The 113576-nt window shown below is 72.0% G+C and carries 97 protein-coding genes (2 of these 97 cut by a window edge); 43 read left to right on the top strand and 54 right to left on the bottom strand.

Annotation, left to right across the window (positions count from 1 at the left end):
- From ACYVLJ_RS18360 to ACYVLJ_RS18330, 7 genes are all read right to left on the bottom strand, one after another.
- On the bottom strand, positions 1 to 166 hold the 5' portion of the coding sequence (locus tag ACYVLJ_RS18360) for an SPFH domain-containing protein (protein WP_451973312.1). 1169 nt of this gene lie to the left of the window's left edge; only the first 166 of its 1335 coding nucleotides appear in the window; the start codon lies at positions 164 to 166; the stop codon falls past the left edge of the window.
- Positions 167 to 257: 91 nt separating this feature from the next.
- A complete protein-coding gene (locus ACYVLJ_RS18355; protein ID WP_460439505.1) occupies positions 258 to 746 on the bottom strand; it encodes an SPFH domain-containing protein in 489 nt (162 codons plus the stop codon).
- Positions 743 to 1177 carry an NfeD family protein gene (locus ACYVLJ_RS18350; RefSeq protein WP_451972823.1) on the bottom strand — a complete coding sequence of 145 codons (435 nt, stop codon included), beginning with the start codon at positions 1175 to 1177 and terminating at the stop codon, positions 743 to 745. Before ACYVLJ_RS18350 ends, ACYVLJ_RS18355 begins: the two co-directional genes overlap by 4 nt.
- An 84-nt stretch (positions 1178 to 1261) precedes the next feature.
- The gene (locus tag ACYVLJ_RS18345; RefSeq protein WP_460439504.1) at positions 1262 to 2074 is read right to left on the bottom strand and encodes a DUF3097 domain-containing protein; all 813 of its coding nucleotides are present in this window, start codon (positions 2072 to 2074) and stop codon (positions 1262 to 1264) included.
- A gap of 103 nt (positions 2075 to 2177) precedes the next feature.
- Positions 2178 to 3062 carry an aminoglycoside phosphotransferase family protein gene (locus ACYVLJ_RS18340; RefSeq protein WP_460439503.1) on the bottom strand — a complete coding sequence of 295 codons (885 nt, stop codon included), beginning with the start codon at positions 3060 to 3062 and terminating at the stop codon, positions 2178 to 2180.
- Positions 3047 to 3862, bottom strand: a complete 816-nt coding sequence (locus tag ACYVLJ_RS18335) for an SCO1664 family protein (RefSeq protein WP_460439502.1) — start codon at positions 3860 to 3862, stop codon at positions 3047 to 3049. The genes ACYVLJ_RS18340 and ACYVLJ_RS18335 overlap by 16 nt, the downstream gene beginning before the upstream one ends.
- A gap of 2 nt (positions 3863 to 3864) precedes the next feature.
- A complete protein-coding gene (locus ACYVLJ_RS18330; protein WP_451972831.1) occupies positions 3865 to 4440 on the bottom strand; it encodes a DUF3090 family protein in 576 nt (191 codons plus the stop codon).
- Positions 4441 to 4516: 76 nt separating this feature from the next.
- On the opposite strand from ACYVLJ_RS18330, the gene ACYVLJ_RS18325 reads away from it, so the two are divergent.
- From ACYVLJ_RS18325 to ACYVLJ_RS18315, 3 genes are read left to right on the top strand one after another with little or no spacing between them, the layout of a single operon-like run.
- Positions 4517 to 6436 carry an alpha/beta hydrolase family protein gene (locus ACYVLJ_RS18325; protein WP_460439501.1) on the top strand — a complete coding sequence of 640 codons (1920 nt, stop codon included), beginning with the start codon at positions 4517 to 4519 and terminating at the stop codon, positions 6434 to 6436.
- Entirely contained in the window at positions 6433 to 7332 is a 900-nt protein-coding gene (locus ACYVLJ_RS18320) for a S66 peptidase family protein (protein ID WP_460439500.1), read from the top strand. The genes ACYVLJ_RS18325 and ACYVLJ_RS18320 overlap by 4 nt, the downstream gene beginning before the upstream one ends.
- Positions 7329 to 7736, top strand: a complete 408-nt coding sequence (locus ACYVLJ_RS18315) for a PNPOx family protein (RefSeq protein ID WP_460439499.1) — start codon at positions 7329 to 7331, stop codon at positions 7734 to 7736. The genes ACYVLJ_RS18320 and ACYVLJ_RS18315 overlap by 4 nt, the downstream gene beginning before the upstream one ends.
- A 3-nt stretch (positions 7737 to 7739) precedes the next feature.
- Here ACYVLJ_RS18315 and mptB read toward each other — a convergent pair whose 3' ends face one another.
- From mptB to ACYVLJ_RS18290, 5 genes are all read right to left on the bottom strand, one after another.
- On the bottom strand, positions 7740 to 9275 hold the full coding sequence (mptB, locus tag ACYVLJ_RS18310; RefSeq protein ID WP_460439498.1) for a putative hexosyltransferase: 1536 nt from the start codon (positions 9273 to 9275) through the stop codon (positions 7740 to 7742).
- A gap of 70 nt (positions 9276 to 9345) precedes the next feature.
- A complete protein-coding gene (gene nikE / locus ACYVLJ_RS18305; RefSeq protein WP_460439497.1) occupies positions 9346 to 10995 on the bottom strand; it encodes an ABC transporter ATP-binding protein in 1650 nt (549 codons plus the stop codon).
- Positions 10992 to 11897, bottom strand: coding sequence for an ABC transporter permease (locus ACYVLJ_RS18300; protein ID WP_451972841.1), 906 nt, complete (start codon positions 11895 to 11897; stop codon positions 10992 to 10994). Before ACYVLJ_RS18300 ends, nikE begins: the two co-directional genes overlap by 4 nt.
- Positions 11894 to 12913 carry an ABC transporter permease gene (locus ACYVLJ_RS18295; protein ID WP_451972843.1) on the bottom strand — a complete coding sequence of 340 codons (1020 nt, stop codon included), beginning with the start codon at positions 12911 to 12913 and terminating at the stop codon, positions 11894 to 11896. The genes ACYVLJ_RS18300 and ACYVLJ_RS18295 overlap by 4 nt, the downstream gene beginning before the upstream one ends.
- A 2-nt stretch (positions 12914 to 12915) precedes the next feature.
- On the bottom strand, positions 12916 to 14748 hold the full coding sequence (locus tag ACYVLJ_RS18290) for an ABC transporter substrate-binding protein (RefSeq protein ID WP_460439496.1): 1833 nt from the start codon (positions 14746 to 14748) through the stop codon (positions 12916 to 12918).
- Between the two features lie 170 nt (positions 14749 to 14918).
- Between ACYVLJ_RS18290 and ACYVLJ_RS18285 the strand changes: the two genes are divergently transcribed.
- Both ACYVLJ_RS18285 and ACYVLJ_RS18280 read left to right on the top strand, forming a co-directional pair.
- Complete coding sequence (locus ACYVLJ_RS18285; RefSeq protein ID WP_460439495.1) at positions 14919 to 15746, top strand: M55 family metallopeptidase; 828 nt, start codon at positions 14919 to 14921, stop codon at positions 15744 to 15746.
- The gene (locus ACYVLJ_RS18280) at positions 15739 to 17037 is read left to right on the top strand and encodes a M20/M25/M40 family metallo-hydrolase (protein ID WP_460439494.1); all 1299 of its coding nucleotides are present in this window, start codon (positions 15739 to 15741) and stop codon (positions 17035 to 17037) included. The genes ACYVLJ_RS18285 and ACYVLJ_RS18280 overlap by 8 nt, the downstream gene beginning before the upstream one ends.
- On the opposite strand, the gene ACYVLJ_RS18275 is transcribed toward ACYVLJ_RS18280, so the two are convergent.
- Positions 17027 to 17659: a class I SAM-dependent methyltransferase gene (locus ACYVLJ_RS18275; RefSeq protein ID WP_460439493.1), complete on the bottom strand. Its 633-nt coding sequence runs from the start codon at positions 17657 to 17659 to the stop codon at positions 17027 to 17029. The two genes, ACYVLJ_RS18280 and ACYVLJ_RS18275, sit on opposite strands and share 11 nt — an antisense overlap.
- A gap of 42 nt (positions 17660 to 17701) precedes the next feature.
- Complete coding sequence (locus tag ACYVLJ_RS18270) at positions 17702 to 19330, bottom strand: alpha/beta hydrolase family protein (protein WP_460439492.1); 1629 nt, start codon at positions 19328 to 19330, stop codon at positions 17702 to 17704.
- Positions 19331 to 19476: 146 nt separating this feature from the next.
- Between ACYVLJ_RS18270 and ACYVLJ_RS18265 the strand changes: the two genes are divergently transcribed.
- Entirely contained in the window at positions 19477 to 23787 is a 4311-nt protein-coding gene (locus ACYVLJ_RS18265; protein ID WP_460439491.1) for a GH92 family glycosyl hydrolase, read from the top strand.
- A gap of 82 nt (positions 23788 to 23869) precedes the next feature.
- On the opposite strand, the gene ACYVLJ_RS18260 is transcribed toward ACYVLJ_RS18265, so the two are convergent.
- Positions 23870 to 24625: an alpha/beta fold hydrolase gene (locus ACYVLJ_RS18260; protein WP_451972856.1), complete on the bottom strand. Its 756-nt coding sequence runs from the start codon at positions 24623 to 24625 to the stop codon at positions 23870 to 23872.
- A gap of 62 nt (positions 24626 to 24687) precedes the next feature.
- Between ACYVLJ_RS18260 and ACYVLJ_RS18255 the strand changes: the two genes are divergently transcribed.
- Positions 24688 to 27813 carry a GH92 family glycosyl hydrolase gene (locus ACYVLJ_RS18255; RefSeq protein WP_460439490.1) on the top strand — a complete coding sequence of 1042 codons (3126 nt, stop codon included), beginning with the start codon at positions 24688 to 24690 and terminating at the stop codon, positions 27811 to 27813.
- On the top strand, positions 27810 to 29903 hold the full coding sequence (locus tag ACYVLJ_RS18250; RefSeq protein WP_460439489.1) for an FUSC family protein: 2094 nt from the start codon (positions 27810 to 27812) through the stop codon (positions 29901 to 29903). The genes ACYVLJ_RS18255 and ACYVLJ_RS18250 overlap by 4 nt, the downstream gene beginning before the upstream one ends.
- 55 nt (positions 29904 to 29958) lie before the next feature.
- Here the strand turns inward: ACYVLJ_RS18250 and ACYVLJ_RS18245 are convergent, their stop codons facing one another.
- Positions 29959 to 30588 (bottom strand): DUF4360 domain-containing protein, encoded by a 630-nt coding sequence (locus ACYVLJ_RS18245; protein ID WP_451973315.1) that lies wholly within the window; start codon positions 30586 to 30588, stop codon positions 29959 to 29961.
- A 440-nt stretch (positions 30589 to 31028) separates the two neighbouring features.
- Positions 31029 to 31433 (bottom strand): nuclear transport factor 2 family protein, encoded by a 405-nt coding sequence (locus ACYVLJ_RS18240; protein ID WP_460439488.1) that lies wholly within the window; start codon positions 31431 to 31433, stop codon positions 31029 to 31031.
- Between the two features lie 95 nt (positions 31434 to 31528).
- Here ACYVLJ_RS18240 and ACYVLJ_RS18235 point away from each other — a divergent pair, with 95 nt between their 5' ends.
- The 3 genes from ACYVLJ_RS18235 to ACYVLJ_RS18225 all read left to right on the top strand — a co-directional run bounded on the left by ACYVLJ_RS18235 (position 31529) and on the right by ACYVLJ_RS18225 (position 34298).
- Positions 31529 to 31972, top strand: a complete 444-nt coding sequence (locus tag ACYVLJ_RS18235; protein WP_460439487.1) for a MarR family winged helix-turn-helix transcriptional regulator — start codon at positions 31529 to 31531, stop codon at positions 31970 to 31972.
- A gap of 79 nt (positions 31973 to 32051) precedes the next feature.
- On the top strand, positions 32052 to 33218 hold the full coding sequence (locus tag ACYVLJ_RS18230) for a Kelch repeat-containing protein (protein WP_460439486.1): 1167 nt from the start codon (positions 32052 to 32054) through the stop codon (positions 33216 to 33218).
- A gap of 99 nt (positions 33219 to 33317) precedes the next feature.
- Positions 33318 to 34298 carry a malate dehydrogenase gene (locus tag ACYVLJ_RS18225; protein WP_451972868.1) on the top strand — a complete coding sequence of 327 codons (981 nt, stop codon included), beginning with the start codon at positions 33318 to 33320 and terminating at the stop codon, positions 34296 to 34298.
- 57 nt (positions 34299 to 34355) lie between these two features.
- Here the strand turns inward: ACYVLJ_RS18225 and ACYVLJ_RS18220 are convergent, their stop codons facing one another.
- The 3 genes from ACYVLJ_RS18220 to ACYVLJ_RS18210 form a co-directional block, all read right to left on the bottom strand.
- Positions 34356 to 34574: a dihydrofolate reductase family protein gene (locus tag ACYVLJ_RS18220; RefSeq protein ID WP_460439485.1), complete on the bottom strand. Its 219-nt coding sequence runs from the start codon at positions 34572 to 34574 to the stop codon at positions 34356 to 34358.
- Between the two features lie 315 nt (positions 34575 to 34889).
- Positions 34890 to 35360 carry an SRPBCC family protein gene (locus ACYVLJ_RS18215; RefSeq protein ID WP_460439484.1) on the bottom strand — a complete coding sequence of 157 codons (471 nt, stop codon included), beginning with the start codon at positions 35358 to 35360 and terminating at the stop codon, positions 34890 to 34892.
- Positions 35361 to 35362: 2 nt separating this feature from the next.
- The gene (locus tag ACYVLJ_RS18210; RefSeq protein WP_451972874.1) at positions 35363 to 35704 is read right to left on the bottom strand and encodes an ArsR/SmtB family transcription factor; all 342 of its coding nucleotides are present in this window, start codon (positions 35702 to 35704) and stop codon (positions 35363 to 35365) included.
- Between the two features lie 116 nt (positions 35705 to 35820).
- Here ACYVLJ_RS18210 and ACYVLJ_RS18205 point away from each other — a divergent pair, with 116 nt between their 5' ends.
- Positions 35821 to 36417, top strand: a complete 597-nt coding sequence (locus ACYVLJ_RS18205) for a ClpP family protease (RefSeq protein ID WP_451972876.1) — start codon at positions 35821 to 35823, stop codon at positions 36415 to 36417.
- Positions 36418 to 36520: 103 nt separating this feature from the next.
- Here ACYVLJ_RS18205 and ACYVLJ_RS18200 read toward each other — a convergent pair whose 3' ends face one another.
- The 4 genes from ACYVLJ_RS18200 to ACYVLJ_RS18185 all read right to left on the bottom strand — a co-directional run bounded on the left by ACYVLJ_RS18200 (position 36521) and on the right by ACYVLJ_RS18185 (position 41283).
- The gene (locus tag ACYVLJ_RS18200; RefSeq protein ID WP_460439483.1) at positions 36521 to 38575 is read right to left on the bottom strand and encodes a M3 family metallopeptidase; all 2055 of its coding nucleotides are present in this window, start codon (positions 38573 to 38575) and stop codon (positions 36521 to 36523) included.
- A 94-nt stretch (positions 38576 to 38669) separates the two neighbouring features.
- Positions 38670 to 39377 (bottom strand): histidine phosphatase family protein, encoded by a 708-nt coding sequence (locus ACYVLJ_RS18195; RefSeq protein ID WP_451972879.1) that lies wholly within the window; start codon positions 39375 to 39377, stop codon positions 38670 to 38672.
- Between the two features lie 24 nt (positions 39378 to 39401).
- On the bottom strand, positions 39402 to 40244 hold the full coding sequence (locus tag ACYVLJ_RS18190) for an undecaprenyl-diphosphate phosphatase (protein ID WP_451972881.1): 843 nt from the start codon (positions 40242 to 40244) through the stop codon (positions 39402 to 39404).
- A 1-nt stretch (position 40245) separates the two neighbouring features.
- Positions 40246 to 41283, bottom strand: a complete 1038-nt coding sequence (locus ACYVLJ_RS18185; protein WP_460439482.1) for an LLM class oxidoreductase — start codon at positions 41281 to 41283, stop codon at positions 40246 to 40248.
- Positions 41284 to 41370: 87 nt separating this feature from the next.
- On the opposite strand from ACYVLJ_RS18185, the gene ACYVLJ_RS18180 reads away from it, so the two are divergent.
- The 3 genes from ACYVLJ_RS18180 to ACYVLJ_RS18170 all read left to right on the top strand — a co-directional run bounded on the left by ACYVLJ_RS18180 (position 41371) and on the right by ACYVLJ_RS18170 (position 43665).
- The gene (locus ACYVLJ_RS18180) at positions 41371 to 42339 is read left to right on the top strand and encodes an aldo/keto reductase (RefSeq protein ID WP_451972885.1); all 969 of its coding nucleotides are present in this window, start codon (positions 41371 to 41373) and stop codon (positions 42337 to 42339) included.
- Between the two features lie 91 nt (positions 42340 to 42430).
- Positions 42431 to 43444, top strand: coding sequence for a YncE family protein (locus ACYVLJ_RS18175; RefSeq protein WP_451972887.1), 1014 nt, complete (start codon positions 42431 to 42433; stop codon positions 43442 to 43444).
- Positions 43441 to 43665 carry a DUF5703 family protein gene (locus ACYVLJ_RS18170; protein WP_451972889.1) on the top strand — a complete coding sequence of 75 codons (225 nt, stop codon included), beginning with the start codon at positions 43441 to 43443 and terminating at the stop codon, positions 43663 to 43665. The genes ACYVLJ_RS18175 and ACYVLJ_RS18170 overlap by 4 nt, the downstream gene beginning before the upstream one ends.
- On the opposite strand, the gene ACYVLJ_RS18165 is transcribed toward ACYVLJ_RS18170, so the two are convergent.
- The 6 genes from ACYVLJ_RS18165 to ACYVLJ_RS18140 form a co-directional block, all read right to left on the bottom strand.
- Positions 43654 to 44181 (bottom strand): GNAT family N-acetyltransferase, encoded by a 528-nt coding sequence (locus ACYVLJ_RS18165; RefSeq protein WP_451972891.1) that lies wholly within the window; start codon positions 44179 to 44181, stop codon positions 43654 to 43656. The two genes, ACYVLJ_RS18170 and ACYVLJ_RS18165, sit on opposite strands and share 12 nt — an antisense overlap.
- Positions 44182 to 44241: 60 nt before the next feature.
- Positions 44242 to 44988, bottom strand: a complete 747-nt coding sequence (locus ACYVLJ_RS18160; protein ID WP_460439481.1) for an SRPBCC family protein — start codon at positions 44986 to 44988, stop codon at positions 44242 to 44244.
- Positions 44978 to 45577: a winged helix-turn-helix domain-containing protein gene (locus ACYVLJ_RS18155; protein ID WP_460439480.1), complete on the bottom strand. Its 600-nt coding sequence runs from the start codon at positions 45575 to 45577 to the stop codon at positions 44978 to 44980. Before ACYVLJ_RS18155 ends, ACYVLJ_RS18160 begins: the two co-directional genes overlap by 11 nt.
- Before the next feature lie 31 nt (positions 45578 to 45608).
- Complete coding sequence (locus ACYVLJ_RS18150) at positions 45609 to 46502, bottom strand: alpha/beta fold hydrolase (RefSeq protein WP_460439479.1); 894 nt, start codon at positions 46500 to 46502, stop codon at positions 45609 to 45611.
- Entirely contained in the window at positions 46502 to 47824 is a 1323-nt protein-coding gene (locus ACYVLJ_RS18145) for a M20/M25/M40 family metallo-hydrolase (RefSeq protein ID WP_451972899.1), read from the bottom strand. Before ACYVLJ_RS18145 ends, ACYVLJ_RS18150 begins: the two co-directional genes overlap by 1 nt.
- A gap of 90 nt (positions 47825 to 47914) precedes the next feature.
- A complete protein-coding gene (locus ACYVLJ_RS18140; protein WP_451972901.1) occupies positions 47915 to 48568 on the bottom strand; it encodes a GntR family transcriptional regulator in 654 nt (217 codons plus the stop codon).
- Positions 48569 to 48687: 119 nt separating this feature from the next.
- Here ACYVLJ_RS18140 and ACYVLJ_RS18135 point away from each other — a divergent pair, with 119 nt between their 5' ends.
- The 13 genes from ACYVLJ_RS18135 (at position 48688) to ACYVLJ_RS18075 (ending at position 61551) form a co-directional block, all read left to right on the top strand.
- Positions 48688 to 49443: an HpcH/HpaI aldolase family protein gene (locus tag ACYVLJ_RS18135; RefSeq protein ID WP_460439478.1), complete on the top strand. Its 756-nt coding sequence runs from the start codon at positions 48688 to 48690 to the stop codon at positions 49441 to 49443.
- Positions 49440 to 50756 (top strand): MFS transporter, encoded by a 1317-nt coding sequence (locus tag ACYVLJ_RS18130; RefSeq protein ID WP_460439477.1) that lies wholly within the window; start codon positions 49440 to 49442, stop codon positions 50754 to 50756. Before ACYVLJ_RS18135 ends, ACYVLJ_RS18130 begins: the two co-directional genes overlap by 4 nt.
- A complete protein-coding gene (locus tag ACYVLJ_RS18125) occupies positions 50753 to 51544 on the top strand; it encodes a carbon-nitrogen hydrolase family protein (protein WP_460439476.1) in 792 nt (263 codons plus the stop codon). The genes ACYVLJ_RS18130 and ACYVLJ_RS18125 overlap by 4 nt, the downstream gene beginning before the upstream one ends.
- Before the next feature lie 120 nt (positions 51545 to 51664).
- Complete coding sequence (locus ACYVLJ_RS18120; protein WP_460439475.1) at positions 51665 to 52528, top strand: TetR family transcriptional regulator C-terminal domain-containing protein; 864 nt, start codon at positions 51665 to 51667, stop codon at positions 52526 to 52528.
- The gene (locus tag ACYVLJ_RS18115; protein ID WP_460439474.1) at positions 52528 to 53421 is read left to right on the top strand and encodes a beta-keto acid cleavage family enzyme; all 894 of its coding nucleotides are present in this window, start codon (positions 52528 to 52530) and stop codon (positions 53419 to 53421) included. Before ACYVLJ_RS18120 ends, ACYVLJ_RS18115 begins: the two co-directional genes overlap by 1 nt.
- Positions 53414 to 54343, top strand: coding sequence for a 3-hydroxyacyl-CoA dehydrogenase NAD-binding domain-containing protein (locus tag ACYVLJ_RS18110; RefSeq protein WP_460439473.1), 930 nt, complete (start codon positions 53414 to 53416; stop codon positions 54341 to 54343). The genes ACYVLJ_RS18115 and ACYVLJ_RS18110 overlap by 8 nt, the downstream gene beginning before the upstream one ends.
- Complete coding sequence (locus ACYVLJ_RS18105) at positions 54336 to 54758, top strand: thioesterase family protein (RefSeq protein WP_460439472.1); 423 nt, start codon at positions 54336 to 54338, stop codon at positions 54756 to 54758. Before ACYVLJ_RS18110 ends, ACYVLJ_RS18105 begins: the two co-directional genes overlap by 8 nt.
- A gap of 32 nt (positions 54759 to 54790) precedes the next feature.
- Positions 54791 to 56350, top strand: a complete 1560-nt coding sequence (locus ACYVLJ_RS18100) for an ABC transporter substrate-binding protein (RefSeq protein ID WP_460439471.1) — start codon at positions 54791 to 54793, stop codon at positions 56348 to 56350.
- A 1-nt stretch (position 56351) separates the two neighbouring features.
- Positions 56352 to 57308 (top strand): ABC transporter permease, encoded by a 957-nt coding sequence (locus tag ACYVLJ_RS18095; RefSeq protein ID WP_460439470.1) that lies wholly within the window; start codon positions 56352 to 56354, stop codon positions 57306 to 57308.
- Complete coding sequence (locus ACYVLJ_RS18090) at positions 57305 to 58198, top strand: ABC transporter permease (protein ID WP_460439469.1); 894 nt, start codon at positions 57305 to 57307, stop codon at positions 58196 to 58198. The genes ACYVLJ_RS18095 and ACYVLJ_RS18090 overlap by 4 nt, the downstream gene beginning before the upstream one ends.
- Positions 58195 to 59739 (top strand): ABC transporter ATP-binding protein, encoded by a 1545-nt coding sequence (locus ACYVLJ_RS18085; protein ID WP_460439468.1) that lies wholly within the window; start codon positions 58195 to 58197, stop codon positions 59737 to 59739. The genes ACYVLJ_RS18090 and ACYVLJ_RS18085 overlap by 4 nt, the downstream gene beginning before the upstream one ends.
- The gene (locus ACYVLJ_RS18080) at positions 59736 to 60776 is read left to right on the top strand and encodes a serine hydrolase domain-containing protein (protein ID WP_460439467.1); all 1041 of its coding nucleotides are present in this window, start codon (positions 59736 to 59738) and stop codon (positions 60774 to 60776) included. Before ACYVLJ_RS18085 ends, ACYVLJ_RS18080 begins: the two co-directional genes overlap by 4 nt.
- A 94-nt stretch (positions 60777 to 60870) precedes the next feature.
- Positions 60871 to 61551 (top strand): MmpS family transport accessory protein, encoded by a 681-nt coding sequence (locus ACYVLJ_RS18075; protein WP_460439466.1) that lies wholly within the window; start codon positions 60871 to 60873, stop codon positions 61549 to 61551.
- An 81-nt stretch (positions 61552 to 61632) separates the two neighbouring features.
- On the opposite strand, the gene ACYVLJ_RS18070 is transcribed toward ACYVLJ_RS18075, so the two are convergent.
- Positions 61633 to 62589 carry a LacI family DNA-binding transcriptional regulator gene (locus ACYVLJ_RS18070; protein WP_460439465.1) on the bottom strand — a complete coding sequence of 319 codons (957 nt, stop codon included), beginning with the start codon at positions 62587 to 62589 and terminating at the stop codon, positions 61633 to 61635.
- 207 nt (positions 62590 to 62796) lie between these two features.
- Here ACYVLJ_RS18070 and ACYVLJ_RS18065 point away from each other — a divergent pair, with 207 nt between their 5' ends.
- On the top strand, positions 62797 to 63777 hold the full coding sequence (locus ACYVLJ_RS18065) for a glycoside hydrolase family protein (RefSeq protein WP_460439464.1): 981 nt from the start codon (positions 62797 to 62799) through the stop codon (positions 63775 to 63777).
- 22 nt (positions 63778 to 63799) lie between these two features.
- Positions 63800 to 64975, top strand: a complete 1176-nt coding sequence (locus tag ACYVLJ_RS18060) for a CaiB/BaiF CoA transferase family protein (RefSeq protein WP_460439463.1) — start codon at positions 63800 to 63802, stop codon at positions 64973 to 64975.
- A 4-nt stretch (positions 64976 to 64979) separates the two neighbouring features.
- On the opposite strand, the gene ACYVLJ_RS18055 is transcribed toward ACYVLJ_RS18060, so the two are convergent.
- Positions 64980 to 65735: an HpcH/HpaI aldolase/citrate lyase family protein gene (locus ACYVLJ_RS18055; protein WP_460439462.1), complete on the bottom strand. Its 756-nt coding sequence runs from the start codon at positions 65733 to 65735 to the stop codon at positions 64980 to 64982.
- A gap of 152 nt (positions 65736 to 65887) precedes the next feature.
- On the opposite strand from ACYVLJ_RS18055, the gene ACYVLJ_RS18050 reads away from it, so the two are divergent.
- Positions 65888 to 66067 carry a hypothetical protein gene (locus tag ACYVLJ_RS18050; protein WP_460439461.1) on the top strand — a complete coding sequence of 60 codons (180 nt, stop codon included), beginning with the start codon at positions 65888 to 65890 and terminating at the stop codon, positions 66065 to 66067.
- Between the two features lie 26 nt (positions 66068 to 66093).
- Here ACYVLJ_RS18050 and ACYVLJ_RS18045 read toward each other — a convergent pair whose 3' ends face one another.
- Genes ACYVLJ_RS18045 through ACYVLJ_RS18025 form a run of 5 tightly spaced genes read right to left on the bottom strand, consistent with a single transcriptional unit; the run spans position 66094 to position 70943 of the window.
- A complete protein-coding gene (locus ACYVLJ_RS18045; RefSeq protein ID WP_460439460.1) occupies positions 66094 to 66726 on the bottom strand; it encodes a GntR family transcriptional regulator in 633 nt (210 codons plus the stop codon).
- Positions 66726 to 67397, bottom strand: a complete 672-nt coding sequence (locus ACYVLJ_RS18040) for an HAD family hydrolase (protein ID WP_451972941.1) — start codon at positions 67395 to 67397, stop codon at positions 66726 to 66728. Before ACYVLJ_RS18040 ends, ACYVLJ_RS18045 begins: the two co-directional genes overlap by 1 nt.
- Positions 67398 to 67446: 49 nt before the next feature.
- Positions 67447 to 68202: an alpha/beta fold hydrolase gene (locus ACYVLJ_RS18035; RefSeq protein ID WP_460439459.1), complete on the bottom strand. Its 756-nt coding sequence runs from the start codon at positions 68200 to 68202 to the stop codon at positions 67447 to 67449.
- A gap of 15 nt (positions 68203 to 68217) precedes the next feature.
- Positions 68218 to 68586, bottom strand: a complete 369-nt coding sequence (locus ACYVLJ_RS18030) for a DoxX family protein (protein ID WP_460439458.1) — start codon at positions 68584 to 68586, stop codon at positions 68218 to 68220.
- 59 nt (positions 68587 to 68645) lie between these two features.
- Positions 68646 to 70943: a glycosyl hydrolase family 95 catalytic domain-containing protein gene (locus tag ACYVLJ_RS18025; RefSeq protein WP_460439457.1), complete on the bottom strand. Its 2298-nt coding sequence runs from the start codon at positions 70941 to 70943 to the stop codon at positions 68646 to 68648.
- Positions 70944 to 71071: 128 nt separating this feature from the next.
- On the opposite strand from ACYVLJ_RS18025, the gene ACYVLJ_RS18020 reads away from it, so the two are divergent.
- Complete coding sequence (locus ACYVLJ_RS18020) at positions 71072 to 71518, top strand: hypothetical protein (RefSeq protein WP_460439456.1); 447 nt, start codon at positions 71072 to 71074, stop codon at positions 71516 to 71518.
- Here the strand turns inward: ACYVLJ_RS18020 and ACYVLJ_RS18015 are convergent.
- The 3 genes from ACYVLJ_RS18015 to ACYVLJ_RS18005 form a co-directional block, all read right to left on the bottom strand.
- Entirely contained in the window at positions 71500 to 72279 is a 780-nt protein-coding gene (locus tag ACYVLJ_RS18015; protein ID WP_460439455.1) for an SDR family oxidoreductase, read from the bottom strand. The two genes, ACYVLJ_RS18020 and ACYVLJ_RS18015, sit on opposite strands and share 19 nt — an antisense overlap.
- Positions 72280 to 72342: 63 nt before the next feature.
- Positions 72343 to 75939, bottom strand: coding sequence for a discoidin domain-containing protein (locus ACYVLJ_RS18010; protein ID WP_460439454.1), 3597 nt, complete (start codon positions 75937 to 75939; stop codon positions 72343 to 72345).
- Positions 75940 to 76260: 321 nt separating this feature from the next.
- On the bottom strand, positions 76261 to 76698 hold the full coding sequence (locus tag ACYVLJ_RS18005; RefSeq protein WP_460439453.1) for a winged helix-turn-helix transcriptional regulator: 438 nt from the start codon (positions 76696 to 76698) through the stop codon (positions 76261 to 76263).
- A 131-nt stretch (positions 76699 to 76829) separates the two neighbouring features.
- On the opposite strand from ACYVLJ_RS18005, the gene ACYVLJ_RS18000 reads away from it, so the two are divergent.
- Entirely contained in the window at positions 76830 to 78026 is a 1197-nt protein-coding gene (locus ACYVLJ_RS18000; protein WP_460439452.1) for a thiolase family protein, read from the top strand.
- Here ACYVLJ_RS18000 and ACYVLJ_RS17995 read toward each other — a convergent pair.
- Both ACYVLJ_RS17995 and ligD read right to left on the bottom strand, forming a co-directional pair.
- Positions 77957 to 78373: a hypothetical protein gene (locus ACYVLJ_RS17995; protein ID WP_451972958.1), complete on the bottom strand. Its 417-nt coding sequence runs from the start codon at positions 78371 to 78373 to the stop codon at positions 77957 to 77959. The two genes, ACYVLJ_RS18000 and ACYVLJ_RS17995, sit on opposite strands and share 70 nt — an antisense overlap.
- 35 nt (positions 78374 to 78408) lie before the next feature.
- Complete coding sequence (gene ligD, locus ACYVLJ_RS17990) at positions 78409 to 79356, bottom strand: non-homologous end-joining DNA ligase (RefSeq protein WP_451972960.1); 948 nt, start codon at positions 79354 to 79356, stop codon at positions 78409 to 78411.
- 41 nt (positions 79357 to 79397) lie between these two features.
- On the opposite strand from ligD, the gene ACYVLJ_RS17985 reads away from it, so the two are divergent.
- Positions 79398 to 80234 (top strand): PHP domain-containing protein, encoded by an 837-nt coding sequence (locus tag ACYVLJ_RS17985; protein ID WP_460439451.1) that lies wholly within the window; start codon positions 79398 to 79400, stop codon positions 80232 to 80234.
- 3 nt (positions 80235 to 80237) lie between these two features.
- Here the strand turns inward: ACYVLJ_RS17985 and ACYVLJ_RS17980 are convergent, their stop codons facing one another.
- The 8 genes from ACYVLJ_RS17980 to ACYVLJ_RS17945 form a co-directional block, all read right to left on the bottom strand.
- Positions 80238 to 81374 carry a glutathione-independent formaldehyde dehydrogenase gene (locus ACYVLJ_RS17980; RefSeq protein WP_460439450.1) on the bottom strand — a complete coding sequence of 379 codons (1137 nt, stop codon included), beginning with the start codon at positions 81372 to 81374 and terminating at the stop codon, positions 80238 to 80240.
- Positions 81375 to 81427: 53 nt separating this feature from the next.
- Entirely contained in the window at positions 81428 to 83473 is a 2046-nt protein-coding gene (locus tag ACYVLJ_RS17975) for a DHA2 family efflux MFS transporter permease subunit (protein ID WP_460439449.1), read from the bottom strand.
- A gap of 78 nt (positions 83474 to 83551) precedes the next feature.
- The gene (locus ACYVLJ_RS17970; protein WP_451972967.1) at positions 83552 to 84004 is read right to left on the bottom strand and encodes a GNAT family N-acetyltransferase; all 453 of its coding nucleotides are present in this window, start codon (positions 84002 to 84004) and stop codon (positions 83552 to 83554) included.
- A gap of 45 nt (positions 84005 to 84049) precedes the next feature.
- Complete coding sequence (locus ACYVLJ_RS17965) at positions 84050 to 85219, bottom strand: glycosyltransferase (RefSeq protein WP_460439618.1); 1170 nt, start codon at positions 85217 to 85219, stop codon at positions 84050 to 84052.
- On the bottom strand, positions 85219 to 86025 hold the full coding sequence (locus ACYVLJ_RS17960) for an alpha/beta fold hydrolase (protein WP_451972971.1): 807 nt from the start codon (positions 86023 to 86025) through the stop codon (positions 85219 to 85221). The genes ACYVLJ_RS17965 and ACYVLJ_RS17960 overlap by 1 nt, the downstream gene beginning before the upstream one ends.
- Positions 86022 to 86327: an acyl carrier protein gene (locus tag ACYVLJ_RS17955; RefSeq protein ID WP_460439448.1), complete on the bottom strand. Its 306-nt coding sequence runs from the start codon at positions 86325 to 86327 to the stop codon at positions 86022 to 86024. Before ACYVLJ_RS17955 ends, ACYVLJ_RS17960 begins: the two co-directional genes overlap by 4 nt.
- Entirely contained in the window at positions 86324 to 90610 is a 4287-nt protein-coding gene (locus tag ACYVLJ_RS17950) for a beta-ketoacyl synthase N-terminal-like domain-containing protein (protein WP_460439447.1), read from the bottom strand. The genes ACYVLJ_RS17955 and ACYVLJ_RS17950 overlap by 4 nt, the downstream gene beginning before the upstream one ends.
- A 5-nt stretch (positions 90611 to 90615) precedes the next feature.
- Entirely contained in the window at positions 90616 to 97545 is a 6930-nt protein-coding gene (locus ACYVLJ_RS17945) for an SDR family NAD(P)-dependent oxidoreductase (protein ID WP_460439446.1), read from the bottom strand.
- A 769-nt stretch (positions 97546 to 98314) separates the two neighbouring features.
- On the opposite strand from ACYVLJ_RS17945, the gene ACYVLJ_RS17940 reads away from it, so the two are divergent.
- Both ACYVLJ_RS17940 and ACYVLJ_RS17935 read left to right on the top strand, forming a co-directional pair.
- A complete protein-coding gene (locus tag ACYVLJ_RS17940; RefSeq protein WP_460439445.1) occupies positions 98315 to 99454 on the top strand; it encodes a threonine synthase in 1140 nt (379 codons plus the stop codon).
- Complete coding sequence (locus tag ACYVLJ_RS17935; protein ID WP_460439444.1) at positions 99451 to 100068, top strand: helix-turn-helix transcriptional regulator; 618 nt, start codon at positions 99451 to 99453, stop codon at positions 100066 to 100068. The genes ACYVLJ_RS17940 and ACYVLJ_RS17935 overlap by 4 nt, the downstream gene beginning before the upstream one ends.
- 1 nt (position 100069) lies before the next feature.
- Here ACYVLJ_RS17935 and ACYVLJ_RS17930 read toward each other — a convergent pair whose 3' ends face one another.
- On the bottom strand, positions 100070 to 100975 hold the full coding sequence (locus ACYVLJ_RS17930) for a glutaminase (protein WP_451972983.1): 906 nt from the start codon (positions 100973 to 100975) through the stop codon (positions 100070 to 100072).
- Positions 100976 to 101134: 159 nt separating this feature from the next.
- On the opposite strand from ACYVLJ_RS17930, the gene ACYVLJ_RS17925 reads away from it, so the two are divergent.
- The 4 genes from ACYVLJ_RS17925 to ACYVLJ_RS17910 all read left to right on the top strand — a co-directional run bounded on the left by ACYVLJ_RS17925 (position 101135) and on the right by ACYVLJ_RS17910 (position 107164).
- A complete protein-coding gene (locus tag ACYVLJ_RS17925) occupies positions 101135 to 102526 on the top strand; it encodes an amino acid permease (RefSeq protein ID WP_460439443.1) in 1392 nt (463 codons plus the stop codon).
- A 50-nt stretch (positions 102527 to 102576) separates the two neighbouring features.
- Positions 102577 to 103581 (top strand): LacI family DNA-binding transcriptional regulator, encoded by a 1005-nt coding sequence (locus tag ACYVLJ_RS17920; RefSeq protein ID WP_460439442.1) that lies wholly within the window; start codon positions 102577 to 102579, stop codon positions 103579 to 103581.
- An 88-nt stretch (positions 103582 to 103669) separates the two neighbouring features.
- On the top strand, positions 103670 to 106501 hold the full coding sequence (locus tag ACYVLJ_RS17915) for a glycoside hydrolase family 2 TIM barrel-domain containing protein (RefSeq protein WP_460439441.1): 2832 nt from the start codon (positions 103670 to 103672) through the stop codon (positions 106499 to 106501).
- A gap of 63 nt (positions 106502 to 106564) precedes the next feature.
- Complete coding sequence (locus ACYVLJ_RS17910; RefSeq protein WP_460439440.1) at positions 106565 to 107164, top strand: hypothetical protein; 600 nt, start codon at positions 106565 to 106567, stop codon at positions 107162 to 107164.
- A gap of 19 nt (positions 107165 to 107183) precedes the next feature.
- On the opposite strand, the gene ACYVLJ_RS17905 is transcribed toward ACYVLJ_RS17910, so the two are convergent.
- A complete protein-coding gene (locus ACYVLJ_RS17905) occupies positions 107184 to 107879 on the bottom strand; it encodes a TetR family transcriptional regulator (RefSeq protein WP_451972993.1) in 696 nt (231 codons plus the stop codon).
- 86 nt (positions 107880 to 107965) lie between these two features.
- Between ACYVLJ_RS17905 and ACYVLJ_RS17900 the strand changes: the two genes are divergently transcribed.
- Positions 107966 to 109102, top strand: coding sequence for a Rossmann-fold NAD(P)-binding domain-containing protein (locus ACYVLJ_RS17900; protein WP_460439439.1), 1137 nt, complete (start codon positions 107966 to 107968; stop codon positions 109100 to 109102).
- Between the two features lie 12 nt (positions 109103 to 109114).
- Here the strand turns inward: ACYVLJ_RS17900 and ACYVLJ_RS17895 are convergent, their stop codons facing one another.
- The gene (locus ACYVLJ_RS17895; RefSeq protein WP_451972997.1) at positions 109115 to 109792 is read right to left on the bottom strand and encodes an NUDIX hydrolase; all 678 of its coding nucleotides are present in this window, start codon (positions 109790 to 109792) and stop codon (positions 109115 to 109117) included.
- An 83-nt stretch (positions 109793 to 109875) separates the two neighbouring features.
- Here ACYVLJ_RS17895 and ACYVLJ_RS17890 point away from each other — a divergent pair, with 83 nt between their 5' ends.
- Both ACYVLJ_RS17890 and ACYVLJ_RS17885 read left to right on the top strand, forming a co-directional pair.
- Positions 109876 to 110877, top strand: a complete 1002-nt coding sequence (locus tag ACYVLJ_RS17890) for an SPFH domain-containing protein (RefSeq protein ID WP_460439438.1) — start codon at positions 109876 to 109878, stop codon at positions 110875 to 110877.
- The gene (locus tag ACYVLJ_RS17885) at positions 110874 to 111743 is read left to right on the top strand and encodes an NAD(+)/NADH kinase (protein WP_460439437.1); all 870 of its coding nucleotides are present in this window, start codon (positions 110874 to 110876) and stop codon (positions 111741 to 111743) included. The genes ACYVLJ_RS17890 and ACYVLJ_RS17885 overlap by 4 nt, the downstream gene beginning before the upstream one ends.
- 46 nt (positions 111744 to 111789) lie before the next feature.
- Here ACYVLJ_RS17885 and ACYVLJ_RS17880 read toward each other — a convergent pair whose 3' ends face one another.
- Positions 111790 to 113576: the 3' portion of a glycoside hydrolase family 15 protein gene (locus ACYVLJ_RS17880; protein WP_460439436.1), read on the bottom strand. Its footprint extends 433 nt past the window's final position; 1787 of the gene's 2220 nt are visible here — the last part of the coding sequence; the start codon falls outside the window, past its right edge; the stop codon is at positions 111790 to 111792.

Here is a 113576-nt window from a genome sequence, read left to right as displayed (position 1 = left end):
CGGTGATCACGGGTTGCGGCGGGAACGAGACGACCTGCTCGCGCAGGTCGATCCGGGCCCGCACCTTGTCGAGGAACGGCACCAGGAAGGTGAGGCCCGGCGACGCCACCGTGCGGAACCGGCCCAGCCGTTCGATCACCGCCGACTGCGCCTGCGGCACGACCATGATCGCCTTGGCTACCGTGATGATCACGAAGAGAGCCAGTAAGACGACCACGACGATCGCTACTGTGGTGGTCAAGAGATCTTCCCCTTACCTAGTACCATTCTTGCGCGGTTGACGGTGTTCCGGGCGCCGCCGGCGGGCTCACCGAGAGCTTCAGCTCCTTCGCGGTGATCCCCCAGCGGCCGGTGGTGTCGTGCAGGACCGTCCACACTGTACGGTGCAGGTCCTCCGGCGCGGTCACGGCGCGCTCGGCGGTCGTGAGGCTCCCCTCCTGCCGCAGCGCGGTGGTGGTCAGCTGGTCGATCGCGATCGCCGGGTTGGCGATTTCGTAGGTCGCCAGCCGTGGATCGGTGACCGCGAAGACGACTTCGAACTCCGCGAAGACCTCTTTGCCGTCGCCGGTTTCGATCGGCCGCGGCGGCGCGGACAGGATCTGGTCGCCGAGGTCGACACGGGCGCGGACGCGGTCGGCGAACGGCACCACGAAGTGCCGGCCGGGGCCGAGCACGGCGCGGAAGCGCCCGAGCCGTTCGATCACCGCGGCCCGGCCTTCGGGGACGGCGACGAGGCCGAGGCTCACGGTTCGGCCGACACGACGGCGGTGGCCCCGGAGATCTCGACGACGGTGACCGAGGTTCCGGGCTGGATCGGCGGGTGGTTCTCGGAGAGGCTGCGGGCCGACCAGACGTCGCCCGCCAGCTTCACCTGCCCGGCCTCGAAGTCCACTGTGGACAGAACAACGGCTCTGGCGCCGATCAGCGCGTCGATGCCGGTGTGGTGGGTCGGCCCGGCGAGGAAGCGCCGCTTGAGCGCGGGCCGGACCAGCACGAGCATGCCGACGGAGGCGACGGCGAACACGGCGACGTCGACGAAGACGTTCCCGGTCAGCACGTCGGCCCCGGCGCCGAACAGGGCGCCGACGCCGAGCATGATCAGCACGAAGTCCCCGGAGAGGACCTCCGCGATCATCAGGGCGATGCCGACGATCAACCAGACCAGTGCCCAAGCCATGGCTTCATGCTCTCAGATCGCGCCGGTTCGCACCGGCGCCGTGACGGGACGTGACCTTCGCGTGACCTTGGACAATTCGGACATTCAGCCCTCTTCCGCCGGCTCGGTGACGAAGTCGATGAGCCGCTCCACGGCCCCGATGAGCGGGGTCTCGAGGTCGCGGAAGCTGCTCACTCCGCTCAGGACACGTTGCCAGCCTTCGAAAGGTTGCCCCCAGCCGAGCGCGTCGCAGATCCCCTGCTTCCACTCGGTGCCGCGCGGGATCTTCGGCCACGCCTCGATGCCGACCGCTTCGGGCCGCACCGCTTCCCAGACGTCGATGTAGGGGTGGCCGGTGACCAGCACGTTCTCGTCGCGGATCGCGTCGACGAGCCGGGACTCCTTGCTGCCGGGCACGAGGTGGTCGACCAGCACGCCGAGCCGGCGGCCGGGGCCCGTGCCGAACTCGGCGATCCGGTCGGCGAGCACGTCGACGCCGTCCAGGGGCTCCACGACGACGCCTTCGACGCGCAGGTCGTGCCCCCAGACGCGTTCGACGAGCTCGGCGTCGTGCTTGCCCTCCACCCAGATGCGCGAGTCGCGGGCGACGCGGGCCTGCAGTCCCTGGACCTTCACCGAACCGGACGCCGAGACCTTCCGGACCGGGGCCTTCACCGTCTTGACCGGCACCAGCGTGACGGGTTTGCCTTCGAGCAGGAACCCGGCCGGGGCGAGCGGGAACACGCGGTGGCGGCCCTTGGCGTCCTCGAGCACGACGTTGCCGTACTCGATCTTCACCACCGCGCCGCAGTAGCCGCTGGCCGGGTCCTCGACCACGAGACCGGGTTCGGCGGGAACCTCAGGCACCTTTTTGCGGCGGGGGCCGGCGAGCACGTCGTCATACGAGTGGGAGCGCACGACCAAGAAAGTAGCAGCGAAGCGCAGCTTCTCCGTTGAGGGCGGCGGTGGGGCATGGATGGATCAGTGGGGGTCGGCACCCGGGCGGGTGGTGCCACGCCGGTCAGCGGGCCAGTTCGAGGACCGCGTCGGTGAACGGTGACGGCTCGCCGCGGCGCAGCGGCGCGAGCGCGATCAGCGGAGCCATCGCGACGCACCACGCGCGGACGCGGTCGGCGTCGAAGTCCGTCACGTGCGGGGCGAGCGCGGCGATGCCGTCGTCGATCGTGCCGCCGGCGGCCACCGGCACGAACATCCAGTCCAGCGCGTCCAGCGACGGGTCGCCGAGGCCGGGACGCGGGTCGATGGCGACGGCGCCGCGGCCGGGTCCGGCGTCGAGGACGTTCGCGGGGTGCAGGTCGCCGTGGATCAGCGTGACCGGTCCGCTGGTGGCGAGTTCGAGGGCCCGCTGACGGCCCTTCTCCAGGACTTCGGCACTCAGGTACTCCGCGGCCGCCGTTTCGCGGCGACGGCGTTCGGAGAGGGTGAAGATGAACTCGATGCCTTCGGCCAGCCGCCGGACCTCCCCGCGGGGTTCGGCGCCGTGCAGCTGGTCGAGCATCTCGCCGATTTCGGGCCACGGGACGTCGGCGTCCACCTGGGTGCCGGGGACCAGACCCTCGAGGAGGATCGCGTTGACGTCGAGGTCGGCGTCGAGGACCTGGACGACGCGGGAGCAGCCGGCCCAGGCGCTGAGCCCGGTGAACTCCAGCCGGGCGACTTCGGGGTCCGGCGTGAGCTTCAGGACGCGCAGGTCACCGCCGGGGCCGGTGCAGAGGAGCGTGCGGCCGGTGTTGCCGGGACGGGCCTCGCGGACTTCGAGGTGCCAGCGAGCGGTCAGCCGGCCGACCAGGTCCGGGAGCGCGTCGCACCAGGGTTCGGCCAGTTCCGCGCCGAAGCGGTCGACCAGGCGGGCCCGGGCCGCGGCGTCGATCAGAACAGCGGCCACGGGATGGCGCGCCAGTCGTCGCCCGGCTCGGGGAAGATGCCCTCGGTCAGCAGCAGGTCGGTGCGCTCGGCCAGGGCCCGGATCTCGAACTTGGTGATGTGCTCGGACAGCGTCTTGCCGAGGCCGCCGTCGATCTCCGACCGCAGCTTGCGCAGCTTCTCGACGGTGTCCGGCGGCACCGGCTCGCCGATCCAGCCCCAGAGCACGGTCCGCAGCTTCGGGTCGGTGTGCAGGCAGATGCCGTGGTCGCAGCCGTAGACGCGGCCGTCGGGGCCGGGCAGCAGGTGCCCGCCCTTGCGGTCGGTGTTGTTGACGACGATGTCGAGCACCGCGAGGTCGCGCAGGCCCGGGTGGTCGGCGTGGGCCAGCACCGCGGGCTCGCCGAGGCGGTCGTGGGCGTGCAGCACCGGCCGCCAGCCTTCGGGGACCTCGTCGGGCGGGAGGACGTCGACGAGGTCGTCGTCGGTGGTCTCGACCCACAGCTGGACCATGCCGGGCCCGAACGGGCCGTCGCGCAGCACGGTCGGCGGGATCGCGCCGATGCCGGCGGCTTCGCTGACGATCGCGGTGGCGACTTCGCGGCCGGCCAGGGTGCCGTCGGGGAAGTCCCACAGCGGCCGCTCCCCCGACACCGGCTTGTACACGACGCGGCCGGTGACGCCGTCGAGCTCGATCGCGCAGAACAGCGTGACGTTGGAGGCGTCGACGAGCCGGCCTTCGACGTCGATGCGGCCGTGGGTGACGAGTTCGCGGGACGCCGGGTCGGGCTGGTCGGGCTGGCTGGCGGGGGTGCTCGCCATGGTCAGTCTTCGTCCGCGTCGGTTTCGCGCCGGTAGCCGTTCTGCCGGGGGCAGATGTGCCCGTTCGGGTCGAGCGGCTCCCCGCACAGCGGGCACGGCTTGCGGCCGGCGTTGACGACGCGGTCGGCACGCTCGGCGAAGGCGCGGGCGGCGGCCGGGCTGAGGAACACGCGGACGGCGTCCGGGCCCTCCTCGGTGTCGTCGAGCACGACCGTCTCGTCTACCTCGCCCTCGGTGATGGCGAGCAGCTCGATGACGACGGCGCTGCTGTCGGCGTCCCAGCCCAGCCCCATCGTGCCGACGCGGAACTCCTCCTCGACCGGCACGGTGAGGGGGTCGACGTCGACGAGGTCGTCGGGGACGTCGTCGGGCACGTCGGCACCGAAGCGGCTGGCGACTTCCTCGAGCAGTGAGCTGAGGCGCTCGGCGAGGACGACGACCTGCTGCTTTTCGATGGTGACGCTGATGGTGCGCACGTCCTCGGACGCCTGGAGGTAGAACGTGCGATCGCCGGGCTCGCCGACGGTGCCGGCGACGAACCGATCCGGCTGGCGGAAGACGTGGATTACGCGAGACATAGCACTGTCGACCCTAGGCCACGGGCGCATGATCGGCATCCGCCGCCCCACCTTCACGGGCCGCTAGCCTCTGGGGGTGTCTCGGATCTCCCCGTACGGAACCTGGTCCTCGCCCATCACCGCCGCCGAGGTGGCCGCCGCCGGCGGCGGCCCGCAGTGGCTCGACGTCGTCGGGGACGAGGTGTGGTGGGCCGAGGCGCGGCCGGGTGAGCAGGGCCGGGTCGCGCTGGTGAAAGCCGTTCCCGGCGGGACCGAGGACGTGCTGCCGCCGCCGTGGAACGTCCGCAACCGGCTGCACGAGTACGGCGGCCGGCCGTGGGCGGTGGCCGGCGGTGTGGTGGTGTTCACGCACTGGGCGGACCAGCGCGTGTACGCGCTGAGCGAAACCGGAGTCGTGCCGCTCACACCGGAGCCCGCCGAGGCGCAGAGCGTCCGCTACGGCGACCTCCGGGCCGGGCGGCCGGGCGAGGTGTGGGCCGTGCGGGAGCGCGGTGTCGGACCGCGGCCGACCGACGTCGAGCGGGAGCTGGTGGCGATCGCCCTCGACGGTGGCGGCGAGCGGGTGCTCGTGGCGAGCCACCGGTTCCTGACCGTGCCGAAGCCGTCCCCGGACGGGCGGCACGCGGCGTGGTTCGGCTGGGACCACCCGGCGATGCCGTGGGACGGCACCGAACTGTGCGTCGCTCCCGTCGGCGAGGACGGCTCGTTCGGGCCGCACCGGGTGCTCGCCGGCGGCCCCGACGTCTCGGTGTGCCAGGTCGAGTGGGAGACGCCCACGGCACTGCTGGCGCTGCTGGACCCGGACGGCTGGTGGAACCTGCACCGGATCGGCCTGGACGGGACGGTGGCGAACCTCGCCCCGGTCGAGCGGGAGCTGGGCGGTCCGCTGTGGAAGACCGGTTCGCGGTGGTTCGTCCCGCTCGGGGGCGGGCGGCACGCGGTCCTGGCGTCCGGACGGCTGGCCGTGCTGGACGAGGCCGACGGCTCGGTGACGCCCGTGGCCGGCGAGCTGGCGGCGTGGTCGAGCACCGGGTTCGCCGCGCACGGCGGCGGCGTCGTGGGGGTCGCGGGTGGCCCCCTGCGCGAAGCCGCGGTCGTGCACGTCGGGCTCGACGGCGCGGTGACGGACCTGACGCCGCAGCCGGAGCTGCCCGCCGCGTACCTGCCGGTGCCGGAGGAGCGGATGTTCACGACGGCCGATGGGGACGTCGTGCCGGTGGTCTTCTACCCGCCGTCGAACCCGGACTTCGCGGCGCCCGAAGGCGAGCGTCCGCCGCTGCTGGTGCACGTCCACGGCGGGCCGACCGGCCAGTACCTGCCGGTGCTGGACCTGGAGCTGGCCTACTTCGCCAGCCGCGGCATCGCGGTGGCGGCGGTCAACTACGGCGGGTCGACGGGGTTCGGGCGGGCCTACCGCGAGCGGCTGCGGGAGCAGTGGGGCGTGGTGGACGTCGCGGACTGCGTCGCGGTGGCCGAGGCGCTGGTGGCGGCGGGGCTGGCCGACGGCGACCGGCTGGCGGTCCGGGGTGGCAGCGCGGGCGGATTCACCGCCGCGGCGTCGCTGACCACGACGAAGACCTACCGGGCCGGGACGGTGATGTACCCGGTGCTGGACCTGGCCGGCTGGACCGGCGCCGAGGGCGACACGCACGACTTCGAGTCGCGGTACCTGGACGGGCTGGTCGGGCCGTTACCGGCAGCGAAGCAGCGGTACGTGGAGCGGTCGCCGCTGGCGAACGCCGGGGCGCTGGCCGGACCGGTGCTGTTCCAGCAGGGCCTGGAGGACCGGATCTGCCCGCCCGAGCAGGCCGACCGGTTCGTGGCCGGGCTCGCCGGACGCGGGATCCCGCACGCCTACCAGCGGTTCGCCGGTGAGCAGCACGGGTTCAGGCAAGCTGCGACGATCGTGGCGACCTTGGAGGCGGAACTGTCGTTCTACGGGCAAGTGCTGGGGTTCGAGACGCCGGGCGTGGCGCGGCTGGAGCTGTCCCGGTGAGGCCGCCGCGGTTGCGGGCCGGGGACACGGTGGCGCTGGTGGCGCCGGCCGGGCCGGTGCCGGCGGACCTGCTGGAGAAGGCGCTACCGGTGCTGCGCGGCTGGGGCGTCGAGCTGCGGATCGGGCCGTGCGTGCGTGCGGAGGCGGGTGCGCCGCCGTACCTGTCCGGTTCGGACGCGGCGCGGGCGGCGGAGTTCACGGAGGCGTGGCTGGATCCGGGCGTGCGGTGCGTGCTGGCGGCCCGCGGCGGCTACGGCGTGCAGCGGATGCTGGACCTGGTGGACTGGGCGGCGCTGCGCGAGGCGGGCCCGAAGGTGCTGGCCGGGTCGTCGGACATCACGGCGTTGCACCGGGCGGTGGATGTCCACTTGGGACTGTCCAGTTTGTTCTCCCCGATGCCGGCGAGCGTGCTGTTCGACGACTTCGCGGTGGAGCACCTGCGGCGGGCGTTGTTCGAGCCCGAGCGGAACGTGGTGGTGCGGGGCGGCGGGCCGCTGGTGCCGGGCCGCGCGTCGGGGACGTTGACCGGCGGGAACCTGTCGCTGCTGGCGGGCGGGATCGGAACGCCGGAGCACGGTTCGGCGCGGGACGCGGTGGTGCTGCTGGAGGACGTCACCGAGAGCGTGTACCGGCTGGACCGGATGGTGACGCAGCTGCTGCGCAGCGGCTGGTTCGACGGGGTCCGCGGGATCGTGCTGGGCTCGTGGGCGGCGTGCGGCGACCCGGCGGACGTGCGCGCGCTGATGGTGGAACGGCTGGGACCGTTGGGGGTGCCGGTGGTGGAGGACTTCGGCTTCGGGCACGTGGCGTCGTCGCCGACGTTGCCGCTGGGGGTGCCGGTGACCCTGGACGCGGACCTGGGGACGCTGACCTTCGACTCCCCCGCGCTGACGTGAAGCTCTCGTCTTCGGAGGCGCGTTCGCGCTTCGCGGCTTCGCGAGTGGCGCGGCTGGCGACGGTGTCGGCGGCCGGGGTGCCCCACCTGGTGCCGGTGACGTTCGCGGTGCGCGGCGACCGGGTGGTGTTCGCGGTGGACCACAAGCCGAAGTCGTCGACGTCGTTGCGGCGGCTGCGCAACATCGCGGAGAACCCGGCGGTGTGCTTCCTGGCGGACGAGTACGCCGAAGACTGGTCGCAGCTGTGGTGGGCCCGCGCGGACGGTTCGGCCCGGGTGCTTTCGCCGGGCGCGGAGCCGGTTTCGTGGCTGGTCGAGAAGTACGCGCAGTACCGGTCACGGCCGCCGGAGCACGCGGTGGTCGTGACGGAGGTCCACACGTGGAGCGGCTGGGCCGGGAGCTGAGGTTCAGTCGCGGAGGAACTTCTCCGGGCGGCGCCAGGCGTCGATCAGGCCCAGCGGGTCCGGGCGCAGGAGGGACGCCGCCGAGTACAGGCTGGCCACCACGACCAGGGCGATGAACCACCAGTCGTAGAGGGCCTGCTCGCCCGTCGGGTAGTACACCAGCGTCACGAACACCGAGACCGCCACCACGAGGGCGAGGTGGCGGGGCTGCCACTTGAACGCCGACAGGAGCACGAAACCCCAGGTCAGGTACCACGGCAGGGTCGGCGGCATGAGGATCGCGACCGCGAGCAGCGAGATCCCCGCGCGGTACACCGCCTCGGTGCCGCCGTCGCGGGCCAGCCACCACTGGCGGATGCCGAAGCCGATCAGCAGCAGCATGCCCGCCGCGCGGGCGACCGTGACGAACGGCGAGACCTGGACGTCGACCACCAGGTGCACCAGGTTGTAGAACACCTCGCCGATGCCGGTGGGGATGTTGAGCCAGTTCGCGATGAGCTGCGGGGCCTTGAGCCCGGACCACCAGCCGAGGTTGAGCGAGCCCAGCGAGATCCACGTGCCCGCGACGAACACCGGCAGGAACAGGCCCACCGAGGCCGCGCCGGCGCGCAGGAAGTTGCGGACCTTCGACTCGCCTTCGAGGTGGTTGGCCCAGATCCAGACCAGGAACGGCAGCGCGATCGCCGCCGTCGGCTTGATCAGCATGCCGATCGTCACCAGGATCACCGCGACGACGTGCTTGCGTTCCAGGGCGGCCAGGACGCCGATGGTGAGGAACGCGAGCATCATCAGGTCGTTGTGCGGGCCGCCGAAGAGGTGGATGACCATCATCGGGCTGGCCACCGCGAGCCACAGCGCGACCGGGAGCTTGCCGCCGAGGTGCTTGACCAGCCGCGGGAGCGCCCAGAGCGTCCCGGCGAGGCCGGCCAGCAGCACGACGCGCATGAGGATGACGCCGAGGATCATGTTGTCGCCGGTGGTGGCGACGACGCCCTTGGAAATGAGCAGGAACAGCGGCCCGTACGGCGCCGGGGTGGTCTGCCAGAGCGGGTGGACGTTCTGCACGACGTTCGGCAGCACGCCGAGCTCGGCGGGGCCGTTGGCGTACGGGTCGAGTCCGTAGAGCAGCTGGGCGCCCTGGCCGAGGTAGGAAAAGACGTCGCGGGTGAACAGCGGCGGCGAGACGATCAGCGGCGCCATCCAGCAGCCGGCGGCGATCAGGATCGGGCGGCTGCCGATGCGGCCGGCCAGCACGTAGCGGCCGAGCCGGACCCAGGCCCAGACGACGAGGCCGAAGCCGGTGTAGAGGACGGCGTTGGCGAGCATGCGCCCGTGGCCGTAGCGGACCCAGGACAGCGGCCCGTGGCCGAGGACCGGGTCCTTGATCAAGATGCCGCCGGCGCCGAGCGCCGCGATCATCAGCAGGGTGCTCCCGACCGTGCCCATCGCGATCGTGCGATACGGGAACCGCGAGGGCGTGAGGAGCCGCTCGGCCAGCCTGGTCGAGGGCGTCTGCGTGGGGTCGGTGGTGGTCGCCATTTCCGTTCGGAGGTTACACACCGCGCCTGAGTGAGCTTCCCGCAGTGCCGGGTTTCCGGCCCGTACCGCGTCAGCTCCCGACGGTGCGGCGCTGGGCGGTGCCGCCGGGCAGGGCGGCCAGCAGGGACTTCGTGTACTCGTGCTGCGGGTCGAGCAGGACCTGTTCCACCGTCCCGGTTTCGACGAGCTCGCCGCGGTACATCACGGCGACGCGGTCGGCGATGTTCCACGCCAGGCCCAGGTCGTGGGTGATCACCAGGCCGGCGAGGCCCAGCTCACGCCGCAACCGCAGCAGCAGGCCGAGGATCTCACCGCGCACGGACGCGTCCAGGGAGGCGACCGGCTCGTCGGCCACCACGACCGACGGTTCGAGGGCCAGCGCCCCGGCGATCACGACGCGCTGGCGCTGGCCGCCGGAGAGCTCGTGCGGGAGCCGGTCGGCGTACTTCTCGGCGGGCCGCAGCTCGGCGGCCTCCAGGGCCCGGTGGACGACCGAGCGTTCGTCGGGCAGGCCGTGGATCCGGGGGCCCTCGGCGACGGCCTCGTAGACCGTGTGGGCCGGGTTGAGCGCGCTGGTCGGATCCTGCAGGACGAGCTGGACCTGACGGCGGTAGGCCTTGAGCCCGGCGCCGCCCGCCGGGACCGGTTTCCCGGCGTAGCGGACCACGCCGGAGTCGGGTTTCTGCAGGCCGAGCAGGGTGCGGGCGAGCGTCGTCTTGCCGGAGCCGGACTGGCCGACCAGCGCGACGATCTCGTCGCGGGACACCGTCAGGTCGACCCCGGCGACGGCGTCGATGCGCTTGCCGGTGCGGTCGCGGAAGGAGACGCGGAGGTTCTCCGCGGCCAGCAGGGGCTCGCCGGCGGCCCGTGCTTCCGGTTCCGGCGGCAGCGGGGTGCTGGTGGCCGGGGCGAACCGGGACACCGGGTCGCCGACGGTCGGGAACGCCGCGGCGAGCGCACGCGTGTGTTCGTGCTGGGGCGAGCCCATCACATCGGTGCTGGGGCCTTCTTCGACGATCTCGCCGTCGTACATCACGGCGATGCGCCGGCAGGTGGCGGCGAGCACGGACAGGTCGTGGCTGATCATGATCAGGCCGATGTCCTGCTCGGCGACCAGCCGCGAGAGCAGGGCGAGGACCTGGGCCTGGACGATGACGTCGAGGGCGGTGGTCGGCTCGTCGGCGATGATCAGCCGGGGCGAGCACGCCAGGGCCATGGCGATCATGACGCGCTGCTTCTGCCCGCCGGAGAGCTCGTGCGGGTAGGCACCGGCCCGGCTCGGGGGCAGGTCGACCTGGGTGAGCAGCTCGGCGACGCGCGCGTCGACCCCGGCGTCGGTGAGGGCCTTGCCGCCTTCGGGCGGGTGCAGCCGCAGCGGCTCGGCGATCTGCTCGCCGATCTTGCGGACCGGGTTGAGCGCGTGCATGGCGCCCTGGAACACCACGGACGCCTCGGCCCAGCGGACCGCGCGCAGGCGGCCCCACTTCATCGCGGTGACGTCCTCGCCCTCGAGCAGGATCTCGCCGCTGATCTTCGCCGAGCGCGGCAGGAGCCGCAGCACGCTCATCGCGACGGTCGACTTGCCCGACCCCGACTCCCCCGCGACGCCGAGGGTGTCGCCGGGGTCGAGGGTGAGGTCGACCCCGCGCACGGCGGGGACGTCGCCGCCCGCCGTGGTGTAGGTGACGGTGAGGTCCTTCAGCTGCAGCAGCGGGGTCACTTCTTCAACCTCGGGTTGAGCACGGTCTCCAGTCCCCGGCCGACCAGGGTGAAGCAGAGGACGACGAGCACGATGGCGATGCCCGGCGGGAGCAGGTTCCACCACGCGCCGCGGGTGACGGCGCCGTTGTTGAGCGCGGTCTCGAGCATCGCGCCCCAGGAGACCGCGTTCGGGTCGCCGACGCCGAGGAAGGCCAGCGTGGCGTCGGCGATGACGGCGTTGCCGACGACGAGCGTGGTGTTGGCCAGCACGAGCGGCAGCACGCCGGGCAGGACGTGCTTGCCGACGACGTGCGCGTGTCCCCCGCCGAGGGCCCGGGCGCGCTCGATGTACGGACGGCTTTCGATGGTGAGGGTCTGGGCGCGGACCAGCCGCGCGGTGCTGGGCCAGGCGGTGAGGCCGATGGCGACGATGACGGTGAAGACGCCGTGGGGCAGCACGGCCGAGAGCGCGATCGCGAGCACCAGTGACGGCAGCACCAGGAAGAAGTCGGTGAAGCGCATCAGGATCGTCGACGTCCAGCCGCCGAAGTGCGCGGCGGTGATGCCGATCAGCGTGCCGATGAGCACCGAGAGGATGGTGGCGGAGAAGCCGACGAGCAGGGAGATCCGGGCACCCCAGAGCGTCATCAGCAGCACCGACCGGCCGTCGATGTCGGTGCCGAGCCAGTACTTGCCGCTGGGCGGGCTCAGCGCGCCGCCGTCGGCCTTGGTGACGTCCAGGCCGCCTTCGTCGCTGACAAACGGCAGCAGCAGCGCCAGCACGACGGTGACGGCGAGCAGGATCAGCCCGGTCAGCGCGCCCTTCTGGGCGGCGAACTCGTGCCAGGTCTTCGCCACCGCCTGACGGCGCCGCCGCCAGGCGATCGCGCGCGGCGATTCGATGGTCTCGGCGGTGGTCATGAGGTCCGCACCCTGGGGTCGAGCACGCGGTAGAGCAGTTCCGCGAGCAGGTTCATCAGCACGACGGCGCCGGCGAGGACGACAAAGACCCCTTGCAGCACCGGCAGGTCCGGGCCGTGCAGGGACTGGTAGGTCAGCTGCCCGAGGCCGGGCCAGCTGAACACGGCCTCGACCGAGACGGCGCCGGAGACGACCATGCCGAACTGCATGAACACCAGCGTCGTGGTGGGCAGCAGCGCGTTGGGCACGGCGTGGCGGCGCCGGACGAGGTCGTCGCGCAGGCCCTTGGCGCGGGCGGTGGTGAGGTAGTCGGCGTTCATCTCCCCCAGCAGCGACGACCGCATGATCAGCATGTACTGGGCGTAGAACACCGCCAGCAGCGTCACGCACGGCAGCACGAGGTGGTGCAGCACGTCGAGGGTCTGGGGGAAGAAGCCGGGCGCGGCGTCCGGGGAGTGCATGCCGCGGCTGGGGAACAGCCCGTTGGTCGCGACGAGCAGGATCAGGCCGAGCCAGAACTGCGGCACCGACCACAGGGTCAGCGCGATGCCGGTCTGGGTGCGGTCGAACGCGCTGTCACGGCGCCACGCGGCCCGGGTGCCGAGCCAGAGACCGAGGACGACGGCGAGCACGGTGGCGCTGCCGACGAGCAGGACGGTCGGCCAGAGCCGTTCGGCGATCATGTCGCCGACCGGGCGGTTCTCCAGGTAGGACGTGCCGAAGTCGCCGTGCAGCAGCTTCCCGACGTAGTCGCCGAACTGCTGCAGCACGGGCTTGTCGACGCCGAGGCGTTCGCGCAGCTCGGCGACCTGCTGCGGGTCGGTGGGCCGTTCGCGGACCATGGTCGCGACCGGGTCGCCGGGCAGCATCCGGAAGAGGAAGAAGAACAGCACGATCACCAGCGCGATGCTGACGACGGCTTCGACGAGCTTCTTGAGGACGAACCGGGCGGTGCCGGTCCCGCCGCGGTGCTCGTCGGGGTCGACGAGCACCGCGGCCTGGTCGGGCGTGGTCATCGTTACTCGCGGTCTTCCGAGGTCTTGTTCCGCCGGCTGATGATGATGCCGCCGCCGACGAGGATCACGACGACGATGGCGCCGACGACGATCCACACGACGGTGCCGCTGCTGCCGGAGTCCGCCGTGGCCTCGCTGCCGGCCGGGGTGGCGCCGTAGACGCCCCAGTAGCCGGACTGCTCGAGGATCGCGCCCTCGGGCTGGGGCTGCTTGGTGAAGCCGGAGAACTTGTCGGAGCGGTAGGCCTCGAGCGAGTTCTGGTAGTCGAGCACGACGTTCACGGCCTGGCTCGCGAGCCGGGCCTGGGCCTGCTTCACCGTCTCGGCGCGCTGGGTGTCGTCGGTCTGGGTGAGCTGCTTGGCGCGCAGGGCGTCGAACTCGGGGTCGCAGAAGAACGTGTCCGTCGTGGCGCCCTTGCCCTGGGCATTCGGCCGGGCCGCGCAGGTGTGCAGCTGCAGCGCGGAGTCCGGGTCCGGGTTGGTGGCGTAGCCGGAGACGGCGAGGTCGTAGTTGCCCGCGTTGGTGCGGTCGTTGAGCTCGTCATCGGAGACGAGCTCCTGCTTGACCGTGATGCCGATGTCCTTGAGCCAGCCGGAGACGTACTGCGCGAGCCGCTGGTCGTAGGGGCGGTTGGCGTGCCCGGTCAGCCGCAGCTCGAGCTTCGCGCCACCCGGGGCGACGCGGACGCCGTCGGCGCCCTTGGCGTAGCCGGCCTGGTCGAGCGCGGTGTTGGCGGCGGCGATGTCGAACTTGACCTGGTCGGCCCCGGTGGGCTCCCAGTGGTAGGCCTTGTAGATCGGCGGGACGATGCCGGTGCCGGGCTGGGCGTGCCCGCCCGCGACGCGGTCGACGATCGTCTGGCGGTCGATGGCCTGCACGATCGCCTTGCGCAGCCGGATGTCCTTGAGCACGGGGTTGCCGTTGCCGATCGGCTGGTTTTCGCTGTTCTGGACGCCGAAGTTGAGGTTGATCTCGTCATAGCGGCGGCCGGGCGCGGCGTTGGTGGCGATGTTCGGCTGGCCCTGCAGGGAGTCGAACTGGGTCGGGGTGAGCCGGTTGATGACGTCGACCTCGCCCTGGCGCAGGGCGTTCACCGCGGCCTCGGCGTCCTTGAACACCAGCAGCTGCAGCTCGTCGACCTGCGGGGCGCCGCGCCAGTAGTTCTTGTTGGCCTTGAACTTGACGTACTCGTTCTGCTTGTACTCGGTGAGCTGGTACGGGCCGTCCCCGACGCCGACGACCGAGATGTCGTCGGTCTTGGGGTCGTTGAGGTCCTTGATCGGCGCCCAGACGTGCTCGGGGACGATCGGGACGTCGAGGAGGTTCATGTCCGACTGCACGGTCTTGGTCTTGATGACCAGGGTGGTGTCGTCGGGCGCGGTGACCGTGTCGAAGTTGGTGACGTAGCTACCGTTGGCGGTGCGGGCGTTCTCGTCGGTGAGCATCCGGTTGAACGTGAACGCGGCGTCCTTGGCGGTGACCGGCTGCCCGTCGCTCCACTTGGCGCCGGAGCGGATCTTGAACGTCCAGGTCAGCTTGTCCGCCGAGGGCGTCCACGACTCGGCGAGCGCGGGCGAGGCCTGCGCGGTCTCGGCCGAGGGGATGGTGAGGAACTCGTAGACGAACCGCCCGACCTGCGTGGACGCGGCGAGCGACGCGGTGAACGGGTTGAGGTGGTCGATGCCGGTGGTGAGCGCGACCCGCAGCACCTTGCCCTGCTGGGCCTGGGCCGGGACGGCGAGCGGGATCGCCGTCAGCGTCGCGGCCGCCACGACCGCGCCCACGCGGCCGAACCGCCCGACTCTGCGTTGGAAATGCACCGGAAACCACCCCATCGTTCGCACTGTGAGCCTCCCCAAGGACGAGAAGTAACCACATATCGGGACAACCGCGCAATATGTTGCCGCCCTGGCAGGTGTCCGATCGTTATCGATCAGGTCCGGTCACGCGGTGTGACCGGGGAGCGTGCGGCCGGGCGGGGCGCGGGCTGGTTAGAGTGCCGGGCATGCGCATCATGATCTCGGCGGACATGGAAGGCGCCACGGGCGTCACGTGGACCGACGACGTCGTGCCCGGATCGCCGCAGTGGGACCGCTTCCGGCGGCTGTTCACCGGCGACGTCAACGCGGTGCTGGCGGGGCTGTTCGACGGCGGGGCGAGCGACGTGCTGGTCAACGAAGCGCATTCCTCGCAACGGAATCTGCTGCTGGAAGACCTCGACCCGCGGGCGCGGATGCTCACCGGGCGGCACAAGCCGCTGTCGATGATGCAGGGCATCGACTCCGGTGTGGACGGTGTGGTGTTCCTCGGCTACCACGCCGGCGCGGGGTTCGACGGGGTGCTTTCCCACACCTATCTGGAGAACCAGATCACCGGGGTGTGGCTGGACGACGTCCCGGCGAGCGAGGGCCGGCTGAACGCGGCGGTGGCCGCCGAGTACGGCGTCCCTGTCCTGCTCGTTTCGGGTGACGACAAAACATGCGACGACGCCCGTGACTACGCTCCGGAGTCGGAGCTGGTGCCGGTGAAGGAGTGCGTGAGCCGGTACGCGGCGATCTGCCTGCCGCCGGCGCGCACGGCGGAGCTGCTGACGGGCGCGGCGGCCGAGGCGATGGCGCGGGCCGGACGTGAGGAGCGGCAGGTCGGCGGTCACCGGATCGAGGTGGAGTTCGACGCGAGCCACCTGGCCCAGGCGACGGCGGTGATCCCGACGGTCGAGCAGATCGGCACCCGGCGGGTCGGGTTCGACGCGCCGAACATGACCGAGGCGATGAAGGCGTTCAAGGTGGTCACGGCGATCGCGGGCGGGGCGGTGCAGGGCATCTATGGCTGACGTCGTCGAGCTGTGCGCGGACCTGATCCGGTTCGACACGACCAACCGCGGGAACAACGACGCCCGGCCGGAGCGCCCGGCGGCGGAGTACGTGGCGGCGTTCCTCGACGGCCTCGGTATCCCGTCGCGGATCCTGGAGGCCGCGCCCGGGCGGGCCAGCGTGCTCGCGCGCGTGCCGGGGACGGACCCGTCGCTGCCGGCGCTGCTGGTGCAGGGGCACCTGGACGTCGTCCCGGCGAATGCGGCGGACTGGTCGGTGCCGCCGTTCGCCGGCGAGGTCCGCGACGGGTACCTGTGGGGCCGCGGCGCGACCGACATGAAGGACTTCGTCGCGATGGTCCTGGCCGCGCTGGCCGGCGGGGTGCGGCCGCGGCGCGAGCTGGTGCTGGCGTTCGTCGCCGACGAGGAGGACCGCGGCGAGTGGGGCGCGCACTGGCTGGTCGCGACGCATCCCGAGCTGTTCGAAGGCTGCGAAGCGGCGATCAGCGAGTCGGGCGGCTACACCTACCACGTGCCGGCGGCGGACGGCCGCGACGTGCACCTGTACCCGGTCGGGACGGCGGAGCGCGGGACGGCGCACCTGCGGCTGACCGCCCGCGGCCGCGCCGGGCACGGGTCGCGTCCGAACGACGAGAACGCGGTCACCCGGCTGGCCGGCGCCCTGCACCGGATCGCGTCGCATCGCTGGCCGGTTTCGCTGACGCCGGCGGTGCGGGCGTTCCTGGACCGGACCGGCGCCGCGCTGGGGGTTCCGGTGGATCTGTCCTCTTCGGACGGCGTGGACGCGGCGGTGGCGGCCCTGGGCCCGGCGGGCGGTCTGGTGCTGCCGACGATCCGGAACAGCACCACGCCGACGATGCTGGACGCGGGCTACAAGGTGAACGTGATCCCGTCGACGGCGACGGCCCAGGTGGACGTGCGGGTGCTGCCCGGGACCGAAGACGCGTTGTTCGCGGTGCTGGACGAGCTGCTCGGCGAGGGCGTGACGCGGGAGTTCGTCGCGCACCAGCCGCCGGTGCAGGCGCCGGTGGACTCGCCGTGGTTCTCGTCGATGGCCGCCGCTCTGCGGGCCGAGGACCCCGAAGCCGTGGTGGTGCCGTACTGCCTGGGTGGCGGGACGGACGCGAAGGCGTTCGCGCAGCTGGGAATCGCGAACTACGGGTTCGCGCCGCTGTGGCTGCCGAAGGGCTTCCCGTACCGCGCGATGGCGCACGGGGTGGACGAGCGGGTGCCGGTGGAAGGTCTGCACTTCGGGACGCGCGTGCTGTCGCGGTTCCTCGCTAGCGCGTGAACTCCGCCCAGTAGCGCAGGCCTTCGCGGACCGTCTCCAGGCTGACCAGCTTGACGCCGTCCTGGGCGACCGACTCGATCTCCGCGCGGCTGAACGGCCACGGCGGGCCCGCCTCGGGCTCGGTGTTCTCCTCCGCGACCTCGGAGACCACCAGGGTGCCGCCGGGGGCGAGGAAACCGGCCAGTGAGGCAATCGCCGTGGGCCGGAAGTCGCGGGGCATCGACTGGATGTTGATGATTTCCACGACCAGGTCGAACGCGTGGCGCCACTCCCCCGGCGGGCTGAGCAGGTCCGCCACCACGTAGTCCACTGTGGACTCCGGGAACCGCGCGCGGGCGGCTTCGACCGCGGTCGGGGCGACGTCGAAGCCCGTGACCGTCCAGCCCGCCGAGGCCAGCAGCTCCGAGTCGTCGCCCAGGGCGCTGCCGACGACCAGTGCCCGGCGGCCGTCGCCGGGGGTGATCCAGGCGGCCAGGTCCGGGTTGGGGGCGCCGCGGGTCCACGGCACCTCGGCCTCGCCCCGCGCGGCCGCGGTGTACAGCTCGTCGAACCAACGGGTCGGGCTGCCCTCGGCGAGGGAAGCGCGGGACAGGACTCGGTCGGCGGGCTCCGGTGTCGTCATGATCGTGACCTTAGCGACGACGCCGGAGCCGCGTGAGGCCTTTTACCGGGCGACCGGGCCCGGCAGGAAGTACAGGCCGTCGCCGGCCCAGCCGACGACGTCCCGGACCGGTGACGCGGGCGGGGCCGGGCGGAAGTTCGCCGCGTCGTCGACGCTGCCGGTGCCGTCGTAGACCGCGCGCTGCGGGTATGTGAACACCGGCCGGGTCCGGGTGACCGTTCCGGCCGGGTCGCGACCGGTGGCCGTCACGACCGTGGGTGTGGTGCCGCGTTCGACCCAGGCGACCAGCTGCTTGAGCGGGTCGAACTCGGTGAGCGTGGTGCCGCCGCCGCAGTGGTAGAGCGACGGGACCATGAACAGCCGGACCCAGTCCTGGGCCTGGCCGCGGGTGAGCCGCTGGTAGTAGTCCAGCGTGCCGGCCGGCGGGATGGCTTCGTCGGCCCAGCCGTGCCAGAGCACGAGCTTGCCGCCGCGCCGCTGGAACGCCGAGAGGTCGAGGCTCATCGCGTTGTAGCGGACGCCGACCGGGGTGAGCCGGTCGAACTCGCGCCGGGTGAAGGCGAAGGTGTCGACGGTCGAGGCCGGTGCGCCGATCGGGTAGCCGAGGTAGCGCAGGTAGTTGTCGGCGAGGCTGCGGGCGAACGAGACGCCGCCGGTCTCCGGGGTGGGGATGATCCAGCCGGCCCAGGACAGCTCGGACCCGGGCAGCTCGCCGCCGGGGTAGAGCAGGGTGCCGTGGGGGTCGGTGGGCGGCGAGTAGATCCTGCGGGTCGCGGCGACCTGCGCCGGGGTGAGGCACGACGGGGTGTCGGCGCCGTGGCAGGTGAGCTTCGCCGGGTCGAAGCGGCACGCGCGGGGGTCGTCGAGCTGGCTGTCGGCGAGCCCGTCGAGGCGGTCGCAGGCGGCGAGCACGGCGGCGTGGAGCGCGGGCAGCTTGGCGGCGGTGAGGATCGGGCTGCCGTCGGCGGCGGTGTTGCCCCGGGCGAGCCAGGCCTGGAACGCCAGCAGGGGCGACCAGTGGTTTGCGGGCGCGCCGGCGACGATGCCGTCGAAGTCGGCCGGGTAGCGCTGGGCCAGCTGGAGGCCTTCGCGGCCGCCGTCGGAGCAGCCGGTGAAGTAGGACTTGCGCGGCGGGGAGCCGTAGAAGGCCTGGATGATCGCCTTCGAGGCGCGCGAGACGACGTGGGGTGCGCGGAATTCGAAGTCGTTGCGCGCGGCCTGGTCGTTCGCACCCCAGCTGCCGTCGTCGACGACCGCGGGGGTCTTGCCGACGTGGCCGTCGTCGGTGGCGGCGACCGCGACGTCGCCACCGTGGGGCAGGCCGCAGTCGGCGAACTCGGGCGGGTTGACGATCCCGCAGAAGCCGCCGCAGCCGTACTGCAGGTAGCGGCCGGCGTAGGTCCTGGTGGGCAGCCGCAGTTCGAACCGGACGGCGGGCTCGACGTAACCCTTGACGCCGCAGTATTCGGGGTCGGTGCCGGTCGCGGCGACGACGGCCGCGGCGGTGACGTGCGTGGTGGCGCCCGGCAGGGCGTACCCGCGGACGAGGTCGCCGCAGGTGGTGGTCGGCCGGACGGGGGATTCCGTGTCGGCCGCGGCGGCCACCGGAACCGATCCGGTGGTCACGAGCAGGAGTGCGGTCAGGGCGGTGAAGATCCGGACTGGTCTCATCGGGTTCCCGTTCCCTCGGTTGTCCAGTTCTGGCCAGGTTTGCCGACCGGTCTTGACATCGATGTCACCCGCGCGTTTCGCTCTCTGGGCGCCGCCGGTCCCCCGTCCGTCGGTCCCCAGTTCACCCTCCAGAGCTTGGAGCAATGATGCCCCGAAGCGCCAGACCGCCGGTCGCTTTCCTGGTGACCGCCGCCGTGGTCGCCGCCGGCCTGGTCGCCCTCCCCGCCGCGGCCACCGCCGCCGACGAAGCCCTGCCCGCCGACTTCTCGTCCTCCTTCGAGCCCGGTGACGTCCAGCCGACGTGGACCGACACCGTCGACACCGACGCGGCCGGCAAGCCGCGCGCGTACGGCGTGAACGGCGCGAACGGCACCGCCATCCCCGGCGACATCCGGGGCAAGGTCACCGAGAGCAGCGCCAGCAGCGAGAACACCGACGGCGGCGAGGTGGTGTCGAACCTGTTCGACGGCACCACCGACACGAAGTGGCTGTCGTGGGACCCGACGGCGTGGGCGCAGGTCACGCTGTCGGAGGGCACGTCGATCACGCACTACGCGATCTCCTCGGCCAACGACTTCGACAACCGCGACCCGAAGGACTGGACGCTGCAGGGCTCGAACGACGCGAGCGCCTGGACCGACCTGGACAAGCAGACCGACCAGGCGTTCACCGCCCGGTTCCAGCGGAAGGACTACAAGCTCGCCGCGCCGAGCGCCGCGTTCAAGTACTACCGGCTGAACGTCACGCGCAACAACGGCGGCCCGATCCTGCAGATGTCGGAGCTGCTGCTGGCCAACGACGACCCGGCGCCGCCGACGCTGCCGAACATGCGCAGCTTCGTCGACTCCGGCCCGACCAGCGGGTACACGAACAAGAACCGCGTCGGCTTCACCGGGCTCAAGGCGTTCCGCTACTCGGGCAGCCAGACCGCGACCGGGCACGGCTGGTCGTACAACAAGATCTTCGACGTGAACATCCCGGTCGTCGACTCGACCGAGCTGTCGTACAAGGTGCAGCCGCAGTTCATCACCGGCGACCTCAAGTACCCCAGCACGAACGTCGCGATCGACCTGGCCTTCACCGACGGCACCTACCTGCGCAACCTCGGCGCGACCGACCAGTACGGCTTCCCGCTGACCCCGGAAGGCCAGGGCGCCTCGAAGGTGCTCTACGCCAACCAGTGGAACCTGGTGCGCTCGGCGATCGGGCAGGTGGCCAAGGGCAAGACGGTCGACCGGATCCTGGTCGGCTACGACAACCCGAACGGCCCGGGCTCGCTGCAGGGCTGGCTGGACGACGTGAAGATCTCGGCGACGCCGACCCCGCCGTCGAGCACCCGCCCGAGTGACAACGTGGTCACCACGCGGGGCACGATGGCCAACGGCACGTTCTCGCGGGGCAACAACTTCCCGGCCACGGCGGTGCCGCACGGGTTCAACTTCTGGACCCCGGTCACCGACGCCGGCTCGAGCAGCTGGCTGTACAACTACAGCACGCAGAACAACGCGCAGAACCTCCCGCAGCTGCAGGCCTTCGCGGTGAGCCACGAGCCCAGCCCGTGGATGGGTGACCGGCAGAGCTTCCAGGTGATGCCGTCCGCGGCCGCCGGGGTGCCGGACGCCAACCGCGACGCGCGGGCGCTGGCCTTCAAGCACAGCGACGAGACGGCTCGGGCGCACTACTACGGCGTCCAGTTCCAGAACGGGATCAAGACCGAGATCGCGCCGACCGACCACGCGGCGATGTTCCGGTTCTCCTTCCCGGGCACCGACTCGAGCCTGATCTTCGACAGCGTGAACAACTCGGCCGGGCTCACGCTCGACCAGGCCACCGGCACGCTCTCGGGCTACACCGAGACCAACGTGTACGCCGGTGCCGGCCGGATGTTCGTCTACGCGCAGTTCGACAAGCCGGTCACCGCGGGCGGCAAGCTCACCGGGCAGGGCCGCGACAACGTCACCGGCTACCTGCGGTTCGACGCGGGCGCCGACAAGACGGTGAACATGCGGATCGCGACGTCGCTGATCAGCGTGGACCAGGCGAAGAAGAACCTGGCCCAGGAGATCGCCCCCGCGGCGACCTTCGACTCGGTGCGCGACGCCGCGCAGAAGGCGTGGGACGACCAGCTGAAGGTGATCGAGGTCGAGGGCGCGTCGAAGGACCAGCTCACGACGCTCTACTCGAACCTGTACCGGCTGTTCCTCTACCCGAACTCGCAGTCGGAGAACACCGGCACCGCCGACAAGCCCGCGTACAAGTACGCGAGCCCCGTCTCGCCGAAGACCGGGACGGACACCGCGACCCAGACCGGGTCGAAGGTGGTCGACGGCCAGATGTACGTCAACAACGGGTTCTGGGACACCTACCGCACGACATGGCCGGCGTACTCGCTGCTGACCCCGGACATGGCCGGGAAGATGGTCGACGGGTTCGTGCAGCAGTACCGCGACGGCGGCTGGATCGCGCGCTGGTCCTCCCCCGGCTACGCCGACCTGATGACCGGCACGAGCTCCGACGTCGCGTTCGCCGACGCCTACCTCAAGGGCGTCAAGAACTTCGACGTCAAGTCCGCCTACGACGCGGCGCTGAAGAACGCCACGGTGACTCCGCCGAACTCGGCGGTCGGCCGCAAGGGCCTGGACCAGGGCATCTTCCTCGGCTACACGCCCAACACCGCCAGCGAGGGCTTCTCGTGGGCGATCGAGGGCTACGTCAACGACTTCGGCATCGCGAACCTGTCGAAGAAGCTGGCCGACGAAGCCGCGCCGAACGACCCGCGCAAGGCGGAGTACCAGGAGAACTACGAGTACTTCACCAGCCGTGCCCAGCAGTACGTGAACCTGTTCGACCCGAGCGTCGGGTTCTTCCAGGGCAAGGACGCGAACGGCAAGTTCACCAAGACCAAGGACCAGTACGACCCGCGCTCGTGGGGCGGGGACTACACCGAGACCGACGGCTGGGGCATGGCGTTCACCGTGCCGCAGGACGGTCAGGGCCTGGCGAACCTCTACGGCGGTAAGGCCGGGCTGGCGACCAAGCTGGACCAGTTCTTCGCCGACCAGGAGACCGCCACCTTCCCCGGCTCCTACGGCGGGGTGATCCACGAGATGCGGGAGGCGCGGGACGTGCGGATGGGCCAGTACGGCCACTCCAACCAGCCGGCGCACCACCTGCTCTACATGTACGACTACGCGGGTCAGCCCGCGAAGACGCAGGCGAAGGTCCGTGAAGCGCTGTCGCGGCTCTACAACGGCAGCGAGATCGGTCAGGGCTACGCGGGCGACGAGGACAACGGCGAGATGTCCGCGTGGTACATCTTCAGCTCGCTGGGCTTCTACCCGCTGCAGATGGGCAGCCCGAACTACGCGATCGGGTCGCCGCTGTTCAAGAAGGCCACGATCCACCTGGCCGGCGGCAAGGACCTGGTGATCAACGCGCCGAAGAACACCGCGAAGAACGTCTACGTCCAGGGTGTGAAGGTCAACGGCAAGGCGTACTCCTCGACGTCGCTGCCGCAGGACCTGATCGCGAAGGGCGGCACGATCGACTTCGACATGGGCCCGAACCCCTCGAACTGGGGCACCGGCCCGAACGACGCGCCGACGTCGATCACCAAGGGCGACGCGGTCGCGACGCCGCTGCACGACGAGACCGGCGCGGGCAGGGGCACGCTGTCCACTTCGGACGGTTCCGACGCCGCCGCGCTGATCGACAACACGTCGCGCACGCAGGCCGCCGTCACCGGGGCCCTGCAGTACCAGCTGAACAACACCGACGAGGCCGTCACGCACTACACGCTGACGTCCCAGACCGGTGCGGGCGACCCGAAGAGCTGGACGCTGAAGGGCTCCTACGACGGCAAGACCTGGGCGGTGGCCGACCAGCAGACGAACCAGGCGTTCAGCTGGCGGCAGCAGACCCGCGCGTTCAAGGTGGCCAACCCGGCGCACTACGCCTACTACAAGCTCGAAGTCACCGCGACCAGCACCGGCGCCCCGGCGCAGCTGGCCGAGTTCGAGCTGCTGGGCAAGCCGGACGCCTCCTGCACCAAGACGATCACCGGTGCCTCCAACGGGCCGCTGTCGGTCTCCTCGGGCACGGTGTGCCTGCAGGACGCGACGGTGTCCGGCCCGGTGACCGTGTCGAACGGCGCGTCGCTGGTCGTCCGCGGCGGTTCGGTCAACGGGCCGCTCTCGGCGACCGGTGCCGGCCAGGTCGTGCTCAACCGCACCAAGGTGGGCGGCCCGGTGGCGATCACCGGCACGACCGGGACGGTCTCGATCGAGCTGACCCAGATCGGCGGGCCGGTCGCGCTGACCGGCAACCACGGGCCGGTGCTGACGTCGAGCACGGTCGGCGGCCCGCTGGCCTGCGCGGCGAACTCGCCGGTCCCGACGGACTACGACCTGCCGAACACCGTCCGCGGCCCGGCCGCCGGGCAGTGCGCGACGATCTAGTCCCGCGGTAGGCAGGTCCTGGTGAAGGCCTCCTCGCCGGCTCTTGCAGCCGGTGAGGAGGCCTTCCCTGTTACAACCCTGATCACCGGCGCCGCAACGCCGCCAGCGTCGTGGACAGGGCCGGGGCGAAGGCGTCCACGTCCGACTCGAAGCCGCGGTGGCCGCCCGGGAAGCGGGTGTAGCGGCAGGCCAGGTGCTCGGCCTGGACGCGGGCCGACCGTTCGAGGCAGGTGTCGCGGCTGACCTCGCCGGCGGCCGTGACGACCGGGATCCCGGTCCGGCGGACCGCGTCGAGGTCCGGGGTGTGCAGGACGACCGCCGGGAACTCGCGGGCGAGGAAGAGCTCCGCGGCCGCCGGGTCCGGGAAGTCCGCGGGGGCGAGGCCGGCGAGGGCGAGGGCCGCGTCGAGGCCGTCGCGTTCGTGGGTGGCGCGGACCTCGCGGGCGAGCGCCAGCCACTTCGGGGCGTCCGGCAGCAGCGTGATCGCCGGGGCTTCGTGGACGACCAGCTCGGTGACGGTGTCGGGCAGCTGCGCGGCCAGTTCGAACGCGACCGAACCGCCGCCGCCCTGGCCGAAGACCGCGGCCCGGGGTGCGGCCGGGCGGGCGGCCGCGATCACGGCGGCGGCGTCGCGGGCCTGCTGCGCGAGGTCGAAGTCGGGGTCCGGGCCCCGCCGGTCGTAGGTGAGCACGGTGTGGTGGCCGGACAGCCGCTCCGCGAGCCGGGCGTACTGGGCGCCGTCGCCGCCACGGCCGGCGATCAGCAGCAGCAACGGGCCCTCGCCACGCTGTTCGAAGCGCAGTTCGGCACCCTCGTGCCGGACGGTGTGCGTGCTCACCCGAGACCTCCCCTCCCCCGCGTCGAGCACACGCTACGCCGTTCGGCCGATACGGTGGGCGCATGTCCGACGCCGTGTTCTCCTCTTCGTTCGAAACCGGTGACCCGCAGCCGGTTGACCCCGCCCTGCGGGTCGACAGCGGCCCGGACCGGTCCCCCACGGCGAAGACCGGCGTCGGCTTCACCGGGGCCAAGGCCCTGCGCTACACGGCGCGCCCGCGCAGCGTCCTGTTCGAACTCGACGTCCCGGTGAGCGGGAGCACCGAGCTGTCCTATGTGGTCTTCCCGAAGTCCGACGGCGAGATCCCCGCCTACCACGCCACCTGGGTCAGCCTCGACGTCGAGTTCGCCGACGGCACGACGGCCGGGTTCGACCCCGTGGACGACAAGACGCTCTGGGTGGACCAGTGGAACCCGGTCCGCCGCCCGCTCGGGGCGTTCGCCGGGCGCCGGATCAGCCGGATCGTGCTGCGCACGGCGTCCCCCGACGGCGAGATCACCGGCTGGATCGACGACGTCCGCGTGACCGAACGCCCCCGGGAGCGCCGGGACCCAGTCGACCGGGTCCGGACGACCCGTGGCACGCACTCCAGCGGCGAGTTCTCCCGCGGCAACAACTTCCCGGCCACGGCGGTGCCGCACGGGTTCAACTTCTGGACCCCGGTCACCGACGCCGGCGTCACCAACTGGATCTACTCCTACCACCGCCACAACGACGAGCGGAACCGCCCGGCGCTGCAGGCACTGGCGCTGAGCCACCAGCCGAGCCCGTGGATGGGCGACCGGCACACGTTCCACGTCATGCCCGGCACCGGCCCGGTCGAACACGACCGCCGCAAGCGCGCCCTGGCGTTCTCCCACGACGACGAGACCGACTCGCCGCACCACTACGGCGTCCGGTTCGCCAACGGCATGACCGCCGACCTCGCGCCGACGTCCCACGCGGCGATCATGCGGTTCACCTTCCCGGACAAGCACGGCTGGCTGCTGTTCGACAACGTCCGCAACCGCGGCCGCCTGCGGCTCGACGCCGACACCGGGGTGATCTCGGGGTACACGACGGTCCGCAGCCGCCTGTCCGCCGGCGCCCGCCGGATGTTCGTCTACGGCGTCACCGATGCTCCGGCGACGCGGGGGGCCAAGGTCCACTGGCCGCCGTGGCGGCGCGTCACGGGCTACTTCGAGTTCGACGGCCCCGACGCGACGCTGCGGATCGCGACGTCGCTGATCAGCCTGGCGCAGGCCAAGCGGAACCTCGAGCTGGAGATCCCCGCGGGGACGACGGTCGAGCAGGTCCGGGCCCGGGCTCGGGAGCTGTGGCAGGAGCAGCTCGGCCGCGTCGAGGTCGAGGGCGCCACCGAAGACCAGCTGACGACGTTGTACTCCAACCTCTACCGGCTGTTCCTGTACCCGAACGTCGCGCACGAGAACACGCCCGAGGGCATCCGGCACGCCAGCCCGGTCCGGCCCCGGCGGTGGCCGAGCACCCGGCGGCGCACCGGCGCGAAGGTCGTCGACGGCGAAATGTACGTCAACAACGGCTTCTGGGACACCTACCGCACCACCTGGCCCGCGTACGCCCTGCTGACGCCCGCGCACTGCGGGCGGATGGTCGACGGGTTCGTCCAGCAGTACCGCGAAGGCGGCTGGATCTCGCGGTGGTCGTCGCCGGGTTACGCGGACCTGATGACGGGCACGAGTTCGGACGTCGCGTTCGCCGACGCCTACCTCAAGGGCGTCCGCACCTTCGACGTCGAGGCGGCCTTCGACGCCGCGCTGAAGAACGCGACCGTCACCCCGCCGCACCGCGCGGTCGGCCGCAAGGGCCTGGACCAGTCGATCTTCCTCGGCTACACCCCGACGTCCGTTCACGAAGGACTGTCCTGGGCCCTGGAAGGCTGCATCAACGACTTCGGCCTGGCCAACCTGGCCGACGCCCTGTCCCGGGAAAGCGACGGTGAGCGGGCCCGGATGTACGCCGACTACGCCGCTTACTTCCGCGAGCGCGCGAAGCACTACGTCCACCACTTCGACCCGGAGATCGGGTTCTTCCAGGGCCGCAACCGCGACGGCAGCCGCAAGTTCGGGCCCGCGGGCTACGACCCGGCTGCGTGGGGCGGCGACTTCGTCGAGACGAACGCGTGGAACACCGCCTTCACCGCACCCCACGACGGCCCCGGCCTCGCCGCGCTGCACGGCGGCAACGAAGGCCTCGAAGCGAAGCTCGACGAATTCTTCGCCACCCCGGAGACCGGCCGCCGGCCGGGCGCGTACGGCGGCCTGATCCACGAGATGACCGAGGCCCGCGACGTCCGCATGGGCCAGTACGGCCACTCGAACCAGCCCTCGCACCACATCCCGTACATCTACAACCTCGCCGGCGCGCCCGCGAAGGCCCAGCGCGTCGTGCGGGAAGTGCTGCGGCGGCTCTACCTCGGCAGCGAGCTCGGCCAGGGCTACCCCGGCGACGAGGACAACGGCGAGATGTCCGCCTGGTGGGTGTTCGGCGCCCTGGGCTTCTACCCGCTGCAGATGGGCAGCCCGCGCTACGCGATCGGCTCACCGCTGTTCGAGAAGGCGACGGTCGACCTCGGCGACGGCAAGAAGCTCGTCATCCGCGCGCCCGGCAACACCGAGGAGACCGTCTACGTCCGCGGGCTCACCGTCGACGGCGAACCGCACGACGCGACGTCCATCGCCCACGCCACGCTCGCCGGCGGCGCCGAGCTGGTCTTCGACCTCACCACCGAACCGACCGGGTGGGGCGCCCCGCCACCGCCGGCCGAGCGCCCGGCCCCGGTCTCCGACCTGACCGGCACCGCGACCGCGTCCGACGGCACCGCGGTGGCCGCGCTCTTCGACGACACCACCCGCACCCAGGTCACCTTCCGCGACGCCACCCCGGCGATCGGGTTCGCCGTCACCGGCGAACCCCGCGAAGTCACCATGTACACGCTCACCTCCGGCGCCCGCCGCGGCGACCCGAGCGCGTGGGTCCTCGAAGGGTCCGGCGACGGCACGACGTGGACCACACTGGACGAACGGCGGGACGTCCTGTTCCGCTGGCGCCGCCAGACCCGCCCCTTCGTGCTCGCGACGCCGGCGGCGCACCCGCACTACCGGCTGCGGATCACCGCCACCCGCGGTCGCCGCACCACCCTCGCCCAGTGGGAGCTGCTCGCCCGATGAACCAGTTCCGCACCGCCGCCCTCGACCGGCTGGCGGCGGCCGACCCCGGGCTGGTCCGGCTGCGCCTGGCCGGATCGGCCGTGCTCGGCATCGTCCTCGCCGTGGCCGCGCTGCTGCCGGCGCACCTGCCGCTGACCGTGATGCTCGTCGGCGCCATCGCCGCGATGATGACGGCCTTCACGGTCAACGACCCGACGCCCGGCGGTCAGGCGGTGACCCTCGTGCTGGCGTTCCTCACCGGGGGCGCGTCGATCACCGTCGCCAGCCTCGGCTCGGCCCTGCCGCCGCTGGACAGCGTCGTGTTCGTGCTGCTCATCTTCGTCGCGGTCTACGCGCAGCGCTTCGGCCCCCGCGGCACCGCGCTCGGCTCGATCGGCTTCTTCCTGTTCTTCTTCCCGATGTTCCTGCAGGCCCACCTGGCGCAGGTGCCGCAGCTGCTGATGGCGCTCGGCGTCGGCGTCCTCGCCAACGCCGTCGTCCGGTTCGTCCTGCTGCGCCACAAGCCCGAAGCCGAGTTCCTCCGGGTCCGCCGCGCCTTCCGCGCCCGCCTCGGCGCCGTCGTCCGCGCCACCGAGGCGTACCTGGCCGTGGGCGGCAGCGAGCGCACCCGCAAGCAGCTGCGCAGCGCGCTGGCCCGGCTGCACGAATGCGTCCTGCTCATCGAGGACGCCGCCCCCGACGTCGTCGACGCCCGCGCCGCCGATCGCCTGCGCCGCCGCGCCATCGAGGTCGAGCTGGCCGTCCAGTGGCTCGCGATCACCGTGCAGCGCACCTGTTCCGACCAGCTGACGACCGAGGTCCGCGACGACCTCATCGCCCGGCTCGCCCGCTTCCGCGCCCTGATGGAACGCGACCCGCGCGAGCTGCCGCTGATCAGCCAGACCGGCGAATACAGCCGGATGCTCGTGGAGGGCAGCCGGATCGACTCCCACGCCGCCCCCGGCGACGGCGTCCGCAAGGCCCTCGCCGAGCTCGCGCTGGCCGACGACCGCGCCCAGCGCGCCGCCACCCCCGAGTCCACAGTGGATCCGCTCGACGACGATGACGAAGACGACGACGAGCCGACCCCGGCGTTCGCCTACGACAACCGGACCCGCAGCGCCATCCAGGCCGTCGTCGGCGGCGGCCTCGCCGTGCTCGGCGGCGAACTGGTCTCCCACCAGCGCTGGTACTGGGCCGTGCTCACGGTGTTCGTCGTGTTCATCGGCGCCTCCAGCGCCGGCGCCACGTTCGTCAAGGGCGTCCGGCGCCTCGGCGGCACCCTCATCGGCATCGTCAGCGGCGTCCTGCTCGCCTCGCTGGTCGCCGGCAACACGCCGGCCACGCTCGCGCTGATCCTGGTGTGCGTGTTCGGCATGGTCTACACCGCCCGCGTCTCCCAGGTGACGATGGCCTTCTTCATCACCAGCATGCTGGGCCTGCTCTACAGCATGCTCGGCACCTTCAGTGTCGAGGTGCTCTGGATCCGCGTCGCCGAGACCGCGGTCGGTGCCGCCGCCGGCATCCTCGCCGCGGTCGTCATCGTCCCGGTGCGCACCCGCTCGGTCATGCTGGACGACATCTCCGCCGTGCTCGACGAGCTGGAGGAGTTCCTCGAGCACGCGGGCGGCCTCCTCGCCGGCGAGGAGAACGTCAACATCATCGAGCTCTCCCGCGACCTCGACCGCGCCGTCGAACAGGTCCGGACCACCATCGAGCCGCTGACGCACCCGGTCAACCTCCGCACGGCCCGCCGCGACTACGGCTGGCACGTGCTCACCACGCTCGAAACCATCGCGTTCCGGGCCCGCCACGTCGCCGCCCGCGCCCAGCCCGGGATGCTCGCCGGCCCCGACGCCGACCGGCTCCGCCTGTTCACCGGCCGGCTGCTGGCCAACATCGACGTCCTCCGCAAAGCGCTCGACGCGCCGGGTGGCCCCACACCCGGCACGCTCGTGCGCGACGACGGCACCCCGGTCGCCGACCGCGTCGAGCAGGCCGAGACTCGTGCCGTCCTCTCCAGCCTCAGCCACCTGGACGAGGCCCTCGTCTCCCTCGGCCGCGTCTTCGACGTCCAGGCCACCGACCCGCGGAGCCCGGCGAAGAAATGAGCGGCCGGGGCGGCGCGCGCCCGGGCCGCGCCGCCCCGTTTTCCCGGTGCTCAGCTCACGGACAGGACAACCACGCGAAGTGGTACACCGTGGTGATGCTGCCGTCGGTCGAGTCCATCGTGACGAAGCTCGTCGTCTTCTTCGGATCCGACGTGCCGGCCGCGGCCCGCAATTCCGTGTTGATGTTCAGATTGCGTTCCTCGCCACACGGCTTGAACACGATCGCACCGACGTCGGTCGAATCCGTGAAATGCCAGTCGTCTTCGAACGGCCCGGCGAGCGGATGCTGCACGTAAGCAGTCGGAGAATTTCCCTGGAAATAGTAGTTCGCTCTTTCCAGTCCGGTCGCGCCGCGTTCCAGGTGCGCGAAACCGCGGTAGTCGGCCTGCGCGATCCCGTAGGTGAAGCCCTGTGGTACGTGCACGCGCAGGCCGATTTGGCAGTTCTTGCGGCCGTCCAGCGGGCCGGCGCCCACGCCAACCAGCGCCGTGTAGGTGCTGTAGGTCACGGTGAACGCGGTGTTGTCCTGGGAAACCGCCACCGCGGCCGTACCCGGCGGGCACCCCGTTCCGTTGGCGTTGACGACGTCGATGACGATTTTGTCGGGCGGCGGCGGAGTGTTCCACGAATGCGGGGTGACCACAGAGGACAGCGCCATCACGGCAGCAACGACCGCAGAAAGCATTGGAATCCTTCCCAATACATTCGAATTGGGTACGGGGGCGCCGACCATGGTAGCGAAAGGATCATGGTCCGAAACCCCGCTGAACGGAGCAACACGCAGTAGCCGTCCCACCACGCGGTATACGGATAATTCCGCGTATTCATTCCCGGCGATCACGAAGAAATGTTGCAGGAAAACGATTTCGCGCCCCCGGTCCGCCGCCCGGCGCCGACGATCACCGCGCGACGTCCGGGCTTGATCGTTTCACCCCGCGCGCCCGGCGGCTCCGGTTAGGACCGTGCCGCGCCTGACCACGGCCACGCGGTGATCACGACCGCGTGGCCGATCCCCACGCCGCGAAGTCCAGCGTCACGCCGTTCGCCGGCCCGTCGGCGGGTTCGGCGCACGGGCCCAGGATCCCGGTCGGTGACGCACACGATCGGGGTGGTTCAACTCCACGCTCATCGCCCGGTCGCCTCGGAGGCGAAAGGCGGTGGACCGCCGATCGGGCTCAGGTGGATGCCGACCAGGCGCCAGCGGTCGTCGTCGCGGACCAGGACGTGCGTGGCGCGGAACCGGCCGTTCGCCGGGTCGCCCTGGTGCCGGGCGGCCTGTGCGTGGATGCCGATCGCGATGGCGGTCGCGCCGAAGTCGCGGACCTCGACCTCGGTCCAGTCCAGCTTCTCGGTGACCAGGGCGCCGCTGCCGTAGCGCGCCAGCCACTGGTCGCGGTCCAGGACGAAGCCCAGAGGGCCGACCAGGCGGAAGCCGTCGACCGTCAGGCCGGCCAGGGTGTCGGTGTCGCCGCGTTCCTCGGCCGCGGCCCAGACCCGGCCGAACTCGCGGACCTGCTCTTCGGTGCTCATCGGGTTCCCCTTCCGTTCGATGCACGCAACGTTAGATATCTAATCATTAGATGTCAAACGCTTAGATCCCTCTGCTTCTGCGGTACGGTGACCCCGTGCCCGCACCAGCAACCGCACCCATCGGGGTCATCCTCGCCCGCACCGCCAAGACCGCCGGCCGCGCCTTCGACCACGCGCTCGCCGCCGCGGGCGGCTCCCAGCCCGTCTGGCAGATCCTCATCTCGCTCAAGACCAAACCCGTCGCCAACCAGCGCGAACTCGCCGACGCCGTCGGCATCCAGGGCGCGACCCTCACCCACCACCTCAACGGCATGGAAGCCGCCGGCCTCGTCACCCGCCGCCGCGACCCGGACAACCGCCGCGTCCACCTCGTCACCCTCACCCCCGACGGCGAACAGCTCTTCCTCCGCCTCGCCTCCGCCGCCATCGCCCACGACGAGCGCATGCGAAAAGGCCTCACCGACGCCGAGGTCGCCCAGCTGGCCGACCTCCTGCACCGCCTCGCGGGCAACGTCACCGACGACCCGGGCACCCGATAGAACCCCTTGCGGCGCACCGGAAGACCGGCCTTCGGGCAACCGCTTGACGATCATCACCACCGCCCCCGATGGTCGGCACATGACCGCACAGACCGCCACCTGGGCACCCACCGGCGACCTCCCCTGGCCCCGCGCGTGGGACCACCCCTACGAAGGCCCGGTCCTCCTCCACGACGGCCGCGTCCTCGCCGCGGGCGGAGGCGACGCCCGCGGCGCCAAGACCTACGCCGACACCGCCCTCTACGACCCCGCCACCGGCCAGTGGACCGTCACCGGCGCACTCGCCACCAGCCGCCGCGCCCACACCCTGACCACACTCCAGGACGGCCGCGTCCTCGCCGTCGGCGGCGGCCACGGCCACCCGTCGATCACACCGTGGGCCCTGGCCACGGCCGAGCTCTACGACCCGGCCACCGGCAGCTGGACGCCCACCGGCTCGCTCGGCCAGAGCCGCCACGGCCACTCCGCCACCCTCCTGCCCGACGGCCGGGTCCTCGTCGCCGGCGGCGCGACCGACCAGCCACCCCTGCCCACCCAGGTGATCACGAACACCGCCGAGCTCTACGACCCCGCCACCGGCACCTGGACCACCACCGCCCCGATGCTCCACGCACGGGCGTCCTTCCCCGCCGTCCCGCTGCCCGGCGGCCACGTCATGGCCGTCTCCGGCGTCGTCGAAACCGGCGCCGACCTCACCGGCCTCACCTTCTGCGAAACCCACGACCCCGCCACGGGCACCTGGACACCCGCCGACCCGATCGGCACCCCGGTACCCGGCGAGACCGGCCTGCCGCGGGTCTTCGCCCAGGCGGTCGCCCTCGACGACGGCTCGATCCTGCTCACCGGCGGCCACCAGGGCGGCCCACTCCGGTGGAGCTACTCACCCTTCAGCCTCGCCGACGCCGAACGGTACGACCCCGTCACCCGACGCTGGGCGCCGGTCGCCCCGATGGGCATCGGCCGCGACGAACACCGTCTGGTCAAGCTCGACTCCGGCCAGGTCATCGCCATCGGCGGCCTCGAATACGGCGGCTACGACACCGGCTACCAGCACTCCGAAACCTACGACCCCGCCACCGGCCGGTGGGGCCCGAGGACCGGCCTCTCCGCACCCCGCGCCAAGTTCGGCGCCGTCAAGCTCGCCGACGGCCGGGTCCTCATCGCCGGCGGTGCCGCCCAGCTCGGCGGCGCCAGCCCCACCGGCGACCACGTCCTGATCACCGGCACCGACCTGTACACCCCGTAATCGATCCAGCGAGAGTGACTGGACGCACCCGAACGGCGACCACGAGGAGGGATAGGCTCCAAGGCACTAGCCAAAGTCGTCTCAAGCTGGAGAACCGCAATGACCCAAGCCCCTGTCAACGTGACCGTCACCGGCGCCGCCGGCCAGATCGGCTACGCGCTGCTCTTCCGCATCGCGTCCGGTCAGCTGCTCGGCAGCGACGTCCCGGTGAAGCTGCGGCTCCTCGAGATCCCGCAGGCGGTCAAGGCGGCCGAGGGCACCGCCATGGAGCTCGACGACGGCGCGTTCCCGCTCCTGGCCGGCATCGACATCTTCGACGACCCGAAGCAGGCCTTCAGCGGCACCAACATCGCCCTCCTGGTCGGCGCCCGCCCCCGCAGCAAGGGCATGGAGCGCGGCGACCTCCTCGAGGCCAACGGCGGCATCTTCAAGCCCCAGGGCGAAGCCATCAACGCCGGCGCCGCCGACGACGTCAAGGTCCTCGTGGTCGGCAACCCGGCCAACACCAACGCCCTCATCGCCCGCTCGCACGCCCCCGACGTGCCCGCCGACCGCTTCACCGCGATGACCCGCCTCGACCACAACCGCGCCCTCGCCCAGCTGTCCAAGAAGCTCGGCGTACCCGTCACCGAGATCAAGAAGCTCGCCATCTGGGGCAACCACTCGGCCACCCAGTACCCCTCGGTCCAGCACGCCGAGGTCGCCGGCAAGGCCGTCGACGTCGACCAGGCCTGGCTCGAGAGCGACTTCATCCCGACCGTCGCCAAGCGCGGCGCCGCGATCATCGAGGCCCGCGGCCTCTCCTCCGCCGCTTCGGCCGCCTCCGCCGCCATCGACCACGTCTACACCTGGGTCAACGGCACCCCGGCCGGCGACTGGACCTCCGCCGCGGTCGTCTCCGACGGCTCCTACGGCGTCCCCGAGGGCCTCATCTCGTCCTTCCCCGTCACCGCCAAGGACGGCAAGTACGAGATCGTCCAGGGCCTGGAGATCGACGACTTCTCCCGCACCCGCATCGACGCCTCCGTCGCGGAGCTCGTCGAGGAGCGCGACACCGTGCAGAAGCTCGGCCTCATCTGAGCCTGACCCACGCGAAAGGGGCCACCGTCCACGCAGGACGGTGGCCCCTTCTTGCTGTCAACCGGTCTTCAACGGCCCGGCGACCTCGTACGTGCTGAGCAGGACGCCCGACGGCGTCGGCGTCGTCCCGGCGAAGTCGAACGTCTGCCCCGGAGTGCCCTCCGCGAACAGCGGCTTGCCCGTACCCACCAGCACCGGGTAGACGACCAGCACCACCTCGTCCGCGAGCCCGTGCTCCAGCAGCACCGACGTCAGCGTGGAACTGCCCGTCAGCACCAGGATCCGGCCCGACCCCTTCGGCCGGCCCCCAGCCGAGATCGTCCGGACGGTGCGTGACGACGTACTTCGTCGCCGCGTTCAGGCGATCCGCCATCGGCAGGCCCGTCACCGTCGGCCAGAAGCCCGAGAAGATGTCGTAGGTGCGCCGGCCGAGGAGCAGGTCGAACCGATCGCCGTGCGCGGACAACATCGCCTCCGCACCGGCCGGAGTCCGGTACGGCCCGGTCCAATCGGGATACGGGAAGCCGTCCCCGTCGGCCGAGTTCTGGAGCACGCCGTCCAGCGACACGTGCTCGATGATCTTCAGCGTCCTCATCCGGCCAGCACCTCGTCGAGCTGGGGCATCGCGGCGCGCAGGCCGGCTTCCATGCCCGGGGTCGTCCGTTCCATCGCCGCCAACCCGGAAAACCGGGTGACGCACGTCATGCGCGACCCCGACGGCGTCGTCTCGAACGCGAACGTCATCGACGCCGGCATGTCCTCGTCCTCGGCGTTGTCCTCACCGTCCTCCGCCGCGAACGAGTCGATCGGGTTCACCGCCGTGAACCTCCACGCACCACTCCACTTCTCCCCGTCCGCCCCGGTCAGGAAGTACTCCGCGCGGCCCCCGACCCGGAAGTCGTGGTGGGTGAACGTCGCGGGCGCGGCCGGCGGCCCCCAGAACCGCTCCAGCTGCCGCGGATCGGCCCAGGCCTCCCACAGCCGCCGCTGCGAGACCGGGAAATCGGCCACCAGCGTCAACGTGAGCGCCTCGGGATCTTTCGTCACCGACGTGACAGGCATAGTCAGTCTTCCTTCCCCAGCAGCACCTCATCGAGCTGCGCCACCCGCTGACGCCACACCGCCTCGAAGGAGTCGAGCAGCTCACCGGCCCGCCGCAGCCGCTCCCGGCTCGCCGAGACCCGCTGCTCCCGCCCGTTCGCCCGCTTGCGCACCAGACCCGCCCGCTCGAGCACGGCCACGTGCTTCTGCACGGCCGCGAAGCTCATCTCGTAGTGCGCGGCGAGCTCGGACACCGACGGCGTCTCCGTGATCGAGCGCGCCAGGATGTCGCGGCGCGTGCCGTCGGCCAGCGCCCGGAAGAGCTGGTTGAGCGACTCCTCGGTCTCTCCCTCAAGTACAACCATGTCGTTGTACGTTAGCCGGGGCCGGCCCCGGTGACAAGACTCCGCTCCCAGCGAACTCCGCACGCTCACAGCGAAACCACACCCCGGCCCGCGATCTTCCGCCCTACCTTCGGGCCATGACACTCTCCGCCGTGCCCGCGATGCAGGCCCCGAACCAGTCCCCCGACGACTCGGTCTACCAGCAGCTCCTGCGCGACCGCATCGTCTTCCTCGGCTCCGAAGTCACCGACGAGGTGGCCAACCGGATCATCGCCCAGCTCCTCCTGCTCGCCGCCGACGACCCGGCGAAGGACATCACCTTCTACATCAACTCACCCGGCGGCTCCGTCACCGCCGGCATGGCCATCTACGACACCATGCAGCTCGTCAAACCCGACGTCTCGACGTACGGGCTCGGCTTCGTCGCCTCCATGGGCCAGTTCCTGCTCTCCTCCGGCACCCCCGGAAAGCGCTACCTGCTGCCCAACACGCGGATCGTCATGCACCAGCCCTCGGCCGGCATCAGCGGCGCCGCCACCGACATCGCCATCCAGGCCGAGGTCTTCGGCCGGATGAAGCGCCGCATCGCCGAGATCACCGCACGCCAGACCGGCCAGACGGTCGAGCGCATCACCGCCGACGCCGACCGCGACCGCTGGTTCGACGCCGACGAAGCTCTGACTTACGGCTTCGTCGACCACATCGTCGCGGGCGAGCAGAGCGCCACGGCCTGAGCGGCCTCCGGTGTCTTGGCTTGTTTTTGTTTCCCGAACATAACTGTGGGCCCGGCATTTTCAACACCGAGCCCACAGTATAGGGCGTTATACAGTTGAAGAATCAGACTCCGTCGAGCCCTCGGCGGGCCAGCAACGGCTCGATCTCCGGGTCGCGGCCGCGGAACGCGCGGAAGGCATCCATCGGGTCGATGCTGCCTCCCCGGCCCAGCAGGGTGCGGCGGAAGTGGTCGCCGTTCTCGCGGGTCAGTCCCCCGCTCTCCCGGAACCACTGGACGGTGTCGGCGTCGAGCACCTCGCTCCAGATGTAGGAGTAGTACCCGGCGCTGTAGCCGCCGCTGAAGATGTGGGCGAAGTACGTGGTGCGGTAGCGCGGCGGGATGGCTTCGACGGCCACGCCGGCCTTCACCAGGGCGTCCGTCTCGAACCGCTGCACCTCCCCCACCCGGTCGTCGACGCCGAGGCCGTGCCAGGCCTGGTCGAGCAGCGACGCGGCCAGGTACTCGGTGGTGGAGAAGCCTTCGCCGTACTGCTGGCTGGCGAGGAGCTTGTCGACCTGCTCCTGGGGCAGCGCCTCGCCCGTCTCGTGGTGCTTGGCGTAGTTGGCCAGCACCTCCGGCCACAGCATCCACATCTCGTTGACCTGCGAGGGGTATTCGACGAAGTCGCGGGGCACGTTGGTGCCCGAGAACGTCGGGTAGCGGACCGCCGAGAGCAGGGCGTGCAACGCGTGCCCGAACTCGTGGAACGCGGTGACGACCTCGTCGAAGGTCAGCAGGGTCGGCTCACCGGCCGGCGGCTTGCCGACGTTGAGCACGTTGACCACGACCGTCTTGCGGTCCAGCAGCTGCGACTGGTCGACGAAGGTGTTCATCCACGCGCCGCCGCGCTTGGCGTCACGGGCGTAGAGGTCGAGCAGGTACAGCCCGAGCGGCGTGCCGTCGGCGTCGAACACCTCGAAGGTCCGGACCTCCGGGTGGTACTTCGGGAGGTCGGTCCGCTCGGTGAAGGTGAGCCCGTACAGCTTGGTGGCGGCGAAGAAGACGCCGTCGGCGTACACGCGGTCCGCCTCGAAGTACGGGCGCAGGGCCTCGGTGTCGACGTCGAAGCGTTCCCGGCGGACCTGCGTGGCGTAGTACGGCCAGTCCGACGGCCGCAGCGTCGCGCCCGGAACGTCGGCTTCGAGCAGTTGCTGGAGCTCCGCCGCCTCGGTGCGGGCGTTCGCCACGGCGGCCGGGGCGAGGCGTTCCAGGAGCCCGGCGGCGGCTTCGGCCGTCTTCGCCGTCTCGTCCGCGATGACGTACGCGGCGTGGTTCGGGTAGCCGAGCAACGCGGCCCGCTCGGCGCGCAGCCGCACGATGTCCGCGACGACGCCGTTGTTGTCGTAGTCGTTGCCGCGGTTGCCCCGCGCCATCGACGCCGTGTGGATCCGCTCGCGGACTTCGCGGTCGCGCAGGGTCTCCAGCGGGGACGCCTGGCTCGTCGGCAGGGTCAGCGGGATGACGTACTTGCCGTCCTCGCCGCGGGCCGACGCCGCTTCGGCGGCCGTGGCGATCGCGCCGTCGCCGAAGCCCGCCAGTTCCGCGCGGTCCTCGATGACGACCGCGAGCTCGTTGGTGTCCTTGAGCAGGTTCTGCTGGAACTTCGTCTGCAGCGTCGACAGCTCGCCGTTCAATTCCCGCAGGCGAGCCTGCTCGGCCTCGCCGAGCCCGGCGCCCGCGCGGCTGAAGTCGAGGTGCTGGCGTTCCAGCAGGCGCCGCGACTCCTCGTCCAGGCCGAGCTCGTCACGCTTCGCGTGAAGGGCGTCGATCCGGGCGAACAGCTTCGGGTTCAGGTGGATCGCGTCGTGGTGCGCGGCCAGCTTCGGCGCGAACTCCGCCTGGATGGCCTGGATCTCGTCGGTGCTGTTGGAGCCGGACAGGTTGTAGAACACGCTCGCGACCCGGCCCAGCAGCTCACCCGAACGCTCGAGGGCGACGACGGTGTTCTCGAAGGTCGGCTCGGCGTCCTGCGCCGCGATCCGCTCGATCTCCGCCGAGTGCTCGGCCAGGCCCGCCTCGAAGGCGGGCCGGTAGTGCTCGTCGCCGATCCGGTCGAACGGCGGCAGGGCGTAGGGCAGTTCGCTGGGTGCGGCGAACGGGTTGTCCGGCGAAATCATCGGCGCAGGCTCCTGGTCGGGGTGCAACTCTCGGTCCCGCCACCCTACGGGTTCCGCCGGGGCGGATGTCAGCGCTTTCCGGAGGTGGCCAACCTCACCGGCCGGTGGTACCGCCCACGACGGCGTCGCTGCTCGACGCGGCTTTCTTGCCGCGCTTCGGCTTCGGCGCCGGCGGCACGATCCCGCGCAGGTCGCCGCCGTGGTCGTTGACGCGCATGACGAACGGCCGCGTCTCGGTGTAGCGCACCACCGAGATCGACGCCGGGTCGACGACGATCCGCTGGAAGGCGTCGAGGTGCTGGCCGAGGGCGTCGGCGAGGATGGACTTGATCACGTCCCCGTGGCTGCACAGCAGCCAGACGGCGTGGTCGCCGTGCTCGGCGGCGATCCGCCGGTCGTGCGCGCGGACGGCCGCCACCGAGCGCGCCTGCATCTGGGCGAGCCCTTCGCCGCCCGGGAACACCGCCGCCGAGGCGTGCGCCTGCACGACCCGCCAGAGCGGCTCCTTCGCGAGGTGCTTGAGCTCCTTGCCGGTCCAGTCGCCGTAGTCCACTTCGGACAACCCGGGCTCGACGAGCTTCTCCAGACCGCGCGCGGCGGCCAGCGGCCCGACGGTCTGCTTGCACCGCAGCATGGGTGAGACGACGAGCCCCGAAAGGGGCACGCCGTCCAGCCGCTCGACCAGCTTCTCCGCCTGGGCGCGGCCCGTGTCGTCGAGGTTGACCTTCGGGGACCGCCCGGCCAGGACACCGGAGCCGTTGGCCGTCGACTTGCCGTGCCTGAGCAGAATGACCGTACTCACGACGCCCACCCTACGTGGACGCGATCAGTGGCTCACGGGGCCCGCGTTCGGGTCCAGCACGCCGGTGAAGATCAGCACGAACAGCAGCACGCCGAGCGCGAGCCGGTACACCACGAACGGGACGAAGCTGCGCTTCTTGATGTAGGCCATCAGCCAGGCGATCACGGCGTAGCCGACGCCGAAGGCGACCAGCGTGGCCAGGATCGTCGGGCCCCACTGGGCCGGCACGCCGCCCGAGCCGATGTCCTTGAGCTTGTACACGCCCGAGCCGAACACGGCCGGCAGCGCCAGCAGGAACGAGTACTCCGCCGCCTCCGCGCGCGTGTAGCCCAGCAGCAGGCCCGCGCTGGTCGTGCCGCCCGAGCGGGACACCCCCGGGATGAGCGCCAGCGCCTGGGCGAAGCCGAACCCGAGCCCGTGCGGCACGGTCAGGTGGTCCAGGGTCCGCTCCTGCTTCCCGACGCGGTCGGCGTACAGCAGGATCAGGCCGAACACGATGAGCACGGTCGCGGTGATCCGCAGGTCGCGGAACGCGCTGTCGATCTGGTCCTGCAGCAGCAGGCCGAGCACCACGATCGGCAGCGAGCCGACGATGATCAGCCAGCCCAGCCGCGCGTCCGGGTCCTGGCGCCAGTCCTTCTTGTACAGCGAGAAGAACCAGGCCTGCAGGATCCGGCCGATCTTCTTGCCGAAGTAGATGATCACCGCGAGCTCGGTGCCGATCTGGGTCACCGCGGTGAACGCCGCGCCCGGGTCGTCCCAGCCGACGAGCGCCGCCACGATCCGCAAGTGCGCGCTCGAGGAGACCGGCAGGAACTCCGTCAGGCCCTGGACCAGGCCCAGCACGAGTGCTTCGAACCACCCCACGTCAGGCCACCCCCGCCGTCTCGAGGGCTTCGACGGCGGTGCGCAGCGCGCCCGCCGCGTCCTCGGTGTACGGCGACACCGACAGGGTCGTCACGCCGGCCTCGGCGTATTCGGTCATCTTCTCCGCGATCCGTTCTTTCGGGCCCAGCAGCGACGTCGCGTCGAGGAACGCCAGCGGCACCGCCGCCATCGCCCCCGCCCGGTCGCCGGCCAGGTACTTCTCCTGTACTTCCGCGGCTTCGGCTTCGAAGCCCATCCGGCAGGCGAGCCGGTTGTAGAAGTTCTTCTCCCGGCTGCCCATGCCGCCGAGGTAGAGCGCCGCGTAGCCGCGGACGGCGTCCGCGCAGGCCGTCCAGTCGTCGCCGGGCACCAGGGGCACGCTCGGGGCGACGTCGAAGCCGTCCAGCGTGCGGCCGGCCCGCCCGGCGCCGGTCCGCAGCTGCGCGAGCTGCTCCCCCGCGTGCGCCGGCGAGAAGAACACCGGCAGCCAGCCGTCGGCGAGCTCGCCGGTCAGCTCCAGGTTCTTCGGGCCGATCGCGGCCAGGTAGAGCGGGATGTGCTTACGGGCCGGGCGGACGGTCAGCCGCAGCGCCTTGCCCGGGCCGTCCGGCAGCGGCAACGTGAAGTGCTCGCCGTCGAACCTCAGCCGTTCGCGCCGCAGGGCCGACCGCACGATCGTGGCGTACTCGCGGGTGCGGCCCAGCGGCGAGGCGAAGCGGACGCCGTGCCAGCCCTCCGACACCTGCGGCCCGGAGACGCCCAGCCCGAGCCGGAACCGGCCGCCCGAGAGCGTGTCCAGGGTCGCGGCGGTCATCGCGGTCATCGCCGGCGTCCGGGCCGGGATCTGCAGCACGGCGGCGCCGACGTCGATCCGCTTCGTGTGCGCGGCGATCCACGTCAGCACGGTGACGGCGTCCGAGCCGTAGGCCTCCGCGGCCCACACGACGGCGAAGCCGAGCTCCTCCGCCCGGGTCGCCAAGGCCAGGTTCGCGGGGTCGTTCCCCGCGCCCCAGTAGCCGAGATTCAGTCCGAGTCGCACGGGGCCAGACCCTAACGGGGGCCCTTGGGGGCGACACGACTCACCTTGGTCAGGTCCGGACGGGTGAGCCCACTAGGCTCGGCGGTCGTGGAAAAGCGACTGCTCGGCCGCTCGGGACTGCGTGTCTCGCGGATGGCGCTCGGCACCATGACCTGGGGTGGCGACACCGACGCGGAGGAGGCGGCCAGCCAGCTGGTGGCCTTCGTCGACGCCGGCGGCACCCTGGTGGACACGGCCGACATCTACGGGGAAGGCGAGAGCGAGCGGGTACTCGGCTCGCTGCTGGGCGACCTCGTCCCCCGCGACGACGTGGTGCTCGCGACCAAGGCCGTCGCCAAGCGCACCGACGGCCCGTTCGGCGGCGGCGCCTCCCGCGGCGCGCTCCTCACCGCGCTCGACGGCTCGCTGAAGCGGCTCGGCACCGACCACATCGACCTCTGGCAGCTGCACGCGTGGGACAGCTGCGTGCCGATCGCCGAGACGCTCGCCGCCCTCGAGTACGCCGTGACCAGCGGCAAGGTCCGGTACGTCGGCGTCTCGAACTACGCGGGCTGGCAGCTGGCGACGGCCGCCGCCGGGGCCGCGGCGGTCGCGCCGATCGTCTCCACCCAGGTCGAATACTCGCTGCTGGAGCGCGGGGTCGACCGCGAGGTCGTCCCGGCGGCCGAACACCACGGCATCGGGCTGCTGCCCTGGGCGCCGCTCGGCCGTGGCGTGCTGACCGGCAAGTACCGCTCAGGCACGCCCGCCGACTCGCGCGGCGCGAACAGCGCGTACGCCGGCTACGTCGAGCACCACCGCACCGACCGGGCCGCCCGGATCGTGCAGGCGGTCGCCACCGCCGCCGACGGGCTCGGCACGTCGCCGCTGGCCGTGGCCCTGGCGTGGGTCCGCGACCGGCCCGGCGTGGTCGCCCCGGTCGTCGGGGCCCGCGACACCGGCCAGCTCACCGGTTCGCTGACGGCGGAGGAGATCACCCTGCCGCCGGCGATCCGCTCGGCACTGGACGACGTCAGCGCGATCGAGGCCGGTTACCCCGAACGCTGGCCGCGGTAGGTGTCTGTTGGGTGACACGTACGTGACGGCAAAGGGATCGAGGAGCATGCTGGTGAAGACCATCCGCCGAGGGACACCTGGAGGCACGAACGTGCGTCGGCTCGCCGCCGTGGCGTGGATCGCGGTCCCGCTCGCCGGTGCTCTGGTGCTCTCGGGCTGCTCTTCGGCCAAGTCCACCGGCGACGACCTGCAGATCGTCGCGAACCCGGTCGCCGCGCGCCCCGCCGTCTCCCCCGCGGTGACCGCGAAACCCGCTGGTCAGACCCTCACGACCGGGTCGGTGTCGGCTTTGGCCGTCGATCCGAAGACCTCGACGCTCGTCGTCGCGGTTTCCGAGCCGCCGTCGTTGCGGCTGTACGACCTGAATGCGCTCGCGTCCGCCCCGGTGAATATGCCGTTATACGGCAAGGCCGGGAAGCTGACCGTGACGCCGGGGCGGGTCGAGATCGCGGAGCCGGCGCAGGGTGTGGTGCAGCAGCTGACGTTGCCGGACCGGAAGCTGACCGAGACGAAGACGGGCGGGCAGCCGGCGTCGAGCATCGCCTACGGCGCCGACCGGCTGGTCGCGATGGGGGCGGCGAAGGACATCCAGGTGCTGCCGGCGGCGGGTCCGGCGCGGACGATCGGCGGGCAGCTCTACAGCGCCGACGACGTCGTGGACACCGGGAAGGGTGTCGTGGTGCTGGACCGGCTGCGGACGGCGGTGTTCTCGGTCGACGTCGCGGCCGGGAAGGTCAACGAGGGCCTGCGGGCCGGGGACGGCGCGGCCAACGCCGTGGCGGACTCCTACGGGCGGGTGCTGGTGACGGACGCGCGGGCTGGGGCCCTGCTGGCGTTCTCGGCGGGCCCGCTGATCCTGCGGCAGCGCTACCCGGTGCCGGGCGGCGTGTACGGGATCGCCTACGACGCGCGGCGGAGCCTGGCTTGGGTGACGCTCACCGAGCGGAACGAGGTGGTCGGGTTCGACGTCCGCGGCGGCGAGCCCGTCGAGAAGTACCGGTTCCCCACCGTGCGCCAGCCGGACTCGGTCGGGGTCGACGAGAAGAGCGGCCGGGTGTTCGTCGGCTCGGCCGCCGGAGAAGGGACCCAGGTGATCCAGCCATGACAGCGGTCAGCGAGGCGGTGGTCGAAGGGGATTGGGAGTACCGCCGTCTGCACCTCCCCCCGGGCGTGTCCCGGCGTGCGGCGGCGATCCAGCTCTCCATCCACGCGGAGTTCGCGGGCTGGGAACTGCGTACCGTGCGGCTCTACGCCGACGGCACGCGGCGGGTGTGGCTGCGCCGCAAGAAGACCTCGGCGAGCCTGCCCGGCGCGCTACCGACCTAGCCGCCTGATCTCGTACTCGACTTCGGTCTGCCCGTCGCCGCCGGAGGCGAACTCCCGCACGAACGACATCCCCGCGGCGGTCGCGGTCGCGCGCGAGGCGGCGTTCGCCGCCGCGGTCTGGGCGAAGACGCGGTCGAGCCCCAGTTCGGTGAAGCCGTACCGGATCAGCTCCCGCGCCCCCTCGGCGGCGTAACCGCGACGCCACCGGCTGCGCCGCAGCCGGAACCCGAGATCGGCCTCGCCCTCGACGGGCGGCTGGTCCGGCCCGTGCGGCGGCCGCAGCAGCCACCAGCCGACGAACTCGTCGCCGGCGAACCCGGCCCAGTACCCGAATCCCTCCCCCGCGGCGGCCAGCCGGCGTTCGTGCGCGGCTTCCGCCTCCGCCCGGGTCAGCGCGCGGCCACCCAGGTACCGCATCACCGCCGGGTCGGCGTCGAGCTCGACTTCCAGCTGCCGGTGCTCGTCGGCGAGCGGCACCAGGGTGAGCCGCTCGCTGCGCAACGTCGGTTGGCCCATGACTCCGATCATCGCAGCGGCGGCAACCGGTTTGGCTGACGCCGTCCAGCCGCTCGGCGGTCAACCGAACACACGGTCCAGCCAGTCGCCCCAGGCCTTCTCCGCGACCTCGGCGTCCGCTCCCGGGGCGAAGAGGTGGTGGGATGCGACCATCGGGCCGTGGAAGCCGCGCAGGAACCGGATCATCGCGTCCGGTGTCCGGATCCCGGCGTTCTGGTCGTTCACCGCGTAGACGACGCCCTCCCGCGTGACGCCGTCCTCGAGCGTGAACCGGACGCGGTCGCCCTCGGCCGGGCGCGCGGGAAGACCGAGGGCCGCCCCCAGCCGCGTCCACGCCCCGGGCCAGTCCCCCACCGGTGGTCCGAACGCCGTCACCGGCACCGCGGTGCGGCCGGCGAAGTGCGTGACGTACTCGACGAGCGTGCGGAAGAACATCGCGCCGCCCGCGGTCATCGCCTCGAACTCGTCCTCCCAGTCGTCGCCGGGCAGGAAGCCGCTGGTCACGCAGCGGACGACCGAGCTGCCGGCGTCGCGGCCCTCGACGAGGAACTCGTAGGCGATCGTCCGGCCGTCCGGCGCGGGTTCGCTGCCGTAGACCAGCTTCTCGAGCGGGTCCCACTCCCGGATGCGGTACTCCGGCCGGTAGCCGCCGAACGCGCCGCGGACCACGCCGCCGGTGCCGCCCTCGACCTCGGTGCGCCCCATGAACCAGGAGTCGATGCCCGGGCCGGTGGCGATGGCTTCCCACACCTGTTCCGGCGTGGCGTCGACCTCGGCGGTCTCGGTCAGTTCGAACTCATGCCCCACTGCCGGTCTCCTCGGGAACGCTGGGGTGGACGGCGACGACCACCCGGTGCGGGCGGCCCTTCTCGGCCGTCTCGTCGTGGTACTTGCCGACCAGGGCCGTGACGGCCGCGGTCAGCTCTTCGGCGAACGCGGCCCGGTCGGCGGCCGAGGCGAACCGGATCTCGCCGTCGAGCGCGAAGGTCGCGACGCGCTGCTTCGCCTTGGCCGAGCCGGTGATCAGCAGGCCGACGTCCCGCACCAGGCGACCGGCGACGGCGAGCAGCCACCGGGCCGAAAGCCGATCGGGTGACTGCGCGGGATCCGGCTGGACGGCGGCCAGCGCCGCCGGCGAAATGACGTACGAGGACGCCGTCGCCCGCATCATCCGCTCGGTGACGTTGCCCTTGCGGCGCTCCTCGACCAGCTCCACCAGGCCGTGCTGCTCCAGCGTCCGCAGGTGGTAGTTGACCTTCTGGCGCGGCAGGTCGACGCGCGCCGCCAGCATCGTCGCCGACGCGGGCTCGGCCAGCTCGGCGAGCAGCCGCGCGCGGACCGGGTCCAGGGAGACCTCGGCCGCGGCCGGGTCTTCGATCACCGCCACGGAGAACATGCGCCCAGCATCATGCCGAACAGAGAAGTTGTCAAGAACTCTCGTCTTGTCGGTAACTGGCGTTGACCAGGGCGACGACGCGCGGCAGCACCTGCGCCGAGGCTTCCAGGGGGACGACGTGCCCGACGCCGGGCAGCACCACGGCCGTCCCGTTGTCGAGGCCGCCGACCCACTGCTCGACGTCGGACGCGCGGACGATCCGGTCGCGCTCCCCCACGATCGCCGTCACGGGCAGGCCGCCGACCTGCGTCAACGCCGCCTCTCGCGCGTAGGCGTCGAGCGCCGGGCGGAACAGCGACACGGTGTGCGGCCAGTTGCCGCGGATCATCTTCACCGTCAGCTCGACGAGTTCCGGGTCCGGGTCGTCGCCGAAGAGCCACCACCGCAGGCCCGCGCTCACCGCCCGGCTGGTGTGCTCGCGGACGACGCCGAAGAGCTTCGAGCCGAGCACGGCTTCGAGGTCGCGGGCGAGCTTGCCCAGCGCGTTCGGCCAGGCCGCCGACACCTCCGTGGCCAGCGTGCCCGACGACGTCGCGAGCAGCACCAGCCCGGACACGCGCGCGGCGAACAGGTCCGCGTGCCGCTGGGACAGCGACATGATCGCCAGGCCGCCCATGTCGTGCCCGACCAGGACCACGCGGCCGTCCGGGACCTCGCGCTCGACGAGCTCGGCGAGGTCGTCCCCGAGCTGGGACATGGTCGCGGTGCCGCGCCGCGCCCGCCCGGACCCGCCGTGGCCGCGCTGGTCGTAGGTCAGCACGGCCACCGCCCCCTCGGCCGCGTCCGGCACCAGTGGCGCGATCCGGCCCCAGCTGCGCTGGTCGAGCGCGTAGCCGTGGACGAACACCACGGTGACCGGCGCGGCCGGGTCGCCCCTGCGCACCACCTGCAGGGACGTACCGTCGGCGAGCGCGAACGCGGTCATCAGGACGTGCGCAGGAACCGGTCCAGCACGCGGGTGCCGAACTTCAGCGCCTCGACCGGGACGCGCTCGTCGACGCCGTGGAACAGCGCCGAGAAGTCGAGGTCCGCCGGCAGCTTGAGCGGGGCGAAGCCGAAGTTGCGGATGCCGAGGTCCTGGAACGACTTCGCGTCCGTGCCGCCGGAAAGCATGTACGGCAACGTCTTCGCGCCGGGGTCTTCGGCCAGCACGGCGGCGGTCATCGCGTCGACGAGCGCGCCGTCGAAGGTCGTCTCGACCGGCGGGAGCTCCATCCACTCCTTCTCGATGTCCGGGCCGAGCAGCTCGTCGAGCTCGCGGTCGAACGCCTCGAGCCGGCCCGGCAGGATCCGGCAGTCCACCGCGGCTTCGGCGACCGACGGGATGACGTTCGACTTGTAGCCGGCGGTCAGCATGGTCGGGTTGGCGGTGTCGCGCAGGGTCGCGCCGATCATCCGGGAGATGTTGCCCAGCTTGGCGACCGAGCCTTCGAGGTCGTCTTCGGGGAAGTCCCAGCCGGTGATCTCGGTGACGCCCGCGAGGAACTCCTTCACCGAGTCCGTGAGGACGAGCGGGAAGCGGTGGTTGCCGAGCTTCGCGACGGCTTCGGAGAGCTTCGTGACCGCGTTGTCGCGGTGGATCATCGAGCCGTGGCCCGCGGTGCCGCGCACGCGCAGCTTCATCCAGCGGATGCCCTTCTCGGCGGTCTCGATGAGGTACGCGCGGACGTCGTCCTTGAGCGTGATCGAGAAGCCGCCGACCTCGCTGATCGCCTCGGTGACGCCCTCGAAGAGGTCGGGGCGGTTCTCGACGAGCCACTGGGCACCGAACTTGCCGCCGGCCTCTTCGTCGGCGAGGAAGGCGAAGACGAGGTCGCGCGGGGGCACGACGTTGTTCATCTTGTAGTGCCGGGCCAGCGCGAGCGCCATCCCGCACATGTCCTTCATGTCGACCGCGCCGCGGCCCCAGACGTAGTCGTCCTGGACGGCGCCGGAGAAGGGGTGGACCGACCACTCGGACGGATCGGCGGGCACGGCGTCGAGGTGACCGTGGATGAGCAGCCCGCCCCGGGACCGGTCGGCGCCTTCGAGCCGCACGATGACGTTGTGCCGGTTCTTCCCGCCGGACTCGACGTAGGTGATCTCGTAGCCGGCGTCGGTCAGCTTCTCCGCGACGTACTCGGCCGCCGCCCGCTCGCCGACCAGCGTGTCGGGGTCGCCGGTGTTGGTCGTGTCGATGCGGATGAGCTCACTGGTCAGCGTGACGGCCTCGGCCGCGGCGGCTTCGATCAGGTTCGGTTCGGTCACCGGCCATTCCTATCATTCGCCAGGCCGGGTGCGCTGGCCACGGACCCGCGGTGGGACGCGGACCCGCCGCCGGCCCGGGCCCACGCCGGATCAGCCGCGGTCCAGGGCCGACACCACCTCGGACACCGGGCGCAGGTGCTGGTTCAGGATCCGCAGCGCCTCCTCGGCGTCGTGGGCGTCCAAGGCCGCCACCAGGGCGCGGTGCTCGGCGTCGATCACCGGCAGCCGCTCGGGGCGGGCCTCCAGCGCCCGCACCGCCACCCGCTGCTGGCGCGACCGCAGCGTGTCGTACAGCTCCGTCAGCACCGAGTTGCCCGCCGCGTTGACGATCGCCCGGTGGAACGACCGGTCCAGGCCCGACACCGCGAACCAGTCGCGCGCCTTGCCCGCGCGGTCCATCTCCTCGATCAACCCGGCCATCTCCGCCGGTGCGCCCGCCCGGGCCGTGCAGACCTCCGTGATCGCGTGGCCCTCGATCAGGCGACGGCTCTGGTAGACCTCCTCCAGCTCGCGCGCGGTGACCGTGCGGACCTGGGCGCCCTTGCGCGGCAGCAGGCTGATGAAGCGCTCGGCCTCCAGGCGGTGGAACGCCTCGCGGACCGGCGTGCGGGACACCCCGACCACGCCCGAGACCCACTGCTCGTCCAGGAACCGGCCCCCCTCGAGCTCGCCCGCGATGATCCCGTCGCGCAGCCAGGCGTACACGCGGTCCCGCGCCGGACCGGCCGGTGCGCTGGTGGTCATGCCTCTCCCCTCGCTCTTCGAGCCGTCAGCTTAGCGTCTGGACCGACAGATATCCATCGTGTATACACGGTGCACACAACGACCGGAGCTACCGTCGTGAGTGCGCAGGAGGTTCCCCGATGTCCCCAGTCCCCGCCGACCGGCGCTACGCCGTCTGGCTCTCCGACCCGAGCTTCGCCGCGGCCGAAATCGCCCGCGGGATCGGCTACGGCGCCGCCGTCCTCGACATCGAGCACGGTGCGTTCGACCTGGCCGACCTCGAGCGGTTCGTCCCGTTCCTGCGCTCGCTCGGCCTGGAGGTGCTCGCGAAGGTCCTGGGCCCCGAGCGCGGCCCGATCCAGCAGGCCCTCGACTTCGGCGCCGACGCGGTCGTCATCCCGCACGTCGAGAACGCGGCGCACGCCAAGGCCGTCACGGCGTTCGCGAAGTTCCCGCCGCTGGGCGACCGCAGCTTCGCGGGCGGCCGCACGACCGGCTACCGCGGCTTCGGCGACGACTGGGTCGCCGAGCAGGACCGCGGCACGCGCTGCCTGCCGATGATCGAGGACGCCGGCGCGCTCGAGGACATCGCCGAAATCCTGGCACTGGACACAGTGGACGGTGTGTTCGTCGGCCCGTCGGACCTGTCCCTGCGCCGTGAGCGGGGCGCGTACACGCGTGAAGAAGGCGACTTCGCCGACCTCGAGCGTGTCGCCGACGCCGCCCGGGCCGCCGGGAAGCCGTGGGTGCTGCCCGCCTGGAGCCGCGAGGAAAAGGAGTTCGCCCTCACCCACGGCGCCGGGCAGCTCGCGCTCACGATGCAGCACGGCGCCCTCATGGCCGGCCTCACGGCGGCCTTCGAGGAGACCACCTCCCTCGCGAAGCAGGCCCGATGACCACCGCGGTCCGCACGACGACGCGGGCGAAGACCCGCTGGACGATCGCGGGCGTGCTCGGCGTCGGCTCGTTCGTCAACTACGTCGACCGCGTCAACCTGTCCATCGCCGGGCCCGAAATGATGCGCGAGTTCCACCTCAGCGCGGCCCAGCTCGGCATCGTCGCCTCGGCGTTCCTGTGGACGTACGCCGTGCTGCAACTGCCGATCGGCGCGATCATCGACCGGATCGGCGTCCGCTGGGTCAACCGCGTGGCCGCCCTGCTGTGGGCGATCGCGTCGTTCCTGACGGCGTCGGCGGGCGGGCTCGGCCTGCTGATGGCGTCGCGGCTCGTGCTCGGCTTCGGCGAAGCGCCGACCATCCCGGCGGGCTGGAAGGCGATCGGCCAGTGGTTCCCGCGGTCGGAACGCGGCCGGGCCACCGCGATCTTCGACGGCTGCGCCAAGATCTCCAACGTCCTCGGCATCCCGGTGATGGCGTTCCTGGTGACGGCGTTCGGCTGGCACGCGGCGTTCGTCTTCACCGGCCTGTTCAGCATCGTCTACCTCCTCGTGTGGTGGCTGCTGTACCTGACGCCGAAGCAGGCCCTCGAACGCGGGCGCCTGTCGCCCGAGGAGTTCGCGTACCTGCGCGAAGGCGGCGCTGACGACGAAGACGCGCCCACGCCCAGCTCGCTCACCGGGCTCGGGAACCTGCTGCGCCGCCGCAAGACCTGGGGCCTCGCGCTCGGGTACGCGTCCTACACCTACGCGTACTACGTCCTGCTGACCTGGCTCCCGGGCTACCTCGAGAAGCAGTTCGGCGTGAAGCTCCTGGCCGGCGGCTTCTACACGATGATCCCGTGGCTGGTCGCGGTGCTCGCGCAGTTCCTCGTCGGCGGCATCGTGCTCGACCGGCTCATCGCCCGCAGCGGCGACGAGACCAAGGCGCGCCGGATCGTGCTCGTGGCCAGCATGCTCGTCTCGCTGTCGGTCGCCGGTGCCGCCTACGCCGGGTCGGTCGCCGTCGCCCTGGTGTTCCTGTCGGTCGGGGCGGCCGGGCTGGCCGTCTCGGTGCCCGCCGGGTCCAGCATCGTCGCGGTCATCGCGCCGGAAGGCTGCTCGGGCACACTCGGCGGGCTGGTCAACTTCGTCGCCAACCTGATCGGCATCGCCGCGCCCATCGTGACCGGCGCCGTCGTGGACGTGACCGGCTCGTTCGCCGGCGCGTTCCTCGTCACCGGCGTGGTGCTGCTCGCCGGGATCTTCTGCTACACGGTCGTGCTCGGCAAACTCGACCGCATGCCCGCCGCTCCCCGGAAGGAAACCGCATGACGCACGTGGCTCTCGCGCAGTACGCGCCCGGCGACGACAAGGCCGCCAACCTCGCGCTCGTGACCAAGCTCGCCGGCGACGCGGCCGACCGCGGCGCCCGGGTGGTCCTGCTGCCCGAGTACGCGATGTTCACCGTCCCCGCGATGGACCACCGGTTCGTCGACTCCGCCGAGGACCTCGACGGCGAGTTCGTCACGGGCCTGCTCGCGCTCGCCGCGCAGCGGGGCCTCACGATCGTGGGCGGCATGAACGAACGCCTCGACGGCTCGCGGATCTCCAACACCCTGGTCGCGGCCGGCCCCGACGGCGTGAAAGCGCTCTACCGCAAGATCCACCTCTACGACGCGTTCGGCTTCCGCGAGTCCGACGTCGTCCGCGCCGGCGAGATCACCGAGCCGGAGACGTTCGAAGTCGACGGCGTCCGCTTCGGCCTCCAGACCTGCTACGACCTGCGCTTCCCGGAGGTGACGCGGCGGCTGGCCGACGCGGGTGCCGACGTCGTCCTGCTCCCGGCGGAGTGGGTGCCCGGGCCGCTGAAGGAGTACCACTGGAGCACGCTCGTCCGCGCCCGCGCGATCGAGAACACGCTCTACGTCGCCGCGGCGGGCCAGGCGGCGCCGACCGGCTCGGGCACGAGCATGCTCGTCGACCCGATGGGCGTGGTCGTCACGTCGCTCGGTGAGCAGACGGGGGTGGCCGTCGGTGAGGTGTCCGCGGAACGGATCGCCGAGGTGCGGCAGAAGAACCCGGCGCTGGAGCTGCGGCGGTTCTCGGTCGTGCCGCGCTGACGTCCCGTCCACTGTGGAGGACGGCGTCCGGCGAAGGCCCGCCCGATCCCCTCATTGCGCCCGACTGACTCATCAGTCAAGTCTTGCGATTACCGCAACGCGGGGTTACCGTCTCCTGGCATGGACGAAACCGCGGAGCTGCGGGACCGCATCCGCGGCCTGGTCAAGGCCATGCCGGGAGCCCAGCGGGAGTTCGCCGCCGCCATCGGGCTCGACGAAACGAAACTGTCCAAGGCGCTGAACGGCACCCGCCGGTTCTCGCCGCACGAACTGGTCCGCGTCGCCGAGCACTGCGGCGTCACGGTCAACTGGCTGCTCAACGGCAGCGACGACGCGGTCACCGTCACGGCGGTCCCCGCGCCGGCCGCCCGCCTGGCGAGCGACGACCCCGACCACCTCGCCCAGTCCGAACCGCGCCGCCGCATCCTGGAGACGGCGTGGACGCTGATCGCCGAACGCGGCTACCACAAGGTGCGCATCGCCGACATCGCCGAGGCGTGCGGCGTGAGCACCGCGACCATCCACTACCACTTCCCGGGCAAGACCGACGTCCTCAACGAAGCCCTGCGGCGCAACGTGAAACTGGCGTTCGACCGCCAGGTCGCCGAGCTGCACTCGATCTCCGACGCGCAGGAGCGCCTGCACCGCCTGGTCGAGCTGCAGCTGCCGACCGACGGCGTCCTGCGCGCGGAATGGTCGGTGTGGCTGCAGGTGTGGAACGAAGTCGCGCTCGACCCGGCGTTCCGTTCGCTCTACACGGATTCGATCGACCGCTGGTACCGCACGATCGCCATGACGATCCGGACGGGCTGCGAGCAGGGCGTGTTCGGGGTGACCGACCCCGACGCGGCGACCACCCTGCTGACGGCGTTGATCGACGGCCTCGGCATCCAGGTGCTGACCGGCCGCCCGGGCAGCTCGGTCGAGAGCATGCGAGACCACCTGCACGACTTCATCGAAAGCTCGATCGTCAAGGGAGCCTGATGAACCACGAGGTCATCGTCACCTGCGCCCTCACCGGCGCCGGCGACACCGTCGGCCGGAGCCCGCACGTGCCCGTCACGCCCGCGGAGATCGCCGCGAGCGCCGTCGAAGCCGCGAACGCCGGGGCCGCCGTCGTCCACATCCACGTCCGGGACCCCGAGACCGGCTCGCCGTCACGGGACGTCGCGCTCTACCGCGAAGTCGTGCGGCTGGTGAGGGAGTCCGATGTGGACGTCGTCGTCAACCTGACCGCCGGCATGGGCGGCGACCTCGTCATCGACCAGGAGGACCCGCTCAAGCCCGTCGACGGCACCGACCTCGTCAACGCGATGGACCGGCTGCCGCACGTCGAGGAGCTGCTGCCGGACATCTGCACGCTCGACTGCGGCTCGCTCAACTTCGGCGAGGGCAGCCAGCTGTACGTGTCCACTCCGGACATGCTGCGCGCCGGCGCCAAGCGGATCCAGGAGCTGGGCGTCAAGCCCGAGCTGGAGATCTTCGACACCGGGCACCTGTGGTTCGCGTCCAAAATGGTCGAAGAGGGCCTGATCGACGCGCCCCCGCTCTTCCAGCTCTGCATGGGGATCCCCTACGGCGCGCCCGTCGACCCGGGACTGCTGCAGGCCATGGTCAACCTGCTGCCGGACGGCGCGCAGTGGGCGTCGTTCGCGATCGGGCGGGACCAGATGCCGTGGGTCGCGCAGTCGGTGCTGCTCGGCGGGCACGTGCGGGTCGGGCTGGAGGACAACCTGTACCTGAGCAAAGGCGTGAAGGCGACCAACGGCCAGCTCGTGGACCGCGCCGTCGGGATCGTCCAGGACCTCGGCGCGACCGTGGTAAGCGCTTCCCGTGCCCGCGAGATCCTCGGCCTGAAGGAGCGCGTCCATGCCTGAAACGGTGGCGTGCGTCGGCGCCGGGGTGATCGGCGGCGGCTGGGTCGCGCACTTCCTCGCCCAGGGCTTCCACGTCCGGGCCTGGGACCCGGCCCCCGACGCCGAGGCGAAGCTGAAAAGGCTGGTCGACGCCGCCTGGCCGGCGCTGACCTCCCTGGGCCTGAAGGACGGCGCGAGCCGGGACAACCTCGTCGTCACGACCACGCTCGCCGAGGCGGTCGCCGACGCCGTGTTCGTCCAGGAAAGCGCGCCCGAGGACCTGCCGCTCAAGCAGAAGCTCCTCGCCGAGATCGACGCCCTCACCCCGGCCGGGATCGTCGTCGCGTCCTCGACGTCCGGTTACGGCATGACCGAGATGCAGGCCGACGCGGCCACGCCGGAACGGTTCGTGGTCGGGCACCCGTTCAACCCGCCCTACCTGATCCCGCTGGTCGAGGTCGTCGGCGGAGAACGCACCGAAGACCGGGCGGTCGCGCACGCCGCGAACTTCTACCGGCGCGTCGGCAAGACCGTGATCACCATGGACCGCGAGGTCCCCGGCTTCATCGCCAACCGCCTGCAGGAAGCCCTCTGGCGCGAGGCACTGCACATGGTCGCGAACGGTGAGGCGACGGTCGAGCAGATCGACACCGCCATCACCGACGGCCCCGGCCTGCGCTGGCCGGTGCAGGGCCCGATGCTCACCTTCCACCTCGCCGGCGGCGAAGGCGGGATGGCGCACATGCTCGACCACTTCGGGCCGTCGCTGAAGTCCCCGTGGACCCGCCTCGAAGCCCCCGAGCTGACCACCGAACTGCGCGATGCGGTCGTCGAGGGCTGCGAAGACGAGGCCGGGGAGCGCACGATCGCGGACCTGGTCGCCGAGCGCGACCGGGCGATCATCGCCATCCAACGCGCCGTCGAAGAGGCCCGTGATGGCTGAACTGTCCTATCGCGACCGCGTCCGTCCGGAGTGGATCGACTACAACGGCCACCTCTCCGAGCCGTACTACGTCCTGGTCTTCGGCGACGCGACGACGTTCCTGATGGACACCGTCGGCCTCGGCCCGGAGCTCAGCGGTTCGTCCCTGTACACCGTGGAGGCCCACGTCCGGTACCTGCGCGAGGTCGGGCCGGACGCCGAGCTCGACGTCACCACGTCCGTGGTGGGCATCGGCGCCAAGAAGGTCCGGCTGTGCCACGAGCTGCGCGTCGCCGGGGACCTCGTCGCCACCGAAGAGATCCTGGCGATCCACGTGACGGATTCGAGAGCCTCGCCGCTCCCGGCCGAGGCCGTCGAGCGGCTGAAGCGGTATGTCAACCCGGTCCCGGACTACGCGGGGCGCGCCATCGCCTGACCGAACACCCGCTCCCACCGGAAGTCCCCACCATGGAAGAGCGATGTAGTCCCTTCACCCGCCGCAGGTTCCTCGCCGCGACCGGCGTCGCGCTGCTGGCCGCCGGCTGCGGTGCCACCTACGCCGCGCCGGTGCCGGCCGGGCCGCCCCGCTCCGGCGGCCGGCTGCGCGTCGGCGTCACCGGCGGCGGCGCGTCCGACACCCTCGACCCGCACACCCCGGCGACCAACCCGGACATCGCGCGGGTGATCAACCTCTACGAGCCACTCCTGGTCCGCGACCACGACTACAAGCTGGAGTTCCTGGTCGCGCGGTCGCTGACGGCGTCGCCGGACGCCCGGACGTGGACCGCCGTCCTCCGCGACGGCGTCAAGTTCCACGACGGGCGCCCGGTGACGGCGAACGACGTCGTCGCCACCTTCAAGCGGATCACGGACCCCAAGGACCCGAAGAGCGGCGCGGCCGGGCTGACCGTGCTGGCCGAGGTCGTGCCGAGCGGCGACCGGGCCGTCGAGTTCCGGCTGAACACGCCGAACGCCGGCTTCGACGACCTGCTCGGCCAGTACTCGCTCGGGATCGTCCCGGCCGACTTCGACGTGAAGCGCCCGATCGGCACCGGCCCGTTCAAGGCGGGCTCGTTCACCGCCGGGCTGCAGAGCACCTTCAGCCGCAACGAGCACTACTGGCGGCCGGGCCAGCCCTACCTCGACGAACTGGTGCTGATCAACTTCGCCGACGACGACGCCCGCATCAACGCGCTGCTCTCGTCCCAGGTGGACGCCATCGACCAGGTTCCGGTGGCCCTGGTCGACGTGCTGAACAGCGACCCGCGGATCCAGGTGCTCGCCGCGGAGACCGGCACCTGGCTGCCGTTCACCATGCGCGTCGACCGGCCGCCGTTCGACGACGTCCGGGTGCGCCAGGCCATGCGGTTGGTGGTCGACCGGGAGCAGATGATCAACCAGGTCCTCAGTGGACAGGGCCGTCTCGGCAACGATCTCTACGCCCCCTTCGACCCCGCGTACGCCAGGGAACTCCCCCAGCGCAAGCAGGACATCGACGCGGCGAAACGGCTCCTCGCCGAGGCCGGGCACTCCACTTTGGACGTCGAGCTGGTGACCGCGCCCATCCAGGCGGGGGCGGTCGAGGCGGCGCAGGTGTTCCAGCAGCAGGCCAAGGCGGCGGGCATCAACGTCAGGATCCGCAAGCTCGACACCACGACGTTCTACGGCGAGAACTACCTGTCCTGGGACTTCGCCCAGGACTTCTGGTACACCCGCAACTACCTGCCGCAGGTCGCCGTCGGGTCGCTGCCGAAGGCGCCCTACAACGAGACGCACTGGCACGACCCGGAGTTCGTCGACCTGGTCACCCGCGCCGGGGCGACGACCGACGCCGCCGAGCGGACCGACCTGCTCAAACGGGCGCAGAAGATCGAATACGACCGCGGCGGCCTGATCGTCTGGGGTTTCGTCAACCAGGTCGACGCGTACCAGAAGTACGTCGCCGGGCTCGTCCCGGACCGGACCGGGATCTCGCTGAGCGGCTACCAGTTCCGCACCGCGTGGCTCGGCACGAGCGGGGAGGCGTGAGATGACACGGCTGATCCTGCGCCGGCTGCTCGTCAGCGTCCTCGTGCTGTGGGTGGTGTCCCTGCTGGTCTTCCTCGCGACGTTGCTGCTGCCGGGCGACCCCGCGCGGGCCATCCTCGGCCAGCAGGCCACCCCCGAGCGCGTCGCCGCGCTGCAGCACCAGCTGCACCTCGACCTGCCGGTCTGGCAGCGCTACCTCGACTGGCTCGGCGGGCTGTTCACCGGCGACCTCGGCACGTCGACGTCCACCCAGGGCCCGGTCACGGCGTTGCTGGGCGACCGGATCTCGGCGTCGCTCGTGCTGCTCGTCGTCGCGGCGGTGCTCGCCACCCCGGTCGGGCTCGGGCTCGGCACGTGGAGCGCGATCCGCCGCGGCCGCGCCACCGACCACGTGGTGTCCGGGATCAGCCTGGTGATCGCCGCGCTGCCCGAGTTCGTCATCGGCGTCGCGCTGGTCGTGCTGCTCTCGACGACGGTGTTCAAGGTCTTCCCCTCGGTGACGATCACCCCGCCCGGCGACGCCGTGTGGCACCAGCCGGCCCAGCTCGTGCTGCCGGTGCTCACGCTCGTCCTGGTCGTGACGCCGTACATCACCCGGATGATGCGGGCGACGATGAACGAGGTCCTCGACAGCGGGTACGTCGAGATGGCCCGGCTCAAGGGTGTGCGCGAACGGACCGTGCTCGTGCGCCACGCGCTGCCGCACGCGATCGGCCCGGTCGCGCAGGTGGTCGCGCTGCAGCTGGCGTGGCTCGCCGGGGGTGTCGTGGTCGTCGAGTTCCTGTTCCGCTACCCCGGCGTGGGCCAGGCGCTCATCGACGCCGTGGCCAAGCGGGACGTCGCGGTCGTCCAGGCGATCACGCTCCTCATCGCCGCGGTGTACATCGTGGTGAACCTGCTCGCCGACGTCGTCGGCATCCTCGCCACCCCGAAACTCAGGACGGAGGCGGGCCGATGACCGCCGTCGAGCTCCCCCGCACCGTCACCCCCGACGCGCCTCCGGCCCGCCCGGGCGGGCTCTTCCGCACCGCGTGGACGTTCCCGCAGGCCAGGATCGGCACCGCGCTCACCCTGGTCGTGGTGCTGATCGCCCTGCTCGGGCCGTGGCTCGGCCCGGTGCTGACCGGCCACACGACCACGGACTTCGCCGGGAAGCCGTTCAAGCCGGACGGGATCGCCGGCACCGACGGCCTCGGCCGCGACGTGCTGACCCGGTTCCTCGCGGGCGGGACGACGTTGCTGCTCTACGCGGTGCTGGCCACCGCGCTCGGGATCGTGCTGGGCGCGCTGCTCGGCATGGTCGCCGGGTACGGCGGCGGCCGGCTCGACAGCTTCCTGATGCGCGGCAACGACGTCCTGCTGTCCTTCCCGCAGCTGGTCATCGCGCTGCTGGCGATCGCGGTGATCGGGCCGGAGGGCTGGCTGCTGGTGCTGGTCATCGGCCTGACGCACGCGCCGCGCACGGCCCGCGTCGCCCGGCAGGCGACCGTCGCCGTCGCGGGCAACGACTACATCCGCGCGGCCGAAATGTACGCCGTGCCCCGGTCGTGGATCCTGCTGCGCGAGATCCTGCCGAACATCACGGGCCCGCTCATGGTCGAGATCGGGCTGCGGCTGACCTACTCGATCGGGTACATCGCGTCGCTGTCGTTCCTCGGGCTGGGTATCCAGCCGCCGTCGGCCGACTGGGGCCTGATGATCAACGAGAACCGGATCGCGCTGGTCGTCCAGCCGTGGGGTGTGCTGCTCCCGGTGCTGGCGATCGCCGCGCTGACCGTGGGAACCAACCTCGTCGCCGACGCGCTGGCCTCGGCCGCCGCCGGCCGGAAGCGGGAGGTCCGCGCATGAACGCCTTGGCGGTCACCAGGCTCGCGGTGCGCACCACGGCCGGCGAGTCCGTGTTGGACGACGTGTCGTTCGCGGTGGCACCCGGCGAAGTCCTGGCGCTGGTCGGCGAGTCCGGCTCCGGCAAGACGACCGCCGGGCTGGCCGCGCTCGGGCACTTCCGCCGCGGGCTGGCGGTCGCCGGCGGGCGGGTGACCGTGGGCGACGTCGACGTGCTGTCGCTCGGCACCGAGGGCCGGCGGCGGCTGCGAGGCAGCACCGTTGCCTACATCCCGCAGGACCCGGCCCTGTCGCTCAACCCTGCGTTGCGCATCGGGCTGCAGATCGCGGAGGTCCTCGAGACCCACGGTTTCGACGGCCCGGTCGGCGACCGCGTCGGTTCCGTCCTGGCGGAGGTCGGGTTGCCGGCGGACCCGGCGTACCGGCGCCGGTACCCGCACCAGCTCTCCGGCGGGCAGCAGCAGCGCGTCGGCATCGCGATGGCGTTCGCGTGCCGGCCCGCGGTGGTCGTGCTGGACGAGCCGACCACCGGGTTGGACGTCGTCACGCAGTCGCTGGTCCTGAAGACGGTCCGCTCGCTGACCGCCGAGCACGGCGTCGCCGCGCTGTACATCACCCACGACCTCGCGGTGGTCGCCGAGATCGCCGACCGCGTCGCGGTGATGTACCACGGCTCGACCGTCGAATGCGGGCCCGCGTCTTCGGTGCTGCGGACGCCGTCGCACGCCTACACGCGGCGGCTGCTGGACGCGGTGCCCGACCCGGACGCCACCTCGGAGCCGCCGCCGCCCTCGGAACCCGTGCTGGCGACCCGGGAGGTGTCCGTCGCGTATGGACAGCACGTGGTCCTGCGCGGGGTCGACGTCTCGGTCGAACGCGGCGAGTGCCTGATGCTGCTCGGCGAGTCCGGCTCCGGCAAGACGACGCTGTCGCAGTGCATCGCGGGTCTCACCGGCTCGTACACCGGGACGGTGTCCCTGGCGGGCACCGGGCTGGCGGTCTCGACCCGGCAGCGCTCCGACGAGCAGCGGCGGCGGATCCAGTACGTGTTCCAGAGCCCGTTCTCCTCGCTCAACCCGCGCAAGACCGTGGCGCAGTCGATCGAAGTCCCGCTGACCCGGCTGACGTCGATGTCCCGTGCGGAACGCCGGGCGCGGGTCGACGAGGTGCTCGACCGCGTCCGCCTCGGGCGGGCCCTGGCCGACCGGCTGCCCGACCAGCTCAGCGGCGGCGAACGCCAGCGCGCCGCGATCGCGCGGGCCCTGGTGACCACACCGGACGTCCTGGTGTGCGACGAGGTGACGTCCGCGCTGGACGTCTCGGTGCAGGCGACGATCGTCGAGCTGCTCGGCGAGCTGCGCCGCGAACTCGGGATGGCGATGCTGTTCGTGACGCACAACATCGCGCTGGCCGGCGAGGTCGCGGACCGGATCGCCGTGCTGCAGGGCGGTTCGATCGTCGAGGAGGGTCCCGTTCGGACGGTCCTGGACCATCCCGAGCACCCCTACACGCGGGAGCTGCTGGCCGCGACGCCGCGCCTGTGAAGGGGACGGTGGCGCCGGGGTTCGAGCCGGTGCGGGACGCGTTCGCGGACGTGCTGGCCCGGACGTCCGGCGGTGCGGCGTTCAGCGTCGTGCGGCGGGGCGAGGTGCTCGCCGAGTTGTGGGGTGGTCCCGGCTGGACGCGCGACACGCTGGTGGTCCTGTTCTCCGGGACCAAGGGCATCGTGGCGACGATGATGGCCTTGCTGCCGATCGACCCGTGCGCGCGGATGACCGCTTATTGGCCGGAGTTCTCGGCGGCCGGCGCCCGGGTGGCGCACGTGCTGTCCCACACCGTCGGGCTGCCGTACGTCGAGGCCGAAGTGTCCTTTCTGGACAACCACGCCAACGCCGCCGTCCTCGCCTCGCAGACTCCCTTGTGGACGCCGGGGTCCCGGGTCGCCTACCACGCGGCGACCTACGGGTACCTCTGCACCGAACTGATCCGCCGCGTGACGGGCCGCCCGGCGGGCGAGGTCCTGCGCACCCTGCTGGGCGACGTCGACCTCCACCTGGGCACGCCCGCGTCCGAGGACCACCGCGTCGCGCGGCTGACGCGGTCGCCGGACTACCGGATCAGCACGTTCCTGCACGACCCGGCCCGGCGGCGGATCGTCGACAAGATGTACCGCGGGCTCCTGGAACCCGGCGCGATCAACTCCGCCGCGTACCGCCGTGCGCAGCTCGCGGCGGGCGGCGCGACCGGCACGGCGGCGGCGATGGCCCGGCTCTACGACCGGATCGGTTCGGGTCTGGTCCCGCCGCCGGTGCTGGCGGAGGCGACCCGCACGTGGTCGTCCGGCATCGACGCGATCAACGACCGCCCGGTCCACTTCGGCCTGGGCTACGAACTGCCGGACCCGATCGGCACGTACGGCCCGGCGGCGGTGGCGTTCGGCCACTCGGGCGCGGGCGGCGGCCGCCACGGCGCCTGGCCGGAGGAGGGACTGGGGTTCTCGTTCACGACGAGCGAGCTGCAGCCCGAGGACACCGACGACCGCGGCGCACTGCTGCTCAAGGCCCTGTCCGGCTGTTTGTGACAGGCCACACTCGGATGACACGAACGGATAACTGCCGTAACACCGCTCCGGGGCGAAAACGACTAATGCCTTGTCTGTCGTGAAAGGAACATTCGTGACCGCCCAGCAGCCCTACCCGCCGGCTCCGATGCCGGCCGTCGTCCAGCCCCGCAACGGCCTCGGCACCGCCGGATTCGTCCTCGGTCTCCTCGGCCTGCTCTTCTCGCCGATCCCGCTGATCGGGGTGATCGCGTGGCCACTGGTCATCCTCGGCCTGATCCTCTCGTTCGTCGGGCTCAGCCGCGCGAACAAGGGCGTGGCCAGCAACAAAGGCCTTTCGATCGCCGGTGTCGTGCTCTCGGCGATCGGGCTCCTCGTCTGCATCATCTGGGTCGCCGTGGTCGGCAAGGCCGTCTCCGACGCCGCGAACTCGCTGCCGACCGCGCCGCCGGTCGCGAGCCTCCCCGCCGCCGCGGCCGGAGACGCGCCGGCCGCGGCGAAGCACACCGTCGTGTACAAGGTGACCGGCACCGGCAAGGCCGGCAACATCACCTACACCACCGACGGCATGACGACGACCAGCCAGGAGTCCCACGTCAAGCTCCCGTGGGAGAAGACGATCGAGCTCCCCGGTGACCAGGCGCTGCAGTTCGTCAGCATCCTGGCGCAGGGCAGCGGCTCGGGCAGCATCAAGGTGACCATCGAGGTCGACGGCAAGGTCTTCAAGGAGGCCACCGCCCAGGGCTACGGCGTCGCCAACGCCAACGGGAACATCGGCACGCTCGGCAACGGCTGACGGCGGACGCCCCGAGGTGGCCGGCACCTCGGGGCGCTCAGGCGACCGTCGCGATCGTCTCCCCCGCCACCGGCGGGCAGGTCAGCAGCCGGTGCAGCACAGGCTCGCTCTTCCCCGGTTCCACCAGGGACACCAGCAACCGCACGGCAGCCCGGCCCAGGGCCCGCCGCGGGACTTCGAACCCGCTGATCTCGGGGGCGGGCGTCCCGGCCGGGGCCGGCCCAGGACCGCCAGGGACAGCTCGCCCGGCACCGAAACCCCCGCCGCGCGCAGGGCCTGGCAGGTCGCGTGGAACACCGCGCCCGTGTCGGTCTCCTCGACCACCAGCGCCGTCACGTCGTCGGCGAGCCAGCGGCGGACCGAAGCCGCGCCGAGGTCCGTGCCGTCGGTGCGGGTCACCGCCACCGACAGGCCCGCGTCGGCCGCCGCCGCGCGCACGCCGCGTTCGCGGTCACCCGACGCCGGGGCGTCGTCCGGCTCGCGCAGGTACCGCAGGCGACGGTGCCCGGCCCGCGCGAGCCGCGTGATCACCTCCGCCGAAGCGGACACGTAGTCCGCGCCCACGTGCGGGATGCGGCCGTCGAGCTCGGGGCGGCGTCCGATGTAGACGATCGGGAACCCCGCCGCGAGCAGGTCGGCGAGCGCGTCCACCGGAACGTGCCGGCCGAGGAACAGACAGCCGTCGGCGAGCCGGGTGCGGCGGATCCGGCCGGGTTCCGCGCTCGAGGCCGTGAACATGATCAGGTCCTTGCCGAGCGCGGCCGCCTCGGCCTCGACGCCGGCGAGGATCGGGTAATACGCGTCGGCGAAGTCCGGGAACGCCGGCGTGAACGTGTACAGGCCGAGCAGGTTGTTGCGTGCGGACGAAAACCGTTTCGCCACCGGGTCGGGCACGTAGCCCAGGCGCTCGGCGGCCGCCAGCACGCGCAGCCGCGTCCCTTCCGAAAGCCGGACCCCGGTGCGGTTGCCGCCCAGCACCACCGACACCGTCGCCTGCGAGACCCCGGCGACGCACGCGATGTCGGCCTGCCGGGGCATCCGCCGCACCCTGCCCATCACCTACCTCGCTCCGGGTCGCCGGGCTCAGCTGATCCGATTCAGCCTGCAAGTCCGCCGAAACCGCGTCAACCGTCTTGCCCGAAACTCCAGCAAACCTGTCCCGACTGTACTAATACGTATTTCTCTCTTGACCCGCCCGCGTGAGCGTGTCATTTTCGCCGGACACGAGACCTCGAAGGAGCGGCCATGCCCCTCACCCGACGCGGCCTGCTGGCCGGCGCCGCCGCCCTCGGCGCGGGCGCCCTGCTCCCGGCGACCGCCGCGGCCGCGCCCGCCGGCTTCCCCGACTACCGGTACCAGCGGCTGGCGCTCGTCAAGAGCAAGCTCCGCTACAACCCGACCGGCGAGCTGATCTTCCCCTGCGTCCGCGGCACCAAGGGCCGCATCCCGGACGCGCTCGGCGCGTACTACCTCTACTACGCCCCGCACGACGCGCCGGGCGGGATCTGCCTGGCGTACGCGAACTCCCTCGACGAGGAGTTCACCGAGTACGCGGGCAACCCGATCATCAAGAACTCGTGGCCCGGCGAGTACTCCGTCAGCCACGTCTCGTCGCCGCACGCCCTGTGGAACGACGACGTCAACCGGATCTACCTCTACTTCCACGGCGAAAACACCGTCACCCGCCTGGCCAGCTCCGCCGACGGCATCCACTTCACCTACGAGAAGGAGGTCCTGTCCACGCGGCTGCAGCCCGCCGGGACCACCGAGACGTCCTACGCGCGCGTCTTCCGGCAGGACCTGCCCGCGAAGAACGCCCGCTACGTCATGGTGTTCATGCTCAACAACACCACCAACCACCGCGACATCGGCTGGGGCTGGTCGCCGGACGCGCTGAACTGGACGTTCTCGCAGACGCCGCTGGTGCGCCACACCGACGTCGGGGCGAACGACATCGGCGGCCCGCACCTGCTGCAGCGCAACAGCAGCACGTACGTCGTGTACAACACGGACATCGCGCACGGCGGCCGGCTGATGATCACCGAGGTCGGCAACGACTTCTCGAAGCGCGACCACCTGGGCGTGTTCCACACGCCGCTCGCGGGCGCGCCGGACAACGGCCGCTCCGCGGCGCCGAGCTTCGGCACCTACCAGGGCCGCGAGTACGTGATCTACGAGGCCGGCGAGCGGCTGGCCGGGAACATCGCCATCGCCCGCGCGGTCTGACCCCGGGTGGCAGGATGCGGCCATGCCCTCCTTGCCCCTCGACGGCGTCACGGTCGTGTCCTGCGAGCAGGCGGTCGCCGCGCCGCTGGCCACCCGGCACCTGGCCGACCTCGGCGCCCGCGTGCTCAAGATCGAACGGCCCGGCAGCGGTGACTTCGCCCGCGCCTACGACGAAACCGTGCACGGCCAGTCGAGCCACTTCGTCTGGCTGAACCGGTCGAAGGAGAGCGTCACGCTCGACCTCAAGAGCGAGGCCGCGGCGCCGGTGATGGCGGCCCTGCTCGACCGGGCCGACGTGTTCGTGCAGAACTTCGCGCCCGGCGTCGCCGAACGCCTCGGCCTCGGCGCGGCCGGTCTGCGCGCCACGCGGCCGCGGCTGATCACGTGCTCGGTGTCCGGCTACGGGTCCAGTGGGCCGTATCGCGACGCGAAGGCGTACGACCTGCTCATCCAGTCCGAAGCCGGGCTGGTCTCGGTGACCGGGTCGGAGTCCGAGCCGGCCAAGAGCGGGATCCCGGCCGCGGACATCGGCGCCGGGATGTACGCCTTCTCCGGCATCCTCTCCGCGCTCTACGACCGGGAGCGCACCGGGCTCGGCACCGAGCTCGAGGTCAGCCTGTTCGACTCGCTGGTCGAGTGGATGGGGTTCCCGCTCTACTACGCCGGCTACGGCGGCACTCCCCCGCCGCGGACCGGTACGAGCCACCCGGCGATCGCGCCGTACGGCACGTTCACCGCGGGCGACGGCACCGAGGTCGTGCTGGCGGTGCAGAACAACCGCGAGTGGGCGACGTTCTGCGAGCACGCCGTCGAGCGGCCGGAGTGGGTCACCGACGAGCGGTTCGCCACCGGCAGCGCCCGGGTCGCGAACCGGCCCGCGCTGGAGCGCGAGATCGACGCGGTCTTCGCCCGGCTGACCGGCGAGGAGCTGGAGGCCCGTCTTCGCCGGGGCCGGATCGCGCACGCGCGGCGTCGCGAACTGCCCGACGTCCTGGCGCACCCGCAGCTCACGGCGCGCGACCGCTTCGCGGACGTCTCGACACCGGGCGGGCCGGTCCGCGCGACGCTGCCGCCGATCACGGTCTCCGGCCGCTCGCCGCGGATGGACCCGGTGCCGGCGGTGGGCGAGCACACGGACGCCGTGCTGACGGAGTTCGGCTTCGACGCGGAAGCCTTGCGGCGTCAGGGCGCCGTGTAGCGCGTCACTCGGCCAGGATCCGCCGCGCGCGGGCGAGCACCGGCCGGTCGACCATCTTGCCGTCCACAGTGGACGCCGATTCGCCCGCGGTGAGGACCTTGCGGGCCCACTCGCGCTCGGCCTCGGTCGCGGCGAACCCGGCGCGGACCGGCTCGACCTGGTTCGGGTGGATGCAGAGTTTGCCGCCGAAGCCCATCCGGCGGGCGTACCGGACGTCGGCCTCGAGGCGCCGGTCGTCACGCAGGTCCGTGGTGACGCCGTCGATGGGCGGCGCGAGCCCGGCGGCCGCCGACGCGACCACGAGCCGCGAGCGCGCGTAGGCGAAGGGCTCCGGGTCGTCCGGGTCGACACCCAGTTCCACGGCCAGGTCGATGCTGCCGAACGCCAGCCGCGTCACGGACGCGACTGCGGCCACTTCACCGGCCCGCTCAACCCCTTTCGCGGTCTCGACGAGGGCCACGACTTCGCGGAATCCGGCGAGCACGCCGGGTGTCTCCGCCTTCGGCACGACGACCGGGACCCCGCGCGCGGTCACCAGGGCGGCGTCGGCGTCGAACCAGGGCGTCCCCGGGGCGTTGATCCGGACCATGGCGTCGTGGTCCGCGAGCCAGGCCGCCACGGCGGCCCGCGCGGCGTCCTTGTCCGCCGGGGCGACCGCGTCCTCCAGGTCCAGGAGCACGACGTCGGCACCGCTCGCCGCGGCCTTGCCGAAGCGGTCGGGGCGGTCACCGGGGACGAAGAGGTACGTCGTGGCGGTCACCCTGGTCAGGGTATTGCCCTGCGGATGACGACCCGAAAGGCCCCATAAGGGAATTGCGGCCGTAAGGGGTCCCGGAGTGCGTGTTCACCCGATGCGGCGGCGCGCCCCTCAGGACGATCGTGGAGTTCCTCGGAAGACAGAGGTGAGGGACGATGCGAGGCGACTGGATCTACGACTGGGTGCGGGTGGAGATGGAGTACCGGGCCGGGCCGGCACCGGTGGTGCGCCGCCCCCGGCCGGACCGCTCGCCGTCACGCCACTGGGCGGCGCTGTGGGCGGGGTTGTTCACCCCGCACCGGGTGAGCCCGGCTCGCGGCGGCTCCGCCTGCTGACGCTGTCGTGGCAAGCCGGTAAGGGCTCAGGGGGTCAGCAAGCCGTCGCGGGCGCGGGTCAGGTGGTCGGTCATCTCCGCCTCCGCGCTCGCGCGGTTCCCCGACGCGATCGCCTCCAGCAGCCGGCGGTGCTCCACCGCCAGTTCGCCCGGATCCGGGTACGCGCCCCGCAACCGGGCCAGGCAGAGGCGCATCTCCTCCTGCATCGGCGGGTAGATCCGGCTCAGCCGCACACTGCCCGCCGCGTCGACCAGGGCCAGGTGGAACGCCGTGTGCGCCTCCACCCGCTCACTCCAGCCCGCGTCCGGCGGCAACGCTTCCAGCACCGCCAAGGCCGCCCACGCGCCGGCCAGCGAACGCCCCTCCGCCACGATCAGCCGCGCCGCCAGCAACTCCAGCGGCAGCCGGACCGTGAACAGGTCCCGGACGTCGTCGTCGGTCAGCACCGGGACGCGCAGCGAACGGCCGTCCGAACGCTCCACCAGGTGCCGGGCCACCAGCTCCTGCAACGCCGAGCGCACCGTCGGGCGCGCCACGCCGAACGTCGTGGCCAGGCCCTGTTCCGTCAGCGGCGTGCCCGGTTCGAGCTCGCCGCTCAGGATGCGCCGGCGCACCTCGGCGACCAGCGCGTCCCGCGTGTTCGTCGTCTGCAGGACCATCAGGACGCGTGCACCCGTTCCACGGTCGCGACGAGGTCGTCGAGACCCGGCAGCACGGCGTCCGCGACCGACGGGTCGCTCGGGTCCGCGTGCCGGTTGATCCACACCCGCCGGATGCCCAGCTCCTGCGCCGGCACCATGTCGTGGAAGTGGCTCTGCGCGACGTGCACCCAGTTGTCCCGCGTGGCCCCGAAAGAGTCCGCGAACCGCGTGAAGTGGGCGTGGCCGGGCTTGTACGAGCCGACGTCTTCCGCCGTGACGACCGCGTCGACCGGCACCTCGAGACGGCGCTGGGTCTCGCCGATGAGGTCGCGGTCGCAGTTGGTCAGCAGGGCGATCCGCCAGCCCGCGTCGCGCAACGCGGCGAGCGCCGCCCGGGTGTCGGGGAACACCGGCCAGTACGGCAGCCCGGTCCCGAGCACCGACGCGTCGTCGGGCACCAGCTCCAGGCCGGCTTCGGCCGCGGTCCGCCGCAGCGACTCCGCGAGCACCTCCCGGTACCGCCGCACCGGGGTCTCGGCCTGCACCCGCGGTTCGTGCCGGTTGTACACCTCGAGCAGCTCGGCGCCCCGGCCCGGGAACAGCAGCTCGAGGCCGGTCCCGATGCCGTGCCGCCAGTCCACCAGCGTGCCGAAGCAGTCGAACGTCGCCCACCGGATCGTGTCGGTCATACAGCCATACTGATATACGGTTATACCGAACGCGAGTGACCTTCGGGGTCTACGCGTGCGCGGTGAGGAACTTCCCCAGCGCGGGGTTCACCTCCTCCGGGTGGGTGTAGCTGAGGAAGTGGGCGCCACCGTCGACGACGACCAGCGGTTCGGCCGCCGGGAGCGCCGCGGCCAGCTCGGCCGCCCGCTCGACGGGGTAGGCGAGGTCCGCCGAACCGTGCAGCACCAAGGCCGGGCAGGCGATCTCGCCGACCCGCTCGAGCACCGAGTCACGCTCGACGAGCGCCGTCATGGCCGGCGTCAGCTGCGCCGGCGACACCGACTTCCACCGCTCCTTCCACTCGTCGACGGGGAAGTCGCCGAAGCAGATCCGCGCGACGCCGTCGAGGACCTCCGGCGGCGCGCCGCCGCTCACCCAGGCGTCCAGCACCGCCCGGTACCCGGCCGCGACCGCCGGATCCTCCGCGGCCGCCGATGTGCCGAGCACCGCGAGCGCCGTGACGCGCGAAGGCGCGAGCAGCGCCATCCGCAGCGCGACGAACCCGCCCTGGCTGGTCCCGACGACCGCCGCGCGCGGGACGCCGAGGTGGTCCAGCACGGCCAGGACGTCCCGGGCGACGTCCCAGTAGTCGAACGGCCCTTCGGCAGGCGTACGGCCGTGCCCGCGCTCATCGACCGTGACGCACCGGAAGCCGTCCAGCGCCGCGAGCTGCGGGGCGAACATCCGGCCGTCCATCAGGAAGCTGTGCAGCAGCACGACCACCGGGCCGTCGCCACCGTGGTCGGTGTGACCGGGAAGCGTCATCGATCCTCCGAAGCGTCAGCCGGCGAACCGGCCCACCGCCACGAACGCCGCCAGCACCAGCAGCACGACGTTCATCGGCAGCGCCTTGGTCTCCTTGCGGCGTGCGTGCACGATGATCGCACCGATCTGGATCACCGCCAGTCCGGTGGCAGCCAGCGGTGTCAGGACGCGCGCGAGGTCGAGCGCCCACGGCAGGATCAGCCCGAGCGCGCCGAGGATCTCGACCGCGCCGATGCCCTTCACCGCCGCGTCGGAGAAGTCCGCCGCCCAGCCCATGTTCGGGTTGTCCAGCAGTTTCTTCCGCGGTGTCGCGAGCTTCATGCCGCCGGCGCCGAGGTACAGCGCGGCGAGCACACCCGACACGACCCACAGGACGACGTTCACGGCCACCTCCGGTCCAGAGAAAGTGATTGAACACTACACCTCTTTCCGGAGGTCGCACCTCAACTTGGCTGGACCGTGACCGACTGGCCCGGCCGCAGCCCGATCGTCCGGCGCCAGCCGCCCGCGCGGACCTCCGTCCGGGTCCCGCCGACGCTTTTGACCACGGCTCGCGTCACCTTCCCGTCGCGCCAGGAGACGTCGACCTCGAAGCCGCCGCGCACGCCGATCCCCGTCACCCGGCCCGAGCGGGCCCACGCCGAAGGCAGGGCCGGCAGCAGTTCGAGCACCCCGGGGCGTGAATAGACGAGCATCTCCGCCATGGCCGTCGGCGCGCCGAGGTTGGCGTCGATCTGGAAGATCGTGTAGCTGCCCTGGCTGTACATGTCGAAGAAGTTCGGCGCGGTCCCGTTGCCGTTCGCGACCGACGGCCGCATGACGGTGAGCAGCAGCTGGTACGCACGATCGGCGTCCTTGAGCCGCGCCCAGCACGCCGACCGCCACGCGCACGCCCAGCCGAAGCTGTCCATGCCCCGGGCGACCAGCAACGCGCGGATGCCGTCGAGCAGCTCCCGCGGCGCGGTGTCGTGCGCGATGCGGTCACCCGGGAAGAAGCCGATCAGCGGGGAGAGGTGCCGGTGCGTGGTCTCGCCGAGGTTGTCCGGCGACATCCACTCCTCGAGCCAGCCGGTCGTCGGGCTCACCTTCGGCAGGTACAGCTTCTTCTGCAGCCCGGCGATCCGGTCGCCGTACGCGCGGTCGCGACCCAGCACCGCGACCGCTTCGCGGTAGTGCTCGAACAGGTCCCAGACGATTTCCTGGGAGTAGGTGTTCCCGCGGGTGTCCTGCGGGCCGTGTTCGGGCGACCAGTCGTGGTCGTCGACGAGCACCTCGCGGCCGTCGACCGTCATCGGGACCAGCCGCGACTCCCAGAACTCGGCCGCGCCCCTGAGCAGCGGGTAGATCCGCGCGAGGTAGGCCTTGTCCTGGGTGAACGCGTAGTGGTCCCAGAGCGAGTTGCACAGCCACGCGTTGCCGCCGGGGTGCCACCACCAGCCGGACCCGCCGTAGATGTTCGTCGAGAACGCGATCGCCCAGCCGGCGATCTTGCCGCTGGTGTTCCGGAACCGGTTGCGCGGATCGTTGAACAGGCGTTTCGTGTTGTCCGTCCACACGGGAAGCTGCGCGAGGCAGTAGTCGGCCAGGGCAGTGAAGCTCCCGGGCAGCGCCGCGCGGTCGGCGAGCCAGTAGTTCATCTGCAGGTTGATGTCGGTGTGGTAGTCGCTCATCCAGTCGGGCGTGTTGTTGTTCTGCCACAGGCCCTGCAGGCCCATCGGCAGCCCGTCCCGCGAGCCGGTGATCGTCAGGTACCGCCCGAACTGCAGGTAGCTCGCCTCGAACTCCGGGTCGGCCGTGGCCGGGTCGTCGTGGCGGGCCAGCAGCCGCGACCACGTGTCCAGCGCGCGCTTCGCCGGCGGCGACTGTCCCAGGTCGACGGTCATCCGGTCGTAGAGGCGCCGGTAGTCGGCGACGTGCGTGGCCAGCAGCGCGCCTCCCCCGACACGCAGGGCCCGCGACGCCTTCTCCTTCGCGAGCGCCAAGGGGTCCAGCGACGCGTCGAGGTACTTCCGGGCCGCGTCGGGCACGTAGTTCGTCCCGCCGCTGATCACGACGACGACGTCGCTCCCGGTGAAGGTCCCGCCACCGGCCGCCGTGCACGCGTACTTCTGGCCGTTGTCGAACGTGCCCCTGAACGCCGTCGCACTGTCCGCCTTCTCCCCGCGCGTGGGCTCGAGCGAGACCGAACCGGTGACGGGCCCGCCGCTGAGCCGGACGACCACGACATCGTCGGGGTGGCTGACGAAGTACTCGCGGCGGTACTGCACCCCGGCGTGCCGGTACGTGATCACGACGAGCCCGTTGCTCAGGTCGAGCGTGCGGCGGTAGTCGCTGACGCCGGTGTGCGCCGGGACCGAGATGCGCACCTTCGCCAGGAGGCCGAGGGTGCCGAACTTCTCGCGTTCGTAGGGGAACTGGCCGTCGTCTTCGAGGATGTCGTTGGCGCCACCGGTCCACAGGGACGCGTCGGCCAGGTAGAGGAAGTCGGCGGCCGGGTCACCCCCGACGAGCGCACCGATCCGACCATTGCCGATCGGCAGGCCCTGTTCGATGATCTTGTCCTCGGCCGCGGGCGCGGGGTACCAGAGCGTCGTCGCCCCGCTGTCGGGCACCAGGTCGGCATCGACTGGACGGACGACGTCTGCGCTGGCAGTGAACGGGCGAATGCCACTGAGGGCAACTCCGGCGCCGACCGCGCCACCGAGCTTGAGGAAGGTACGACGAGAGGGAGGGTTCGACATGTCGGATCCGTTCGGCGTTGAAGGCGGGACCGGCGTGCAGCCCGCCAAACATATGACCTATCGGGATCCGAGGTCAAGATTCTTCGTAATTAATCCGATAACATACGAGCGCGGTACCGTTGTGCCTCATGACCGACGCCCACCGCCTCCTCGCGTTCCTGCGCGAGCACCCCGCGGCCGCGGTCACCGAGCGGGCCGGCTCCTGCAGCAAGTGGCAGCTCACCGGCTCGACGTGGCGGGCAACCGTGGTCGTCGAACCGGGTCGATGGCTCGGGCTGGAGTTCGAGGCGCGGGAGCCGGCGACCGGCAAGCGCGCCACCTACGCCATCGACACCGATCTCTACGACATCTCCCGCGAAGATCAACGGGAGTTCGCCGACGAGATCGAACGCGACATCGTCGAGTTCCTCGGCAACCTGGGCAAGGGCGCCATGCTGCGCGGGAACGCCGGGACCAGGTTCGTCCTCGTCTTCCCCTTGGCGGGCGCCTACGTCCGCGTCGTGCAGGGGCGCTTCATGACCAGCGCCTCCACCCACCCCGTCCTGCCGGACGGCGACTACGTCCCGGTGGACTGACGCGTCCGGTAGCGCAGCACGCCCGCGTCGGCCTGCTCGGCCAAGTACTGGGCGAACGTGATCGTGCCGTCGCGGTGGTCCGGCACCAGGTGACCGCCGCCCGCGTACGCGCGGAACGCCGCCCCCGGCACGCTGACCGGCACGAGCTTCCGGCGGCGGCCGCTCGCGTCCAGGACCGCCTGGGTCAGCTCCGACGCCGACAGGACTTCCGGGCCGCCGAAGTCGTCGGCGCGGCCGACGGGATCGCCGAGTGCCAGGTCCGCCAGGCGCTCCGCGACGTCGCGGACGTCCACCGGCTGGAACGAGACCTTCGGCACCGGCACCACCGGCAGCCGGGTCGCGCCCGCGAGCAACGTCCGGACCAGCGCGTGGAACTGCGTCGCCCGCTGGATCGTGTACGGCAGGCCCGAGGACGCGACGACCCCTTCGGTCTCGTGCTTGGTCTGGTAGTAGCCGAGCGGGACCCGGTCGACGCCGACGATCGAGACGTACACCAGGTGCGGGCCGCCCGCCCAGCGCGCCGCTTCGATCAGCGTGCGGGCCAGCTGCGTCTCGCGGCCGAGGAAGTCGGTGGCGCAGTGGACGACCACGTCGACGCCGGCGACCGCGCTGTCGACACCGCGGCCGGTCCGCAGGTCACCGGGCACGAGGTCCGGCCCGGTCCGCCGGCTCAGCACGCGGACCTCCTCCCCCGCCGCCCGCAGCCGCGCCACCACCGCACTGCCGAGCTGTCCGGTGCCACCGGTGACCAGGATCCGCACGACCCCATCCTCGCACGGCGGTGCCCGCCGGGAAACGGTTTCCCGGCGGGCACGCGCGGCCTTTCAGGTGCGGTTGATGGTGAAGGTGGACGTCGTGTTGCGGATGTCCTGGTCGTTGTCGCTCAGCGTGAGCCCGGTGAAGGTCGCCGAGCCGACGGCCGGGCCCTGGCCCGGTTCCGGCAGCTCGTTGGCCCAGATCCCGATCCCCGACTTGGCGTCGAAGGCGTCACCGCTGCGGTGGGCGCCGGTGATCGACACGTTCGTCAGCACCGTGTCCTGGACGGAGTTCTGCGGCTGCCCGCCGACGTAGTTCGTCTGGAACATGATGCCGCTGTAGGTCGGGCTCTGGATGTCCACGTCGGACACCCGGATCCCGCGGAACTCTTTGGACGCGGAGAACATCCAGATCGCCGGGAAGGTCTGCTGGCCCCAGAAGTGGCCGCCGTCCCGGACGAGCGAGGCGTTCTGGACCGTCGTCGGCTGCGGCCCGAACCCGAGGAACGGGTAGCCGAAGTCGAGCGAGCTGACCGTGATCGCCGAGTACGTCAGCGTGTCCGCGATGTAGAGGTTCCGGAAGGTGTTGTTGTACCCGCCGTAGACCGCCAGCCCGGCCGCGCGCCACGGGGTGAGCGCGGTCAGGTTCTCGAACACGTTGTCGTACTGGTTGCCCTGGTTGATGTCCGTGGCGGCGAACAGCGCGAAGCTGTCGTCGCCGGTGGACCGGGCTTCGTTGTTGGTGACGTGGTTGCCGGTGCTCCCGTTCGTGAGGTTGATGCCGTCGGCGAAGGTGTCGCGGATCCGGGAGTTCTTGATCGTGGTGTTGTCCACATTGGTGCCCCAGACCATCACGACCTGGTGCTCCACCCAGATGTTGTCGATCGTCAGGTTCGCGACGTTCGTCAGGTTGAACACCTTGCCGGGGCCGTCGATGCGGGAGGTGTAGTTCCCGAACACGGCGAACCCGCTGATCGTCGACCCGTTCGCCGTCGACTGGACGTCGATGCCGATGTCCGTGTTCTCCTGGCCGGAAGGCGCGGAGAACTTCGTGAACCACGGCCCGGCGCCGGTGACCGTGACGGCCTTGCCGTAGACGTTCAGCTTGTTCGACAGGGAGTAGTTCCCGGCCGGCAGGTAGACGCCGGTGAGCGTCGAGTCCTGGCGGACCTTGTCGAGCGCGGCCTGCACGTCCTGCTGTGTGAAGCCGGCCGGCGTCGCGAAGTGCGCCGGGTCCGGGTTGGCGACTGCGGTGGCCTGCTCGAAGTTCACGAAGTCGATCGCGTAGTTCGTGCTGTTGGCCGCGTCCTTCTGCAGCTTGATCTTGTGCCCGGCGGGCACGGTCGTGCCGAGCATCGTGCTGGCCTCGTCGTAGATGTGGCGCGGCCCGGTACCCGGCGAGTTGCCCGGGCCGGTTTCGGCGCCGTAGAGCCACGCGTAGTGCGAGGTCAGGTCGATCGCCTTGAGGAAGGTGCCGTCGACGTAGATGTTGAGCGTCGAGTTGATGCCGCCGCCGCCCGCGGAGTCCGGGATGGAGAACCGCGTGACGAGGGTGTTGGTCGACGCGCGGGTGGTGAACTCCACCGACGAGCCGGTCGAGTTCAGCGTCACGGCCTTGCGGCCCGACGCCTCGCCCGCGAGATCGCCGATGGTGCGGTTCGGCCCGATCACGGACGCGCCGCCCGCGACCACGCCGTCCTCGGCTTCGTACATGTCGTAGGGCATGTTGGCACCCCGGCCGACGAACAGCGCCTGCGTGCTCGTGTTGTTCGCCTGCTTCACCGGCAACTCGTTGGCGTCGGTGTCGACGACCGTCTTCACGGTGTACTTGCCGTTGGCCGCGGTCCAGGTGCCGACGGTCACCGGTGCCGCGGTGGCCCCGGCGGCGATGGCTCCCGAGTAGCTGCCGGTCAGCGTCTTGACGACGGTGCCGTTCTGGTCGGCGATCGTCACCGTGATGCCGTGGGCACCGCTCGCGCTCGCCACGGTGCCCTGGTTGCGCAGGGTCGTGGTGAACGTGGTCGTGTTGCCCGCGGACGGGTTGTTCGGCGACCACGCCGTGGCCGCGACGAGGTCGGAGCTCTGCACCGGGCTGACGACCAGGGGCGTCGAGCTGGTGTAGGAGTTGTTGGCCTCGTTCTGCTCGATGACGGAGTTGGCCTCGTCGACCTTCGCCGTCACCTGGTAGCTGCCCGCGTCGCGGGTGCCGATGTTCGCCGACACGGTCGTCGACGCCCCGGCGGCCAGCGCGCCGACGTTGGCGGTGCCGACCTTGGTGGTGCCCAGGTAGAGGTTGACGTTCGTCGCGCCCGAAGCGGCCGTCCCGGCGTTGCGGACGGTCGCCGACGCCGTGATCGCGTCGGTCTCGACGGGGTTCTGCGGCGACCAGGACACGCCCGAGACCGTCAGGTCCGGGTTGGGCGCGGGGACGCCGAAGACCTGGAACTCCGCGGCCTGCCCGCCACCGGCACCGGAGTTGGCCGTGACGCGCAGGCGGACGTCGGCGGCCCGGCCGGCGACCGGGATGGTCACCGAGTTCCCGGACGAGGGGGTGAAGCTGTAGGTCTGCGCGGCCACCAGCGTGGTGAACGTGCTGGACGACTGCTCACGGCCTTCGACGGCGATCGTCTGCGTGCGCGGGCCCCAGGCCGAGTCGGGGTTGAGCTTGACGACGACCTGGTTGAGGTCGGCGTTCGAGCCGAGCGCGACGGTCAGCAGGTTCGGGTAGGTCCCGCCGCCGCCCTCCCAGTACGTGGTCAGGGAGTCGTCGTTGGCGTTCGCCGCGACGAAGGTGAACTCCGTCGAGGACGCCGTGATCGGCTTGCCCAGGGCGAGGTTGGTGCCGGCCTGGGTGCCGGTGCGGGTCACGGTGTTGCTGTTCGCCGACTGGTTCCCGGCGGCGTCTTTCGCCCGGACGAAGTAGGCGACCGTGGTGCCGTCGGGCTGGTTGTCGGTGTAGGTCAGGACGTTCCCGGCGACGCTGCCGCGGAGCTGGCCGTTGGCGTAGACGTCGTAGCCGGTGACGCCGGTGTTGTCGGTCGAGGCCGACCAGGTCAGCCGGATCTGGCCGCTCGCGGGCTGGGTGTAGGCGAGGTTGCCCGGCGCGGACGGCGGCTGCGTGTCGCCGCCGGCCGGGCCGTGCACCTCGAACTCCGAGAGCTGGGCGGCGGGCCAGCCGGTGTTGCCGCTGACGTTGAGCCGGACGTAGCGGGTGGTGCCGGTGACGTCCACGGTCACCGTGTTGGCCTTGGCCGGGTCGAACACGTACCCGGCCGAAGCCTTGAGGTCGCTGAAGCTCGTGCCGTCGGTGCTGCCCTGGACGCTGAAGGTTTCGGTGCGGGCGCCCCAGTTCGCCGCCGGGAGCTTGAGCACGAGCTGCGCGACGGCGGTGGGCGCGCCGAGGTCGGCCTGGACCCACTGCGGGAACTGGTTGTTCGTGCTTTCCCAGTAGGTGTCCTGGTTGCCGTCGCCGACGTTCGAGACGGGGTAGCCGGCGAGCTGGCTGCTGGCGGTGTAGGTCGCGGCGGCGGCTTGGGCGGCGGGCTGGACGGCCGCGGTGGCGGGCGCGGCGGCCGGGGCGCCGCTCGCGGCCACGGCGGGGGTGGCCAGGAGGAGGGACAGGGCGGCGTAGGTCGCCGCGCGCGACAGAAGTCGCTTCGTTCTCATGGGGTTCCTCTGATCCGGGGAGGAGGGGAGACGCGTCGAGCACGCTCGTCCCACGCGGGGACGGCGCAACCGGGGAACGGGACAGGCGCGGACCCGGTCCGGGGGCGCACGCGGGCAGCACGGAACAGCCGTCATGGGCACCTCTTCGTCGAGGAGCTGGGCGGGAACTTCCTGACACCTGCCGCGATTTCTCGCGCTGTTGTCAGGTTCTTGCACTGATTCGTTCAAGAGTTACAGTGACCGGGGTCTCAAGTCAACGCCCAAACGCCGAAAAGGCCTCCTCGCGGGGGATGCGAGGAGGCCTTTTCGGGGAGCGGGGCGTCAGCGCACGGCGCCCAGCCGGATCGCGTGGGTGCCCGGGGCGTTGACCGGCTCGCCGCAGTGCGCGCAGACGGTGGCCGGGGCCAGCACCTCGCCGCAGGCGTGGCGCCAGAGCGTCGGCGGTTCACCCCGGTGGACGTACTTGTCGCCCCAGGCCATCAGGCCGAGCAGGATCGGCTGCAGGGCCCGGCCTGCTTCGGTCGGGTAGTACTCGAAGCGCGGCGGGTGGTCCTCGTACTGGCGCTTCTCGAGCACGCCCGCGTCGACGAGCTTGCGCAGCCGCGCGGCCAGGATGTCCCGGCTGGCGCCGGTGTTCTCGGCGATCTGGTTGAACCGCCGCTCTCCCAGCATGACCTCGCGCAGCGCCAGCAGGCTCCACCGCTCGCCGACGACCTCGAGGGCCTCGGCGACCGAGCATTCGCGACCACGCCGGACCATGCCACCTCCCTGGGGTTGAAAATCCAACCTAGCACGTAGACCGCGTGTGACGTGTCGTACAGCTGAGTTGTGGAATCCAACTTACTCGGCGTATACCGAAGACATCCCCGATCTGCGAGGAGGCAGACGCCATGACGGACGCGGTGATCGTCGACGCGGTACGGACCCCGATCGGCAGGGGCAAGCCGAACGGCACACTGGCCGGGGTGCACCCGGTCGACCTGCACGCCCACGCGCTCCGCTCGCTCGTCGAGCGCACCGGCGTCGACCCGGCCCGGATCGACGACGTGATCAGCGGCGCCGTCGGCCAGATCGGCGAGCAGAGCATGAACACCGCCCGCTGGGCCGCGCTCGCCGCCGGCCTGCCCGAGTCGGTGCCCGCGGTGACCGTCGACCGGCAGTGCGGCAGCAGCCAGCAGGCCGTCCACTTCGCCGCACAGGGCGTCATGGCCGGCGCGTACGACGTCGTGCTCGCCTCCGGCGTCGAGTCGATGAGCCGGGTGCCGATGGGCAGCCAGGTGGCCGGGCGCGACCCGTTCGGGACGCAGGTCGCCGCGCGCTACCCGGACGGTCTCGTCCCGCAGGGCATCAGCGCGGAGCTGATCGCCGCGAAGTGGGGCTTCACCCGTGCCCAGCTGGACGAGTTCTCCGCGCAGAGCCACCAGCGGGCCGCGAAGGCGTGGGCGGACGGCAAGTTCGCCGGCGAGGTCGTGCCGCTGAAGGCGCCCGGGCCCGACGGCGAACTCGTCGACGTCACGACCGACGAGACGGTCCGGCCGTCGACCACGCCGGAGATCCTGGCCGGGCTGAAGCCCGCCTTCCGCGCCGACGTCTGGGAGCAGCGCTTCCCGGACCTCGGCTGGCACGTCACCGCGGGCAACTCGTCGCCGATCAACGACGGCGCCGCGGCGCTGATGATCACCAGCAGCGAGACGGCGAAGGCGCTCGGCCTCCGCCCGCGGGCCCGGATCCACCAGTTCGCCGTTGTCGGCGACGACCCGCTGTACATGCTCACCGGCGTCATCCCGGCCACCCGCAAGGTGCTCGACCGGGCCGGGCTCAGCGTCTCGGACATCGACGCCTTCGAGGTCAACGAGGCGTTCGCCAGCGTCGTGCTGGCCTGGCAGGCCGAGATCGGCGCGGACCTGGCCAAGGTCAACGTCAACGGCGGCGCGATCTCGATCGGCCACCCGCTCGGCGGCAGCGGCGCCCGCCTCATGACGACGCTGCTGTCGGTCCTCGAGCAGACCGGCGGCCGCTACGGCCTGCAGACGATGTGCGAGGCGGGCGGCCTCGCCAACGCGACCATCATCGAGCGCCTGGACTGACCCAGGTACGCCCGCAGCGCCGCCACGGCTCCCCCGGGATCCGTGGCGGCGACCGGGAAGACCTCGTCGAAGCCCGCGGCCAGCAGGTCCTCGCGCGGGTTCCGCAGCCGGCCGCCGATCACCACGGGCAGCCCGCACAACGCCGGGTCGGCGCGTACCCGGCGAAGCACGTCCAGACCCGACGCGCCGTGCGCACTGGACAACACCAGGCAGTCCGGGCGCTCACGGCGGCAGGTCCTGAGCACTTCGGCCGCGACGCACACGTCGTGGCCCTCGCGCTCGAGGACCACCCGCAACGCGACCAGGCTCCACGCACCCGCGTCCAAACCCGACAGCACGACCTTCACACCGGGCAGATCCGCGAACCGGCCCGGAAAATACGTCAGTCTTCGGGTGGCTCCTCGACGCCGTCGCGGTCGGCCCACTCCAGCAGCGGGTCCAGGGAGAACACGGCCTTGTCGATGCCGGCGTGGAGGTCGCCCAGCTCGGCGAAGCGGGCCGGGACGGTGGCGATGGTGAAGTCGCCCGGCTCGGCGTCGTCGACCTCCTCCCAGCGGATCGGCGTGGACACCGTGCCTTCCGGATTGCCCCGCACGGAATAGGCGCTCGCGATCGTGTGGTCCCGGGCGTTCTGGTTGTAGTCGACGAAGAGCAGGCGCGGGTCGCGGTCCTTGCGCCACCAGGTCGTCGTGACGTCGTCGGGGGCACGGCGTTCGACTTCGTGCGCGAAGGCCAAAGCCGCGCGCCGGACGTCCTTGAAGCCCCAGTTCGGCTCGATCCGGACGTAGATGTGCAGGCCGCGGCCGCCGGAGGTCTTCGGCCAGCCGACGGCGCCCAGCTCGTCGAGGATCTCGTGGGCGACGTGCGCGACCCGGCGGACGCGGTCGTAGCCGCAGTCGGGCATCGGGTCGAGGTCGATGCGCCACTCGTCGGGCTTTTCGGTGTCGGCGCGGCGCGAGTTCCACGGGTGGAACTCCACTGTGGACATCTGCACCGCCCAGGCGACGTGCGCCAGCTCGGTGACGCACAGCTCGTCGGCGTGCCGGTTGTAGCGCGGGAAAGTCACCCGGACGGTCTCCAGCCACGGCGGCGCGCCGTTCGGGACGCGCTTCTGGTGCACCTTCTCCCCCGCCACCCCGGACGGGAACCGGTGCAGCATGCACGGCCGCTCGCGCAGCGCGTTGACGATGCCGTCGCCCACCGAGAGGTAGTAGTTGACCAGGTCGAGCTTCGTCTCGCCGCGGGCCGGGAAGTACACCCGGTCCGGGTTCGAGATCCGCACCGTGTGCGGGCCGACCTCCAGCTCCACCGCCGCCGACTTCTGCGCCATGGCCGGAACGCTAGCCCAAAACCGCCGCTACCGTGGGGATCATGAGCCTGCCGGCGGACGGCCACGTGCACACCGAGTGGTCCTGGGACACGGTCACCGGGTCGATGACCGGTTCGTGCGAGCGGGCACTCGAACTCGGCCTGCCGTCGGTGGCCTTCACCGAGCACGCCGACCTCACGCCGTGGCTGATCCCGGAGCCGGTCCGCCCGCTGCTGCCGGGCCACTTCCGGGTGCGGTTGCGCCCCGACGGTGTCCTCGAGCCGCCCGACCTCGACGTCGAGGGCTACCTGGCCTGCGTCGCGGAGTGCCGCGAGCGGTTCCCGGAGCTGAAGATCCTGTCCGGCGTCGAGCTGAGCGAACCGCACTGGCACCGCGAGCGCGCCGACGCCCTGCTCGCCGCCCACGACTTCGACCGGATACTCGGCTCGGTGCACTCCCTGCCGGACGGCGACCACCACCACGAGCTGACCGTGGTTTCGGGCCGGCCGCCCGGTGAGATCCTGCGGGCCTACCTCGAAGAGGTGCTGGGGCTGGTCGAATCGACCGCCGGCTTCGCGGTGCTGGCCCACATCGACTACGCGCTGCGCCCGTGGCCGGCCGAAGGCCCGCCGTTCGTCGTGACCGACTTCGAAGAAGAGTTCCGCGGCGTGCTGCGCGCACTCAAGACGAGCGGCCGCGCGTTGGAAGTCAACACGAAGGTACCGCTGCCCGGCGAAGTCGTCCGCTGGTGGTTCGAGGTCGGTGGCGAGGCGGTCGCCTTCGGCAGCGACGCCCACGAGCCCGGCCTGGTCGGCCACGGCTTCGACGACGCGTCGGCGCTGGCCGAGGCGTGCGGGTTCCGGCCGGGCCGGACCCCGCACGACTTCTGGCGCCGCTGAAAGTCAGGGCCGCAGCAGCACCTTCGTCCAACCGTCCTCGCGGCGGTCGAACTTGTCGTAGCCTTCGACGGCCTGGTCCAGCGTCAGCTCGTGCGAGACGAGGAACGACGGGGTCGCCCGGCCGGTGATGATCAGGTCCCGCAGCTGCCGGTTGTACCGCTTGACCGGTGCCTGGCCGGTGCCCATGTGCTGGCCCTTCGTGAAGAAACTGCCGAAGTCCCAGCCGATCCGGCCGTGCTTGGCGCCTTCGTCCGCCGCGCCCGGGTCGTCCGGCACGTAGACGCCGACGACGCCGATCCCGCCGGTCGAGCGGACGACCTTGACCAGGTTGTCCAGCACCAGCTCGGGGTGCTCCTCACCGCTGTGGTCGTGCGCCTGGTAGCCGACGGCCTCGACACCGCAGTCGACGCCCGCGCCGCCGGTCGCGGCCGTGATCTGCTCGACCGGGTCCGCTTCGGACAGGTCGACCGGGATCGTGCCGATCTTTTCGGCGAGCGCGAGCCGGTCGCGTTCCTTGTCCACGACGTACACCTCCGACGCGCCGCGGATCACCGCGCTGTGCGCCGCCAGCAGACCGACCGGTCCCGCGCCGAAGACGGCGACCCGGTCACCCGGCCGCATCCCGGCCAGCTCGGTGCCGTGCCAGCCGGTCGGGAAGATGTCCGAAAGCATCGTGAAGTCGTTTTCGTACTCCGTGCCCGAGGGCAGCTCGAGCAGGTTGAAGTCCGCCCACGGCACGCGCAGGTACTCGGCTTGGCCACCGGCGTAGGGACCCATGTTCGCGTAGCCGTAGGCCGCGCCGTCCATCCCGTCGACCGGGTTGGCCCGCAGGCAGAACGACGTCCAGCCGCTTTCGCAGTTGCGGCAGGAACCGCAGGCGACGTTGAAGGGCACCGACACGCGGTCGCCGACCTTCATCCGGTTCACCCCGGCGCCGACCTCGACGACGAAGCCCATGTTCTCGTGGCCGAGGACCTTGCCCTCCTCCACGTTCGTGCGGCCTTCGTACATGTGCAGGTCGGACCCGCAGATGTTCGTCGTCGAGATCTTGACGATCGCGTCGGTCGGCTGCTCGATCCCCGGGTCGGGCACGTCGGTCACTTCGACCCTGCGCGGCCCGCGGTACACCACTGCCTTCATGGGCGCCTCCTCGTCGGTTCCCCTCCCGAACCGGCTACCCGGGGTGTGGCGCGTTAAGCACCGGCGAGCGCGTGCCTTCCGTACGTGCGGACTTCGGCGCTCTGGTCCAGCAGCCGGGCCGCGACCCGGCCGATCGCCGCGTCCAGCTCGGCGCGGTTGCCGGTGCCCCAGTCGCCCAGGCGCTCGGCCAGCCAGTCGTGCCAGGCGCGGACCACCTTGCCGAACTCCGCGCGCCCCGCCTCCGTCAGCTCCCACTGGTCGCGGGCGTACCGCAGGTGCCCGGTCAGCTCGAGGCGGTTGAAGGCCGGTTCGAGCACGGGGGCCGGCACGCCGAAGTAGTCGCCGATCGCGGAGAGCGTGGCCGGCTGGCCGCGGCGGTGCCGCAGGTGGACCTGCAGCAGGCACCAGATGCCGCCTTCGTCCAGGTCGGAGTCCGCGCGCTCGACGATCGCCGGCGCGACCTTGCGGCGTTCACGGAAGAACAACGTCGCGACCGCGCGTTCGAGCTCGCGGTCGTCGGTGCGGGCTTCCGGCATCGCGAAGCCGTCGCCGAGGTCGGGTGCCGCCGCGCGGGCCGTGTCGCGCAGCGGGACCTCCTTGAGGAAGAAGGCCAGCACGAACGCCACCAGCCCGACCGGCGCCGCCGCGAGGAACACGACGTGCAGCGAGTCGCTGTAGGCCTTGATGACCGGGGCCGAAACGGCGTCCGGCAGCGCGTGCAGGGCGGTCGGCACCTGGATCGCCCGCGGGTCGACCCCGGCCGGCAGCGGGTGCGCGGCGAGCGCCGACGCGAGGTTCGGGCTCAGCTGGTTCGCGTACACCGTGCCGAAGATCGCCGCCCCGAACGAGCTGCCGATCGAGCGCAGGAACGTCACGCCCGAGGTCGCGACGCCCAGGTCGGCGTAGTCGACGGTGTTCTGCACGGCGATCGTCAGCACCTGCATGCCGAGCCCGATCCCGAGGCCCAGCACCGCCATGTACGCCGACGCCTCCCAGAACCCGGTGTCGGTGTCCAGCCGCGACAGCAGGTAGAGCCCGATCGTCATGCCCGCGGACCCGACCAGCGGGAAGATCTTGTAGCGCCCGGTCCTGCTCACCGCGTTGCCGGCGGCGATCGACGCGACCAGCAGCGCGAGCACCATCGGCAGCAGCCGTACCCCGGACGTCGTCGCCGAAGTGCCTTGCACGTACTGCATGTAGGTGGGCAGGTAGGACAACGCGCCCAGCATGGCGAAACCGACGACGAAGCTCATGATCCCGGCGACCGTGAACACCGGGTTCCGGAACAGCCGCATCGGCAGCATCGGTTCCTTCGCCCGCAGTTCGACGAAGACGAACGCCGTCAGCAGCACCACCGAGCCGATCGCCATCCCGATGATCGTCGGCGAGCCCCACGCGTACTGCGTGCCGCCCCAGCTGGTGACCAGCGTCAGCCCGGTGGCCGCGAGGCCGATCAGCAGGATGCCGAGGTAGTCGATGACCGGTTTGACCGCGGCACGCGCGTTCGGCATCGCCGAGGACGCCACGACCAGCACCACGACGACCAGCGGGATGTTGACGTAGAACGCCCAGCGCCACGACAGGTGGTCGACGAAGAACCCGCCGAGCATCGGGCCGGCCACGGTCACCACGCCGAACACCGAGCCGAGGACGCCCTGGTACTTGCCGCGTTCGCGCAGCGGGACGACGTCGGCGATCAGGGCCGTCGAGGTGACCATCAGCCCGCCGCCGCCCAGGCCCTGCACCGCACGCCAGACGATCAGCCAGACCATGCTGTCGGCGAACCCGGCGCAGAACGAGCCGACGCCGAACACGACCACCGAGATCTGGAACATCAGCTTGCGGCCGAACAGGTCGCCGAGCTTGCCGACGACCACGGTCATGATCGTTTCGGCCAGCAGGTAGGACGTGACCACCCAGGACAGGTGCCCGGCGCCGCCGAGGTCACCGACGATGGTGGGCAGCGCGGTGCCGACGATGGTCTGGTCCAACGCGGCGAGCAACATCCCGAGCAGCACCGCTCCGAACACCGCGTTGACCCGGCCGCGGCTGAGTGCCGCGGGCGCCGCGCCGGGCGCGACCTCCGCAGTGGCCGTCATCGGCACCCTCCTCGTCCGGCCTCCGAGGCTAGTGCGCGCCGTCCACTGTGGATAGCCACCCGTTCCGGTGGTCCCCGGTCAGGTTCGCGTCAGCGTCACGAGGAACGGCCGGAAGCCCCGCGTCTCGTAGAAGGCGAGCGCGGTCTCGTTCCGCGCGTAGGCCTGCACCGTCACCTCGTTCGCCCCGCGGTCCCCGGCCCAGGTCAGAAAGGTGTCGACCAGGGCCGCGCCGAGGCCTTCGCGACGGCGGTCGGGTGCGACGCGCATGCTCTCCAGCTCGGCCCGCACGGCTTCCGGCCGCAGCGGGTCCGGCGGCAGCAGCCGGCCGATCAGGTGGCCGGCGCCGCCCGGGACGAGCAGGCAGAGGCAGTCCGGGTCGTCGATCAGCCCGGCGTAGTAGGCCGCTCCCTCGCGGGCCGGCCAGCCCGTGTCCATGTACGGGTCCCGGCGCCCGCCGTCTTCGGCGAACAGCGCCGCGGCCGACTTCAGCAGTTCCGGGACGTCCTCGGCGACACACACGGAAACAGTCATACCCAGCACCGTAACCGGGTGATTTTTCGAAGTAAATTTCGTCATTCAGGGCCTCGGGTGGGCCAGGCTCTCCAGCGCGAGCTGTTCCAGGTGCCCGGCGGCCGCCGCGCTCCCGCCCGCGGCGTGGAACGACGCGGCGACGGTCTCCGCCGCCCGCCGGTACGCCGGCTCGGTCAGCACCTGTTCGACCGCCGCCGCGATCCGGTCCGCGCCGGCGCGGCCGAAGCGCAGCCGGATGCCCGCGCCCGCGGCGACCACCTGGGCCGCCACGACCGGCTGGTCGTCGCGGATCGGCGCGACCACCAGCGGCAGGCCGTGCCACAGGGCTTCGCACACCGTGTTGTGGCCGGCGTGGCACAGCACCGCGTCCACCCTCGGCAGCAGCGACAGCTGCGGAACCCGCGGCCGCACCAGGACGTTGGGCGGCGCCGCGTCGAGCGCGTCGCCCGGGTCGACGATCACCGCCCGCGCGTCCAGCGTCGCGAACGCCGCCGCGGCCGCCGCCAGGAAGCTCGCGCCCGCTTCGGTGTTCGCCGTGCCCAGCGAGACGAGCACGGTCGGCCGCGGCGGGTCGAGCCACGCCCACGGGAAGTCCGTTGTGGACGGGCGCGAGCCGAGCGCGGGCCCGACGAGCCGGACGCGCGGCGGCAGCGTGGCCGCGCCGAGCAGTTCGCGGGTGGTGAACGCCAGGACGCCGTGCGGCGAGAACCGCGGGTCGGCCGTCCCGCGCCCGCCCGCGATGCGCTCGCGAAGGCCGTCGACGAGCGAGCCGACCCAGTCCGCGACCTTCGGCATGCCCGCGAGGGGGTCGACGAGCTCGGCCGACGTCGTCGCCGAGGTCACCCACGGCAGGCCGCGGGCCTCGGCCAGCAGCCCGCCCGCGAGGGCCTGCTGGTCGGCGACCACCACGTGCGGGGCGAACGCTTCGATCGCCGCGGTGACGCCCGGTGCCATCGCGTCGGCCAGCGGGACGAGGAAGTCCTCCCAGAGGAACCGCAGCGCGGCGGGCCCCTTGAGCTCCGGCGGCCGCGCGGGGGCACCGGCCGGCAGGGCGCACGAGAAGACGAGCGCGTCCGGGCCGGCCAGCTGCCACAGCAGCTCCTCGTACCCGGCCCAGGCGACTTCGTGGCCGCGCGCGGCGAGTTCGGCCGCGACGCCCGCGGCCGGGTTGACGTGCCCGACCAGCGGCGGCACGACGAACAGGAAGCGGGCCACTACCGCGCCCGCACCGGGACGCGCGAAGTGTCGCGGACCCATTCGAAGACCAGCTCGATCACCTCGGCAGTCCGCTCGACCAGCACCGAGTGCCCCTGGTCGGGCAGCACGACGCAGCGGCAGTGCGCGAGGTGCGCTTCGAAGTGCGGCACCTGCGCGGCGAGTCCCGAGTCCCCGCCGAAGATCGCGAAGACCGGGCAGCGGACGTCGGAGAGGTCCGGGTCGATCGTCGCGCTGCGCGGGATGTCTTCGGCGATCGTGGTCGTCTGGAGGATCTTGTTGGCCGCCTTGGACAGCCGGGCGGTGTGCGCGCCGTGGTTGTCGGCGATCCAGCCGATGACCTCGTCGATCGCCAGCCGGGTTTTCGCGTCGGCGAGGCCGTCGGCCATGTGCCGCGTCCACTCGGGCGTCGGCGGCTCGCCTTCGAGCACGATCACGCTGGCCACCCGGTCCGGCCGGGCGGCGGCCAGCCCGAGCGCCACCGAGGCGCCGAACGAGTTGCCGACGACGTGCACCGGCCGCGTGACGTCGCACGCGTCGAGCACCGCGACGAGGTCGCCGACGAACTCTTCGAGGTGGTAGCCGGACTTCGGCCGCGTCGTGCGGCCGTGCCCGCGCAGGTCGTACATCAGCACGTCCAGGCCGCGCTCGGCGAAGGCCGGGCCGAGCGTGAAGTAGTAGCTCGCCAGGCTGTCGGTGAGCAGGCCGTGCACGCACACGACGATCGGCGCGTCGCCGTCGAGTGGTACCTCGGGGGCGAGCCGCTGGACGTGGACGTCGAGTTCGCCCGCCCGGATCCGGCTCACGCCGTCTCCCGCAGCGAGGCGACGATGTAGCACACGAGCTCGCCGACGGTCAGCGCGATGATCTCCTCGAGGTCGCGCTCGGCGATGAACGTGGCGAAGTTGACGCGGTCGCCGTAGTGCTCGCGCAGCTGCCCGGACAGCGCCACCAGGTCGACGCTCTCCAGCTCGAGGTCGTCGTGGAAGGTGGTGTCCATGGTGATCTCGGCGTCGTCGAGGCCGTACTCCTCCAGCAGCTGCTGCAGCATGCCGGTCAGCTGCGCGAGCACGGTCGTCTCGGCGGCTGCCGTGGTCTCGATGCTCATTCGGCGGTCTCCTTCTCTTCGGTCCAGGCGACGACGTAGCGGCGCGGCGGTGCGCCCGGCAGGCTCTCGACGTCGGTGAGGTGCACGCGGTACTCGGCGCCGGCGGCGCGGACGGTGAGCTCGTCCGGCGCCGCCGCGACGACCTCGAAGGCGCGGGGTTCGCCGCGCAGGCCGGTGCCGAGCAGCTTCGAGACGGCTTCCTTGGCCGTCCAGAAGCGGGCGAACCAGCGTTCCGGGTCGCCGGTCAGGCCCGCGAACAGGGCCTGCTCGCCCGCACCGAGCGCGGCGTCCACAGTGGACTCGGCGCGCGGGACGACCTCTTCGACGTCGATGCCGCAGCGCGCGGGGCGGGCGATCGCGACGCCGACTTCGCCGCGGTGGGCGATCGAGATCGTCACCGGCGGCAGGTCGCGGCCGTACGCGCCCGTCGCGTGGGGGCGGCCGGCGTCGTCGTTGCCGATCCGCAGCTCCGCCGGGAACATCTCGGGTTCGCCGCGGGCCCAGAAGAACTGGCGGACGGCGTCCTTCGCGGCGATCCGGCCGAGCAGCCACTGGCGCCGGCCGCGGGGCGGACGGTGGTCGTAGGCGTCGCGTTCGGCGCCGGCGAGGTAGTTGCGCATGATCAGCTCGCGGGTGGCCAGGTCCGGCCACTGCTCGTGAACCAGCGCCCACTCGCCGGGCTGCTCGTGCGAGAGCGTCGACCGCTCGGGCGTCCGGTCGGCCTGCCGGATGTGCGGGGTGCTGTCGAACCGGCGGTCGCGCCAGCCGGTGAACTCGGCCCAGACCTGCCCGTCGTGGACGAGCTGCATGTCGGCCTCGAGGAACTCGCCGGTCAGTCCCGTGATCTTGACCAGGCAGTCCAGGCGCGTCCCCGGCGCCGGGTGCGGGCCGTGGAACCGGATCTCGCGCATGCCGACGGGGAACACCGTCGTGCGCTCGGTCAGCTGCGCCATGATCCAGTAGCCGAGCACCTGGCCGACGTTGTCGAGCAGCGCTCCGGGAGCCGCGGGCGTCGTCAGAACGGCGCGGACGTGCCGCTCCCCGACGGCCGTCAGCTCGGTGACGCCCTGGAACCGGGGGCCGTGGAACATCCAGCGTTCGTCATACAGCTGGGCGGCCGCGGTCTCCGGGACTCGTTCCGCATCCGCCGGGAACCGCCACGGCGCGGGCGCGGTGGCCGGATAGGCCGGGGCGAGTTCCACGACGGCCTCGGAGTAACCCTCGAGCGAGGCCAGCACCCGGTCGGGGCCCTGCGGCCGGACGCGCACGCCCACGCTGCTCGCCGGGACCGCGGTGATCCACTGGGTCAGCCGGACGTCGTGCACCGCGACCGCGCGGCGGCCCGGCGCGGCCTGCTCGGCGAAGCCCATCAAGTGGTCGATCACCGTGGTCGCCGGCACGACCGGCCAGCGGTCACCCGGGTCGGCCTGCGGGGGCTGCTTGAAGAAGCAGTGGTCGAGCAGGTAGGGCATCGCGTCGACCGACACGTCCAAAGTGGTCCGCAGTTCGGTCGGCGGAGGAAGCCTGCGGGGTGCGGTCCGCCGGCTGAGCACGGTCGAGGCGAGGTCGGCGGTGTCCGCCAGCAGCGCGGCGAACTCCGCGGCCAGCGGGCCCTTGCCGGCCAGCGTGTCCACTGGGGAATGCCGAGGCAGCCGCACCTGCGCGCGGGTGCGTTCGTCGAGGGAGATCAGCCGGCCGCCGAGGTCGAGCTTGACGGCCTTGCGGGGCGCCCGGGCCTGCCCTGGCAGCGCCGCCGTGTCGACGTCGGCGCCGTCGGCCCACAGCGCCGTCGCCACGCGCAGCAGCTGGGCGAGCCCGGGCCGGTGCGGCGAGTGCGCCGAGACGACCAGGTGCTCCCGCCCGTGCAGGGTGTCTCCGATCAGCGAGCCGAGCTGCCCGGCGCCGACCTGCACGAACGCCCGGAACCCGGCCGCGTGCAGCTCCTCGACGAGCGGGCGGAACCGCACCGGCTCGAGCAGGTGCCGCACGAACAGCTCGCGCACGGCCGCCTCCCCGGCCGGGTACTCCGACACCGTGGTCGCCGACCAGACCGGGATCTTCGGCGGGTGCAGGGTGAACCGTTCGGCCGCCGCGCGGATCGGGCCGAGGTAGGGCCGCAGCATCGGCGTGTGGAAGCCGGACCGGAACGGCAGCACCTGGGCGACGATCCCGCCGGCCCGGAACTGCGCCACCAGGTCGTCGACCGCCGCCTCCGGGCCGCAGAGCATCGCCTGGTTCGGGGCGTTGTCGTGCGAGAGGACGACGTCTTCACGGCCGTCGAGCGCGGCGAGCACCTTCGCCGCGGGGGCGCCGACCGCGGCGAACGCCAGGCCGGGTACCTCCAGGGCGTCCGGGTCGAACCCGGCGAGGAACTCGTCGACCTCCTCGATGGCGTGCAGGCCGGCCGCGGCCATCGCCGTCCATTCGCCGAGGCTGTGACCGGCGAGCGCGTCCGGCACCACACCCAGCCGGCCGAGAGCGGCATCGAGGAGGCGGCCCAGTTCGAACACCGCGGTGCCCTGACGGCCGACGTCGCCGACCGCGGCGTCGGGGTGGTCCCACGGCAGGCCGAAATGGCGGGCGACATCGCCGCAGTTCAGCGCGAGTTCCGCCTCCAGCCCCGGGAACACGAAGGCGAGCTTTCCGCCGCCGGGGCCGAGGAGCGGGCGGTCGGCGAACCAGACGTCGTTGCGGCCGCGCCACGGCCGGCCGCGGCCGACGGCCTTGCGGGCCAGGGCCAGCCGCTTCTCCGTCGGGTCGACGATGCCGAGGCGGACCGGTCCGGTTCCTTCGGGCGCGGCGAGGACCGCGCGGTCCGGTCCGGAAAGGACGGTCCTCAGCGCGTCGACGGTCGGTGCGGCGATGCGCAGCACGCGCTCCGGCTCCCGCACGACGACGGCGGGTGCCGGCCGGTCCGGGGCCTGCTCCACCACGACGTGGGCGTTGATCCCGCCGAAGCCGAACGCGTTGACCCCGGCCCGGCGGACGGCCGCGTCCCACGGTGCCGCGGTGTCCAAAGTGGAGAACCGGGTCTTCTCGAGCGCGGGGTGCGGGTCGTCGCAGTGCAGGGTGGGCAGCAGGACGCCGTGGTGCACGGCCAGTGCCGCCTTGACCAGCCCGGCGATCCCGGCCGCGGGCATCGTGTGCCCGATCATCGACTTGACCGACCCGAGGACCGCGCTCCCCGTGCTCCCGAAGACCTCCTCGAGCGTGGCGAGTTCGGCCGCGTCGCCGGCCGGGGTCGCGGTGCCGTGCGCTTCGAGGAGCCCGAGCGAGTCCGGCTCGGCGGGGTCGAGGCCCGCCGCCGCCCACGCCTGGCGCACGGCCCGGACCTGGCCGCCGGAGTCCGGGTTGGCCAGGCTCGCGGTCCGCCCGTCGGAGGCGACGCCGGTGCCGGTGATCACGGCGTACACGCGGTCGCCGTCGCGTTCGGCGTCGGCGAGCCGTTTGAGCACGACGACGCCGGTGCCCTCGCCGATGAGCACGCCGTCGGCGTCGCGGTGGAACGGCCGGATGCGCTCGCTCGGCGACAGCGCGCCGAGCTGCGTGAACACGCTCCAGAACGTGATGTCGTGGCAGTGGTGGACGCCACCGGCGAGCACGACGTCGCAGCGGCCGGAGGCCAGCTCCCGGACGGCGTGGTCGACGGCGATCAGCGACGACGCGCACGCGGCGTCCACTGTGTACGCGGGCCCGCGCAGGTCGAGGCGGTTGGCCAGCCGGGACGCGGCCAGGTTCGGCACGAGCCCGATCGCCGACTCCGGGGCCTCGGGGCCGAGCTGGTCGGTGAACGCCTGCCGGACGGCGTCGAGCTTGTCCGCGCCGAGCTCGGGCATCAGCTCGCCGAGCGTCCGGACGAGCTGGGTCGCCGTGCGGACGCGCTGGTCGAGCCGGACCAGCCCCGGCGTCAGGTAGCCGCCGCGCCCGAGGACGACGCCGACCCGCGCCCGGTCGGCGGGCAGCCGGTCCGGGCCACCCGCGTCCGCGACGGCCTGGGCCGCGACCCGCAGGGCGATCAGCTGGTCGGGTTCGGTGGCGGGCACGGAGTTCGGCATGATCCCGAACCCGGTGACGTCCACTTCGGCCAGTTCGTCGACGAACCCGCCGCGGCGGCAGTAGACCCGGTCGGCGCGCCGCTCGTCCGGCGCGTAGTGCAGGCCGTCCCACTTTTCCGGCGGCACCTCGGTGATCGCGTCGACCCCGCCGACGAGGTTGCGCCAGTACGCCGCGAGGTCCGGGGCGCCGGGCAGCAGGACGGACATCCCGACGATGGCCACGCGCATGTCGGTCACCACCCGGAAGCCGTGTGGACGACGGCGGAGACGTCCGGGCGGCCCCAGGCCAGCTCGCGCAGCAGCCCGAGCGTGCCCTCCTCCGGGTCGATCAGCTCGATGCCGCGGCGGGCGTAGTCGCGCATCAGCTCGGGCGTGACCATGCCGTCGTGGTCGCCGGTCGGCGCCCACGGTCCCCAGTGGACGGTCACCGCGCGACCGGCGGGCCACCGGCGGCCGAGGAGCTCGAGGGCGTCGTTGGCCGCGGCGTAGTCGGACTGGCCGCGGTTGCCGAGCGTCGCGGCGATGCTGCCGAACAGCACGACGAACTTCGGCTCGTCCGGCAGGTCGGCGGTCGCGTCCAGCAGCGTCCGGGCGCCGTCGACCTTCGTGCCGTAGACGCGGGTGAAGGACTCCGCCGTCTTCTCGGCGACGAGCTTGTCCTCGATCACGCCGGCCGCGTAGACGATCCCGTCGAGGCGGCCGTGCTCGGCGTGGATCTCCTTGACCGCCCGGTGCACGGCTTCGGCGTCGAGCATGTCGACGGACTGGTAGCGCACCGGGCTGCCGAGGGCGGCCAGCTCGCGAAGAGTGCTGCGGACTTCACGTTCGCCTTGGATCCGGCGGACGGTCCGCTCGATCTCGGCGGGCTTGCGCAGACCGCTCGCGATCAGCGCGGCGCGGAGTTCCTTGGCGTCCGTGGCGTGCGGGTACTCGTCTTCGTCCGCCGGGACGGGCGTCCGGCCGAGGAGTTCGACGCGGCACCGCGCCGCCGCGGCGAGCGTCTTGGCGAACCGGGCGGTGATGCCCTTCGCCCCACCGACGAGCAGGACGACGGACTCCCGGTCGAGCCCGATGGCCGTGGCCTCGGCGGCGCCGTCCCCGGCCGGGCCCGCGCCGCTGCTGCCGAGCAGGCCGAGGTTCTCCTCGGCGGGCTTCAGCCCGCGCCTGGTGTTCTCGTTCCGGAGCACCACGGGTTCGCGGTCCACTGTGGACAGCTCGGCGACGATTCCGTTGGCGTCCGCGCCTTCGACGATCCGGGCGACCGTGTCCGGGTACTCGCGGGAGACGCTGCGGTAGAAGCCGCGGAGGCCCTCGGCCGGCCCGGCGGTGAGGAGCCACCTCGGCCGCTGGGCCAGCGCGGCCTGGTACATCGGGAAGGCGGCGGGCAGGACGGGGTCGCCGTCAGGAACGTGCAGGTAGCCGTCGAAGCCGGGCCGGACGTCGTGGCCGATCTCGGCTTCGGCCCCGTGCGCGGCCAGTTCGGCGCGGACGGCCTCGGCTCGGGTTCCGGTGCCGAGCACGAGGAACCGGCGGCCGGAGAGGTCGGGCACACCGGCGGGGGAAAGCTCGAACTCGGTCATGACATACCGCTTCGGCGCGACGATCACGGGCTCGGGCCCAGCAGCCGTTCGCTCCGGCGCCGCCGACCGCCCAGCTACCGACACCGGCTGCGCGGCCGCCACCGGCCTCGATGCGCCGACCGCCTCCCCGGCGGGCGTGGCGACCACCGGGCCCGTCGCGGCGGCCACCGGCCCCGACTCGGCCGACTGTCCAGGCGCCCCTGACCCGGCGGGCCCGGCTACCTCCGCCTCCGGCGCGGTCGGCGGCCCGGCTGCTGCCGGCCCCGGCCTGCTGGCACCGGCGTCCAGCACCTCCGCGATCCCGGCCGCTGTCCGGGCCTTGGCGAGTTCCTCGACCTCACCCGCGCCCAGGCGAACGGTCAGCTCCCCCGCGATCTCCGCGCGCTTGATCGAGTCGATGCTCAGGTCGGCTTCCAGATCGAGGTCCGGCTCGATCATGTCCACCGGATAGCCCGTCCGCTCCCCGATCACCGCCACGACGGTGTCCAGCACCGAGCGTTCCGCAAGGTCGGCGACAGCCACCTCGGGACGGCGGTCGCCGATCAGTGCGGCGATGGCCGCGGCCGTGCGGGCCTTGGCGAACTCCTCGACGTCGCCGCCCGCCAGGCCCAGCCGTGCAGCCAGTTCGCCCGCGATCTCCGCACGCTTGATCGAGTCCACGCTCAAGTCGGCTTCCAGATCGAGATCAGGCTCGATCATGTCCACCGGATAGCCCGTCCGCTCCCCGATCACCTCGACGATCGTGTCCAGAACCGGCCGCTCGGCCGGAACCGGAGCCGCGACCGGGACGGCCGGTGGCAAAGCCTCGACCACCGGGATCGACACCGGCACCGGTGCGTCGCTGCCGAGGAAGCCCAGCAGCACGTCGCGCTGGGCGGCGATCATCTCGCGGCTCGTGCGCAGGAAGTCCGCGACCATCTCCTCCGACGAACCGGCCGCCGGCGTGACCGAAGCCAGCGCGATCCGCTCGGCCGGGCGGAGGGCGCCGGCCGGGATCGTGCCGTCCGCCGTGCGGAGGAGGTGGCCGTCGACCGTCCACCCGGGACGTTTCGGCCGGGGTGCGCCGGCCGCGTCGACCGCGTCACGGCCGCGGAACAGCCAGCCGGTCTCGACCGGGACACCCGCCACCGCCAGCTGCGCCAGCGCGCCGAGGAAACCCGGCAGGCCGCGGCGGCCCGGCTGCTCGAAGCCGACCGTCCGATGGGGACGCTCGCCCAGGATCGCCTCGATCTGCCTGGCCAGCACCGAACCCGGCCCGGCCTCGACGAACACGCGCGCCCCGGCCGCGTACATCGCTTCGATCTGCTCGACGAACCGGACCGGCGACCCGACCTGCGCGGCCAGCTCGCCGCGGATGCCGTCCGGGTCCGCCGGATACGGTGCCGCGGTCCGGTTGCCGTAGACCGGCACCGCCGGCTCGACGACCCCGATCGCTTCGAGCGTCCGTCCGAACGCGTCCCCGGCGGGCGCCACCAGCGGGCTGTGGAACGCGCACGCGACCGAAATCCGCTTCGCGCCGAGCCCGGCCGCGCGCAGCTGGGAGACCGCGGCTTCGACGTCGGCGGTCGGCCCGGAGATCACCGTCTGCCGGGGTGAGTTGTGGTTGGCCAGGACGACGGCAGGCGAATCCAGGACCGCGAGCACTTCCGACGCGGACGCCGAGACCGCGGCCATCGCACCCGGATCGCCGTCCGGGATGGCGTCGACGATCGCGCCGGCCCGCGCGTGGCTCGCGTGCAGCAGCGCCTCGGGGGTCAGCGCGCCCGCGGCGGCCAAGGCCGTGAGTTCGCCGTAGCTGTGCCCGCCGAGCATCGCGGGCCGCACGCCGGCGCGGGTCAGCAGCCGGAACGCGGCCAGCCCGGTCAGGCCGAGCGCGGGCTGGGCGACGCGGGTGTCGGTGACGCGGTCGGCCAGCTCCTGCCGCGCGGCCTCGCCGAACACCGCGGGGCCGAACACGACGTCGGCGGTCGGCGGGTCCAGCCGCAGGTACCGCTGCAGCTCGGGGAAGGCGACGAACAGGTCGGCGAACATGCCGGGCCGCTGGCTGCCCTGGCCGGGGAACAGCACCGCGACCGCACCCGGCTCGTCGTCCGCGGCGCGGAACAGGCCCGGGGCGTCCTGCCCGGCCAGCACCTGGCGCAGGAGCTCGGTCAGATCGTCCACAGTGGACGCGACGACGGCGTACCGGACCGGCCGGCCCTGAGCCCGCACCGACGCGGCCAGCGCGAGGTCCCGCAGCCGCCACGGCTGCTGCCCGGCCGGGACGCCCGCCAGGGCGAGCAGGTCGCGAACCGCCGCGTCGGTGCCGAAGAGGAACAGCTCGGCCGGCCACTCCGCGGCGGTCTGCGCGGGTGGGACGTCGTCGTGCGCGCTCAGCACGACGTGGAAGTTGGTGCCGCCGAAGCCGAACGCGCTGACGCCGGCGATCCGCTCGGCGGGCGGCGCGGTCCACGGCTGCGCGGCCGACTGGAACACGAACGGGCTCGTCGACGCGTCCCACGCCGGGTTCGGCGACGACACGTGCAGCGTCGGCGGCTTGACGCCGGTGTGCAGCGCGAGCGCGGTCTTGATCAGCCCGGCCAGGCCCGCGGCGCACTTGGTGTGCCCGATCTGGGACTTCACCGAGCCGATCGTGCAGCCGCCGGGCGCGGCGCCGGCTTCGGTGAACACCTTCGTCAGCGTGCCGAGCTCGGTCCGGTCGCCGACGACGGTCCCGGTGCCGTGCGCCTCGACCAGCCCGACCCGCGCGGGCGACACCCCCGCGTTGTGATAGGCCCTGGTCAGCGCGGTGTGCTGGCCTTCCGGCCGCGGCGCCGTCAAGCCCAGCGCGCGGCCGTCGGACGCCGCCCCGACGCCCTTGATCACGGCGTACACGCGGTCGCCGTCGCGTTCGGCGTCCGCGAGCCGCTTCAACGCGACGCAGGCGACGCCTTCGCCGAGCGCGATGCCGTCGGCCGCGCTGTCGAACGTCGCCGAGCGCCCGGTCGGCGAGAGCGCGTGCGCCGAGGCGAACAGCAGGTAGTCGTTGATGCCGTTGTGCAGATCCGCGCCACCGCAGAGGACGAGGTCGCTGGTGCCGGCGGTCAGCTCCTTGCAGGCGACGTCGACCGCCGTCAGGGAGGACGCGCACGCGGCGTCGACGGTGTAGTTCGCCCCGCCGAGGTCGAGGCGGTTGGCGATCCGCCCGGCGATGACGTTGGCCAGCACGCCCGGGAAGGAGTCCTCGGTGATCCGCGGCAGCCGTTCGTCCAGTTCGGACGGCAGTTCGCCCACATAGGACGGCAGGACGGTCCGCAGGCTCATCGCGTTCGACAGGTCGCTGCCCGCTTCGGCGCCGAACACCACGGACGTTCGCGCCCGGTCGAACGCCCGGTCGGCGTAGCCGGCGTCGGCCAGCGCGCGGTGGGCCGCTTCCAGCGCCAGCAGCTGCACGGGTTCGATGCTGGCCAGCGACGACGGCGGGATGCCGTACTTCAGCGGGTCGAACCCGATCTCCGGCAGGAACCCACCCCACCGCGACGGCGTCTTCTCGCCCTGGCCGCCCGCGTCGTAGTACAGGGAGGTGTCCCAGCGCTGCGGCGGGACTTCGGTGACGGCGTCGGCACCGGCCAGGACGTTCGCCCAGAACGCGGCCAGGTCGGGTGCCTGCGGGAACATGCAGGCCATCCCGACGATGGCGACGTCGAGGGGCTCGGGCGCCGGCGGCTCCGGCGTCACGACACCGAAGTCCGCGGCCCGCTCGCGCAGGACCGCGTTCGCGCCTTCGCCGACCGCGGTGTGCAGGTCGGCGATCGTGGTGACGGCCGAGCGCAGGACCGCGACCTCGCCCGCCATGAACATGCCTTCGGCCCGCTGCCGGTCTTCGGCGACGTCACGCAGGTCGTCGCCGACGCGCTCGATCCCCTTGCTGGCCAGCCGCAACCGGCCCACGTTCAGGGATTCCAGCTGTTCCCAGGCTTCCCGGCTCGGCACGCCCCGCTCGGCGAGGCCGGCCTTCAGGGCCGCGAACTCCTCGGTGAACGGGCTGCGGACGCACCGCGTCGCGTGACCGGGCGCGGTCTCGAGCAGATCCGTCTGCTCCGCACCGAGCAGCTCACGCTGGAACTGCGGGAGCACGGCCCCGGCCTCGACCGCCTCACGGGTGAACAGGTAGGCCGTGCCCATGAGCACGCCGATCGCGGCACCCCGGTCCGCCAACGGCGCCGCCAGCGCCGCGACCATCGCCGCGGACCGCTCGTCGTGGATCCCGCCCGCGAACAGCACCTGCACGTCCGGGGCCGGGTTCGCGGCGAGGAAGTCGGCGAGCACGCCGAGTTGCGCCTCCCACAACGGGAAGCTGGTGCGGGGCCCGACGTGCCCGCCGCATTCCGAGCCTTCGAAGACGAACTTGCGCGCCCCGGCTTCCAGGAACTGCTTCAGTAGTCCGGGCGAAGGGACGTGCAGGAAGGTGGAGATCCCGGCGTCTTCCAAAGCCGCGGCCTGGGCCGGGCGGCCGCCGGCGATGATCGCGTGGGTGGGCCGCAGCTCCCGGATCACTTCGAGCTGCGCGGCCTTGACGTCGTCGGCGGCGAACCCGAGGACGCCGACACCCCACGGCGCGCCGTCGACGGCTTCGCGGGTCCGCTCCAGGACGTCGCGGGTCTGCTGCGGACCGGACAGGGCCAGTGCGATGAACGGCAGTGCCCCGCCCGCGGCGACTTCGGCGGCGAACGCGGGCTGGTCGCTCACCCGGGTCATCGGGCCCTGGGCGATCGGCAGCGCCGTGCCGAGCGCGCGGCTGCCCGCCGTTTCCGGGCCCAGGACGGCGGTTTCGGCACTCAGCGCGTCGACGACGGCGTCGCGCAGGCCGCGCACCGCCGTGGTCACCGTGCCCCAGCGGTCCCGGAACCGGGTCGCGAGGAAGACGTCCTGTCCGGCTTCGATCGCCTCGGTGCCCCGCCGCGCGAGCACTCGCACCCCGTCGACGACGACGGTCTCCGAGCCGTCGAGCCCGGTGACCGCACTCGTCAGGGCCGACGGAAGTTCGGCTTCCGGGAGCAGCGCGAGCTGGGTGTCGACGACGACGCCCGCGGCGCCACCAGCGATCGCGGCGGCCGCGGTGTGCGGGCCGATCCCGCCCGCCGCCCACACCGGGACGTCGGGGCCTTCGTCGGCGAGCAGAGCCTGAAGCAGCACGAACGTGCTCAGCTCACCCGTCCGGCCGCCGCATTCGTGACCCCGTGCGATCAGCCCGTGGGCCCCGCCGGCGACCGCCCGCGCCGCCGACACGCGGCTGGTGACCTCGGCCAGCACCCGCCGGCCGGGGAAGTCGCGAGGCGCGCACGGGGAGTCTTCGGTCAGCACGACGGTGGTCGCGGCTTCGGGCAGGTCGGCGTCCACCCGGGACAGCCGGACCCCGAAGACCGGGACGTTCCACTCGCCGAGCAGGGCGAGTTCGTCGGCGGCCGCGCCGCCGGTCAGGTCGAGCACACCCAGGGCGCCGCCGCGCGCGGCGGCCGCGACCCCGCGCGCGGACGGCCACCGCAACGGCGACACCGCGACGACCAGATCGGCCGGTCCACGGCCGGCTTTCCGGACACGCATGGGAACTCCCGCTACGCACGAAAGGGTGATGGGTAACGGGGTGTACTTAAGCGGGTTCCGACCGCTTACGTCAACAACCCACCGCGATTTCGTCGTGCCGGTTCAGAAAATTCGAGACCGACCAGCCGGGAGACGCAAGAATTTAACGTCGCCGTCACGTTCCACCCGCCGGGAAGACCGACCGGATTGCCCTTCTCCGGCCGCGACGGGGTGCCCACAGTGGTCAGGACCTGCGGCCGAACTGGCACACACCACCAGATGGGGCAAGCCCTTCTCACCCGGTGGTCGCAGTGCGACTGATCACACGGACCACGCCGTTCGGCGGTCCTGCCGTTTCCCGGTGGCCACGACAAAGGGTCGTGGCGGTAAAACCCGCCACGACTCCCGAGCGATCCACCGAGAGGGAAACCGTGGAATTCCGTATTGCCCGGCGAATATTCCCCGGTACTTTTACCCACAGCCGAAAGCAGCCCCGGAACGCTTCCGATTCGCACCGCCGCGCACCCGTGAGTCCACTGTGGATTCCCGGACGTCGTGGGTTCCTCGTGCTCACGCGATCCGGGAGGCGGGCCCAGGCCGTCTCCCGGCGACGACGGCATCGCACACCGAGGGACGACTCCGGGTATTCAGCCGGACACCATCGGTACCTCCAGTCCTGCGGTACGTCGCTCGCCGACAAGAATTTTCCACTCTTCCGTGACAGATTTTCCTTAGAAGAAGCTGAAAGCGATTCGCGTACTCACCGGTAATCGATACTTATCGTCTAGACTTGGACAGTCTGTCCAGCATGGAGGTGGCTGTGGAGTACTGGTACGCCGACGAACGCTCGGGGGTGCGCTACCCGGGTGACCCGCTGCGGTGGCGGGGCGACGACGGCGCGCCGCTGACCGTCGCCCCGCTGCCCGGCCTCACGCCCGGCGACGTCGACACCGGGGTCCGGTCGCTCTGGCGCTACCGCGCCGCCCTGCCCGGTGACCTGCGCCCCGTCTCGCTCGGCGAGGGCTGCACGCCGCTGGTCGAGCGACCCTGGGGCGACGTCGACGTCCGGTTCAAGCTCGAGTGGTTCAGCCCGACCGGCAGCTTCAAGGACCGCGGCTCGAGCGTCATGGTCTCCGCGGTGGCCGGCGCCGGCGCGAAGGAGCTCCTGGAAGACAGCTCCGGCAACGGCGGCTCGTCGGTCGCCGCCTACAGCGCCGCGGCCGGGGTCGCGGCCACCATCCTGGCGCCCGAGGGGACGTCCCCGGCGAAGGTCCTGCAGGCCCGGGCCTACGGCGCGACCGTCGAGCTGGTGCCCGGCACCCGCGACGACACCGCGGCCGAAGCGGTCCGCCGCTCGGCCGCAACGACCTACGCGAGCCACAACTGGCACCCGTTCTTCCTGCAGGGCACCAAGACGCTGGCCTACGAGCTGTGGGAGGACCTCGGCTACCGCGCGCCGGACGCCATCGTCACGGTGGCCGGCGCGGGCAGCATCGTGCTGGGCTGCGACCTCGGCTTCGGTGAGCTGCTGGCCGCCGGGTCGATCACGCGACGACCTCGCCTGCTCGTCGCCCAGCCGCGCAACTGCTCCCCCCTGGACGCGGCCTTCCACGACCGGCAGCCCCCGCCGTTCGCCCCGACCGTCGCCGAGGGCACCGCGATCCGGCAGCCGGTGCGGCTCCCGGAGGTCCTTTCCGCCCTCCGGCGCTCCGGCGGGGACACCGTGGCCATCGCCGAAGACGCCATCGCGGCCGGCGCCCGGCGGCTGGCGTCCCTCGGCCTCTACGCCGAGCCGACCAGCGCGACCGCCGCCGCGGCGATCGACGTCTTCCGCGAGCGAGGCGCGATCCGGCCCGGCGAGACCACCGTCGTCGTGCTGACCGGGTCCGGGCTCAAGGCGGCCGACAAGCTGCGGGAGCTGCTCGGATGACCGAGGACGAGCTGCTGCTGCGGGAGGCGGAGAAGATCGCCCAGGCCGTCGGGCGGATGTTCCCCGGGCTGTGCGAGGTCGTGCTGCACGACCTGCGCGACCCGGCCCGCGCCGTGCGCGCGGTCGAAGGCGGGCTGTCCGGGCGGTCCGTCGGCGACCCGGCGACCGAGCTGGGCCTGGCCCGGATCGCCGACCCGGCCTTCCCGGACGTCCTGCAGAACTACCCGAACCGCTTCCCCGACGGCCGGCCGGCGAAGAGCACGTCGATCGGCATCCGCAACTCCGGCGGTGAGTACGTCGCGGCCCTGTGCCTCAACCTCGACGTCTCCCTGCTGGGCTCGGCGGCCCGCGCGCTCACCCGGCTCGCACGCACGGACGAGCCGGCGCCGCTGGTCGAGAGCCTGCGCGCCCGGACCGGCGACGAGCTGCGTGCCCTGGTCGAGGACTACGCGACCGAGCGCGGCCACACCCCGCGCAGCATGCCGGCGGCGGCGAAGAAGGAGCTGGTGCGCACGCTGAAGGAACGCGGCTTCCTGGAGCTGAAGAACGCGGTCCCGACGCTGACCGACCTGCTCGGCATCTCCCGCGCGAGCGTCTACAACTACCTGCGCTGACTCAGAAGACCGACCAGCCGGTGAGCGTCGTGAAACGGTCGAGCGCGGCGACCCCGGCCACGGAGTTCCCGCGCGCGTCCAGGCCGGGGCTCCACACGCACACCGCGCACCGGCCCGGCACCACCGCCACGATCCCGCCGCCGACGCCGCTCTTGCCCGGCAGGCCGACCCGGTAGGCGAACTCGCCTGCCGCGTCGTAGGTGCCGCACGTCAGCATCACCGCGTTGATCCGCTTCGCGGCGCTCAGCCCGAGCAGGCGGCTGCCGTCGTTGCGGACGCCGTGGCGGGCCAGGAACACCGCCGAGCGCGCGACGTCCGCGCAGCTCATCGCGATCGAGCACTGCCGGACGTACTGGTCGAGCACCGACGGCACCGGGTGGCGCATGTTCCCGTAGGAAGCCATGAAGTAGGCGAGGGCGCGGTTGCGGTCGGCGTGGTCGGCTTCCGACGCCGCCACTTCGGGGTCGACGGCGATGTCCGGCCGGCCGCTTTCCTCGCGGAGGAAGGCGAGCAGCGCGGCCACGGCGTCGCCGTGCCGGGCCAGTTCGTCGGTCACCACCAGCGCGCCCGCGTTGATGAACGGGTTGCGCGGGATGCCGTCCTCGTGTTCCAGCTGCACCAAGGAGTTGAACGGGTCGCCGGACGGCTCGCGGCCCACCCTCGCCCACACGTCGTCGCCGTGGGACAGCACCAGCGCGAGGGTGAACACTTTGGACATGCTCTGCACCGAGAACGGCTGCCGCCAGTCGCCGACGCCGTGCACCGCACCGTCCACTTCGGCCACCGCCATGCCGAACCGGCGCGGCTCGATCCGGGCCAGCGCGGGGATGTAGTCCGCGACGGCGCCGCGGCCGACCTCCGGCGCGACGTCGTCGGCGATCCGGTCCAGCAGCGCCGCGAGGTCCACGCCCGTAGCGTAGGAGCCGCGCCGGCCCGGACGCACAGCGGCCCTGTCAAATCGAAACCGGCTGGTACCAGCGAAATGCCAGTGGTGATCTCCGGCACACCTTAAGTCTTCCTTATGGTGCTTGGTGACTTGCCGCACAACCTCTAGCGTCCGTGAACCATGGATTCCTCGCTCCTCACCGAAAAAGGTGAAAGCTACTCGAAAGCACTGGGCAACCGCCAAGTGCAGATGATCGCCATCGGCGGCGCGATCGGCGTCGGGCTCTTCCTCGGCGCCGGCGGCAAGCTCCACCAGGTCGGGCCGTCGCTGATCTTCTCGTACGCGATCTGCGGGGTGGCCGCCTACTTCGTGATGCGCGCGCTCGGCGAGCTCGTCCTGCACGAGCCGAGCTCGGGCAGCTTCGTCACCTACGCGCGGAAGTTCATCGGGCCGTGGGCCGGCTTCGCGTCCGGCTGGATGTACTGGGTGAACTGGGCGATGACCGGGATCGCGGAGATCACCGCGGTCGCGATCTACGTGCACAAGTGGCTGCCGGACGTGCCGCAGTGGATCACCGCGCTGGTCGCCCTCGGCGTGCTGCTGGCGGTGAACCTGCTTTCGGTGAAGCTGTTCGGCGAGCTGGAGTTCTGGTTCTCGGTGGTCAAGGTCCTGGCCATCGTCGTCTTCCTGGTCACCGCGGTCGGCCTGGTGCTCACCAGCGCCGACATCGGCGGCACCCCGGCCGGCGTGCACAACCTGACCGACCACAGTGGATTCTTCCCGGCCGGCATCGGCATCGCGCTGATGACGCTGCAGGCCGTCATCTTCGCCTACTCGGCCATCGAGGTCGTCGGCATCGCGGCCGGCGAGACCAAGGACGCGCGCAAGGTCCTGCCGAAGGCGATCAACGGCGTGGTGTGGCGGATCGGCGTGTTCTACGTCGGCTCGGTGCTGATGCTGGCGATGCTGCTGCCCTGGCCGTTCTACAGCGGCGACGAGAGCCCGTTCGTCACGGTGTTCTCGCGCCTCGGCATCCCGGGCATCGGCGACGTGATGAACGCGGTCGTGCTCACCGCGGCGCTCTCGAGCGTCAACTCCGGGCTCTACTCCACCGGCCGGGTGCTGCGCGCGCTGGCCGACCGCGGCGAAGCGCCGTCGTTCGTGGGCCGGATGAGCGGCCGTCACGTGCCCTACGGCGGCATCCTGTTCACGTCGGTCGCGTACCTGCTCGGCGTCGTCCTGAACTACCTGGTGCCGAAGGACGCGTTCGACATCGCCATCGCGATCGCGTCACTGGGTGTCATCACGACGTGGGCGACGCTGGTGTTCTGCCAGATGCGGCTGCGGCAGGCGGCGCTGCGCGGCGAGGTCGAACGGCCGTCGTACCGGATGCCGTGGGCGCCGTACTCGGGCTGGGCGACGCTGGCGTTCCTCGCGCTGGTGGTGGTCCTGATGGGCTTCTCCGACGGCGCGGAGAAGATCGCGTTCTACTCGATCCCGGTGCTGGTCGTGGTGCTGGCGGTCGGCTGGCGCTTCGTGTCCAAGCGGCGGCAGCGCACCCCGCTCGGGTAGCGGTCCGGCCGCGGGCGGGCATACTCGTCTCCCGGACAGGGAGGTGGGCGGTGTCCTCGAGCACGGAACCCCGGCGGGTGACGATCCACGACGTCGCCCGCTCGGCCGGCGTCTCCCGGCAGACCGTGTCACGCGCGCTGAACGACAAGGCCGAGATCGACGGCTCGACCAAGCAGCGCGTCCTCGACGCCGCCCGGGAGCTCGGGTACCGCCCGAGCCGGTTCGCCCGCGGCCTCGTCCGGCCCGACACCACCACCATCGGCCTGGTGGTGCCGGACCTGCTCAACCCCTTCTTCACCGAGGTCGCGTCCGGAGCACTCGAAGCGGCTCGGGCCCGCGGCTGGCACGTCGTCGTCTACGACACCGCCGACGACCTCGAGCAGGAGCTCGCCACGCTCCGCGTGATCGGCACCCAGGTCGACGCGGTCGTCGGGTACTTCAGCCGGTCCGAGGCAGACCTCGACCGGTTCACCCCGGGCGTCCCGGTGGTGCTGATCGGCCGCGAGCCGCGCACCGCCCGGTTCAGCGGCATCGGGATCGACGGCGAGGACGGCGTCCGCGAGGCCGTCGCCCACCTGGTCTCGCGCGGGCACCGGCGGATCGGGATGCTCGACCACGACCGCCGGCCCGGGCCCAGCATCCGGCAGACCTGGTTCCTGCGGGCCGCCGCGGAGCACGGCGTCGGCGTCGCGCCCGGGTGGATCACCCGCGCCGCCCAGACCGTCGACGGCGGTGGCGCGGCGCTCGCGAACCTGCTCGCCGCCCACCCCGACGTCACCGCGGTGTTCGCCTTCAACGACGTGATCGCCATCGGCGCGCTGCGCGAAGCGCGCCGGTTCGGCCTGCGCGTCCCCGCCGACCTCGCGGTGATCGGGTTCGACGGGCTGGCGCTCGGGACCCTCGTCGACCCGGAGCTCTCGAGCGTCGCGCTCGACACCCGCGCGCTCGGCGCGCTGGCCGTCGGCGAAGCGGCGCGGCTCGTCACCGGTGCCGCGCCCGCCGGCCCCGGCGAGCTGGTCGTCCGCGCCGGGCTCCACCTGCGCGAATCCGCCTGATTCCTTGACACCCCGGCCCGCCGCCGAGCACACTGCCGGATAGCCGTGAACGTTCACGGGAGCGTTCACGAGCGGTCGGAAGGACGCCATGTCGTACGTCGAAGACCCGGGACCCGGCCGCGGTTCGGTGCCCCCGCGCGCGGCCTTCACCTCCGACGCCGCCGCGCTCTCGCTGGACGGGACGTGGAAGTTCCGCCTTTCGCCGGGCATCGCGGCCGCCCCGGACCCGGTCGACGCCGACGACTCCGGCTGGGACGAGCTGCCGGTGCCGTCGCTGTGGCAGCTGCACGGTCACGGCAGGCCTGCCTACACCAACGTCCACTACCCGTTCCCGGTCGACCCGCCGCACGTGCCGTCGGAGAACCCGACCGGCGACCACCGGCTGCGGTTCGACCTGCCCGGTTCCTGGCCTGCGGGTCCCGCGGTGCTGCGCTTCGACGGAATCGACTCCTGCGGCCGGATCTGGCTCAACGGCACCGAGCTGGGCGTCACGAAGGGCAGCCGGCTGCCGTCGGAGTTCGAGGTCGGCACCCTCCTGCGGCCGCGGGACAACGTGCTGGTCGTGCGCGTGCACCAGTGGTCGGCCGGCAGCTACCTCGAGGACCAGGACATGTGGTGGCTGTCCGGGATCTTCCGGTCGGTCACACTGCTCGCCCGACCCGCCGGCGGCATCGGCGACTACTGGGTCCGAGCCGACTACGACCACGCCACCGGGCTCGGCACGCTTCGCGTCGAGACCGGCCCGGACGTCGTGCTGGACATCCCGTCCCTGGGTGTCGCCGGGCATCCGGCGTCGGATTCGCTGACCCTGCCCGTCGAGCCGTGGAGCGCCGAGTCGCCGCGGCTGTACGAGGGCACGTTGTCCACAGCGGCCGAACGGGTGCCGGTGCGGATCGGCTTCCGGACGGTGACGATCGAGGACGGGCAGCTCAAGGTCAACGGGCGACGGCTCCTGCTGCGCGGGGTGAACCGGCACGAACACGACCCGCGCACCGGCCGGGTCGTGTCGCGCGAGACCGCGCTCGAGGACGTCCTGCTCATGAAGCGGCACAACGTCAACGCCGTCCGGACCAGCCACTACCCGCCCGACCCGGCGTTCCTCGAGCTGTGCGACGAGTACGGCCTGTGGGTGATCGACGAGTGCGACCTGGAGACGCACGGCTTCGGGCCGCTGGGGTGGGACCGCAACCCGAGCGGCGAGCCGATGTGGGCCGAGGCGTACCTCGACCGGATGCGGCGCACGGTCGAGCGGGACAAGAACCGGCCGAGCGTGATCCTCTGGTCGCTGGGCAACGAAAGCCACACCGGCGAGAACCTGGCGCGGATGGCGGAGTGGGTGCGCCACCGCGACCCGACGCGCCCGGTGCACTACGAAGGCGACCACGAGTGCTCCTATGTGGACGTCCACAGTCGCATGTACGCGACTCACTCCGAAGTGGACCGGATCGGCCGGCGCGAGGACGACAACGCGCGGCGCCGGGACCTGCCGTTCGTCCTCTGCGAATACGGGCACGCGATGGGCAACGGGCCCGGTGGACTGCTCGAGTACCGGGAGCTGTTCGAGAAGTACCCGAACTGCCAGGGCGGGTTCGTCTGGGAGTGGATCGACCACGGCCTGGCGGTTCCGGGGCACTTCGCCTACGGCAGCGACTTCGGCGAATCCCTCCACGACGGCAACTTCGTCATCGACGGCCTGGTCTTCCCGGACCGGACGCCGTCACCGGCGCTGGTCGAGTACGCGAAGATCATCGAGCCGGTCCGGGTGAGTGCCGGCCCTTCGGGCATCCGGGTGTCGAACCACTACGACTTCCTGTCCACCTCGCACCTCACGTTCACCTGGGTCCTCGAAGAAGAGGGCGTCGCGACCGCCCAGGGCGTCCTCGACGTCCCGGCCGTCCATTCCGGACAGAGCGTGTCGGTGCCCCTTCCGCCGGTGCCGCCCACCGCCGGTGAATCGTGGCTGACCGTCACGGCGTCACTGACCTCGGACACTTCGTGGGCGCAGGCCGGGCACGTCGTCGGCTGGGGCCAGCTGCCGGTTTCGCCCGCGCCACCCCGGCAGGTCCCGGCTGCGGGCGGACCGGTGGTCCGCGACGCCGGACGGCTCGTGCTGGGCGCGGGCGAATTCGACGCGGCAACGGGGTCGCTGACCACGCTCGGCGGGCACGCCGTGCAAGGACCGCGGCTCGACGTCTGGCGTGCGACCACGGACAACGACCGCGGCTCGTCGCCCGGGCGGTCCGACGCGGACCAGTGGCGAGAGGCCGGGCTGCACCGGATGCAGCACCGCGTGATCGCGGTGGACGCGGACGGCGGCGAGGTGGTCGTGCGGACCCGCGTCGCCCCGCCGGCCCAGCCGTTCGGCCTGTTCGCCGACTACACGTGGACGGCGCTCGACGACGGCCTTCGGCTGCGGGTGGAGGTGACGCCGGACGGCACGCTGCCCGGCTCCCTCCCCCGGCTCGGTCTCACGATGGCCGTGCCGTTCGGCTCGGTCGAGTGGTTCGGCGGCGGCCCGGGCGAGGCGTACCCGGACAGCCGCCAGGCGGCCCGGATCGGCCGGTTCACGAGCAGCGTCGACGACCTGCAGACGCCGTACGTGTACCCGCAGGAGAACGGCAACCGGACGGCCGTCCGCTGGGCTCGGTTCACGGATCCGGACGGCACGGGCCTCCACGTCGACGGCGACCCGGCGTTCGACTTCACGGCCCGTCGCTGGACGGCGGCCGCCCTGGAAGCCGCGCGCCACACTTCGGACCTGACCCCGGACTCGCTGGTGCACGTGACGCTGGACGTCGCCCAGCACGGGCTCGGGTCGGCGTCCTGCGGGCCCGGCGTGCTGCCGCAGTACCGGCTGGAGCCGCAGAAGACGTCGTTCACGATGGTGTTCCGGCCGGTGGCGGGTGGTGTCGCAAATTGAGACCCCGGGGCGGTCCCGGATGCGGTGTCGTGGAGGTTCCGACCGCGAACAGGAGCGTCCCGGATGTCCTCTGCCACCACGACCCCCTCGAGCGCCCGGCTGCTGGCGACCCCCGGTGCCCTGGGCCTGGCCGACCTCGTCGCGATCTTCGACGACCTCCAGTTCGCGCTGAAGTGCTGCGAACGGCTGGTCGCCGAGCTCGCCCGCCCGCGGCCCGACGCCGTGCTCGTCGAGGCGCTGTGGGTGTCGGCCCTCAACTCGTACGCGCGCTGCTTCCGCGCCGGCGACCGCGGCCTGAACCTGACCGTCGAGGACGTCAAGGCCACCGGGGTGGCGGGCGAGACCGTCGAGTGGCACGAACTGCTCGGCCGGATCCGGGACTTCTCGATCGACGGCCCGGTCAACCCGCGCGAGGCCTACTCGGTGGGCGTCTCACAATCCTCCGCCGGAGAGGCTTCGGGAGTCGTGATCACCTCGGCCGCGCGGCCGCTGGTCGACGACGTGACCGTTCGCCAGACCGGCCGTCTGGCCTTCGAGCTCAGCCGGCTGGTGGACGAGCGCATCAAGACGCACCAGCGGAAGGTGTTCGAGGCGGCTTCGCGGATGACTCCGGCGCAGCTCACGGCGTTGCCGGCCATCGAAGTCACCGAGGAGTCTCAATAAGTCGCAAAACTATGTCTCATTATTCGACGGCCGGGAGGTGGCGGTAGATCGTCGCGCGGGAGACGCCCAGTGCGGTCGCGATGTCGGCCGGGGCGTGGCCCGCGTCGTACAGGCGGCGGGCGGCCTCGATCGTCTCCGGGCTCATCACCGTCGGCCGGCCGCGGCGGGCGCGCGGGCGGTCTTCCGGCTCCACCGTGGCGTACAACCGGTCGACGCCGTCGAGGATCGCCGTGCGGAGCTCCGGCACCGGGGCGTCGGCGAACAGCACCACCGGGTCGCTGAGCATGGCGATCGCCTGGGCCGCGCGGACCCGGCCGGCCAGGTCCGCGTCCGGGCCCGCGACCAGGTGGTTCGCCTTGAGCATGCCGTCGCGGAAGCGGTCGAACACCGGCTTCGACGCGGTCAGCCCCAGGTCCCGCAGGTTCATCCGCAGCAGGTACCGGTGCGCGAGCCAGACGTCGAGCAGCCCTTCGATCGCCGCGGCGCGGGGGTCGGCGGCTTCGGCGGCCTTCGTCATCGTCGCGTCGAGGTCGTCCAGCAGTGGTTCGGCCAGCGCCGCGACGATGTCGGCCTTGCCCGGGAAGTGGTACAGCACCGCGGTCTTCGTGACGCCGACGCGTTCGGCCAGCTCCCGGACCGACACCGCGTGGAAGCCGCGCTCCGAGAACTCCTCGAGCGCGGCGCTCAGGATCTTGGCGCGCGTGTCGTCGGTCATCGCCCGAGCCTAGCCGCTTGCCTGACCGACGGACAGGAGCGTACGGTCGTGACTGACCGATGGTCAGGACCCGATGGGGGTACACCGTGAGCGAGCAGACCGTACTGATCTCCGGCGCCGGCGTCGCCGGGCCGACGCTGGCCCACTGGCTGGCCCGCGCGGGATTCCGCCCGACCGTCGTCGAGCGCGCCGCCGGGTTGCGCTCGAGCGGCAGCCCGGTGGACGTCCGCGGGCCGGCCAAGCGCGTCGCGGACCTGATGGGCATCACCGGCAAGCTGCGCGAGGCGGGGACCGACGTGACGTCGCTGAACTTCGTCGACGACGCGGGGCGGCGGACCGGCCGCGTCGCGATGGGGGCGAACGGCGACATCGAGCTGCCCCGCACCGACCTCGCGGCGATCCTCCACGAAGCCGCGCGCGACGAGTCGGAGTTCGTCTTCCACGACTCGATCGCCGAACTGCGCCAGGACGACGGCGGCGTCGACGTCACGTTCGAGCGCGGCGCCCCGCGGCGCTTCGACCTGGTGATCGGTGCCGATGGCCTGCACTCGGCGGTGCGGCGGCTGGCGTTCGGGCCCGAGCACGCGTTCGTCGAGCACATGGGCGTCTACATCGCGACGCTGCCGCTGGCCGAACCGCCGGCCGACCGCACTGGACTGACGATGTACAACTCGCCGGGCCGGGCGGTCGCGGTGCACCCGTCGCGCGGTCACGGGATCGCGGCGTTCCTGTTCCGCGGCGACGCCGTCCCGGGGTTCGACCACCGGGATTCGGCTCTGCACAAGCGAATGCTCGCCGAGGCGTACGCGGGCGCCGGCTGGCGCGTGCCGGAGTTGCTGGAGCGCGTGCGCGAGGCTGACGACCTGTACTTCGACTCGGTGAGCCGGGTGCGGATGGACCGCTGGGCGACCGGACGGATCGTGCTGGCCGGCGACGCGGCCTCGTGCGTCTCGCTCTTCGGCGACGGCTCCACACTGGCGATGGCGGGCGCGTACACCCTCGCCGAAGAACTGGGCCGCACGCCCGGCGACGCGGCCTCGGCGTTCGAACGGTACGAGACGGCGCACCGCAAGCTCGTGGAACCCCGGCAGCGCACCGTGTCCACGGCGGCCGCACTGCTGATCCCGGCCACGCGCCCAGGCCTGGCGGCCCGCAACTTCGGCACCCGCCTGCTGCCCCTGGTCACCGCCGCGCGCCGGCTGGTCCCCGCCCGCGCCGCCTAGCGGCAGACCGGCTCAGGCGCGCAGCATCGGCGGGTACAGCAGCTCCGCCCGGCCACGCCGGTAGAGCTGCGCCGGGCGGCCGCCGTCGCGGGTGGTCGTCCTGCCCGTCGGCTCCAGCAGGCCGTCGGCGCCGGTGACCTTGCGGTGGAAGTTGCGCGGGTCCAGGCGGGTGTCCCAGACCAGCTCGTACACCCGGCGCAGCTCCGCGACCGTGAACTCCGGCGCGCAGAACGCCGTCGCCAGCGGGGAATACTCCAGCTTCGCGCGGGCGCGCTCGAGGCCGTCGGCGAGGATGCGGTCGTGGTCGAACGCCAAGCGCTCGGCGCGCAGTGACCGCACGGGTGCCCAGCGGGCCTCCGCGGCGTCGGTGCCCGCACGCGGCACCGGCAGGTCCGGCGCGAGGGCCAGGTAGGCGACGGTGACCACGCGCATCCGCGGGTCCCGGTCCGGTGCGCCGTAGCCGGCGAGCTGTTCGATGTGGACGGTCCCGGGCGCCAGTCCCGTCTCCTCGGCCAGCTCGCGCCGCGCGGCGTCGGACAGGTCCTCGTCCTCCCGGACGAACCCGCCCGGCAGCGCCCACTCCCCCAGGTACGGCTCGACGCCTCGCCGCACCACCAGCGCGCACAGCTCGTCCCCGGTCAGGGTGAGCACGACGAGGTCGACGGTGACGGCGAACGGCGGGTGACCCATGCCACCACCCTACCCGCTAATCGTCAGCTTGACGACAACCCCTCCGCGCCCATATCGTCATGGCGACGATAAGAGGAGGGCCCATGGCCGACATCGACCGCCGCTTCGGATTCCGGCACCTGCGCGGGGCACCCACCGTGCACATCCGCCACTACCGCCGCGGCAAGCTCGCGCACGACGGCGTCGGGCTGTCGTTCTGGTACCGGCCGCTGACCGCGGTCGTCTCGGAGGTCCCGGTCGACGACCGCGAGCTGCCGCTGCTGTTCCACGCCCGCACCGCCGACTTCCAGGACGTCACCGTCCAGCTCGCGCTGACCTTCCGGATCGAGGACCCGGCGCTGGCCGCCCAGCGCATCGACTTCTCCATCGACCCGGACACCGGGCGCTGGAGAAGCGATCCCCTCGCCCAGATCAGCGGGCTGCTCACCGAGAACGTCCAGCAGTACGCCGTCGAGGTGCTGACCCGCATCGACCTGGCGACGGCGCTGGCCGACGGCGTCCGGGCGGTCCGCGACCGGATCCGCGCCGGGCTCGCCGAGGAGGACACGCGGCTCGCGCAGACCGGCTCGGCCGTCGTCGACGTCCGGGTCGTCGCGATCCGGGCCGAGCCGGAGGTCGAGAAGGCCCTGCAGACGACCGCGCGGGAGAAGGTGCAGCAGGAGGCCGACCGGGCGACCTACGAACGGCGCGCGCTCGCCGTCGAACGCGAGCGGGCGATCAGTGAGAACGAGCTGCAGAACCAGATCGAACTGGCCCGGCGTGAGGAGCAGCTGCTCACCCAGCGCGGCGCGAACGCGCGGCGGCAGGCCGAGGAAGCCGCGGCGGCGAGCCGGATCGAGACCGAGGCGCAGGCGTCGCGCAAGGAGCGCCTCACCCTCGTGGAGGCCGAAGGCAAGCGGGCGCTGGGCGAGGCCGAAGCGGCCGGCGAAGCGGCGCGGCTGGCGGCGTACCGCGACCTGCCCGAAGGCGTGCTCACCGGTCTGGCGCTCAAGGAACTCGCCGGGAACCTGCCCCGGATCGACAGCCTGACGGTGACGCCGGACCTGCTCGCCCCGCTGCTGACCAAGCTCGGCGTGCGGTCGTGAGCCTGGCCCCGCGCGTCGTGCTCGTGCACCGGCGCACCGAGCTGGACGAGCTGCTGGCGCGGCACGGCACGCGCGGCCAGGCGGAGTTCTTCCTCCGCACGCGCGGCCGCGACCTCGCCGAGGTGACCGAGGCCGACGCGGCCGTGCGCACGGCGCTCGCCACGGCGTCGGCGGCGATCCCGCTCGACTGGCGCCGCGGCGAGGTCGAACGCGCGGACCTCGACCGGTTCCTGTTCACCCCGGAGGACGTCGTCGTGGTGGTCGGCCAGGACGGGCTGATCGCCAACGTCGCCAAGTACCTCGACGGCCAGCCGGTGATCGGCATCGCGCCCGGCACCCCTGGCGTGCTGGTGCGGCACCCGCCGGCCGCCGTCGCGGATCTCGTGCGGAGCACGGGGGACGTCGAGCACCGGACGATGGCCGAGCTGAGCGCGGACGACGGCCAGCGGCTGCTCGCGCTCAACGAGATCTACCTGGGGCACGCCGGGCACCAGACGGCCCGCTACCGGCTGGGGGTCGGTGGCGGGCCACGGGAACGGCAGGCGTCGTCGGGAATCCTGGTCGGGACGGGCACCGGCGCCACCGGCTGGTGCGGGTCCGTGTGGCGGGAGCGGCACAGCGCCCTGCCCCTGCCCGCCCCCGGCGAGGCCCGGCTCGTCTGGTTCGTGCGGGAGGCCTGGCCGTCGCCGACGACCGGCACCGGACACACCGAAGGCGAGCTCACGGACGCGCCGCTGACGGTCGAGGTCGAGTCCGACCGCCTGGTCGCGTTCGGCGACGGCCTGGAGACCGACTCGGTCGCGCTCACCCGCGGCCAGACGGCGACGTTCGTGCCGGCGGCGAAGACCGTCCGCCTGGTGCGGTGACCGCCGGTCCGGCACACCGAGGGGGCGTGCCGGATCGGCGGTTTCCTCAGGTGCCGTACCGGGTCTTGACGATCGACGGCGTGTCGAGGTTGTGCCCCGCGTCCATGCTCTGGGCGAGCCGCAGGTACTGGCCCTCGGCCCACATCAGCGGGCCCGCGCTGCCGGTCGGGCGGCCCAGCCCGAAGCAGCCGACGTCCGCGCGGTCCCAGACCTGCTCGGGCACGAAGTACCCGTCGTTGGCCGAGTCCGCCATGGACTTCAGGTACACCGCCGCCGAGCGCCCGTTGGCCAGTTCGTACTGCCCCCGCTCCCCCGACAGCACCGGCCAGAGCCGCCCGAACCGCTGGCTGCCGTTCGCCGGCCAGCCGGTGCAGCTCGCGGTGCTCTCGCCGTAGTTGTCGTGCGGGTAGCGGTGGAAGTAGACGTCGCCGTTCGGCAGGGTCACCTGGACCGCGGAGTTGCCGTCGGACGCGGCGGCCGTCGGGGCGACCGAGTTCGCGATCGTGGCGTCGCCGGCCGGGCGGATGCCCAGGCGCACCAGGTCGAGGAAGCCGAAGTCGGTGACGTCGTGTTCGTAGAAGCACCCTTCGTCGAAGCAGATCGTGGCGCCGTCGTTGGGGTTGCCGGCGCGGTCGAGGCGTTCGTAGTAGGTGTGCCCGCCCCAGTAGCCGGACGTCGTGACCGTCCAGCCGGCCAGGGCGTTGCGCCAGGAGTCCGCGGTGGACTCCCACGACGTGGCGCTCGCCGTGTCGCCGTTGGCGCGCGCGATGGCACCCGCCGCGATCAGCCCGGCGACCTCGGCGGCCACCGACGACGGCGACTTGCCGTACTGCTCCTCCCACCGCTCGGTGGTGTCCGGTCCGCTGGCGACGATGTGGTTCGCTGTCGTCTGGACCTTGGCGTACGTCGACGCGTCGGTGACGCCGGTCAGCCAGGCCAGCAGGATCGCGTCGGCGTCCTGGTCGAGCTGTTCACAGCAGCCGAGCTGCTGGGCACTCGCGCCCGCGACGCCGGAAACCGGGCTGTAGCGCGGGAAGGAGCCCGCCGGGTACGTCGTGCCGTCGCCCGCGGTCGGGCTGCCGATCCACTGGGAGTTCCAGAGGAACTGGGCCATCCGCTTGGCCTGCGCGCTGTCGCCGGCGGCCAGGAGGCCGGTCGCCTGCTGGTAGAGGTCACGGCCCCAGACCCGGTGGTAGCCGTCGTTGAGGTGGTCGCCGTTGGTGAAGTCGCCCCACGGTGTCGCCAGGCCCGCGACGCTCGCGCCGGGGTGCTGCTTGTCCTCGGCGGTCTTCAGGGCCATCGCCGCGACGTAGTAGGCGCGACGTCGTTGCGTGTCGCCCGAGACGCTCGCGGGCGCGGCTTTCAGGCTGCCCACATAGGAATTCCAGCCACTGCGGTAGGACGTCGAGACCGCGGAGAACCCGCTGCCCAACGTGCCCGTGGCGGCCGAGGTGGCGGCCGCCGCCGTGCTGCCGTAGCCCAGTGCCACGGTGAACGTCGTGTCCGTGCCGACCGGGATCTGTCCACACTGGACGACGTTGCCCGTGCTCGAGACGTTGTCGAACTGGTTCGTCAGGTTCTTGTCCGCGCGGAGGTCGACCAGGCAGTCGCTGGCCGCGCCGCTGTAGCCGTTGTCGTGCGCGGTGAAGCCCGTCGAGACGCGCAGGGCGGAGACGACTGTGGTCGCCGTGCCGCCGAAGAGGGTCTCCGTGCCGCTCGCCAGGAGGCCGCTGCCGTCCCACCACGCGTTGTCGTTCGAGCCGCCGCCGGCCATCGACGGGTTGGCCAGGAGGTACAGCTTGTAGCTGCCGCCGTCGAGGGACTGGAAGCGGG

This window comes from Amycolatopsis stemonae, from assembly GCF_054781455.1.
The sequence above is the reverse complement of the archived record's forward strand: the minus strand, read 5'-3'. Positions and strand labels throughout refer to the sequence as shown.

Excerpts from the sequence above, each read along its gene's own strand:
- ACYVLJ_RS18150 (WP_460439479.1), bottom strand. The coding sequence starts at position 46,502 with ATGACCGCGTTCGCGCTCGCCGACGGTACGTCCCTGCAGGTGGTGCGC.
- ACYVLJ_RS18000 (WP_460439452.1), top strand. The coding sequence starts at position 76,830 with ATGACGGACGCGGTGATCGTCGACGCGGTACGGACCCCGATCGGCAGG.
- ligD (WP_451972960.1), bottom strand. The coding sequence starts at position 79,356 with ATGGCGCAGAAGTCGGCGGCGGTGGAGCTGGAGGTCGGCCCGCACACG.
- ACYVLJ_RS18050 (WP_460439461.1), top strand. The coding sequence starts at position 65,888 with ATGCGAGGCGACTGGATCTACGACTGGGTGCGGGTGGAGATGGAGTAC.
- ACYVLJ_RS18040 (WP_451972941.1), bottom strand. The coding sequence starts at position 67,397 with ATGACCGACACGATCCGGTGGGCGACGTTCGACTGCTTCGGCACGCTG.
- ACYVLJ_RS18110 (WP_460439473.1), top strand. The coding sequence starts at position 53,414 with ATGCCTGAAACGGTGGCGTGCGTCGGCGCCGGGGTGATCGGCGGCGGC.
- ACYVLJ_RS18300 (WP_451972841.1), bottom strand. The coding sequence starts at position 11,897 with ATGACCACCGCCGAGACCATCGAATCGCCGCGCGCGATCGCCTGGCGG.
- ACYVLJ_RS18275 (WP_460439493.1), bottom strand. The coding sequence starts at position 17,659 with ATGACGACACCGGAGCCCGCCGACCGAGTCCTGTCCCGCGCTTCCCTC.
- ACYVLJ_RS18335 (WP_460439502.1), bottom strand. The coding sequence starts at position 3,862 with ATGGCGAGCACCCCCGCCAGCCAGCCCGACCAGCCCGACCCGGCGTCC.
- ACYVLJ_RS18330 (WP_451972831.1), bottom strand. The coding sequence starts at position 4,440 with ATGTCTCGCGTAATCCACGTCTTCCGCCAGCCGGATCGGTTCGTCGCC.
- ACYVLJ_RS18035 (WP_460439459.1), bottom strand. The coding sequence starts at position 68,202 with ATGACGCTTCCCGGTCACACCGACCACGGTGGCGACGGCCCGGTGGTC.
- ACYVLJ_RS18210 (WP_451972874.1), bottom strand. The coding sequence starts at position 35,704 with ATGGTTGTACTTGAGGGAGAGACCGAGGAGTCGCTCAACCAGCTCTTC.
- ACYVLJ_RS18125 (WP_460439476.1), top strand. The coding sequence starts at position 50,753 with ATGACGCACGTGGCTCTCGCGCAGTACGCGCCCGGCGACGACAAGGCC.
- ACYVLJ_RS18090 (WP_460439469.1), top strand. The coding sequence starts at position 57,305 with ATGACCGCCGTCGAGCTCCCCCGCACCGTCACCCCCGACGCGCCTCCG.
- ACYVLJ_RS18250 (WP_460439489.1), top strand. The coding sequence starts at position 27,810 with ATGAACCAGTTCCGCACCGCCGCCCTCGACCGGCTGGCGGCGGCCGAC.
- ACYVLJ_RS18060 (WP_460439463.1), top strand. The coding sequence starts at position 63,800 with ATGCCCTCCTTGCCCCTCGACGGCGTCACGGTCGTGTCCTGCGAGCAG.
- ACYVLJ_RS17970 (WP_451972967.1), bottom strand. The coding sequence starts at position 84,004 with ATGACTGTTTCCGTGTGTGTCGCCGAGGACGTCCCGGAACTGCTGAAG.
- ACYVLJ_RS18230 (WP_460439486.1), top strand. The coding sequence starts at position 32,052 with ATGACCGCACAGACCGCCACCTGGGCACCCACCGGCGACCTCCCCTGG.
- ACYVLJ_RS18130 (WP_460439477.1), top strand. The coding sequence starts at position 49,440 with ATGACCACCGCGGTCCGCACGACGACGCGGGCGAAGACCCGCTGGACG.
- ACYVLJ_RS17915 (WP_460439441.1), top strand. The coding sequence starts at position 103,670 with ATGTCGTACGTCGAAGACCCGGGACCCGGCCGCGGTTCGGTGCCCCCG.
- ACYVLJ_RS18120 (WP_460439475.1), top strand. The coding sequence starts at position 51,665 with ATGGACGAAACCGCGGAGCTGCGGGACCGCATCCGCGGCCTGGTCAAG.
- ACYVLJ_RS18225 (WP_451972868.1), top strand. The coding sequence starts at position 33,318 with ATGACCCAAGCCCCTGTCAACGTGACCGTCACCGGCGCCGCCGGCCAG.
- ACYVLJ_RS18025 (WP_460439457.1), bottom strand. The coding sequence starts at position 70,943 with ATGTCGAACCCTCCCTCTCGTCGTACCTTCCTCAAGCTCGGTGGCGCG.
- ACYVLJ_RS18285 (WP_460439495.1), top strand. The coding sequence starts at position 14,919 with ATGCGCATCATGATCTCGGCGGACATGGAAGGCGCCACGGGCGTCACG.
- ACYVLJ_RS18265 (WP_460439491.1), top strand. The coding sequence starts at position 19,477 with ATGCCCCGAAGCGCCAGACCGCCGGTCGCTTTCCTGGTGACCGCCGCC.
- ACYVLJ_RS18240 (WP_460439488.1), bottom strand. The coding sequence starts at position 31,433 with ATGAGCACCGAAGAGCAGGTCCGCGAGTTCGGCCGGGTCTGGGCCGCG.
- ACYVLJ_RS18200 (WP_460439483.1), bottom strand. The coding sequence starts at position 38,575 with ATGATTTCGCCGGACAACCCGTTCGCCGCACCCAGCGAACTGCCCTAC.
- ACYVLJ_RS17935 (WP_460439444.1), top strand. The coding sequence starts at position 99,451 with ATGACCGAGGACGAGCTGCTGCTGCGGGAGGCGGAGAAGATCGCCCAG.
- ACYVLJ_RS18215 (WP_460439484.1), bottom strand. The coding sequence starts at position 35,360 with ATGCCTGTCACGTCGGTGACGAAAGATCCCGAGGCGCTCACGTTGACG.
- mptB (WP_460439498.1), bottom strand. The coding sequence starts at position 9,275 with ATGGCGACCACCACCGACCCCACGCAGACGCCCTCGACCAGGCTGGCC.
- ACYVLJ_RS18170 (WP_451972889.1), top strand. The coding sequence starts at position 43,441 with ATGACAGCGGTCAGCGAGGCGGTGGTCGAAGGGGATTGGGAGTACCGC.
- ACYVLJ_RS18290 (WP_460439496.1), bottom strand. The coding sequence starts at position 14,748 with ATGGGGTGGTTTCCGGTGCATTTCCAACGCAGAGTCGGGCGGTTCGGC.
- ACYVLJ_RS18205 (WP_451972876.1), top strand. The coding sequence starts at position 35,821 with ATGACACTCTCCGCCGTGCCCGCGATGCAGGCCCCGAACCAGTCCCCC.
- ACYVLJ_RS17925 (WP_460439443.1), top strand. The coding sequence starts at position 101,135 with ATGGATTCCTCGCTCCTCACCGAAAAAGGTGAAAGCTACTCGAAAGCA.
- ACYVLJ_RS18045 (WP_460439460.1), bottom strand. The coding sequence starts at position 66,726 with ATGGTCCTGCAGACGACGAACACGCGGGACGCGCTGGTCGCCGAGGTG.
- ACYVLJ_RS17975 (WP_460439449.1), bottom strand. The coding sequence starts at position 83,473 with ATGACGGCCACTGCGGAGGTCGCGCCCGGCGCGGCGCCCGCGGCACTC.
- ACYVLJ_RS17955 (WP_460439448.1), bottom strand. The coding sequence starts at position 86,327 with ATGAGCATCGAGACCACGGCAGCCGCCGAGACGACCGTGCTCGCGCAG.
- ACYVLJ_RS18245 (WP_451973315.1), bottom strand. The coding sequence starts at position 30,588 with ATGCTTTCTGCGGTCGTTGCTGCCGTGATGGCGCTGTCCTCTGTGGTC.
- ACYVLJ_RS18255 (WP_460439490.1), top strand. The coding sequence starts at position 24,688 with ATGTCCGACGCCGTGTTCTCCTCTTCGTTCGAAACCGGTGACCCGCAG.
- ACYVLJ_RS18005 (WP_460439453.1), bottom strand. The coding sequence starts at position 76,698 with ATGGTCCGGCGTGGTCGCGAATGCTCGGTCGCCGAGGCCCTCGAGGTC.
- ACYVLJ_RS17890 (WP_460439438.1), top strand. The coding sequence starts at position 109,876 with ATGGCCGACATCGACCGCCGCTTCGGATTCCGGCACCTGCGCGGGGCA.
- ACYVLJ_RS18280 (WP_460439494.1), top strand. The coding sequence starts at position 15,739 with ATGGCTGACGTCGTCGAGCTGTGCGCGGACCTGATCCGGTTCGACACG.
- ACYVLJ_RS18350 (WP_451972823.1), bottom strand. The coding sequence starts at position 1,177 with ATGGCTTGGGCACTGGTCTGGTTGATCGTCGGCATCGCCCTGATGATC.
- ACYVLJ_RS18105 (WP_460439472.1), top strand. The coding sequence starts at position 54,336 with ATGGCTGAACTGTCCTATCGCGACCGCGTCCGTCCGGAGTGGATCGAC.
- ACYVLJ_RS18095 (WP_460439470.1), top strand. The coding sequence starts at position 56,352 with ATGACACGGCTGATCCTGCGCCGGCTGCTCGTCAGCGTCCTCGTGCTG.
- ACYVLJ_RS17905 (WP_451972993.1), bottom strand. The coding sequence starts at position 107,879 with ATGACCGACGACACGCGCGCCAAGATCCTGAGCGCCGCGCTCGAGGAG.
- ACYVLJ_RS18155 (WP_460439480.1), bottom strand. The coding sequence starts at position 45,577 with ATGTTCTCCGTGGCGGTGATCGAAGACCCGGCCGCGGCCGAGGTCTCC.
- ACYVLJ_RS18295 (WP_451972843.1), bottom strand. The coding sequence starts at position 12,913 with ATGACCACGCCCGACCAGGCCGCGGTGCTCGTCGACCCCGACGAGCAC.
- ACYVLJ_RS17985 (WP_460439451.1), top strand. The coding sequence starts at position 79,398 with ATGAGCCTGCCGGCGGACGGCCACGTGCACACCGAGTGGTCCTGGGAC.
- ACYVLJ_RS18270 (WP_460439492.1), bottom strand. The coding sequence starts at position 19,330 with ATGAGACCAGTCCGGATCTTCACCGCCCTGACCGCACTCCTGCTCGTG.
- ACYVLJ_RS18065 (WP_460439464.1), top strand. The coding sequence starts at position 62,797 with ATGCCCCTCACCCGACGCGGCCTGCTGGCCGGCGCCGCCGCCCTCGGC.
- ACYVLJ_RS18085 (WP_460439468.1), top strand. The coding sequence starts at position 58,195 with ATGAACGCCTTGGCGGTCACCAGGCTCGCGGTGCGCACCACGGCCGGC.
- ACYVLJ_RS18010 (WP_460439454.1), bottom strand. The coding sequence starts at position 75,939 with ATGAGAACGAAGCGACTTCTGTCGCGCGCGGCGACCTACGCCGCCCTG.
- ACYVLJ_RS18140 (WP_451972901.1), bottom strand. The coding sequence starts at position 48,568 with ATGACCACCAGCGCACCGGCCGGTCCGGCGCGGGACCGCGTGTACGCC.
- ACYVLJ_RS18165 (WP_451972891.1), bottom strand. The coding sequence starts at position 44,181 with ATGGGCCAACCGACGTTGCGCAGCGAGCGGCTCACCCTGGTGCCGCTC.
- ACYVLJ_RS18020 (WP_460439456.1), top strand. The coding sequence starts at position 71,072 with ATGACCGACGCCCACCGCCTCCTCGCGTTCCTGCGCGAGCACCCCGCG.
- ACYVLJ_RS17980 (WP_460439450.1), bottom strand. The coding sequence starts at position 81,374 with ATGAAGGCAGTGGTGTACCGCGGGCCGCGCAGGGTCGAAGTGACCGAC.
- ACYVLJ_RS18100 (WP_460439471.1), top strand. The coding sequence starts at position 54,791 with ATGGAAGAGCGATGTAGTCCCTTCACCCGCCGCAGGTTCCTCGCCGCG.
- ACYVLJ_RS17895 (WP_451972997.1), bottom strand. The coding sequence starts at position 109,792 with ATGGGTCACCCGCCGTTCGCCGTCACCGTCGACCTCGTCGTGCTCACC.
- ACYVLJ_RS18135 (WP_460439478.1), top strand. The coding sequence starts at position 48,688 with ATGTCCCCAGTCCCCGCCGACCGGCGCTACGCCGTCTGGCTCTCCGAC.
- ACYVLJ_RS18115 (WP_460439474.1), top strand. The coding sequence starts at position 52,528 with ATGAACCACGAGGTCATCGTCACCTGCGCCCTCACCGGCGCCGGCGAC.
- ACYVLJ_RS17945 (WP_460439446.1), bottom strand. The coding sequence starts at position 97,545 with ATGCGTGTCCGGAAAGCCGGCCGTGGACCGGCCGATCTGGTCGTCGCG.
- ACYVLJ_RS17910 (WP_460439440.1), top strand. The coding sequence starts at position 106,565 with ATGTCCTCTGCCACCACGACCCCCTCGAGCGCCCGGCTGCTGGCGACC.
- ACYVLJ_RS17950 (WP_460439447.1), bottom strand. The coding sequence starts at position 90,610 with ATGCGCGTGGCCATCGTCGGGATGTCCGTCCTGCTGCCCGGCGCCCCG.
- ACYVLJ_RS18070 (WP_460439465.1), bottom strand. The coding sequence starts at position 62,589 with ATGCCCCGGCAGGCCGACATCGCGTGCGTCGCCGGGGTCTCGCAGGCG.